At 69.9% G+C, this 112411-nt stretch carries 107 protein-coding genes, 1 tRNA gene and 3 pseudogenes (2 of these 111 running past the window's edge); 40 read left to right on the top strand and 71 right to left on the bottom strand.

Annotated elements, in window-relative coordinates; all coding sequences use genetic code 11:
• Nucleotides 1-180 (bottom strand): annotated as a pseudogene (locus ACH49X_RS28205) (winged helix-turn-helix domain-containing protein) (its annotated part extends 12 nt beyond the left edge of the window); the annotation flags it as partial.
• Nucleotides 181-245: 65 nt separating this feature from the next.
• Between ACH49X_RS28205 and ACH49X_RS28200 the strand changes: the two are divergent.
• The 4 genes from ACH49X_RS28200 (at nucleotide 246) to ACH49X_RS28185 (ending at nucleotide 3346) form a co-directional block, all read left to right on the top strand.
• Nucleotides 246-1052, top strand: coding sequence for an isocitrate lyase/phosphoenolpyruvate mutase family protein (locus ACH49X_RS28200; RefSeq protein ID WP_357209211.1), 807 nt, complete (start codon nucleotides 246-248; stop codon nucleotides 1050-1052).
• 108 nt (nucleotides 1053-1160) lie between these two features.
• Nucleotides 1161-1763, top strand: coding sequence for a dihydrofolate reductase family protein (locus ACH49X_RS28195; RefSeq protein WP_195082795.1), 603 nt, complete (start codon nucleotides 1161-1163; stop codon nucleotides 1761-1763).
• Nucleotides 1760-2098 (top strand): YciI family protein, encoded by a 339-nt coding sequence (locus tag ACH49X_RS28190; protein ID WP_195082794.1) that lies wholly within the window; start codon nucleotides 1760-1762, stop codon nucleotides 2096-2098. Before ACH49X_RS28195 ends, ACH49X_RS28190 begins: the two co-directional genes overlap by 4 nt.
• On the top strand, nucleotides 2099-3346 hold the full coding sequence (locus ACH49X_RS28185) for an RNA polymerase sigma factor (RefSeq protein ID WP_357209212.1): 1248 nt from the start codon (nucleotides 2099-2101) through the stop codon (nucleotides 3344-3346). It begins immediately after the preceding gene.
• Between the two features lie 47 nt (nucleotides 3347-3393).
• Here ACH49X_RS28185 and ACH49X_RS28180 read toward each other — a convergent pair whose 3' ends face one another.
• Nucleotides 3394-3885 (bottom strand): pyridoxamine 5'-phosphate oxidase family protein, encoded by a 492-nt coding sequence (locus ACH49X_RS28180; RefSeq protein ID WP_195082792.1) that lies wholly within the window; start codon nucleotides 3883-3885, stop codon nucleotides 3394-3396.
• A gap of 63 nt (nucleotides 3886-3948) precedes the next feature.
• Here ACH49X_RS28180 and ACH49X_RS28175 point away from each other — a divergent pair, with 63 nt between their 5' ends.
• Entirely contained in the window at nucleotides 3949-4920 is a 972-nt protein-coding gene (locus ACH49X_RS28175; protein WP_357209213.1) for a WYL domain-containing protein, read from the top strand.
• 25 nt (nucleotides 4921-4945) lie between these two features.
• On the opposite strand, the gene ACH49X_RS28170 is transcribed toward ACH49X_RS28175, so the two are convergent.
• Entirely contained in the window at nucleotides 4946-6133 is a 1188-nt protein-coding gene (locus tag ACH49X_RS28170) for an epoxide hydrolase family protein (protein WP_357209214.1), read from the bottom strand.
• Nucleotides 6134-6196: 63 nt separating this feature from the next.
• Here ACH49X_RS28170 and ACH49X_RS28165 point away from each other — a divergent pair, with 63 nt between their 5' ends.
• The gene (locus tag ACH49X_RS28165; RefSeq protein WP_357209222.1) at nucleotides 6197-7153 is read left to right on the top strand and encodes a YafY family protein; all 957 of its coding nucleotides are present in this window, start codon (nucleotides 6197-6199) and stop codon (nucleotides 7151-7153) included.
• A 4-nt stretch (nucleotides 7154-7157) separates the two neighbouring features.
• Here the strand turns inward: ACH49X_RS28165 and ACH49X_RS28160 are convergent, their stop codons facing one another.
• Nucleotides 7158-8258: an FAD-dependent monooxygenase gene (locus ACH49X_RS28160; RefSeq protein WP_357209215.1), complete on the bottom strand. Its 1101-nt coding sequence runs from the start codon at nucleotides 8256-8258 to the stop codon at nucleotides 7158-7160.
• A 112-nt stretch (nucleotides 8259-8370) separates the two neighbouring features.
• Between ACH49X_RS28160 and ACH49X_RS28155 the strand changes: the two genes are divergently transcribed.
• On the top strand, nucleotides 8371-8928 hold the full coding sequence (locus ACH49X_RS28155) for a TetR/AcrR family transcriptional regulator (protein WP_195082788.1): 558 nt from the start codon (nucleotides 8371-8373) through the stop codon (nucleotides 8926-8928).
• A gap of 69 nt (nucleotides 8929-8997) precedes the next feature.
• On the opposite strand, the gene ACH49X_RS28150 is transcribed toward ACH49X_RS28155, so the two are convergent.
• From ACH49X_RS28150 to ACH49X_RS28120, 7 genes are all read right to left on the bottom strand, one after another.
• Nucleotides 8998-10302, bottom strand: coding sequence for an amino acid deaminase (locus ACH49X_RS28150; RefSeq protein ID WP_397071290.1), 1305 nt, complete (start codon nucleotides 10300-10302; stop codon nucleotides 8998-9000).
• A 35-nt stretch (nucleotides 10303-10337) separates the two neighbouring features.
• Nucleotides 10338-13097: a phosphoenolpyruvate carboxylase gene (ppc, locus tag ACH49X_RS28145; protein WP_357209224.1), complete on the bottom strand. Its 2760-nt coding sequence runs from the start codon at nucleotides 13095-13097 to the stop codon at nucleotides 10338-10340.
• A gap of 78 nt (nucleotides 13098-13175) precedes the next feature.
• Nucleotides 13176-13595: a VOC family protein gene (locus ACH49X_RS28140; RefSeq protein ID WP_357111317.1), complete on the bottom strand. Its 420-nt coding sequence runs from the start codon at nucleotides 13593-13595 to the stop codon at nucleotides 13176-13178.
• A 186-nt stretch (nucleotides 13596-13781) separates the two neighbouring features.
• Nucleotides 13782-14330, bottom strand: coding sequence for a GTP-binding protein (locus tag ACH49X_RS28135; protein WP_397071321.1), 549 nt, complete (start codon nucleotides 14328-14330; stop codon nucleotides 13782-13784).
• Nucleotides 14331-14367: 37 nt separating this feature from the next.
• Complete coding sequence (locus tag ACH49X_RS28130; RefSeq protein ID WP_195082786.1) at nucleotides 14368-14712, bottom strand: DUF742 domain-containing protein; 345 nt, start codon at nucleotides 14710-14712, stop codon at nucleotides 14368-14370.
• Nucleotides 14709-15092, bottom strand: coding sequence for a roadblock/LC7 domain-containing protein (locus tag ACH49X_RS28125; protein ID WP_357111350.1), 384 nt, complete (start codon nucleotides 15090-15092; stop codon nucleotides 14709-14711). Before ACH49X_RS28125 ends, ACH49X_RS28130 begins: the two co-directional genes overlap by 4 nt.
• A 41-nt stretch (nucleotides 15093-15133) precedes the next feature.
• Nucleotides 15134-17899, bottom strand: a complete 2766-nt coding sequence (locus tag ACH49X_RS28120; RefSeq protein WP_357209216.1) for a nitrate- and nitrite sensing domain-containing protein — start codon at nucleotides 17897-17899, stop codon at nucleotides 15134-15136.
• A 320-nt stretch (nucleotides 17900-18219) separates the two neighbouring features.
• Here ACH49X_RS28120 and ACH49X_RS28115 point away from each other — a divergent pair, with 320 nt between their 5' ends.
• Complete coding sequence (locus tag ACH49X_RS28115; RefSeq protein ID WP_195082785.1) at nucleotides 18220-18720, top strand: DUF3558 domain-containing protein; 501 nt, start codon at nucleotides 18220-18222, stop codon at nucleotides 18718-18720.
• Nucleotides 18721-18723: 3 nt separating this feature from the next.
• Here the strand turns inward: ACH49X_RS28115 and ACH49X_RS28110 are convergent, their stop codons facing one another.
• The 6 genes from ACH49X_RS28110 to ACH49X_RS28085 form a co-directional block, all read right to left on the bottom strand.
• Nucleotides 18724-19746, bottom strand: a complete 1023-nt coding sequence (locus ACH49X_RS28110) for a hypothetical protein (protein WP_195082784.1) — start codon at nucleotides 19744-19746, stop codon at nucleotides 18724-18726.
• 36 nt (nucleotides 19747-19782) lie between these two features.
• The gene (locus ACH49X_RS28105; RefSeq protein WP_357111324.1) at nucleotides 19783-20301 is read right to left on the bottom strand and encodes a hypothetical protein; all 519 of its coding nucleotides are present in this window, start codon (nucleotides 20299-20301) and stop codon (nucleotides 19783-19785) included.
• Nucleotides 20302-20338: 37 nt separating this feature from the next.
• Nucleotides 20339-21106: an alpha/beta hydrolase gene (locus tag ACH49X_RS28100; protein ID WP_195082782.1), complete on the bottom strand. Its 768-nt coding sequence runs from the start codon at nucleotides 21104-21106 to the stop codon at nucleotides 20339-20341.
• A 1-nt stretch (nucleotide 21107) separates the two neighbouring features.
• Nucleotides 21108-23615, bottom strand: a complete 2508-nt coding sequence (gene pheT, locus ACH49X_RS28095) for a phenylalanine--tRNA ligase subunit beta (protein WP_357111327.1) — start codon at nucleotides 23613-23615, stop codon at nucleotides 21108-21110.
• A 33-nt stretch (nucleotides 23616-23648) separates the two neighbouring features.
• Nucleotides 23649-24710 carry a phenylalanine--tRNA ligase subunit alpha gene (gene pheS, locus ACH49X_RS28090; RefSeq protein ID WP_067808284.1) on the bottom strand — a complete coding sequence of 354 codons (1062 nt, stop codon included), beginning with the start codon at nucleotides 24708-24710 and terminating at the stop codon, nucleotides 23649-23651.
• A gap of 332 nt (nucleotides 24711-25042) precedes the next feature.
• Nucleotides 25043-26464 (bottom strand): MFS transporter, encoded by a 1422-nt coding sequence (locus ACH49X_RS28085; protein WP_357209217.1) that lies wholly within the window; start codon nucleotides 26462-26464, stop codon nucleotides 25043-25045.
• Between the two features lie 101 nt (nucleotides 26465-26565).
• Between ACH49X_RS28085 and ACH49X_RS28080 the strand changes: the two genes are divergently transcribed.
• Nucleotides 26566-27138: a TetR/AcrR family transcriptional regulator gene (locus ACH49X_RS28080; RefSeq protein ID WP_357209219.1), complete on the top strand. Its 573-nt coding sequence runs from the start codon at nucleotides 26566-26568 to the stop codon at nucleotides 27136-27138.
• Between the two features lie 287 nt (nucleotides 27139-27425).
• Here the strand turns inward: ACH49X_RS28080 and ACH49X_RS28075 are convergent, their stop codons facing one another.
• The 4 genes from ACH49X_RS28075 to infC form a co-directional block, all read right to left on the bottom strand.
• Nucleotides 27426-28217: an RNA methyltransferase gene (locus ACH49X_RS28075; RefSeq protein WP_195082779.1), complete on the bottom strand. Its 792-nt coding sequence runs from the start codon at nucleotides 28215-28217 to the stop codon at nucleotides 27426-27428.
• Between the two features lie 40 nt (nucleotides 28218-28257).
• Nucleotides 28258-28638, bottom strand: coding sequence for a 50S ribosomal protein L20 (gene rplT, locus ACH49X_RS28070; RefSeq protein ID WP_039797323.1), 381 nt, complete (start codon nucleotides 28636-28638; stop codon nucleotides 28258-28260).
• A gap of 110 nt (nucleotides 28639-28748) precedes the next feature.
• Entirely contained in the window at nucleotides 28749-28943 is a 195-nt protein-coding gene (rpmI, locus tag ACH49X_RS28065) for a 50S ribosomal protein L35 (protein ID WP_063022449.1), read from the bottom strand.
• Nucleotides 28944-29002: 59 nt separating this feature from the next.
• A complete protein-coding gene (infC, locus tag ACH49X_RS28060) occupies nucleotides 29003-29668 on the bottom strand; it encodes a translation initiation factor IF-3 (RefSeq protein WP_397071319.1) in 666 nt (221 codons plus the stop codon).
• Between the two features lie 337 nt (nucleotides 29669-30005).
• Here infC and ACH49X_RS28055 point away from each other — a divergent pair, with 337 nt between their 5' ends.
• The 3 genes from ACH49X_RS28055 to ACH49X_RS28045 all read left to right on the top strand — a co-directional run bounded on the left by ACH49X_RS28055 (nucleotide 30006) and on the right by ACH49X_RS28045 (nucleotide 31791).
• A complete protein-coding gene (locus tag ACH49X_RS28055) occupies nucleotides 30006-30533 on the top strand; it encodes a DinB family protein (RefSeq protein WP_357109570.1) in 528 nt (175 codons plus the stop codon).
• 4 nt (nucleotides 30534-30537) lie between these two features.
• Nucleotides 30538-30879, top strand: a complete 342-nt coding sequence (locus ACH49X_RS28050) for a DUF1844 domain-containing protein (RefSeq protein WP_039797319.1) — start codon at nucleotides 30538-30540, stop codon at nucleotides 30877-30879.
• A gap of 201 nt (nucleotides 30880-31080) precedes the next feature.
• Nucleotides 31081-31791 carry an alpha/beta hydrolase gene (locus ACH49X_RS28045; RefSeq protein WP_357208522.1) on the top strand — a complete coding sequence of 237 codons (711 nt, stop codon included), beginning with the start codon at nucleotides 31081-31083 and terminating at the stop codon, nucleotides 31789-31791.
• Nucleotides 31792-31840: 49 nt separating this feature from the next.
• On the opposite strand, the gene uvrA is transcribed toward ACH49X_RS28045, so the two are convergent.
• The gene (uvrA, locus tag ACH49X_RS28040; RefSeq protein ID WP_195082776.1) at nucleotides 31841-34792 is read right to left on the bottom strand and encodes an excinuclease ABC subunit UvrA; all 2952 of its coding nucleotides are present in this window, start codon (nucleotides 34790-34792) and stop codon (nucleotides 31841-31843) included.
• Nucleotides 34793-35155: 363 nt separating this feature from the next.
• Here uvrA and ACH49X_RS28035 point away from each other — a divergent pair, with 363 nt between their 5' ends.
• Entirely contained in the window at nucleotides 35156-36712 is a 1557-nt protein-coding gene (locus tag ACH49X_RS28035; protein WP_357208525.1) for a GAF domain-containing protein, read from the top strand.
• A 3-nt stretch (nucleotides 36713-36715) separates the two neighbouring features.
• On the opposite strand, the gene ACH49X_RS28030 is transcribed toward ACH49X_RS28035, so the two are convergent.
• Both ACH49X_RS28030 and ACH49X_RS28025 read right to left on the bottom strand, forming a co-directional pair.
• Nucleotides 36716-37498: a sigma 54 modulation/S30EA ribosomal C-terminal domain-containing protein gene (locus ACH49X_RS28030; protein ID WP_323124485.1), complete on the bottom strand. Its 783-nt coding sequence runs from the start codon at nucleotides 37496-37498 to the stop codon at nucleotides 36716-36718.
• A gap of 152 nt (nucleotides 37499-37650) precedes the next feature.
• Nucleotides 37651-38793 carry a beta-ketoacyl synthase N-terminal-like domain-containing protein gene (locus ACH49X_RS28025; RefSeq protein WP_357208642.1) on the bottom strand — a complete coding sequence of 381 codons (1143 nt, stop codon included), beginning with the start codon at nucleotides 38791-38793 and terminating at the stop codon, nucleotides 37651-37653.
• 281 nt (nucleotides 38794-39074) lie between these two features.
• Here ACH49X_RS28025 and ACH49X_RS28020 point away from each other — a divergent pair, with 281 nt between their 5' ends.
• The 3 genes and pseudogenes from ACH49X_RS28020 (at nucleotide 39075) to ACH49X_RS28010 (ending at nucleotide 43185) form a co-directional block, all read left to right on the top strand.
• A complete protein-coding gene (locus ACH49X_RS28020; protein WP_357208529.1) occupies nucleotides 39075-40424 on the top strand; it encodes a diguanylate cyclase domain-containing protein in 1350 nt (449 codons plus the stop codon).
• Nucleotides 40425-40431: 7 nt separating this feature from the next.
• Nucleotides 40432-40716: pseudogene (locus ACH49X_RS28015) on the top strand (antibiotic biosynthesis monooxygenase family protein); the annotation flags it as partial.
• A 171-nt stretch (nucleotides 40717-40887) separates the two neighbouring features.
• Nucleotides 40888-43185 (top strand): ATP-binding domain-containing protein, encoded by a 2298-nt coding sequence (locus tag ACH49X_RS28010; RefSeq protein ID WP_357208532.1) that lies wholly within the window; start codon nucleotides 40888-40890, stop codon nucleotides 43183-43185.
• Between the two features lie 83 nt (nucleotides 43186-43268).
• Here ACH49X_RS28010 and ACH49X_RS28005 read toward each other — a convergent pair whose 3' ends face one another.
• The 3 genes from ACH49X_RS28005 to ACH49X_RS27995 all read right to left on the bottom strand — a co-directional run bounded on the left by ACH49X_RS28005 (nucleotide 43269) and on the right by ACH49X_RS27995 (nucleotide 45551).
• On the bottom strand, nucleotides 43269-43721 hold the full coding sequence (locus ACH49X_RS28005) for a universal stress protein (protein WP_067808321.1): 453 nt from the start codon (nucleotides 43719-43721) through the stop codon (nucleotides 43269-43271).
• Nucleotides 43722-44209: 488 nt separating this feature from the next.
• Entirely contained in the window at nucleotides 44210-44623 is a 414-nt protein-coding gene (locus ACH49X_RS28000) for a DoxX family protein (RefSeq protein WP_357109562.1), read from the bottom strand.
• A gap of 28 nt (nucleotides 44624-44651) precedes the next feature.
• A complete protein-coding gene (locus ACH49X_RS27995) occupies nucleotides 44652-45551 on the bottom strand; it encodes a helix-turn-helix domain-containing protein (protein WP_357208535.1) in 900 nt (299 codons plus the stop codon).
• Between the two features lie 52 nt (nucleotides 45552-45603).
• Here ACH49X_RS27995 and ACH49X_RS27990 point away from each other — a divergent pair, with 52 nt between their 5' ends.
• A complete protein-coding gene (locus ACH49X_RS27990) occupies nucleotides 45604-46074 on the top strand; it encodes a VOC family protein (protein WP_195082769.1) in 471 nt (156 codons plus the stop codon).
• Nucleotides 46075-46139: 65 nt separating this feature from the next.
• Here ACH49X_RS27990 and uvrB read toward each other — a convergent pair whose 3' ends face one another.
• Complete coding sequence (gene uvrB / locus ACH49X_RS27985) at nucleotides 46140-48329, bottom strand: excinuclease ABC subunit UvrB (RefSeq protein ID WP_357208538.1); 2190 nt, start codon at nucleotides 48327-48329, stop codon at nucleotides 46140-46142.
• 499 nt (nucleotides 48330-48828) lie between these two features.
• Here uvrB and ACH49X_RS27980 point away from each other — a divergent pair, with 499 nt between their 5' ends.
• Nucleotides 48829-49482 carry a hypothetical protein gene (locus ACH49X_RS27980; protein WP_323124487.1) on the top strand — a complete coding sequence of 218 codons (654 nt, stop codon included), beginning with the start codon at nucleotides 48829-48831 and terminating at the stop codon, nucleotides 49480-49482.
• 57 nt (nucleotides 49483-49539) lie between these two features.
• Nucleotides 49540-50064 carry a DUF402 domain-containing protein gene (locus ACH49X_RS27975; RefSeq protein ID WP_067808328.1) on the top strand — a complete coding sequence of 175 codons (525 nt, stop codon included), beginning with the start codon at nucleotides 49540-49542 and terminating at the stop codon, nucleotides 50062-50064.
• A 46-nt stretch (nucleotides 50065-50110) separates the two neighbouring features.
• Here ACH49X_RS27975 and coaE read toward each other — a convergent pair whose 3' ends face one another.
• On the bottom strand, nucleotides 50111-51322 hold the full coding sequence (gene coaE, locus ACH49X_RS27970) for a dephospho-CoA kinase (protein ID WP_357208541.1): 1212 nt from the start codon (nucleotides 51320-51322) through the stop codon (nucleotides 50111-50113).
• A 1540-nt stretch (nucleotides 51323-52862) separates the two neighbouring features.
• Here coaE and ACH49X_RS27965 point away from each other — a divergent pair.
• From ACH49X_RS27965 to ACH49X_RS27955, 3 genes are all read left to right on the top strand, one after another.
• Nucleotides 52863-53474, top strand: coding sequence for a TetR/AcrR family transcriptional regulator (locus ACH49X_RS27965; RefSeq protein ID WP_195082767.1), 612 nt, complete (start codon nucleotides 52863-52865; stop codon nucleotides 53472-53474).
• A gap of 181 nt (nucleotides 53475-53655) precedes the next feature.
• The gene (locus tag ACH49X_RS27960) at nucleotides 53656-53841 is read left to right on the top strand and encodes a hypothetical protein (protein ID WP_323124488.1); all 186 of its coding nucleotides are present in this window, start codon (nucleotides 53656-53658) and stop codon (nucleotides 53839-53841) included.
• A 151-nt stretch (nucleotides 53842-53992) separates the two neighbouring features.
• Complete coding sequence (locus tag ACH49X_RS27955) at nucleotides 53993-54532, top strand: hypothetical protein (RefSeq protein WP_397071273.1); 540 nt, start codon at nucleotides 53993-53995, stop codon at nucleotides 54530-54532.
• Nucleotides 54533-54603: 71 nt separating this feature from the next.
• On the opposite strand, the gene rpsA is transcribed toward ACH49X_RS27955, so the two are convergent.
• Nucleotides 54604-56070 (bottom strand): 30S ribosomal protein S1, encoded by a 1467-nt coding sequence (gene rpsA, locus ACH49X_RS27950; RefSeq protein ID WP_195082765.1) that lies wholly within the window; start codon nucleotides 56068-56070, stop codon nucleotides 54604-54606.
• Between the two features lie 240 nt (nucleotides 56071-56310).
• On the opposite strand from rpsA, the gene ACH49X_RS27945 reads away from it, so the two are divergent.
• A complete protein-coding gene (locus ACH49X_RS27945; protein ID WP_195082764.1) occupies nucleotides 56311-57162 on the top strand; it encodes a class I SAM-dependent methyltransferase in 852 nt (283 codons plus the stop codon).
• On the opposite strand, the gene ACH49X_RS27940 is transcribed toward ACH49X_RS27945, so the two are convergent.
• The 4 genes from ACH49X_RS27940 to ACH49X_RS27925 form a co-directional block, all read right to left on the bottom strand.
• Nucleotides 57140-57448 carry a hypothetical protein gene (locus tag ACH49X_RS27940; protein WP_357208545.1) on the bottom strand — a complete coding sequence of 103 codons (309 nt, stop codon included), beginning with the start codon at nucleotides 57446-57448 and terminating at the stop codon, nucleotides 57140-57142. The two genes, ACH49X_RS27945 and ACH49X_RS27940, sit on opposite strands and share 23 nt — an antisense overlap.
• Before the next feature lie 101 nt (nucleotides 57449-57549).
• On the bottom strand, nucleotides 57550-57708 hold the full coding sequence (locus tag ACH49X_RS27935) for a toxin-antitoxin system HicB family antitoxin (protein WP_168434213.1): 159 nt from the start codon (nucleotides 57706-57708) through the stop codon (nucleotides 57550-57552).
• Between the two features lie 15 nt (nucleotides 57709-57723).
• Complete coding sequence (locus tag ACH49X_RS27930; protein ID WP_195082762.1) at nucleotides 57724-58608, bottom strand: SPFH domain-containing protein; 885 nt, start codon at nucleotides 58606-58608, stop codon at nucleotides 57724-57726.
• 78 nt (nucleotides 58609-58686) lie between these two features.
• Complete coding sequence (locus tag ACH49X_RS27925) at nucleotides 58687-60048, bottom strand: FAD-binding oxidoreductase (protein WP_195082761.1); 1362 nt, start codon at nucleotides 60046-60048, stop codon at nucleotides 58687-58689.
• 71 nt (nucleotides 60049-60119) lie between these two features.
• On the opposite strand from ACH49X_RS27925, the gene ACH49X_RS27920 reads away from it, so the two are divergent.
• A complete protein-coding gene (locus ACH49X_RS27920; protein ID WP_195082760.1) occupies nucleotides 60120-61019 on the top strand; it encodes a LysR family transcriptional regulator in 900 nt (299 codons plus the stop codon).
• A gap of 83 nt (nucleotides 61020-61102) precedes the next feature.
• Here the strand turns inward: ACH49X_RS27920 and ACH49X_RS27915 are convergent, their stop codons facing one another.
• From ACH49X_RS27915 to ACH49X_RS27905, 3 genes are read right to left on the bottom strand one after another with little or no spacing between them, the layout of a single operon-like run.
• Nucleotides 61103-61855: an amino acid ABC transporter ATP-binding protein gene (locus ACH49X_RS27915; protein WP_195082841.1), complete on the bottom strand. Its 753-nt coding sequence runs from the start codon at nucleotides 61853-61855 to the stop codon at nucleotides 61103-61105.
• A gap of 32 nt (nucleotides 61856-61887) precedes the next feature.
• A complete protein-coding gene (locus ACH49X_RS27910) occupies nucleotides 61888-62847 on the bottom strand; it encodes an amino acid ABC transporter permease (RefSeq protein WP_195082759.1) in 960 nt (319 codons plus the stop codon).
• A gap of 3 nt (nucleotides 62848-62850) precedes the next feature.
• Entirely contained in the window at nucleotides 62851-63774 is a 924-nt protein-coding gene (locus tag ACH49X_RS27905; RefSeq protein ID WP_195082758.1) for an ABC transporter substrate-binding protein, read from the bottom strand.
• A gap of 658 nt (nucleotides 63775-64432) precedes the next feature.
• Between ACH49X_RS27905 and ACH49X_RS27900 the strand changes: the two genes are divergently transcribed.
• The 4 genes from ACH49X_RS27900 to ACH49X_RS27885 all read left to right on the top strand — a co-directional run bounded on the left by ACH49X_RS27900 (nucleotide 64433) and on the right by ACH49X_RS27885 (nucleotide 67523).
• Nucleotides 64433-64894 (top strand): PLDc N-terminal domain-containing protein, encoded by a 462-nt coding sequence (locus tag ACH49X_RS27900; protein WP_195082757.1) that lies wholly within the window; start codon nucleotides 64433-64435, stop codon nucleotides 64892-64894.
• 451 nt (nucleotides 64895-65345) lie between these two features.
• Nucleotides 65346-65825 carry a hypothetical protein gene (locus ACH49X_RS27895; RefSeq protein WP_195082756.1) on the top strand — a complete coding sequence of 160 codons (480 nt, stop codon included), beginning with the start codon at nucleotides 65346-65348 and terminating at the stop codon, nucleotides 65823-65825.
• A 71-nt stretch (nucleotides 65826-65896) separates the two neighbouring features.
• Nucleotides 65897-66061 (top strand): hypothetical protein, encoded by a 165-nt coding sequence (locus tag ACH49X_RS27890; protein ID WP_357208549.1) that lies wholly within the window; start codon nucleotides 65897-65899, stop codon nucleotides 66059-66061.
• 136 nt (nucleotides 66062-66197) lie between these two features.
• On the top strand, nucleotides 66198-67523 hold the full coding sequence (locus tag ACH49X_RS27885; RefSeq protein WP_357208551.1) for a diacylglycerol kinase family protein: 1326 nt from the start codon (nucleotides 66198-66200) through the stop codon (nucleotides 67521-67523).
• A 74-nt stretch (nucleotides 67524-67597) separates the two neighbouring features.
• Here the strand turns inward: ACH49X_RS27885 and ACH49X_RS27880 are convergent, their stop codons facing one another.
• A complete protein-coding gene (locus ACH49X_RS27880; protein WP_195082753.1) occupies nucleotides 67598-68692 on the bottom strand; it encodes an isocitrate/isopropylmalate dehydrogenase family protein in 1095 nt (364 codons plus the stop codon).
• 79 nt (nucleotides 68693-68771) lie between these two features.
• Between ACH49X_RS27880 and ACH49X_RS27875 the strand changes: the two genes are divergently transcribed.
• Nucleotides 68772-69302 (top strand): 2'-5' RNA ligase family protein, encoded by a 531-nt coding sequence (locus ACH49X_RS27875; protein WP_195082752.1) that lies wholly within the window; start codon nucleotides 68772-68774, stop codon nucleotides 69300-69302.
• A gap of 47 nt (nucleotides 69303-69349) precedes the next feature.
• Nucleotides 69350-69721: a thioredoxin gene (gene trxA / locus ACH49X_RS27870; protein ID WP_067808360.1), complete on the top strand. Its 372-nt coding sequence runs from the start codon at nucleotides 69350-69352 to the stop codon at nucleotides 69719-69721.
• Nucleotides 69722-69874: 153 nt separating this feature from the next.
• Here the strand turns inward: trxA and ACH49X_RS27865 are convergent, their stop codons facing one another.
• Nucleotides 69875-70312 carry an alpha-isopropylmalate synthase regulatory domain-containing protein gene (locus ACH49X_RS27865; RefSeq protein ID WP_195082751.1) on the bottom strand — a complete coding sequence of 146 codons (438 nt, stop codon included), beginning with the start codon at nucleotides 70310-70312 and terminating at the stop codon, nucleotides 69875-69877.
• Between the two features lie 427 nt (nucleotides 70313-70739).
• On the opposite strand from ACH49X_RS27865, the gene ACH49X_RS27860 reads away from it, so the two are divergent.
• Complete coding sequence (locus tag ACH49X_RS27860; protein ID WP_195082750.1) at nucleotides 70740-71054, top strand: DUF6191 domain-containing protein; 315 nt, start codon at nucleotides 70740-70742, stop codon at nucleotides 71052-71054.
• Nucleotides 71055-71114: 60 nt separating this feature from the next.
• On the opposite strand, the gene ACH49X_RS27855 is transcribed toward ACH49X_RS27860, so the two are convergent.
• From ACH49X_RS27855 to ACH49X_RS27815, 9 genes and pseudogenes are all read right to left on the bottom strand, one after another.
• Nucleotides 71115-71609: a carbonic anhydrase gene (locus ACH49X_RS27855; protein ID WP_195082749.1), complete on the bottom strand. Its 495-nt coding sequence runs from the start codon at nucleotides 71607-71609 to the stop codon at nucleotides 71115-71117.
• A 200-nt stretch (nucleotides 71610-71809) separates the two neighbouring features.
• The gene (gene polA / locus ACH49X_RS27850; protein WP_357296710.1) at nucleotides 71810-74584 is read right to left on the bottom strand and encodes a DNA polymerase I; all 2775 of its coding nucleotides are present in this window, start codon (nucleotides 74582-74584) and stop codon (nucleotides 71810-71812) included.
• 85 nt (nucleotides 74585-74669) lie between these two features.
• Nucleotides 74670-76346, bottom strand: coding sequence for a DUF885 domain-containing protein (locus ACH49X_RS27845; protein WP_357296712.1), 1677 nt, complete (start codon nucleotides 76344-76346; stop codon nucleotides 74670-74672).
• A gap of 65 nt (nucleotides 76347-76411) precedes the next feature.
• Nucleotides 76412-77107, bottom strand: coding sequence for an ABC transporter ATP-binding protein (locus ACH49X_RS27840; protein ID WP_323124502.1), 696 nt, complete (start codon nucleotides 77105-77107; stop codon nucleotides 76412-76414).
• 210 nt (nucleotides 77108-77317) lie between these two features.
• Nucleotides 77318-78178, bottom strand: a pseudogene (locus tag ACH49X_RS27835) (ABC transporter ATP-binding protein); the annotation flags it as partial.
• A 41-nt stretch (nucleotides 78179-78219) separates the two neighbouring features.
• Entirely contained in the window at nucleotides 78220-79638 is a 1419-nt protein-coding gene (locus tag ACH49X_RS27830; protein ID WP_195082745.1) for a branched-chain amino acid ABC transporter permease, read from the bottom strand.
• Nucleotides 79635-80672 (bottom strand): branched-chain amino acid ABC transporter permease, encoded by a 1038-nt coding sequence (locus ACH49X_RS27825; protein WP_357208561.1) that lies wholly within the window; start codon nucleotides 80670-80672, stop codon nucleotides 79635-79637. Before ACH49X_RS27825 ends, ACH49X_RS27830 begins: the two co-directional genes overlap by 4 nt.
• 93 nt (nucleotides 80673-80765) lie before the next feature.
• Entirely contained in the window at nucleotides 80766-82007 is a 1242-nt protein-coding gene (locus ACH49X_RS27820) for a branched-chain amino acid ABC transporter substrate-binding protein (protein ID WP_397071261.1), read from the bottom strand.
• Nucleotides 82008-82191: 184 nt separating this feature from the next.
• Nucleotides 82192-82809: an ANTAR domain-containing response regulator gene (locus ACH49X_RS27815; protein ID WP_039797267.1), complete on the bottom strand. Its 618-nt coding sequence runs from the start codon at nucleotides 82807-82809 to the stop codon at nucleotides 82192-82194.
• Between the two features lie 226 nt (nucleotides 82810-83035).
• Here ACH49X_RS27815 and ACH49X_RS27810 point away from each other — a divergent pair.
• The 3 genes from ACH49X_RS27810 (at nucleotide 83036) to ACH49X_RS27800 (ending at nucleotide 85238) form a co-directional block, all read left to right on the top strand.
• Nucleotides 83036-83119: transfer RNA gene (locus ACH49X_RS27810), tRNA-Leu, on the top strand.
• 917 nt (nucleotides 83120-84036) lie between these two features.
• A complete protein-coding gene (locus ACH49X_RS27805) occupies nucleotides 84037-84657 on the top strand; it encodes a low molecular weight phosphatase family protein (RefSeq protein WP_195082728.1) in 621 nt (206 codons plus the stop codon).
• A gap of 194 nt (nucleotides 84658-84851) precedes the next feature.
• Complete coding sequence (locus tag ACH49X_RS27800; protein ID WP_323124493.1) at nucleotides 84852-85238, top strand: hypothetical protein; 387 nt, start codon at nucleotides 84852-84854, stop codon at nucleotides 85236-85238.
• A gap of 18 nt (nucleotides 85239-85256) precedes the next feature.
• On the opposite strand, the gene ACH49X_RS27795 is transcribed toward ACH49X_RS27800, so the two are convergent.
• The 11 genes from ACH49X_RS27795 to ACH49X_RS27745 form a co-directional block, all read right to left on the bottom strand.
• A complete protein-coding gene (locus ACH49X_RS27795; RefSeq protein ID WP_245676355.1) occupies nucleotides 85257-86069 on the bottom strand; it encodes an acyl-CoA thioesterase II in 813 nt (270 codons plus the stop codon).
• A 95-nt stretch (nucleotides 86070-86164) separates the two neighbouring features.
• Nucleotides 86165-87583, bottom strand: coding sequence for a pyruvate kinase (pyk, locus tag ACH49X_RS27790; protein ID WP_195082725.1), 1419 nt, complete (start codon nucleotides 87581-87583; stop codon nucleotides 86165-86167).
• Nucleotides 87584-87686: 103 nt separating this feature from the next.
• Nucleotides 87687-88355 (bottom strand): amino acid ABC transporter permease, encoded by a 669-nt coding sequence (locus ACH49X_RS27785; RefSeq protein WP_067809523.1) that lies wholly within the window; start codon nucleotides 88353-88355, stop codon nucleotides 87687-87689.
• Between the two features lie 12 nt (nucleotides 88356-88367).
• Nucleotides 88368-89093 (bottom strand): amino acid ABC transporter substrate-binding protein, encoded by a 726-nt coding sequence (locus ACH49X_RS27780; RefSeq protein WP_323124504.1) that lies wholly within the window; start codon nucleotides 89091-89093, stop codon nucleotides 88368-88370.
• A 203-nt stretch (nucleotides 89094-89296) separates the two neighbouring features.
• Complete coding sequence (locus ACH49X_RS27775; RefSeq protein WP_323124494.1) at nucleotides 89297-89797, bottom strand: NINE protein; 501 nt, start codon at nucleotides 89795-89797, stop codon at nucleotides 89297-89299.
• 194 nt (nucleotides 89798-89991) lie between these two features.
• Complete coding sequence (gene lgt / locus ACH49X_RS27770) at nucleotides 89992-91131, bottom strand: prolipoprotein diacylglyceryl transferase (RefSeq protein ID WP_323124495.1); 1140 nt, start codon at nucleotides 91129-91131, stop codon at nucleotides 89992-89994.
• A 260-nt stretch (nucleotides 91132-91391) separates the two neighbouring features.
• On the bottom strand, nucleotides 91392-92192 hold the full coding sequence (trpA, locus tag ACH49X_RS27765; RefSeq protein ID WP_195082721.1) for a tryptophan synthase subunit alpha: 801 nt from the start codon (nucleotides 92190-92192) through the stop codon (nucleotides 91392-91394).
• Nucleotides 92189-93451 carry a tryptophan synthase subunit beta gene (gene trpB / locus ACH49X_RS27760; protein WP_195082720.1) on the bottom strand — a complete coding sequence of 421 codons (1263 nt, stop codon included), beginning with the start codon at nucleotides 93449-93451 and terminating at the stop codon, nucleotides 92189-92191. Before trpB ends, trpA begins: the two co-directional genes overlap by 4 nt.
• Nucleotides 93448-94266: an indole-3-glycerol phosphate synthase TrpC gene (gene trpC / locus ACH49X_RS27755; RefSeq protein WP_039797261.1), complete on the bottom strand. Its 819-nt coding sequence runs from the start codon at nucleotides 94264-94266 to the stop codon at nucleotides 93448-93450. Before trpC ends, trpB begins: the two co-directional genes overlap by 4 nt.
• A gap of 183 nt (nucleotides 94267-94449) precedes the next feature.
• Entirely contained in the window at nucleotides 94450-95262 is an 813-nt protein-coding gene (locus ACH49X_RS27750) for a TIGR02234 family membrane protein (protein ID WP_357208565.1), read from the bottom strand.
• Entirely contained in the window at nucleotides 95259-96818 is a 1560-nt protein-coding gene (locus tag ACH49X_RS27745; RefSeq protein ID WP_357208569.1) for an anthranilate synthase component I, read from the bottom strand. Before ACH49X_RS27745 ends, ACH49X_RS27750 begins: the two co-directional genes overlap by 4 nt.
• Before the next feature lie 189 nt (nucleotides 96819-97007).
• Between ACH49X_RS27745 and ACH49X_RS27740 the strand changes: the two genes are divergently transcribed.
• From ACH49X_RS27740 to ACH49X_RS27725, 4 genes are all read left to right on the top strand, one after another.
• Nucleotides 97008-97319, top strand: coding sequence for a hypothetical protein (locus ACH49X_RS27740; RefSeq protein WP_195082717.1), 312 nt, complete (start codon nucleotides 97008-97010; stop codon nucleotides 97317-97319).
• Between the two features lie 133 nt (nucleotides 97320-97452).
• Nucleotides 97453-97908, top strand: coding sequence for a peroxiredoxin (locus ACH49X_RS27735; protein WP_195082716.1), 456 nt, complete (start codon nucleotides 97453-97455; stop codon nucleotides 97906-97908).
• A 60-nt stretch (nucleotides 97909-97968) separates the two neighbouring features.
• Entirely contained in the window at nucleotides 97969-98523 is a 555-nt protein-coding gene (locus ACH49X_RS27730) for a permease (protein ID WP_357109504.1), read from the top strand.
• 172 nt (nucleotides 98524-98695) lie between these two features.
• Nucleotides 98696-99154 (top strand): MarR family winged helix-turn-helix transcriptional regulator, encoded by a 459-nt coding sequence (locus ACH49X_RS27725; RefSeq protein ID WP_195082837.1) that lies wholly within the window; start codon nucleotides 98696-98698, stop codon nucleotides 99152-99154.
• 6 nt (nucleotides 99155-99160) lie between these two features.
• On the opposite strand, the gene hisI is transcribed toward ACH49X_RS27725, so the two are convergent.
• From hisI to priA, 5 genes are read right to left on the bottom strand one after another with little or no spacing between them, the layout of a single operon-like run.
• Nucleotides 99161-99508 (bottom strand): phosphoribosyl-AMP cyclohydrolase, encoded by a 348-nt coding sequence (gene hisI / locus ACH49X_RS27720; protein WP_195082714.1) that lies wholly within the window; start codon nucleotides 99506-99508, stop codon nucleotides 99161-99163.
• Between the two features lie 52 nt (nucleotides 99509-99560).
• Nucleotides 99561-100505 (bottom strand): TIGR03564 family F420-dependent LLM class oxidoreductase, encoded by a 945-nt coding sequence (locus ACH49X_RS27715; RefSeq protein WP_195082713.1) that lies wholly within the window; start codon nucleotides 100503-100505, stop codon nucleotides 99561-99563.
• Nucleotides 100506-100564: 59 nt separating this feature from the next.
• Nucleotides 100565-101338: an imidazole glycerol phosphate synthase subunit HisF gene (hisF, locus tag ACH49X_RS27710; RefSeq protein WP_067809507.1), complete on the bottom strand. Its 774-nt coding sequence runs from the start codon at nucleotides 101336-101338 to the stop codon at nucleotides 100565-100567.
• 4 nt (nucleotides 101339-101342) lie between these two features.
• Complete coding sequence (locus ACH49X_RS27705) at nucleotides 101343-102158, bottom strand: inositol monophosphatase (RefSeq protein WP_357208572.1); 816 nt, start codon at nucleotides 102156-102158, stop codon at nucleotides 101343-101345.
• Nucleotides 102155-102886: a bifunctional 1-(5-phosphoribosyl)-5-((5-phosphoribosylamino)methylideneamino)imidazole-4-carboxamide isomerase/phosphoribosylanthranilate isomerase PriA gene (gene priA, locus ACH49X_RS27700; RefSeq protein ID WP_039797252.1), complete on the bottom strand. Its 732-nt coding sequence runs from the start codon at nucleotides 102884-102886 to the stop codon at nucleotides 102155-102157. Before priA ends, ACH49X_RS27705 begins: the two co-directional genes overlap by 4 nt.
• Before the next feature lie 267 nt (nucleotides 102887-103153).
• Between priA and ACH49X_RS27695 the strand changes: the two genes are divergently transcribed.
• Both ACH49X_RS27695 and ACH49X_RS27690 read left to right on the top strand, forming a co-directional pair.
• The gene (locus tag ACH49X_RS27695; protein ID WP_357208575.1) at nucleotides 103154-103672 is read left to right on the top strand and encodes a nuclear transport factor 2 family protein; all 519 of its coding nucleotides are present in this window, start codon (nucleotides 103154-103156) and stop codon (nucleotides 103670-103672) included.
• A 381-nt stretch (nucleotides 103673-104053) separates the two neighbouring features.
• Entirely contained in the window at nucleotides 104054-104515 is a 462-nt protein-coding gene (locus tag ACH49X_RS27690) for a hypothetical protein (RefSeq protein WP_195082710.1), read from the top strand.
• A 43-nt stretch (nucleotides 104516-104558) separates the two neighbouring features.
• On the opposite strand, the gene hisH is transcribed toward ACH49X_RS27690, so the two are convergent.
• The 7 genes from hisH to ACH49X_RS27655 form a co-directional block, all read right to left on the bottom strand.
• Nucleotides 104559-105194 (bottom strand): imidazole glycerol phosphate synthase subunit HisH, encoded by a 636-nt coding sequence (gene hisH, locus ACH49X_RS27685; RefSeq protein ID WP_357208578.1) that lies wholly within the window; start codon nucleotides 105192-105194, stop codon nucleotides 104559-104561.
• Nucleotides 105191-105805, bottom strand: coding sequence for an imidazoleglycerol-phosphate dehydratase HisB (gene hisB, locus ACH49X_RS27680; protein WP_195082708.1), 615 nt, complete (start codon nucleotides 105803-105805; stop codon nucleotides 105191-105193). The genes hisH and hisB overlap by 4 nt, the downstream gene beginning before the upstream one ends.
• A gap of 45 nt (nucleotides 105806-105850) precedes the next feature.
• Nucleotides 105851-106984, bottom strand: coding sequence for a histidinol-phosphate transaminase (locus tag ACH49X_RS27675; RefSeq protein WP_195046268.1), 1134 nt, complete (start codon nucleotides 106982-106984; stop codon nucleotides 105851-105853).
• Nucleotides 106981-108318: a histidinol dehydrogenase gene (hisD, locus tag ACH49X_RS27670; protein WP_357109494.1), complete on the bottom strand. Its 1338-nt coding sequence runs from the start codon at nucleotides 108316-108318 to the stop codon at nucleotides 106981-106983. The genes ACH49X_RS27675 and hisD overlap by 4 nt, the downstream gene beginning before the upstream one ends.
• 229 nt (nucleotides 108319-108547) lie before the next feature.
• Nucleotides 108548-110179, bottom strand: coding sequence for a serine/threonine-protein kinase (locus ACH49X_RS27665; protein ID WP_195082706.1), 1632 nt, complete (start codon nucleotides 110177-110179; stop codon nucleotides 108548-108550).
• Between the two features lie 99 nt (nucleotides 110180-110278).
• Complete coding sequence (locus ACH49X_RS27660; protein WP_357109488.1) at nucleotides 110279-112042, bottom strand: penicillin-binding transpeptidase domain-containing protein; 1764 nt, start codon at nucleotides 112040-112042, stop codon at nucleotides 110279-110281.
• A 294-nt stretch (nucleotides 112043-112336) separates the two neighbouring features.
• A protein-coding gene (locus ACH49X_RS27655) for an arylamine N-acetyltransferase (RefSeq protein ID WP_195082704.1) crosses the window boundary here: on the bottom strand, nucleotides 112337-112411 show its 3' end. The gene runs 786 nt beyond the window's last position; 75 of the gene's 861 nt are visible here — the last part of the coding sequence; the start codon falls outside the window, past its right edge; the stop codon is at nucleotides 112337-112339.

Below are 112411 nucleotides of genomic sequence, written 5' to 3'. Positions count from 1 at the left end.
CCCGCCGTCGCGCAGTCGGTCCAGGTGCTCGGTCGCGGTGGACGGCGCGACACCGGTGTGGCGCGCGAGCTCGCCCGCGGTCCAGGCGCGTCCGTCCACCAGCGCCAGGCAGATCCCGGCGCGGGTGCGGTCGGCGAGCAAAGCGGCCAGAGCCGCCAGTTCGGCTCCTCGGTCGGACATGACCTCATCATGGTCCGCCGACGTTTCGGCGGGCGCCGAAACGTCCCGTGGCTATGGTCGCGGCCATGACTTCGTCTTCGTCGCCGGCCAAATGCCGGATCTTCCGCGACCTGCATCACCGCGACCTTCCCCTCGTGCTGCCGAACGCCTGGGATTTCGCCTCGGCGGCACTGCTCGCCAACGAGGGTTTCCCGGCGATCGGGACCACCAGCCTGGGCGTGGCCGCCGCTGCCGGGCTCGCCGACGGCGCGGGAGCCACGAAGGCGGAGACGTTCGCCGCGGCCCGTCGCCTGGCGCGGCTGCCCATCCCGGTCACCGTCGACATCGAGGGCGGGTTCGACGAGCGGTCCGAGGCGGTCGCCGATCTCGCCGCGCAACTCGCCGCCTGCGGGATCGCGGGCGTCAATCTCGAGGACAGCCGTGCCGGTTCCGCGCTGGCCGACCCGCAGCGCCAAGCCGCGCTGATCGGCGCGATCAAGGACCGCACCCCGGAGCTGTTCGTCAACGCCCGCGTCGACACTTACTGGCTTGGTCTCGAGCACGGCTCCACGCACGAGCGCGTGCGACGGTACTCCGCGGCCGGGGCCGACGGCGTCTTCGTGCCCGGCCTGACGGACCCGGCGCGCATCGAGCGGGTCGTGGCGGCCACCGAGTTGCCGGTCAACGTCCTCTACTCGGCCGGCGGCCCCGGCGTCGCGGCACTGGCCGACCTGGGTGTGCGCCGGATCAGCACCGGGTCGCTGCTCTACCGTGCGGCGCTGTCGGCCGCCGTGGACGTCGCCCGGGCCGTGCGGAACGACGCGCCCGTCGCGCCGGGCATCATCGGCTATTCCGACGTCCAACGTCTTCTGCCCGCGCCTATCCGCTCCTGACCACCCCGGAAATCACCGGAGGAATTTCCCGTGCCGCTGTCGATTCACCGCCGGCCCGTTCGTGTAGGTGGTGAGACCGGCGCCGCGCCGGTCGCGGAAGGAGCGGAGATGAGCAGGATCATCGCGGTGGAGCACTTGACCTTGGACGGCGTCATGCAGGCGCCGGGCCGGGCGGACGAGGACACCAGGGACGGATTCCCCCACGGCGGCTGGGCGCACCGGCACGCCGACCCGGAGCAGGCGCAGGTCATGGGCAGGCACATGGCGGCCAATCGGGGCGCGCTGCTGCTCGGCAGGCGCACCTATGAGGATTTCGCGGGATACTGGCCGCGGCAGACCGGCGATCCGATGGCCGAAGCGCTGGACAAGACCGAGAAGATCGTCGCATCCCGTACCGGCAGCGGGCCGCTGGCCTGGCAGAACTCGACCTGGCTCGGCGGCGACGCGGCGACGGCGGTGCCGGAATTGCGGCGACGACAGCCGGACCGGAACCTGGTGGTGCTCGGCAGCGGCGAGCTGGTGCGCTCGCTGCTGCGCCACGATCTGATCGACGAGTACCTCTTGCTGATCCACCCACTGGTGCTCGGCACCGGCCGCCGCCTGTTCGACGGGGTGGAGCCGGTCGGCCTGCGGTCGGTCGAGACCGTGGTGACCGGTACCGGTGTGGTCATCACCACCTACCGGCGCGATGGAGAAAGGACGACGCGGTGAAGCACTACCTGCTCAGCATCTACCAGCCCGACGAAGGCGTACCGGACGACCTCGACGAGATCATGCGGGATCTCGCGGCGCTGAACGACGAGATGCGCGCGGCCGGAGCCTGGGTGTTCGCCGCGGGCCTGCACGCGCCGAGCACCGCCACCGTGCTGCGCGCCGAAGGCGACGACCTGCTGATCACCGACGGCCCGTACGTCGAGGGCAAGGAGCACATCGGCGGGTTCACCGTCATCCGCGCCGCCGACCTGGACGAGGCGCTGGAGTGGGGCCGCAGGCTCGCCGCGGTGGTCACCCTGCCGATCGAGGTCCGTCCGATCCAAGACGCGTAGATGAGCGAGCCGGTGACCGGACGCGCGATCGAAGCGGTGTTCGTCGAGCACTACGGCCGTGCGGTCGCGAGCCTGGTCCGCGTCTTCGGCGACATCGGCGTCGCCGAGGACGCGGTGCAGGACGCGTTCACCGCCGCCGTCCAGCGCTGGCCCGCCGACGGTCTGCCGCCGAGCCCGCCCGGCTGGATCATCACCACCGCGCGCAACCGGGCGATCGACCGCCTGCGCCGCGAGGCCTCTCGCGCGGACCGGCACGCGCAAGCGGCGCTCCTGCACGCCCAGGACGAACCGGAGCAGCCCGTGAGCGCCGTGCGCGACGACCGTCTCCGGTTGATCTTCACCTGCTGCCACCCGGCGCTCGCACAGCAGGCGCAGGTGGCACTGACCCTCCGATTGCTCGGCGGGCTCGCCACCGCCGAAATCGCCCGCGTCTTCTTGGTCCCGGAAAAGACCATGGCGCAGCGCTTGACGCGCGCCAAAGGCAAGATCCGCGACGCCCGCATTCCCTACCGGGTGCCCGCCGACGCCGAGCTGCCCGCCCGGCTGCGCGCGGTGCTGGCCGTGGTGTACCTGATCTTCACCGAGGGGCACACGGCCTCGTCCGGCGCGCGGCTGATCCGGGCCGACTTGTGTGCCGAGGCGATCCGGCTCGGTCGCTTACTGGCGGAACTGATGCCGGACGAACCCGAGGTGACCGGCTTGCTCGCGCTCATGTTGCTGAGCGAGTCGCGCCGGGCCGCCCGCACGGGTGCCGACGGCTCTTTCGTCCCGCTCGCGGAACAGGATCGCGGCCGGTGGGACCGCGGCCTCATCGCCGAAGGGCACGCGCTCGTCCGGCAGTGCCTGCGCCGCGACCGGCCGGGGCCGTATCAGGTGCAGGCGGCGATCAACGCGGTGCACGCCGACGCGCCCTCCGCCGCGGCTACCGACTGGACCCAGATCCTGCGGCTCTACGACCAGCTCGCCGCCCTGACGCCGAGTCCGGTCGTCGCACTCAACCGCGCGGTGGCGGTCGCCGAAGTGCACGGCCCGGCGACGGCGTTGGCGCTGGTGGACGCCCTGCCGCTGGCTGGCTACCACTTGTTCCACGCCATTCGCGCCGACCTGCTGGCCCGGTTGGGGCGCACCGAGGAAGCCGTCGCAGCCTACGACGCCGCCATCGCGCGCACCGAGAACGCCGCCGAACGGGATTTCCTGACCCGGCGCCGCGCCGGACTCGGCGAACGGAAGCCGTGCCGCGGCGAGTGACGACACGGCAGCGAGGAGATCGTCGCCGTGCCGCCGGAGGGGCCGGGTCAGTGCTTGCGGACCACGCGCTCGCCCTCGCCCGGCTTCCAGATGGTGATGTCGAGGTGGTCGCCCGCGACCTCCACCGTGGACGCTCCGGTCAGATCGGCGACGTAGAAGTGGTCGAACTCCCGGCCCCTGATGTCGAAGCCGGTCTCGTCGAACAGGTGCTGGGCGAAGCGGACGTGCACGTCACGGTCGGGAAGGTCGACGACGGCGCCGAAGAGTTTGGCGTCGCCGTCGGACACGTTCGTGTCCACCGTGGCGGTGTGCAGGCAGAAACGCGGATCGCGGGCCAGATCGCGGAACTTGGTCGTGCCCGGCATCCCCGCGATCACCAGCGACCCCTCGAAGACGCGCGGCTCGATCGGACTGATCCGCGGCGATCCGTCGGAACGGATGGTGCCGAGCATGCAGAGATTGCCCGCCGCGCGGTGCCTGCGCACGAAGATCTCGGCGATGTGCGGCGCTTCGTCGGTGAATCGGCTCCAAGTGGTCATGGCGAGGACGGTACGGCCCGAACCTGACATCTTCTGTCCACGTTTCCGGCTAGTGTCGCCTGCGTGCGGGCGAGTCGATTGGTGCAACTGCTGTTGCTGTTGCAGACCAGGGGCGGGCTCACGGCGCCCGAACTGGCCAGGGAACTGGAGGTGTCGGTGCGCACCGTCTATCGCGATGTCGAGGCCCTCTCGGCGGCTGGTGTCCCGGTCTACACCGAGCCGGGCCGGGCCGGCGGTGTGCGCTTGGTGGACGGCTTCCGCACCCGCCTGACCGGCCTCACCACCGACGAGGCCGACGCGGTGCTGCTGACCGGTCTGCCCGGCGCCGCCGCCGATCTCGGGCTGGGCACCGTGCTGGCCACCGCGCAGTTGAAGGTGCTCGCCGCGCTGCCGCCGGAACTGCGCGGGCGGGCGACGCGCATCGCCGAGCGGGTGCTCGTCGACGTGCCGGGCTGGTTCCACCAGCCGGACGAGACGCCGATGCTCGCGACCATCGCCGACGCGCTCTGGCACGACCGCAGGCTACTGGTGCGCTACCGCCGCACCGACAAGGTGGTCGAGCGCGTACTCGACCCACTCGGTCTGGTGCTCAAGGCGGGCACCTGGTACCTGGTCGCGCGCAGCGGGAGCACACCGCGCTCCTACCGGGTCGGCCGGATCGTCGCCGCCGAACCGACCGGCGAAACCTTCACCCGCCCAGTGGGATTCGATCTAAGAGCGCATTGGTCCGAAGCCGCCGACGACTTCGCGCGCTCGATGCTGCGGGTGCGGGCGCGCTGCCGGATCGCCGCCACCCACCTGCGATTGCTGCGGCTGACGAACGATCCGGCGGCGGTCGCGGAGGCACTGGCCTCGGCCGGACCGCCCGATGCCGAGGGGTGGGTCGAGGTGGTCGTTCCGTCGGAGTCCTACGACGTGCTCGCCCACGGCCTGCTGCCGCTCGGCGAGCACGTCGAGGTGCTGGAACCACCCGAGCTGCGCGCGCGGCTCGCGGCGACCGCCGCCGCCATGCACGCGCGCTACTCCCGGAAGTAGATCACCGTAGGAGGCGGGGCGCCCGTCAGCGCAGTGTGCGGAAGAACTCGCGCACGTCCGCGATCAGCAGGTCCGGCGCCTCCATCGCCGCGAAATGCCCACCGCGGTCGAACTCGGTCCACCGGACGATGTTGTGCGCGTCTTCGGCGAGTTTGCGGACGGACATGTCGCCGGGGAAGATCGCCGCCGCGGTCGGCACATCGGACTTCCGCATCGGCGCGCCCCATACCGCGGATTCGCTGTAGAGCCGCAGCGAGGAGGCGAAGGTTCCGGTGAACCAGTACAGGCTGACGTTGGTCAGCAGCGCGTCCCGGCCCACCGCGTCGTCGGGCAACTCGATCGCCGGGTTGGTGTACTGCCGGAACAGGTCGGCGATCCAAGCCAGCAGCCCGGCGGGTGAGTCCTGGATGCCGATCGCCAGCGTCTGCGGGCGGTTCGCCTGCACGGTCGCGTAGTCGTAGCGGGCATAGCTGTCCGGACCGGTCATCGTGTCCAGCTTCGCCTGATCCGCCGCGGACCATTCCGCCTGAGCCAGGTCTTCGTCCGTGGCGCCGGAGTTTTCGGCGTCGCCGTCCCAGGATGGAATCGTGATCGGGCCGTTCACGTGCAGGCCCACCAAGTGCTCGCGGTCGATATGGCCGAGGTGAGCGGCGACGAAATACCCCGCGTCGCCGCCCTGGACGCCGTATCGGTCGTAGCCCAGACGCGCCATGAGTGCCGCGACCACCTCCGCGAACCGCTCGGTCGAGCCCGCGCCAGGCTCGGGCGAGACCCCGGAGAACGCGAAACCCGGCAGCGAGGGAACAACCAGGTGGAACGCGTCGGCCGGATCGCCGCCGTGCGCGCGGGGATCGCTCAGCGGTCCGAGCACCTTCGAGAACTCGGTGAACGACGCGGGCCAGCCGTGACCGAGCACCAGCGGCAGCGCATCCGGTTCCGGCGAGCGGACGTGCAGGAAATGCACCTGTTGTCCAGCGATGCCGGTGACGAACTGCGGCAGCTCGTTCAGCTCCGCTTCCACGGCGTGCCAGTCGAATTCGCTACGCCAGTATTCGGCCAGCGGTCGCAAGTAGGACACGCGCATGCCCTTGCTCCATCCGGCGCCGGGCAGGTCGCTCGGCCACATGGTATCGGCGAGGCGCCTGTGCAGATCATCGATCCGCTCCTGCGGGATGTCGATGCGGAAAGGACGAATGTCGTGTTCGGTTGTCATAGCGGCCACCGTAGGAAGCGCTTAGGACGGGATCGTTCCTAACTTCCGGGCATGCTGGCGGACATGCTGGAAACGTCGGCCCGCCTGCTTCAACTGCTGACTCTGCTGCAAACCCGTCCGGACCGGACGGGTGCCGAACTCGCCGAACGGCTCGGCGTCACCGGGCGCACGGTGCGCAGGGACATCGATCGGCTGCGTGAACTCGGTTATCCGATCCATGCCGTCCGCGGCGCCGCGGGGTACCGACTCGGCGCGGGAGCAGCGCTGCCGCCGCTGTTGCTCGACGACGACGAAGCGGTGGCGGTGGCGGTCGGGCTTCGCGGCGGCACCGTGACCGGGTTGGAGGAGGCGTCGCTGCGCGCGCTCACCAAATTGGAGCAGGTGCTGCCGCCGCGCCTGCGGCACCGTATCCGCACCCTGCGCGGCGCGACCCTGCGGGTCGACGGGCCCGCCTCGGAGGTCCAGCCGGACACGCTCATGGCCATCGCCGAAACGTGCCAGCGCCACGAACGGCTCCGGTTCGACTATCGCGCCCACAGCGGCGCCCTCGGCCCGCGCACCGTCGAGCCGCACACCCTCGTGCACTTCAGCAGGCATTGGTACCTGGTCGCCTGGGATGTCGACCGCGCCGACTGGCGCACGTTCCGGGTGGACCGGATGACCCCGCGGATTCCGACCGGGCCGCGCTTCACGCCCCGGGAGCCGCCGGAAGGCGATGTCCTGGCATATCTTTCGATGCGGCTGTCGGCCCACTCGTGGCCGTATCAGGCGACGGTGCTGCTGCACCGATCGGCCGACGACGCCGCCGGACGCGTCTGGCCCGGTGCGGGCGTCGTGGAAGCCGTCGACGAGCACAGCTGCCGCCTGCACGTCGGCAGCGAGACGCCCGAACAACTGGTCTGGATGATCACCTCGGTCGATCTCGACTTCACCGTGCTCGCCGGCCCACCGGAACTCATCGACGCGCTCCGCGCCCAGGCCGCCCGCTGCGAGCGCGCGGTACGCGACTTCGCACCGTAGCGAGCTAGCAGCGCCAATCCAGGACCGGCGCGAACGACCTGAGTTGCACCGAGTCGGGGGTCGCCCGCAGCACCGCGTCCCGTACCGCGACCAAGGGCGGGAACGACAGCTGCGCCACCGTGCCGATCCGGCGCGAGCGGGACGCGATCATCCGGGTGCGCGGCCTGCGTTCGCGGTCGTATGCGCTCAGGTCACCGCCACCGCTGGTCGCCACCTCGGCCAGCACGACGGCGTCCTCCAGCGCCTGGCAGGCGCCCTGCCCGAGGTTGGGCATCATCGCGTGCGCCGCGTCGCCGACCAGCGCGATCCGGCCGGTCACGAAGGTTTTCAGCGCGGGCAGATCGTAGAGGTCGTGCCGCAGCACCTCGGTGTCCTCGGCCGCGGCGAGCAGGGCGGGGATCGGCTCGTGCCATCCCCCGAACCGCGCGCGCAGTTCGGCAGTCCCGCCCGCCGCACCCGCGGGCACGTTCGCGGTGGCGTAGCAGTAGACCCGTCCGTCCGCGAGCGGCGCGTAGCCGAAACGCTCACCGCGGCCCCAACTTTCACCCATATCGGTGACCGGATCATGGGGCGTGACGACCACACGCCAGGCGGTGTAACCGCCATAGCGGGGCCGTATCTCACCGCACACGGCGCGACGCACCGCGCTCCGAATGCCGTCGGCGCCGACGACCACGTCCCCGCTGGATGTCCCGGCCGAGTGCACCACCGTGCCGCCGGCCTGCGCTTCGGTCACGGTCACACCGGTGCGCACTGCCTCCGCCGGGATGGCGGACCGCAGGATGTCCACCAGGTCGGCGCGGTGCAGCATGATCGGGCTGCCGTAGGTGGCGCGGAGCTTCTCGGCGTCGATCCCGGCCAGCCGGCGTCCCGCGCGGTCGCGAATGGCCGCAGCGCCCTCCTCGACGGCCCGAGCGCGCACCCGGTCGCCGAGGCCGAGCGCGTCGAGAGCGCGAAGAGCGTTGGGCCACAGGGACAATCCCGCGCCGACCGCGGCGATCTCGGCGGCCCGCTCCAGCACTTCGACGCGCCAGCCCTGCCGCAGGAAAGCCACCGCGGTCGCCAGACCACCGATGCCACCGCCCACGATGACCGCCTCGGACATCGCTTCCCCTTTCTCCGGACCGCTCGGCGAGCAGCTCACCCGAACGCTACTACCGATGTAGTGTCGTGGCGCCGTACTGTAACCCATATCACTACTGCTGTAGTATCACTGGATGTCCAGCAAGCGCGAACTCGTCTTGGACGCCGCGATCGACCTGCTCGGCTCCCGCGGCATCCGCGCCGTGACCCACCGCGCGGTCGACGAGGTCGCGGGCATGCCCGCCGGATCGGCGTCCAATTACTTCCGCACCCGTGCGGCGCTGCTGGCCGGCATCGCCGAGCGCCTCGAGGCACGCGACTACGCGGATTGGGAGGCGCTCACCCGGCAACCGGGCCCCGGCACCGTCGAAGAACTCATCGACGGCACGGCCGCTTACGTCGTCCACGCGGTGCGGACCGACCGCACGCGGACACTGGCGCGCTACGCGCTGTTCCTGGAAGCACAGACCTCGCCCGCATTGCACGAGACGGTGCGACGCGGCCACCGCAGGCTGGGCGAATGGGCCGCGAGCCTGCTGGCGAGCGTCGGCGGGGATCGGGCGACGACACAGATCTTGGTAGGCCAGCTCGAGGGCATCATTTTGCACCAATTGGTCGATCCGACACCGGATTTCGATCCGCGCCCCGTGCTGGACCGGTTGGTGCGCGCACTCATCGCTTCGAACGACTAGCGCCGTGGTCGCGCGATTCGCGTGCGATCAGCGTCACCCGATCCGTGGCGATGGGCGCGGCGCCGCTCGTCAGAAGAACGTGTGCAGCAGATCCACCACTCGCGGCGTGGGAGCGTCGGCGTCATCGATCACCGGGATGAGCCGCCATTTGTCGAAGGCGGTGCACGGATGGGACAGACCGAGCCGCACGACCGCGCCGATGGGCAACTCGGTGGCCGAGCCGCCCGGCAGGCGGAGGAAGGCGTGCTGGTCGTTGAGCGCCGAGACCGTCGCGTCCGCGTCGAGCACACCGCCTCCAGATCCGGCGATGCGTTGCGGAATCGGCATCCCTTCGTCGAAAGGGAGATCGCGTTTGCCCGCGTCCAGCAGAGCGAGGCCGGGTTCCGGGCGCGAGAGGGTACGGGCCCAGCCGTGCATCGCCGAACGCAGCGGCCGCGCAGACCCTGGACCCGCCAGCGGTGACATGCTCGCGTAGAAGCCGTCGTCGTGGATGACATACGCGCCCGAGCGCAGCACGACCGTCGTCGCCACGCCCCGGCCGCCATGCTCGTCGGACAGCGGGGCGAGGTATTCGAGCGCGAGTTCCGGGTAGGCGCTGCCGCCCGCGGTGACGACGGCCGGACCGCGATATCGCCCGGCCGCGGCGAGTTCCCGGTGCAGCCGGGCGAGTTCGCCGAGGTAGTCGCGCACCGCGCGGATGCCGGTCGCGGTGCGGTCGTGCGCGAGGGCACCCTCGTAGCCGCCCACACCGGCGAGCGTCAGCCGCGACGCCCCCTCGATCGCGCGCGCCACCGCATGCGCCTGTTCCACCGTGCGCGCGCCGGTTCTGCCGTGCGGGCCACCGAGTTCCACGAGCACCCGGATCCGCGGCGCCTCCGGTGCGCCGCGCAGATGCGCGTCCATCAGCGCGACCGTTTCGACGCTGTCGGCCCAGCAGTAGAACTCGAAAGACGAATCGCGCGCCGATTCCGCCGCGACCCACCGCAATCCGACCGGATCGACCAGCGCGTTGGCCAGCAGCACCCGCGCGACACCGAAGGACCGCGCCACCTGCGTCTGCCAGACGGTGGCCAGAGTGATGCCCCATGACCCTGCGGCCAGCTGATCCGCCCACACCTGCGGCGCCATCGTGGTCTTGCCGTGCGGCGCCAGCCGCACGCCTGCCGCGCGCACCCACTCGGCCATCACCGCGATGTTCTCGGCCAGGGCAGCGCGGTCGACGGTGAGCACCGGCGTCTCCAACTGGTCGAGCACCGGCGCGGCGGCGCGGATCTCCCGCACGGTCCGGCCCCAGAACGCGGGTGGCATGCCCTTGTGCTCGGGACCGATCCTGCGGTCCGCCAGCGCCGCCACGGCTGCTTCGTCGATCGACACGACGTTCTTCCTACCCGACCGCGCCCCTCGGGGGGCTAACCCGAGTTGCGCAGGGCGGTGGCCAGGCCGTTCATGGTGAGCAGGATGCCGCGTTTGACCAGTTCGGAATCGTCCCCGGCGCGCAGCCTGCGCAGCAGTTCCACCTGCATCTGGTTCAGCGGCTCCAGGTAGGGGAAGCGGTTGTGGATGGACTCGGCCAGCGACGGGTTGTCGGCCAGCAGGTGGTCGTTGCCGGTGATCGCGGCGTGCATGCGGACGGTTCTGGCGTGTTCGTCGCGGATCATGCCGAAGATGTGCTCCCGCAGGGCCACATCCTCCACGAGTTCGGCGTAGCGGGCGGCGATGTCCAGATCGCTCTTGGCCATCACCTGCGCCAGGTTGGACAGCACGGTGCGGAAGAACGGCCAGCGGCGGTACAGATCGGCCAGAGTCGCCAGCCGCTCCGGGTCGCCGCCGATCCACTCCTCCAGTGCGGAGCCGGTGCCGTACCAGCCCGGCAGCATCACCCGCGACTGGCTCCACGACATCACCCAGGGGATGGCGCGCAGGTCCGCGACCGAATTCGTCGGCTTGCGAGAGGCGGGTCTGCTGCCGATGTTCAGATCACCCACTTCGGCGACCGGCGTCGACTGCCGGAAGTAGTCGACGAATCCGGGGGTCTCGTGCACCAGCCGCGCGTACGCGGCGCGGGCGCGGGCGGCCAAGTCGTCCATGATGCCGTAGGACGGCTCGGCGTCGGCGCCCAGGCCCTCCACGTCCAGCAGCGTCGACTCCAAGGTGCCCGCGATCAGCGACTCCAGATTGCGGTGCGCCGCACCGGGTTCGGCGTACTTCGCGGCGATCACCTCGCCCTGCTCGGTGAGCCGCAGCGAGCCGCGCACCGCCCCGGCGGGCTGGGCGAGGATCGCGTCGTAGCTGCGGCCGCCGCCGCGACCGACGGTGCCGCCGCGGCCGTGGAACAGCCGCAACCGGATGCCGGTCTTGCGGGCGACCTCGACCAGATCCAGCTCGGCCCGGTACAGCGCCCAGTTCGCCGCCAGATACCCGCCGTCCTTGTTGGAGTCGGAGTAGCCGAGCATCACTTCTTGGCGCATTCCCCGCGCGGCCACCAGATCGCGATAGACCGGCACCTCCAGCGCCGCCGACAGTGTGGCCGCGCCAGCGCCGAGGTCCTCGATGGTCTCGAACAGCGGGACGATGCCCACCGGGCAGCTCGGCGGCCCGTCCGGCTCCCCCGGGTCTAGCAGTCCGCCTTCCTTCAGCAACAGGGCGGCCTCGAGCAGATCGCTGACCGACGTGCACATGCTGATGATGTAGTTCGGCACGGCCTCCGGGCCGAGGGTGTCCACCACCTCGCGGGCGGCGCTGACGATGCCGAGTTCCTTGTCGGCCAGTTCGCTCAACCGGGCGTGCGGGCCGAGCAGCGGGCGGCGGGTGCGCAGTTCGGCGGCGAGCAGTTCCACCCGATCCGGCTCCGGCAGGCTCGCGTAGTCGGCATGCACCCCCGCCCAGGCCAGCAGTTCGGCGACGACCTGTTCGTGCACCTCGGAGTTCTGGCGCAGATCCAGGCTCTGCAAATGGAAGCCGAACGTCTCCACGGCGTGCCGCAGCGCGGCGAGCCGGTCGTCGGCGAGCAGGCCGTCGCCGCTGCGCCGCAGCGAGGCATCGATCGCGTCGAGGTCGTCCAGCACGGCCTGCGGAGCCGGGTAGGGCCGCGCCCCTTCGTCCAGTCCGTTCGGCGGCGCCTCCCCGAGCGCGGCCAGCGCGGTGGCGGTCAGCCTGGCCCGGATGTGGTGCAGCGCGCGGCGATACGGCTCGTCGGCGTGCGTGGCCGGATCGGGGTAACCGCTCTCGGCGAGCGCGGCGACCTCGGGCGTCACGGCCACCAGCCGGGCCGACAACGACAGTGTCTTCTCCAGTTCCACCAGGTCGCGCAGGTAGCGCTCGAACGCGACGCCCGCGGCGCGGTAGGCGGCCTGCCGCACCACCTCGGCCGTGACGAACGGGTTGCCGTCGCGGTCGCCGCCGATCCAGGAGCCGGGACGCAGCATCGGGCGCGGCAGCAGCTCGACTCCCGGCCAGCGGGAGCGCAGCGCGGCGCGCACCTCGGCGTTGATCGCCGGGATCACGTCGAGCAGGGTCAGGTCGTAGTAGCGCAGACCCACCGAGATCTCGTCCTGGATACGCAGGCGGGCCAAGCGGATGAGCGCGGTACGCCACAGGCTCAGCACCTGGCGGCGGATGCGCCGCTCCAGATCGGCCCGCTCGCGCTCGTTCTCGGCGTAGCGCTGGCGCAGGCGCATCAACTCGGTGATCCGGGCCTGCGCGTCGAAGACGGTGCGGCGGCGCGTCTCGGTCGGGTGCGCGGTGATCACCGGCGACACCAGCGCGTCCGACAGCAGGTCCGCGACGCGGGTTCCGTCCAGCGCCGCGGCGTCCAGCTTGCGGTAGGTGGCCGCCAGCGACGAGTCCTGCGGCGGTTCGCCCGCCGTCTCGTGCGCGACGCGGCGGCGGTCGCGCTGGATGTCCTCGGCCAGATTGGCCAGCAGCACGAAGTAGCTGAAGGCGCGGATGAGCGGAAGGGCCACCGCGATGTCCACGCCGTCCAGCATCTGCGCGACGGCGCTGCGCCCGACCTCCTCGCGACGCACCCGGAACGCCTCGATGCGCACCCGTTCGATGAGGTCGAAGACCTCCGGCCCCTCGTGGTCGCGAATGGTGTCACCGAGCACGCCACCGAGAAACCGGATGTCGTCGCGCAGCGGCCGGATGGCGTCCTGCTGGGTCTCGCTCATCGTTTCACCCATGATCAGACAGTATTGCCCTCCGGCCCGCCGGGGAATGCGACGCGGCCCACACCGGCCGCGCCCGGCTCAGCCGGGCAGTTCGGAGAAGCGCAGGTGGTTGCCCCACGGGTCGCGGAATCCGCAGTCACGGACGCCGTACGGCTGCGTGATCGGCTCCTGCGTCACCTCGACGCCTGCGTCGCGCAGCCGGGCGAACGTGGCGTCGACGGCATCGGTGGTGAAGATCAACGTGCCCTGCGCGCCGCTGGCCAGCCGCGCCCGCGCGGCGGCACCGGCCGCCTCGTCCGGCACCATCTCGGGGGTCTCCAGGATGAACTCGATGCCGGGCTGCTTCGCCGGGCCGACGGTCAGCCAGCGGCCCCCGGCGAACGGCAGGTCCGCACGCACTTCGAGGCCGATGACGTCACGGTAGAACTCCAGGGCCTTGTCCTGGTCGGCGACCAGCACGCCGATGTGGGTGAGGGCGAGGTCCGCGCCGTTGCTCATGATGATGCTCCTTTTCTTCGTCAGGGCCGGGCGACAGTACAGACGAGGCGCGCGCGGCGAATTCATCGGCGCTCGGCGCACTGCCGCCATCCGTCGCGCGGGTCGGCGACGAACGCCGCATCCGGCGAGGTGACGCGCGCGCGCCTTCCGGCGGGTGCGCGCCAGGGCACGGCACCGGCCGACGACTCAGCCCGCGTCCAGGGCCGTGAGGTGATCCGCTCGGTGCGACAGCACCTGTTCGAGCAGCGAGACCAGTACCTCCTTGACCGAATCACGTTGCCTGGCATCGCATTCCAGCACCGGGATCCAGTCGTCGAGTTCGAGCGCCTCGCGCACCTCGGCGAGGTCGAAGCGGGTGCCGCCGTCGAAGCGGTTGACCGCGACGACGAAAGGCGTGCCGCGCCCTTCGAAGTAGTCCAGCACCGGGTAGCAGTCGTCGACGCGGCCGGTGTCCACCACGATCACCGCGCCGAGCGCACCGTCGACCAAGTCGTCCCACAGGAAGACGAAACGGTCCTGGCCCGGCGTGCCGAACAGGTACAGCAGCAGCGAGCTGTCCAGGGTGATGCGCCCGAAATCCAGGGCGACGGTGGTCTGCGTCTTGTCGACCCGATGTCCCGCGTCGTCCACGCCGACGGCCATCTCGGTCATCGCCGCCTCGGTCACCAGCGGCTCGATTTCGGAGATGGCTCCGATGAACGTCGTCTTCCCTACCCCGAAACCGCCGCTGACCACGATTTTCACCGAGGACGGCATGGTCGGGGTTCGCATGTCAGAGTGCCCGGACAAGGTCCCTGATCCTCTCGATGGCGGCGGCGGTGAGCTGGTCGGCGGAGCGCACGGAGACGTACCCGGTGGCGGCGAGATCGCTGACCACGACCTTGGCGACGCCGATCGGGACGCCGAGCGCGACGCCGATCTCGGCGATGGAATGCGGCCGCTGGCACAGCCGCACGAGAGTGCGCTGCTCGAAGCGCAGCGGCGCGGACAGCGCGGCCGGATCGGCCCACACCATCGTCTCGATGCGCAGTCCGTCCAGCAGCGGTGTGGTGCGCCCGGCGGTGACCACGAAGGGGCGCACGAAACGGTCTGCTCCGAAAGCGGGCTCGTGTCTCATCGCCGCAGCGACCCGCGCAGTTCGGCGATGAGCGCGGGGTCGAGCAGCGCGCCCGCGCGCTCGGCGAGCACCGCCATCTCGTAGCCGACCAGGCCGACGTCGCAACCGCTGTCGGCGATCACGCCCAGACAGCTGCCGTCCCCCATGGCGGAGACCAGCAGGAACCCGCGTTTCATCTCGATCATGATCAGCTTCAGGCCGTCGAAGGAGTAACTGCGCGAGGCGCTGCGGGCCAGCCCGGCCAGCCCGGACACCATCGCGGCGAGCCGGTCGGCGGAGGCGCGGTCCAAGCCGTCGGACATGGCGATGAGCAGGCCGTCGGAGGACACCGCGACCGCCTCGCGCACACCGTCGGTCGCGCGAACGAAGTTGGCCAGCATCCAATTGAACGTGTGCGGGTCGGCGCTCGATATGGGGGTGGTCACCGGATCTCCTCTGTCATGGTCGCGGGCTGGAATTCGGACGCCGCGGCGGCGGCGTGGATGCGGTCGTTCCGCGCGGGAGCGGCGTGTCGTGCGGGCGCGCCGCGCTGATGTCCCGCCCGGAAGGCGGACAGCATGCCGCGGATCTCCTCGGGCGAGCGCTCGACCACGGGCGCCTGCTCCGGCCGGGGCTCCGCGTCGGGCCGCACGCGAGCCGACGCTGCCCGGGCCTTCTTGTTTCGTTTCACCAAGCCGTTCTTGGTGTGCCGCGCCGCGGGTTGGTCCGGCGCTGGATCGGATCGTCCTCCCGCGCGGCGGGATTCGACGAGTCCTGCGCTCGCCGCCGGCCCGGATCGCGACACGACGAGCTGGGTGTAGGGCGCCGATCCGGCGATCGGCCCATCAGCCCCGGCGATCGGCCCGTCAGCCGCGGTGGTCCGCCCGTCAGCCCCGGTGGTCCGCCCATCAGCCCCGGTGGTCCGCCCATCAGCCCCGGTGGTCCGCCCGTCAGCCGCGGTGGTCCGCCCATCAGCCCCGGCGATCGGCCCGTCAGCCGCGGTGGTCCGCCCATCAGCCCCGGCGGTCCACCCATCAGCCCCGGCGGTCCACCCATCAGCCCCGGCGATCGACCCATCAGCCGCGGTGGCCGCAGTGGCCGACGCGGTGGCCGCGGTGGCCGTACCGGGCCGCGGCGCACTTGAACCCATCGCAGCGGAATCGCGCTCCGTGGCGGTTCGGGAGGCGGATTCGGTGGCCCGCCCGCAGGGGGCTTGTCCGATGGACTCGTCGCGGAGTTGCGGCTCGGTGTCGAGCATGCCGGGCGGCAGGGTCAGGCGCGCGACGATGCCGCTGACCGGGGAGACGCTGAGTTCCACGCCGATGCCGAGCCGCTCGGCGAGCCTGCCGACCACGTAGTGGCCGAGATGACGGGTGGGCGCGACGACGAAGTCCTGCTCGCCGCGCAACCGCGCGTTGGCCTGGGCCAAGTGCTCGGCGGGCATGCCGACGCCGTGGTCGACCACCGCGAGCAGGTACCCGTTCGGCCCGGCGCGGCCGTAGATCTCCACCTCGACATCCGGTGGCGAGAACGCGAGCCCGTTCTCGATCAACTCCGCGAGCATGTGGGCCAGCTCGCTGGCCGCCGCGCCGGTGATGAGCACCTCGTCCATCCGCCGCAGCGCCACCCTGCGGTAGTCGTCGACCTCGGACAGCCCCGCGCGGATCACGTCGCTCAGCGGGATCGGTTCGGCCCAGCGGCGCGGGCCCGCCTCGCCGACCAGCACGAGCAGGCTCTCGGCGTTGCGGCGCATCCTGGTGGCCAGATGGTCGAGCTCGAACAGGTTCGACAGCGCCTTGGGATCGAGCTCCTCGCGCTCGAATTCGCTGATCAGGCCGAGCTGGCGGCGGACGAGATTCTGATTGCGGCGAGCCAGGCTGACCATCGACTCGGTGGTGTTGCGGCGCACCAGCGCCTGCTCCGACGCGAGGTCGAAGGCGGTGGACTGCACCCGATCCAGCGCGCGGGCCACGGCCGCGATCTCGACGCTCGCACCGTGCGGCGTTCGCACCGGGGCGGGTGGGTCCGGCGGCCGGGTGTCGTCGCCGGTGCGCCAGGCCGAGATCACCTCGGGCAGCCGCCGACCGGACACGTCGTCGGCATCCGCGGCCAGCGTGGCCAGCGGCCGGACGATCGCGCGCACCGCGGCGACGACGAGAGCCACCTCCACCGCGATCGCCGCCAGCGCGGCCAGCACGAACGCGCCGAGGGTCACGGCGGCGGCGCGGAGCAACACTTCCGCGCGCTGCCGCACGTCGGCGCCGACCGACTGCTGCACCGTGCGCTGCTCGTCGATGACCGCGGTCATCCGTGCCCACCAGGCGATCGGATCGACCGGGCGCGCCAGCGGCCCGGCGCTGGAGGCGATCGCGATGTTCTCCGCCTCAGCGGCCGCGACCGCGTCGGCGCCGTCCAGCACGGCGTCCAGGCGCGCCTGCTGTGCCCCGGTCGCGTCGCGGGCGAACGCGGACAGACCGGCCAGCTTGGCCGCGCGGATGTCGAGGAACTGCACGTACTCGCCAGGACCGAAGGCGTCGGCGGCGAAGACGCCGTTCAGGAAGCCGCGCTCGCGCGCCGTCTGCTCCTTCGCCTCACCCAGCGCGTACAGCGCTTGCAGCCCGTGCCGGACCACCGGGTCTGCGGCCTGGTCGAGACCGAGGAACAGGTGGTTCAGCGCGTCGATGGCGTCGGTGTAGTACTGGAACGCCGCCTGCCGGGACGTGCGGCGCTCGTCGATCCTGGACCTCGTCGCGTCCAGATCGGTGAGCGGCCGTGTGGCGGCTCGCACCCGCTCCGCGCCGGGCGGTCCGTCCGCCACCGCCTGCCGCAGGGCCTGCATGGCGCGGTCGACCGCGCCGCGCTGATCGTCCACCGGCTGCCGCAGGCGTTGGTCGCCGCCGAGCAGACCATTGGTCAGGCCGCGCTCGCGCTGTGTCTCGTGCACCAGATCCTGCACCGTCAGCGCCAGCGCCACCCCCGCCACCGTGTTCTCGCTCTTCCGGTAGGCGTCCAGCTCGCTCGCCACCATCCCGCCCAGCAACGCGAGTACCAGAACGAGCGACACCATGAGGATGCGGGCCAGCTGCCCGCGGATGGTTCGCGGACGCACTATCGCGCTGCCGGACACTTGGCGTTCACCGTCGAGGGTGCGGAGCGCGACAGCCGGTGTGCCGCCGGAATTCTCCGGTCGTCCAGGTGACCGCTCCACCCTTGCTCCTCCGATCAGCCGCCACGCCTGCGCCGCAGCGAGCACGCGGAAATCAAGGGGAAACTGTCACAGGCCCCACCCTTCGTCAACGCGAGAATCGGGCAAAACGGACACTGTGCGGACTTCTAAACACACTGGCAACGAGGGGTTACGAGCATGACAAAACCGGCATCCGCAGCACGCGAGCGGAAGCCCAGTTCCGTTGCCTCATACCCGCCTTCGCCCGCCGCGAAACCTCCCGGGCCGGCTCTGATACAGTCCGGCGCGACACACCCGAAGGGCAAGAGGGCTGGATGGCGCACCGAATTACGTTGGTTCCCTTGACGATCGCACTCGCGTTGGGATTGGCCGCCTGCGGCGACGAGTCCGGCGGTTCGCCCGCGGCGACCACGACGCAAGCCGCGAGCACAGCCACGCAGCTCTTCGATCCCTGCACCGGCATCCCCGACGCCGCGCTGACGAGCGCCGGACTCGACCCGGCCAGCAAACAGGTCGGCGTCGGCGGTGTGAAGCAGCCCGGCTGGGAGATCTGCGGATGGAAGGGTGCCGACTTCACCCTCGGCGTGTTCTCCAACGGCATGTCCGTGGCCGAGTTCGAGCGGAAGCCGGGCAATGTCGACTTCCAGGACGTCACCATCGCCGGACGGCCGGGACGCCAGTTCCGCGTCGACGACGCCGCCAAAGACCAGATGTGCGACGTGCTGTTCCCCGCCCGGCAGGGCCTGCTGCAACTGACCTTGGTCAACAAGACCGCGGACCAGAACCCCTGCGATCGCCTCGCCACCATCGGCCAGGCGATCGTCCCGGCCCTGCCGAAGTAGCGGTCAGCTACCAGCCAGGATGCCCAGCACCTCGTCGGAGGTGTAGAAGGGTGCGAGGCGCTCGCGGATCAGCCCGGCGAGAACGCCGTCGCGCTTCGCGCCCTCGATGACCGCCGGTCCGTACCGCAGGATCTCCTTGACGATGTCGTCGCCGGTCAGGCCGAGTTCGGGCAGCATGGCCGCCACGGTGTAATCGCCGTACTTGGTGAAGAACACCTCCACGCACTCGTCGAGCAGCAGACCGAAGTACTCCTTCTCCCTGGTGGTGACGGCGATCTCGTAGCACAGCAGCACCAGCTCGTTGAGGTCCTTCTGGCTGAGGTAGTCGCGCAGGCCGCTGACCGGTTCGTCGGCGTGCAGATCCCAGAACTCCATCGCGGCGGCGTGCACCGGAGCGTCGCGCAGCATCTCGCGGATGGCGTTGTTGGTGCGCTTGAGCGCGAACAGCGCGCCCTTGCCCGCAAGGTCGCCGACGAACGTGCCGTCGGCGGCCTTCTTCGCTCGATTGGCCGCGGACTGGCCCAGCGACATCAGCGAGGACACACCGGGGATCTTCTCCGCGCGCTCCCGGTTGGCCTGCATGAAATCGTTGATCAGCTTGTCCACGAACTTCGAGGCGACGGTGGCCACCAGCGGGCTCTCGGTGAGCCGGTCCAGGATGCGCTCCTGGGCCTGGTGCATGCCGAAGATCTTCTCCAGCAGCGCCTCCACCGGCTCGCGCTCGACCACCTCGCCGAGCGTGTAGTCGTTGTTGGCGGCGATGTGGTCGTAGATCGAGTCGGCGAACACCCCGACCATGTCGGCGAAAACCGGACTGCCGCCGATCAACTCGACTACGGTGCGGACGGTCTGCTTGGCCTGCCCGAGCTCCACGACGTCGCGGAGGACGAGCGTGTCGGCGACACCGAGCACCGCCTCGGTGTCGCGCGCGACCACCTCCGCGAAACGCTCGCCGGTCACCTCGGCGAGCAAGAACGCCACCTGGGCGTCCAGTAACCGTTCGGCGATCTCACGCGGCTCGCTCATCGAATTCCACCCATCGTCCGGCGCGCCCGGCGCGGATCACGACTGGTGCGGGTCGGGGTCGTTGCCGTGCAACGACTTCCGGATCCGGTCCAGGCGCTCACGCGCGGCCTGCTCACGTGCCTGCCATTGTTCGTCAACGCTGCGGCCCGCCGGAGTCTGCCGGTCGAGTTCGCCCATCCCCTGCGCGGCCCCGTAGCGATGCTCGACCTTATCGCGAACTGACTCGAAAGTAGGAACACCGGAGGCCGAATATCCGCCGCCGCCGGCGGACTCCGGCATACCCGGCGGCGGTACCGGTACCGCCGGTACCGTGGAACTGCCGCCCACCTGGCCCGACGCATCCGGCGTCGGCGGTGCGAGCACGGGCTCGCCGGGTGGGGTGGTAGGAGTCACATCGCCGCCCCCTGCCGCATCGCCGGTTTCCAGCAGGCCGACCAGCGCCGCGTGGACCGCCGCGAACCCGGAACGCCCCGCGGTGGCGGCCAGCAGCACACCGGCCAGCTCCGCGTCGGACAGTCCGGCCAGCCGGCTCGCGATATCGCTGTTGTCGCTCATACCGCCAGGCTACGCACGCTCGACCGCCAACGGCCGTTCACGACCGCACGCGCGCGCCCGCCCACTCGCGCACCAGGTCGTACCAGGCCGAGCCGCCGACGACGATCAGATCGTTGTGCCCGGCACCAGGGAAGACGACCAGCCGTTTCGGCTCGCGCGCCGCGGCGTAGAGCCGCCGCGCGTGCCGCAGCGGCAGCAATTCGTCCTGATCGCCGTGCATGATCAGCACCGGGGAGCGCAGCGCGCGAATGCGGCGTTCGTTCGGATAGGCGTTCGGCACCAGCGGCGCGGGCAGGAACGGATACACCGAGCGCGCCGCGTCCCGCAGGCCGCTGAACGTGGACATCAGCATCACTCCGGCAGGCGGATGGTGCTGCGCCAGTTCGAGCACGACACCGCCGCCGAGGGACTTGCCCAGGTACAGCACGCGATTCGGATCGACACCGGGTTGCGCCAGCAACGCGCTGCGCGCCGCCCGCGCGTCCAGGTAGGTACCGTGCTCGGTCGGTTTCCCGGTGCTGCGCCCGTATCCGCGGTAGTCGAAGGCCAGCACGTCGAAACCGGCCTCGGTGAGCAGCGCGAAGATCGGCACCCGGTCGCCGAGATTGCCCGCGTTGCCGTGCGCGAACAGGATGTGCCCGACCGGATCGCGGGCAGGCATCCACCACGCGTGCACCGTCTCACCGTCCGAGGTGGGCAGCGACAGGTCGGTGTACTCCATGCCGAGTACCGCCGGAGTCTGCAGCACTGTCCGCTCCGGCAGATAGGTCAGCGCGTTGAGGATCGGACGGGCCGGGTGTCGCACGTCAGCCCCGCAGCACCGCGCCTACCGCGTCAGCCGCCGCCGCGACCGCCGCGTCGCGCGCGGCACTGGCCTCGTCCTCGGTGAGCGTCCGGTCGGTGGCCCGGAAACGCAGGGCGTAGGTGAGCGACTTGCGCCCCTCACCCGCCTGAGCGCCCTCGTACACGTCGAACAGCGCGATGTCCTCCAGCAGTTCGCCACCGCCGGTGCGCAGCGCGGACTCGACGGAGGCCGCCGGGATCGCCTTCTCGACGCTCACCGAGACGTCTTGGAGCACCGCGGGGAACGGCGACACGATCGGGACCGGCCGGGATTCTCGCAGCGGCAGCGCGTCCAAGTCGAGTTCGACGGCACAGGTGCGCGGCGGCAGACCGGAGCGTTCCAGCACGGCGGGATGCAGCTCACCCGCGTGGCCGACGACCGTTCCGTCCACCACCAGCTCGGCGCAGCGACCGGGATGCCAGGGCAGATGAGCCGCCGGACGGCGCTCGATGGTCACGCCGGCCGCGTCACCGACGGCGTCGGCGAGGGCGAACGTGTCGGCGGCTTCGGCCGGACGACCCGGCCCCCACGGCCCGCGCGGCTCGCGGCGGCCGGTCAGGACGGCGGCCACGTGCACCGGCTGCTCGGGCAGCGATTCCAGCAGCTCGGCGATCTCCTCGTCGGTGGGACGCCGGTCCACCGGCAGCGGATCGACCGGCCTGGTGTTCGCCCCCGGCAGCACGACTTGCGCGATGCCGTAGATCGCCAGGTCACGCGCGCCGCGCGAGATGTTGCGGACGGCCACCTCCAGCAGGCCGGGCAGCAGGGTGGTGGCCAGCTCGGCACGTTCCACGTCGAGCGGGTTCAGCACCTTCGTGGTGGCGCGGCGCGGGTCGTCGGCGTCCAGACCCCAGGTGTCGAACACTCCGGCGGGCAGGAACACCGGCGGCGGGACCTCCACGGCCCCGGCGAACGCCAGCGCGCGGCTGACGGCGCGGCGACGGCGCTGGGTCGGCGTGAGCCCGCGCCCGGCCGGTGCGGTGGGCAGCACGGACGGGATCTGCTCGAGACCCTCCAGCCGCAGCACCTCCTCCACCAGGTCGGCGGGCTGGGCCAGGTCGGGACGCCAGCTCGGCGGGGTCACCACCAGCTGACCGTGCCCGGCTTCGCTGACGCCCACCTCGACCGTGCAGCCGATCTGGGCCAGGCGGCGCGCCGATGTCCCGGTCGGGTAGGTGACGCCCGCGACGCGGTCGGCCAGATCGATGTCCATCCGGATGGGCTCGGGAGCCGGGACCGGGACGCGGATGTCGGTCAACACGGGTTCGATCGTGCCGCCGGCGATCTCGGCGAGCAGCGTGGCCGCCCGATCGAGCGCGGCCACGTTGATCTCCGGATCGACGACCCGCTCGTACCGCTTACCCGCCTCCGACACCAGCTTGTGCCTGCGCGCGGTGCGGTAGATCAGCAACGGGTTCCAGGTGGCCGCCTCGAGCAGGATGTCGGTGCTCTCCGCGCCGACCTCGGTGCTCGCGCCGCCCATCACCCCGGCCAGCGAGATGACGCCGGAATCGTCGGCGATCACCACGTCCTCGGCGTCGAGCGTGCGCTCCACGTCGTCCAGGGTGCGCAGCGTCTCGCCTCGGTGCGCGGAGCGGACCACCAGACCACCGGAGACCTTGCTCGCGTCGAAGGCGTGCAGCGGCTGCCCCAGCTCCAGCATCACGTAGTTGGTGACGTCCACCGCGGGCGAGATCGGGCGCACGCCCGACAGCAACAGCCTGCGCTGCAACCACCAGGGACTCACCGCGTTCGGGTCTACGCCGGTGACCCGCCGTGCCGCGAAACGGGTGCACCGGGAGTCCGGCTCGACCCGGATCGACCAGGCTTGCTGCTCGTGGTCGGGCAGGGTGCGCACCGCCGGATCGGCGTACTCGAGATCGAAGCCGCAGGCCAGCTCGCGCGCCAGGCCGCGAACCGAGAAGCAGTAGCCGCGATCGGGCGTGATGTTCAGCTCGACGACCGTGTCGTCCAGACCGAGCAGCGCGTTGGCGTCCGCGCCCGGCTCCGCGGTGCCCGGTTCCAGCACCAGGATGCCGGAATGGTCCTTGCCGATGCCCAGTTCGGCGACCGAGCAGATCATCCCGTTGGAGACGTGGCCGTAGGTCTTGCGCGAGGTGATCCGGAATCCGCCGGGCAGCACGCCGCCGGGCAACACCACCACCACCAGGTCACCGACCCGGAAATTCCGCGCGCCGCAGATGATCTCCTGCAACTCGGGCTTGCCGATGTCCACCTTGCAGAAGCGGATCGGCTTCTTGAACTCGGTCAGTTCGGTGATCTCGGCGACGCGGCCGACCACCAGCGGCGCGCCGCCCTCCTCCGTGCCCGTGATCCGCTCCAGCTTGTCGAGCTCTTCGACTTCCAGCCCGACCCGGACGAATCCCGCGTCGAGCTCCTCCGGCGTCACCGACCACTCCGGGTTGGTGCGCTGGATGATGTCGGTCAGCCAGGACTGCGCTACTCGCACTTGACGTTTCGCTCTCTCGATCGAAGGGTGGGGTCAGGACCGGATGCCGAAGGGCAGCGTGAAACGCACGTCGCCCTCGACGATGTCGCGCATGTCCGGGATGCCGTTGCGGAACTGCAGCGTGCGCTCCAGGCCCATGCCGAACGCGAACCCGCTGTACACCTCGGGATCGATCCCGCTGGCGATCAGCACCTTCGGGTTCACCATGCCGCAGCCGCCCCATTCGACCCAGCCCGCACCGCCCTTCTTGTCCGGGAACCACACGTCGACCTCGGCGGAGGGCTCGGTGAACGGAAAGTAGTTGGGACGCATGCGCGTACGGGTCTGCGGCCCGAACAGCGCGCGGGCGAACGCGTCCAGCGTGCCGCGCAGATGCGCCATGGTCAGGCCCTTGTCCACCGCCAGACCCTCGACCTGGGAGAACACCGGGGTGTGCGTGGCGTCCAGTTCGTCGGTGCGGAAGGTGCGTCCGGGGCAGACCACATAGATCGGCAGCTCGCGTTCCAGCATCGAGCGCACCTGCACCGGCGAGGTGTGCGTGCGCAGCACCTGGCGCGAGCCCTCCGGCGCGATGTGGAAGGTGTCCTGCATGGTGCGGGCCGGATGGTCGGGCAGGAAGTTGAGCGCGTCGAAGTTGAAGTGCTCGGTCTCCACCTCGGGACCTTCGGCGACCTCCCAGCCCATGGCGACGAACACGTCGGCGATCTGCTCGGAGATGACGGTGATCGGATGCCGCGCGCCGACGGCCGCCCTGCGCGCGGGCAGCGTCACGTCGATGGTCTCGGCGACCAGCACGGCGGCGTCGCGCTCGGCCAGCAACGCGGCGCGGCGGGACTCGAACGCCTCCGACACCCTGGACCTGGCGACGTTGACCCGTTTGCCCGCGTCGGCCTTCTCCGATTTGGGCAGGCTGCCCAGCGCGCGTTGCGCCAGCGCCAGCGGCGCCTTGCCGCCGAGGTGCTCGGTTTTCGCGACCGCGAGCGCATCCAGGTCGGCGGCAGCGGCGAACGCCTTCTCGGCGGCCGCCGCTGCCGCGGCCAGTGCCTCCTCGGTCAGCGCTGCGTTCTGCTCGCCTGCGTCGATGTCGTCGGCCACGATGCTCCGTCTCTCCCCTGGGGATCAATTCGCGGGCGCCGCTGCTCGCCTGCCCGCATTGCTGCTGGTCGCAATCGTATTCGATGGGCATTGACGGATTCACGCGGATTACCCACCGCGCCGCGCGAGCCGTGTGGTAGCTCGGCTGTCACACACCCGGACGTGCCAGGCCCCGGCGGGGAACGATGTCCCGCACCGTCACCCGTCCCGAACGGCACAGACCGCCACCACCTCGCAGGCGGCGGGTCGAGAGCGAGCAGTTCCGGCGGCTGCCCCGGAACGCCCGGCCAGGGCGGTAGCCTGCGGCCGGGCGTCGCGCGACAGTTCGGCGGTCAGCGCGCGGCGGTGACGTGGGCTGGCAGCAACCGCGACACCAGTGCGCCGACCGCGACGATCGCGGCGCCGACCCACACCGCGGGCACCAGTCCGTCGACATAGCTCTGCGGGTCCAGGTAGGAGCCCCGCGCCGCGAACACCGACGCCAGCACCGCGACGCCCATGGCGACACCGATTTCCCGCAGGGTGTTGTTGGTTCCCGAGGCGATCGCGCGGTCCTGCTCCGCGGCCGCGGCCATCACCACGGTGGCGCTCGGCGCGAAGGTCAGGCCCATGCCGATGCCGCCGAGCACGAACGGACCCACGAACGACAGATAACTCGCGTCGACGGAGGTGACCGCGGCCATCCAGGCCAGCGCGACGGCGAGCGCCATCTGCCCGGTGGTGAGCAAGGCACGGGCGCCGACCTTGTCGACGATCAGACCCGCCAGCGGAGCGACGACCATCGGCGCCATCGTCCACGGCATGGTCCGGATACCGGATTGCAGCGGACCGTAGCCCTGCACGATCTGGAAGTACTGGGCGAGCAGGAAGATCGAGCCGAAGACGCCCATCGAGAAGGTGAAGCCGGTCACGTTGCTCACCCGGAACGCGCGGGAGCGGAACAAACGCAGCGGCAGCATCGGCTCCGGCGCGCGCAGCTCCCAGACGATCAGGCAGCCGAGCAGCACCGCGCCGCCGACCAGCGCGGACAGCACGCCAGGAGACGTCCAGCCGTCCTCGGCGCCGTGGATCACGCCCCACACCACGGCGAGCACGCCGCCCGCCGACAGCAGCAGCCCCAGCAGGTCGACCCGCCTGCTGCCGCCCCACGACTCCGTCAGCACCCTCAGCGCGAACGGCAGCACGACCAGGCCGATCGGCACGTTGACCCAGAAGATCCACTGCCAGCTCAGTCCCTCGACGACGGCGCCGCCGATGAGCGGGCCCAGCGCGACGCCGAGGCCGGCGATCCCGCCCCAGATGCCGATGGCGGCGCTGCGCATCTTCTCCGGCACCGCGGCCGACAACAGCGTCAGCGACAGCGGCATGACGCCGGCGGCCCCGAAGCCCTGTACCGCCCGCGCCGCGATGAGCATGCCCGGTCCGGCCGCCAGCGCGCAGACCGCGGAAGCCAGCGTGAACACCGCGATGCCGAGCAGGAAGATCCGCCGCCTGCCGAGCCGGTCACCGAGGGCGGAGGCGGTGAGCAGCAAAGAGGCGAACGACAGCGTGTAGGCGTTGACGAACCATTGCAGGTCGGCCAGCGAAGCGCCCAGCTCGGTGCGGATCACCGGCAGCGCGTTGGTCACGACCAGGTTGTCCAGCGTGACCATGAACATCGGGATACCGACCGCCGCGAGCACGGCGGCGAGCCTGCCCGCGCCGAGGGATTCCGGCACGGCGGCAGGCGCGGTGGAGGGGAGTGTCTCGGTCATTTCCAGCCTTAGTTGTAATCGACTGATAACTAATGTCTCGAACAGTATGCATCGACTGATAACATGTCAAGGCAAGCGTGGACCAGCGAAAACGGAGCACCATGGCGACAACGAACAGGATGACAGCCGCCGAGCGGGGCGAGCAGGTGCTGGGCGCGGCGGTCTCCGCGTTCGCCGAAGCCGGTTACGCCGCCACCCGCACCGACGAGATCGCCCGCCGATCGGGCGTGTCACAGCCCTACGTGATCCGGTTGTTCGGCACCAAGCAGAACCTGTTCCGCGCCGCGTTGCATCGCGTGTGCGACCGGATCGAGGAGATCTTCCGTGCCGCGCGCGCCGAGGCGGCTCCCGACGCGCCGCCGGAGGAAGCCCTCGCCGCCCTCGCCAGCGGCTATTCGGTGTTCCTCGCCGAACGCGAACTGCTCCAACTGCTGCTGCACGGCTTCGCGGCCAGCGCGGACCCGGAGATCGGCGACCAGGTCAGGTCTCGTTTCGGCGATATCTACCGCCTCATCCGCGACCTGACCGGAGCGCCGGAAACCGAGACGCGCCGCTTCCTCGCCACCGGAATGCTGCTCACCGTGATGAGCGCGATGCGAGTGGCGGGCCCGGACGCGGTGCCCGCGACATGGGCAACGGAAATCCTCGCGGACCTCGCCACCGAAGGCGACTGACGACCTCCGGCTACTCCGCGGCGCGACACGGCCCGATAGCGAGACCGTGATACCTGGCCGCCCGCGCCCGGCCTCGACGAACCGCACAACAGAAGCCGAGCCCCAAAACCGACGCGCCCAGCCCACCACAACCACCGGTTTCGAGCGAAGCGAGACCGAGCCTGTTCCGTTCGCGGCCCGGCTCGCGTTCGAGCGGCCGCCGCGTACGCGACGAAGGAGCAAGCGGCGGCCGCTCGAACGCGAGCCACAAAGGGGCCGCGAACACGCCGCGCCGAAGGCGCGGCAAATCAATACCGCACCCGCGAGTTGGCGTAGAGGCAGATCGCGGCGGCCGTCGCGAGATTCAGGCTTTCGGCGCGGCCGCGGATGGGGATGCGGATGCGGTGGTCGGCGCGGCGCGCGACGGCCGGGTCCAGGCCGTGCGCCTCGTTGCCGAACAGCCAGGCCACCGGTCGGGTGAACAGTTCGTCGGCGTCGTCGAGGTCGACTTCGCCGTTCGCCGCGGTCGCCAGGATCGTGATGCCCGCCGCGGCGATCGAATCCAGCGTCTCGGCGACATCGCGGTGCCGGGCGATCGGCACGTGGAAGATGCTGCCCGCGCTGGCTCGCACGCACTTGCCGTTGTGCGGGTCGACCGTGTCGCCCGCCAGCACCACACCGTCGGCCCCGACGGCGTCGGCGACCCGGATGACCGTGCCCGCGTTCCCCGGCTCGGCCATCTCCACCGGAACGGCGAGCATTCGGGGTCCGGCGTCGAGAATCCGGGTCAGTGGCACGTCGAGCAGATCGCAGACCGCCACCAAGCCCGGCGCCGTGACCGTCTCGGCGAGATGCTGCGCCGCCCGATCACTGACCAGCGTGGTGCGCACCCCCGCCGCGGCGGCCCCCGCGATCAGCGCGTGATCGCGTTCGGCGGCCGCCTGCGAATAGAACAGCTCGTGGACGCGCGCGGTCTCCAAGGCCGCGGCGACGGCGTTGGCCCCTTCGGCGAGGAATCGTCCCGCCTTCCGGCGCTGCGCTCCGCGCTGGAGCTTGACAGCGGAAACGACCCGCGGATTGCGCTCACTGAGCGCTTCCACGGGTCGTTCCGGAAGTCTTTCGGTCGTCAACGAACGCGACTCAGGCGGCCGGCGCGTTGACATCCTGCGGCAGGGCGGCCTTGGCGACCGCGACGAGACCGGCGAACGCCTCGGCGTCCGATACCGCGAGCTCGGCGAGGATCTTGCGGTCCACCTCCACACCGGCGGCCTTCAGGCCCTGGATGAAGCGGTTGTAGGTGATGTCGTTGATCCGCGCGGCGGCGTTGATGCGCGCGATCCACAGCTTGCGGAAGTCACCCTTGCGCGCCCGGCGGTCCCGGTAGGCGTAGGTGAGCGAGTGCAGCTGCTGCTCCTTGGCCTTGCGGTACAGCCGCGAGCGCTGGCCGCGGTAGCCCTTGGAGGCCTCGAGGATGGAACGGCGCTTCTTCTGAGCGTTGACGGCCCTTTTGACGCGTGCCACTGGTCAGTCCTGTTCGATCTGGGGGCGCGGGGCGGCGCCCGGAAATGGGTCGGGGGTGGCGACGGAGATGCTCCGGTCGCGGGTGCGTGCCGGTCTGCGCGAAGGCGCGATCAGAGACCGAGCAGCTTCTTCACGCGACGGACGTCGGCGGCGGCGACGACCTCCACGCCGTCCAGACGACGAGTGCGGCGGGAGGGCTTGTGCTCGAACAGGTGGCGACGGTTCGCCTGCTGGCGCAGCAGCTTGCCTTTACCGGACACCTTGAATCGCTTCGAGGCGCCGCTGTGCGTCTTCATCTTCGGCATGGATTCCTCATATCTGTCGTCCCGGCGGTCGGGGCGGACCGCCGGTGTTCTGATCGGTGTTACTGCGGGCCGGCCGTCTCGGCCTGCTCCGCGACGGGCTGACCGGCCGGGGCGGCGCTGGGGGCCGGGCGCGGGGCCGACTCCTGCTGCGCCTTCACCCGGGTCTTCGCGCCCTTGTGGGGGGCGAGGACCATGGTCATGTTGCGACCGTCCTGCTTGGCCGAGGTTTCCACGAAACCGAGGTCGGCGACGTCGGACGCCAGCCGCTGCAGCAGCCGGAAACCGAGTTCGGGGCGGGACTGCTCGCGTCCCCGGAACATGATCGTCACCTTGACCTTGGACCCGGCCTCGAGGAAGCGCACGACGTTGCGCTTCTTGGTCTCGTAGTCGTGGTCGTCGATCTTCGGGCGGAGCTTCTGCTCCTTGATCACCGTCTGCTGCTGGTTCTTCCGAGACTCGCGCGCCTTCTGCGCCGTCTCGTACTTGAACTTGCCGTAGTCCATGATCTTGCAGACCGGCGGACGGGCATCCGGTGCCACCTCGACCAGATCGAGGTCGGCTTCGAGGGCGACGCGTAGTGCATCTTCAACACGCACGATCCCAACCTGCTCACCTCCAGGTCCGATGAGCCGGACCTCGGGAACACGGATGCGATCGTTGATGCGGGTCTCAGTGCTGATGGGGCCTCCTAGGTCAAGCGGTGTCGTCAGACGACCGCGCGCAATAACTGCAACCCCTGTTCAACACGAAGGCCCCGGTGCGGTATTCCGCGACGGGGCCCGATGTCGACCGGTCTCCGACCACGAGCGAACTCGCGTCGACTCTCGCGCGAAAGGTTCTCGATGAGAACCCCGGCACGAGAAACCCGCCCTCACGGGCGGGCGACCGGACCGTTGGGCCGTACGATGACTCGTCGGCAACGGTGGGAGTCGGGCTCCACTTATCAGCCCCGGGGCAAGCCCGGGGCGGTCGTCAGCGGAGAGTCTAACATTCCGTTCGGCTATCGCCGAATCGGGTCGAAAATCCCTTGCCCGGTCATCTTCGGCGTGCCACGCTCCCCCGGTGCTCACACCACGCCGCGACCTGCTGCGATGGCAGTTCGACCTGACCTGGTCACTCGCCGGGATCCACCTCGACACGCTCACACCGGAGGATTTCCTCTGGGAACCCGCCCAGCCCACCTGGACGGTACGCCCAGACGCCGACGGCGTATGGCGGCCGGACTGGGCCGACGTTGAGCCCCACCCGATCCCTGTACCGACGATCGGGTGGCTGACCTGGCACATCGGCTGGTGGTGGGGCACGGCCATCGACCACGTCGAGGGTGTCACCCCGCCCGCACGAGAGGACGTGCACTGGCCCGGTGACGGCTCCGCGGCCGTCGCCTGCCTGCGGGAGCTGCACATCGAATGGGAGCGGGTCCTCGACGGGCTCGACGAGGCCGATCTGGATCGGCCCTCCGCCTATCCGTGGCCCGCCGACGCTGGGTTGACCATCGCCCATCTGGCGGGCTGGGTGAACACGGAGCTGACGAAGAACATCGCGGAGATCGGCCACCTCCGGATGCTCCGGGCGGCGTCGCTAGCCTGAAGGCATGACTGACGAGCTCGACGCCTCCGTACGCGAACTGGCCGACATCCCCGCGGTCGAGGTGATCAGCCGCGCCGCCGTGATGCTGATGAGTTCGGCGGCGGAGAAACTCGGGCTCGCCGACGAGGACCCCGACACCAGCCCGCGCCGCGATCTGGACGAGGCGCGCCGGGTGATCACCGCACTGGCCGGACTCGTGACCGCCTCGGTGGAGTACCTGGGTCCGCACGCCGGACCGATCCGCGAGGGCTTGCAGTCGCTGCAACGCGCCTTCCGTGAGTCCTCCGCGCATCCCGACGAGCCGGGCAAGGGACCGGGCGAGAAGTACACCGGTCCGGTCTACTGATTCGCCGCCGCACGCGGTCGGCCGTGGCACGCGGAACAGCGCGCCGCGCCGGACTGCTGAGCGGCTCGCTCGGGCAGCTCGCGGCGACCCACGCGACCAGCGCTTCAGAAAATTCCGAAGCGCGTCCGGAATTGTGAGCGAAACACCTTCGGAGACAGCGAAGTTTAGGAAATTTCCCAACGGGTAGGGCACAGTGAGCCCATGGCTACTCGGATTCTTCTCGCTCCCGGATTCTGGCTCGGTGCGTGGGCGTGGGACGAGGTCGCACCCGATCTGCGGCGGCGCGGCAACGAGGTGGTGGCGCTCACGCTGCCCGGTCTCGACGAAACCGATCCGGACCGGTTGTCGGCCACTCTGGAGACGCAGGCGCAAGCCGTCATCGACGCCGTGCCGCCGGGCGAGACGGTGGTGCTCGTCGCGCACTCCGGCGGCGCGGCGCCCGCCTATCTGGCCATCGACCGCGCGCCCGAGCTGTTCCGCCGGGCGATCTACGTCGACAGCGCGCCGCTGCCCAACGGCTTCGTCATCAACTCGGCCCTCGACGTGGCCGCGCGCGAGTGGACCCTGCCGCAATGGCCGGAACTGGAGGCAGCGGGCAACAGCTTGGCGGGCCTGGACGAGGCGGCCTTGGCACGATTCCGGAAGCGGGCCGTGCCGGAGCCCGCGTCCGTCGCGGCTGCCCCGCTGCGGCTGAGCGATTCGGACGCGCGCCTCTCGGTCCCGGCCACCGTCATCTGCAGCAGCATGACCGCCGATCTGGTCAAGAAGCTGCGCGACAACGGTGAAGCCCCTATCTTCGCCGAACTGGCCCGCATCGACGCGGAGTACGTCGACCTGCCGACCGGGCACTGGCCGATGTGGTCCAAGCCGAAGGAACTGGCCGAACTGATCCACACCATCGCCAACCGCTGAGCACGAAGCGGCGCGGTCCTTGGGACCACGCCGCTTCGGACGAAAAGGATCAGCCGACCGCCGCGGCCTTCTTCGCCGGCCGCTTTGCGGCCTTGGCCGCGGCTTTCTTCGCCGGAGCCTTCTTCGCGGGACTCTGCGGCGCGGGCGGCTGGTCGAGCACTTCCTTGAGGAACTGGCCGGTGTAGCTGTGCGCGACGGCCGCGACCTCCTCCGGCGTGCCCTCCGCCACCACGGTACCGCCGCCGGAGCCGCCCTCGGGCCCCATGTCGATCACCCAGTCGGAGGTCTTGATGACGTCCAGGTTGTGCTCGATGACGATCACGGTGTTGCCCTTGTCCACCAAGCCGTTGATGACGTTGAGCAGCTTGCGGATGTCCTCGAAATGCAGACCGGTGGTCGGTTCGTCGAGGATGTAGACCGTGCGGCCGGTGGACCGCTTCTGCAGCTCGGCGGCGAGCTTCACCCGCTGGGCCTCGCCACCGGACAGGGTGGGAGCGCTCTGACCGAGGCGCACGTAACCGAGCCCGACGTCGACCAGTGTCTTGAGGTAGCGGTGGATCGAGGTGACCGGTTCGAAGAACTCGGCCGCCTCCTCGATGGACATGTCCAGCACCTCGGCGATGGTCTTGCCCTTGTAGTGCACCTCGAGGGTTTCGCGGTTGTAGCGGGCGCCGTGGCACACCTCGCAGGGCACGTAGACGTCCGGCAGGAAGTTCATCTCGATCTTCAGCGTGCCGTCGCCGGAGCAGGCCTCACAGCGACCGCCCTTGACGTTGAACGAGAACCGGCCCGGCTGGTACCCGCGCACCTTCGCCTCGGTGGTGGCCGCGAACAGCGTGCGGATCTTGTCGAACACGCCGGTGTAGGTGGCCGGGTTCGACCGCGGCGTGCGGCCGATCGGCGATTGGTCCACCTGCACCAATTTGTCCAGATGGTCGAGCCCGTTGACCCGGGTGTGCCTGCCCGGCACCTGCCGCGCGCCGTTGAGCCGGTTCGCCAGCACCGTCGCCAGGATGTCGTTGACCAGGGTCGACTTGCCGGACCCGGAGACGCCGGTCACCGAGGTGAGCACCCCGAGCGGGAAGGCGACGTCGATGCCCTTGAGGTTGTGCTCGCTGGCTCCAACGACGGTGAGCTGCCGTTTCTTGGTGACCGGGCGGCGCACCAGCGGCACCTCGATGCGCTCGCGGCCCGACAGATACGCCCCGGTGAGCGAGTTCGGATCGGTGAGCAATTCTTCGTAGGGCCCGCTGTGCACCACCGTGCCGCCGTGCTCGCCGGCGAACGGGCCGATGTCGACCACCCAGTCCGAGGCGCGGATGGTGTCCTCGTCGTGCTCGACCACGATGAGCGTGTTGCCCAGGTTGCGCAGCCGGGTGAGGGTTTCGATGAGCCTGCGATTGTCCCGCTGGTGCAGGCCGATGGACGGCTCGTCGAGCACGTAGAGCACGCCGACCAGGCCGGATCCGATCTGGGTTGCGAGCCGGATGCGCTGCGCCTCACCGCCGGAGAGGGTGGCGGCCGCGCGCGACAGCGTGAGGTACTCCAGGCCGACGTCGAGCAGGAAGCCCAGCCGCGCCTGCACCTCCTTCAGCACCTGCCCGGCGATCGCCGCCTCGCGCTCGCCCAGGGTGAGCGAGTTCAGGAACGCCGAGCACTCGCCGATGGACAGGTCGCTGACGTCGGCGATGGACTTCTTGTCGCCATTCGCGGCGATGGTGACGGCGAGGATCTCCGGGCGCAGCCGGGCGCCGTTGCACACCGGGCACGGAATGTCGCGCATGTACCCGTCGTAGTGCTCTTTCATCTGCTCGGACTCGGTGTTCTCCATGCGCCGCTGCAGGAACGGCATCACGCCCTCGAAGTCCGCGTAGTACGAGCGCTTACGGCCGTAGCGGTTGGTGTAGGAGACGTGCACCTGGTCGGCGCTGCCCTCCAGCACGGCCTTGCGCGCCTTGAGCGGCAGATCCTGCCACGGGGTGTCCATGGAGAAGCCGATGGCATCGGCGAGGCCGGACAGCAGCCTGGTGAAGTACTCGGCGGTCTGGCCGCGCGACCACGGCGCGATGGCGCCGTCGTTCAGGCTCAGCGCCGGGTCGGGCACCACCAGCTCCGGGTCGACCTCCTTGCGGATGCCGAGGCCGGTGCAGTCGGGGCAGGCGCCGTAGGGCGAGTTGAACGAGAACGAGCGCGGTTCCAGATCCTCGATGTCGAGCGGGTGGCCGTTCGGGCAGGCCAGGCGCTCGGAGAAGCGGCGCTCCCGGTCGTGCGCGTGCTCGTCGCGATCGACGAAGTCGAGCACAACGATGCCGTCGGCCAGCCGCAGCGCGGTCTCGATCGAATCGGTCAGGCGCTGCTTGGAACTCGGCTTGACCGCCAGCCGGTCGACGACGACCTCGACGTCGTGCTTCTCCTGCTTCTTCAGCTTCGGCGGATCGGTGAGCGGATACACCACGCCGTCCACCCGCACGCGGGAGTAGCCCTGGGTGTTGAGCTGGTCGAAAAGGTCGACGAACTCGCCCTTGCGGGTGCGCACCACCGGCGCGAGCACCTGGAAGCGGATGCCCTCCTCCATGGCCAGCACCTGATCGACGATCTGCTGCGGCGTCTGCTTGGCGATGAGTTCGCCGCAGACCGGGCAGTGCGGCGTGCCCGCTCGCGCGTAGAGCAGCCGCAGATAGTCGTAGACCTCGGTGATGGTGCCGACGGTCGAGCGCGGATTGCGGTTGGTCGATTTCTGGTCGATGGACACCGCGGGCGACAAGCCCTCGATGAAGTCGACGTCGGGCTTGTCCATCTGACCGAGGAACTGCCGCGCGTACGCCGACAGCGACTCGACGTAGCGCCGCTGCCCCTCCGCGAAGATCGTGTCGAAGGCCAGGCTGGACTTGCCGGAGCCGGACAGGCCGGTGAACACGATGAGGCTGTCGCGGGGCAGGTCGAGATCGACCCCCTTCAGGTTGTGCTCCCGAGCTCCGCGCACAGTGAGGCGTTCCGCCACAGGCCGTCCCTTCTCCTTCGTGTTCGACGTCCAGACATACCCCCGGCCGCCATGCTAGGCATGGGCACCGACAAGTTTCGCGGACCGCCCGTCACCTGGACGAATGACGGGAACCCCGGCGGCAGGACGTTACGGATGAGCCGGGAAACAGGCCAGGACGCCTCCGTAGCATCGCCCTCCCGGCACCACTGGTCAACAGCACGACGTCAACCGGCATTCCCCTGATCTCCGCCGTCACAGCACAGCACACCGGAACGCCACCGCCGGCCGGGCGACCGCTCGGCGCAAGTGGGCCACGCGCGCACCGGCCCGCGTCTACACTGAGCCCGCTGTGCGCCACCCACCGGCCTCCCCCACTCTCCTATGACGCCCCTCGCCTCGCACCTCCCGGCAACGGTGCTCGACACCCTGCGCGCCCTGCTGCGGACCGCCACCCACCTGGTCGCCGCCCGCTACGGCGCGCTCGGCGTCCGCGGACACGACGACCGGCTGGTCGAATTCCTCTTCCAGGGCGTCGACGACGCGATGCCCGCCCACATCGGGCGCTCCCCCGAAGGACACGGCGTCCTCGGGTTGCTGCTCGCGCACCCGCACCCGATCCGGCTGGACGATCTGTCGGAACATCCGGCCGCCGTCGGCTTTCCCGCCGGCCATCCGCCGATGGGCAGTTTCCTCGGCGTCCCGGTGCGGGTCGGCGAGGAGATCTTCGGCAATCTCTACCTCACCGAGAAGACGGGAGGACAGCCGTTCACCGAGGACGACGAGGCCATCGTGCTCGCCATGGCCGCCGCGGCAGGCATCGCCATCGAGAACGCCAGGCTGTACGAAGCCGCGCGGACCAGGCAGGCGTGGATCGAGGCGACGCGCGACATCGCGACGGAGTTCCTCGCGGGCACGGCGCCGGACCTGGTGCTCGCGCAGGTGGTGGCCCGCGCCCGCGCGCTGACCGGTTCGCAGCAGGCGCTGCTGGCCGTGGTGCCGTCGGCGACCCCGCCCGATGAGGCCACCGAACTCGTCGTGGCGCATTGGTTCGGTCCTGGACCGGGGCCGCGGCGGGTGCGTATCGCCGGTACCGCCACCGGCACGGCGTTCACCCGGCACGCTCCGGTGCCGGTGCCCGACGCCGGAGCGGTCGATCTCGGCGCCGCGGTCGGCGCGGCGGGGCCCGCGCTCGTGCTTCCGCTGCGGACCGCGGATCTGGCCCTCGGCGTGCTGATCCTGGTGCGGCCGCCCGCGTCTGCCCCGTACCCCGGCGAACTGGTGGAACTGACCGCCGCGTTCACCGATCAGGCGGCGCTGGCCATGCAACTGGCCGAGACCCAGCGCAGGATGCGCGAACTCGACGTGCTCGCCGACCGCGACCGCATCGCGCGCGACCTGCACGACCATGTCGTGCAGCGGCTGTTCGCGGTGGGGCTCGGGTTGCGGGCCACCGCGGCGCGCACCACAGATCCCGAAGTGCAGCAACGGCTTTCGGCGGAGATGGACGGTCTGCATGAGGTCGTGCACGAGATCCGCACGTCGATCTTCGACCTGCACGGCGGCGACCCGCTGCGCAGACGGCTCGAGGACGCGATCCGCCAGCAGACCGCCGACGGCGCGTTCCGGACCAGCGTGCGGTTCTCCGGACCGCTGTCGGTGGTCGGCGCGGCGCTGGCCGACCACGCCGAAGCCGTGGTGCGCGAATCGGTCAGCAACGCGGTGCGTCATTCCGGCGGGAACCGGCTCGCCGTCGAGATCACCGTCGGCGACGAGCTGACCGTGCTCGTCGAGGACAACGGCGCGGGGCTGCCCGCGCAGGTGACACCGAGCGGCCTGGCCAACCTCGCGCAGCGCGCGAGCATGTCCGACGGCCGCTGCACGGTGGAGCGGGCCGCGAGCGGCGGCACCAGGGTGCACTGGTCGGCACCGCTGGCCTGACGGTCAGGCGGGCACCACGATCGCCAGGTCGCCGTCGTGGCGCCGGTACAGCAGCGCACCGCGCCCGCTGCCGGGATCGGTACAGAACAGGAACGGCAATCCCCTGCGGCACAGGATGTGCGCGGCATCACCCGGGGCCAGGCAGGCCGCGGAATCCGCGTCGATCACGATCGGCGGATTGCCGCGCGCCCGTTCCGGCGACCGGATCGGCGGACAGGTCGCCCGCTGGCGGATGAGCCGCACGCCCGTCTCCGCCCAGTGCACCACCGCGTCCTCACCGGTCTCGGCGTCGGTGAACAGGTGAGCGTCGTAATCCATGGCGTCCAGCACCGCGACCGCCTCGGCGGGCGTGCACGCGGACAGGACGCACCGCTTGCGGCGAACGATCGGACGCGGCTCGCCGGCGCGCGCGAGCGGAGGGCGGGCCGGATCGGGCCAGCTCCGAGTCTCGCCCGCGGCCAGGCGGGCCAATCGGCGGTCGAGCCGCTCGGCGGCGAAGGTCACCGCGAACCCGCGCGGCCCGGTGACCTGCACGCGGGTGACCGACTCCAGGTGGTGGACGTCGACCTGCACCACCATCGGCGCCTCCGGATCGGGCGGCGCGCCGAGCCGCACCCGGGCGGGGGCGTCCAGATGATGCCTGCGCAGGACCCGGGTGACGGCGCGCACCGCCCGCGTGACGTCCATGGCGGACACTTCCCCTCGCGTCGTGACCGCCACCTCCGGTCCCGCGGCCGTCGTCCACTCGTCCGACGCGAATCGCAGCCCCGATGAAACCATCTGCATTGCCCCGCCTTCCAGATCGATTCGTCCCCTCCCATGCCAGCACCGGGGCGCTGCCGCGAACAGGGCCGAAAGTCCCCATCGCGCGAAAAACACTGGAAACACGCCGGATTCGGACGCGGCCGGGACCGAACGCGAAGGCATCGCGGCCACGATCACGCGGCGGCGAGCACCACCGCGGAATTGTTGCCGCCCATGCCGAGGGACAGCTTCACGGTGATGCCGCCCTCGAACGGCGCGGGGCCGTCCAGCAACCGCGGATGCGCGGGCGCGACGATCGGGGCCGCGGGCACGATGCCACGCTCGTAGCCCAGCGCGGCGGCCGCGATCTCGACGGCGGCCGCCGCGCCCTGGCAGTGGCCCGCCAGCGGCTTCAGCGCGTAGATGTGCGGGCGGTCGTCGAACACGTGCTCGAGCAGATGGTGTTCGGCCACGTCGCACTGGCGGGTTCCGGTGCCGTGCGCGTTGAAATAGCGCACGTCCGCGGCGGTGACCTGCGCGGCGGCGAGCGCGCGGCGAGCGCAATCGATGATCTGCTCGTGCGTCGGGTCGACCGACACCACGTGATAGGCGTCGTTGGACATGGCGCCGCCGAGCACCGCGGCATAGGGCCGATCCGCCGAACGGGTCAGCACGAACGCCACCGAGGCCTCGCCCATGCTGAACCCGCGGCTGCCCTCCTGGAAGGGCCTGCAGGCGTCCAGCGGTTCGGCGTCGGCGACCGCGGCGCCGAGCCGCACGAAACTGTCCAGCATGTCCGGCGTCGCGGACAGGTCGGTCGCCACGAAGAGCACGTCGTCGGCCATGCCCGCGTCCAGCCAGAGTTTCGCCGTGACGAGCGCGACATTGGCGGAGCTGCAGGCGGCGGAGATGTTCATCGCCGGGCCGTGGAAGCCGAATTCCTGCATCAGCATCGAGACCGGCGTGGACGGCAACAACCGCAGGTAGTCCCTCGACCGGCGGCGACCCCCGTCGACGAGATAGAAGTCGCGCCAGTCCGCCACGTCGCCGAGCACGATGGCGTGCAGCAGGCCGACGGTGCGGCCGGGTCGCCAGCCCCGCTCGCGGGCGTCGGCGACCGCTTCTCGCGCCGCCTCGTGCACGGCCCGGCCGTACCGGCTCGCGCTCAACTCGGCGTCCCCGCCGTCGGGAACCAGCGCGATCCACGCGTCCTCGTCGCGGCCGGGCCCGTAGCCGGGTTGCAGCGCCGCCGCCGACTTGCCGCTGAGCAAGCCGTCCCACAGTCGTTCACGTCCCCATCCGTAGCCGGTGATCGCGCCGATCCCGGCGATGGTCATGTGATCTGGGGACCGCCGCGGATCGGCGCGGAACCGCGTGGCGGTGTTCGGGTCGGGCCCCGGCATGTATCGCTCTCCTTCACCGGCTCACCGGCCGGGCGGGACCGTCTGCCCCGCCTCGACGCAGAAACCGGTTTCTGCCATGATCGCCGGATCCGGCCCGAGAACGTGCCAGTACTGTGATCGAAGCAATAGCGTGGAGGATGTGATCTTGTCCACGTCGATACCAGAATAATCCCGTGTTCCAATGGCCATAATGGGGTCGATGATCGGGGGTTCGAGTGGGTGACGACAAGCTGGCCGCCGCGGTCGACGCCGCCGAACAGCTGGCCGCGCGCTACCGCTCTCTGGTCGAGCACACTCCGGACGGGATCTGCGTGCACGAGCGCGGCCGGGTGGTCTACGTCAACCCGGCCACCGTCCGGATGCTCGCCGCGGAGGACGCCGAGGAGATCATCGGCCGTCCGCTGACCGACTTCGTCCATCCCGCCTCCGTGCCCGCGATGCTCGACCGCATCAGCACCCTCACCACCGCAGGCGCGGCCTCGGTGCCGACCGAGATGACCTTGATGCGGGTGGACGGCGGCACCGTCCCGGTGGAGACGGTGTCGGTGCTGACCGCCTGGCACGACCACCTCGCCTATCAGGTGGTCATCCACGACCTCACCGCCCAGCGCCACGCCGAGGCCGCGCAGCGCAGGGCCGAGCACTACTTCACCACGGTGGTGTCCCAGCTGGAGGAGGGCGTCGTGGTGATCGATCCGGAGGGCCGGATCGAGTCGATGAACCCGGCGGCCAAGCGCATCTTCGGCACCGAGGGACCCGACGGCATGGTCATCGGGCGCACGATCCAGTCGCTGCCGCTGGTGCTGCTGGACGCGAACGCCCAGCCGCTGCCGCCGAGCCGCCATCCGGTGGCGCGCACGCTGGCCACGGGCGAGACCATCACCGGCTATGTCTTCGGCGTCGACCGGGTGGACGGCCAGCGGCGCTGGCTGTCGGGCAGCAGCCGCCTGCTGAATCCGGGCGACCCGCGCTCGTCGGCGGTGTCCTCGTTCGCCGACATCACCGAATTCCGCGCCAGCAGAAGGCAATTGGAATATCAGGCCACGCACGACTCGCTCACCGGCCTGGCCAATCGCTCGCTGATCCTGTCCCAGCTGGCCGCCGCGCTGGCCAGCACCGAGGAACTGCTGCCGGTGTCCACCGTGCTGTTCATCGACCTGGACGGGTTCAAGGCGATCAACGACACGCTCGGGCACGCCATCGGCGACACCGTGCTGCAGATCGTCGCCCAGCGCTTGCAGCGCGCGTTGCGCGGCGACGACATCGTCGGCAGGCTCGGCGGCGACGAGTTCCTGGTCCTGCTGTCCGGCCGCACCCGCCGCGTCGACATCGAGGCGCTGGTGAACCGACTGCGCTCCACCATGGCCGAGCCGATCATCGCGCGCGGGCACCGGATCGAGGTGAACGCCTCGATCGGCGTCACCGAACTCGAGGTGGGCGATCGGCGCAGCCCGGAAGCGGTGCTGCACGACGCGGACCTGGCGATGTACCGGGCGAAGCCGCCGGGGCGGCGGGAAGGCACCGTCACCAAGGGCCGCAGGCCCAACAGCACCCACGCGTCCTGAGCCCGCCGTGATCATCGAGCACGTACTGCTGCCGGTTCGCCCCGAACTCGCCGCCGATTTCGAAGCCGCCTTCGCCGCGGCGCGGCCGCTCATCGCGGGCATGCCCGGCTTCCGATCGCTGTCGCTGGCGCGCGGTGTCGAGTCGCCTGGCCGCTATCTGCTGCGCGTGGAATGGGAGAAGCTCGACGATCACGTCGTCGGATTCCGCGGCTCGCCGGAATATCAGCGCTGGAAGGACCTGCTGCACCACTTCTACGACCCGTTCCCGGTGGTCGAGCACTTCGCACCGGTGCAGCTCACCCCGCCCGCCGACCGAGTCCCCACCCCGGAGCCGGGGGCCTCACCTGCGGTTACGGCGAGCCCGTCGCAACCCCAGTAGACTCGACAACTCTGCTTTCCATGCGTGCACCCGCCCGGTCCCGGCGGCGTGCTCGCGCCTGTTCGCGGTGACAAGGAGTTCAGTTTGCCCGACCTCACTCAGGACCGTGCCGCAGGCGGCGGCGCCCCCGAGCGGACCCGCGAAACCGAGCAGGAGCAGGCCTACCTGTCGGTACTGTACGAGCGGCTCGACGAGATGCGCGACTACGCGCGCAACCGGCTGCGCACCGTGCTGCTGGAAACCGGCGGCACCCCGCAGGCCCGCAGCGAACGCGAGTCGTTCACCCAGCTCTACTCCGAGGACCTGGCGAAGTACGACGCCGCGGAGCACGGACTGTGTTTCGGACGCATCGACCTCGACGGGGAGCAGGACGAGTACCGCTACATCGGCAGGCTCGGCATCCTCGACGAGAAGGACGACTACGAGAGCCTGCTGCTGGACTGGCGGGCCCCGCTGGCGCGGCCGTTCTACCTGGCCACCACCGCCGCGCCGGACGGGGTGACCCGGCGCAGGCACATCCGCTCGCGCAACCGCAAGGTCACCGCGATCAACGACGAGTATCTCGATCTCGACGCCGCGCGCCGGGCGGGCGTCACCGACGCCGACGGCGGTGTCGGCAGCGAGAGCGCGCTGCTGTCCGCGCTCAACGCCGCGCGCACCGGCCACATGAACGACATCGTCGAGACCATCCAGCACGAGCAGGACGCGATCATCCGCTCCGAGCACAAGAGCGTGCTCGTGGTGCAGGGCGGGCCAGGCACCGGCAAGACCGCCGTGGCGCTGCACCGCGCGGCGTATCTGCTCTACACCTACCGGCAGCAGCTGGCCAAGAGCGGCGTGCTGATCATCGGCCCGAACGCCACCTTCCTCGACTACATCGGGCAGGTGCTGCCGTCACTCGGCGAGACCGGCGTGCTGCTGTCCACCATCGGCGATCTCTATCCCGGTGTGCGGGCCGCCCGCGAGGACTCGCTGCGCGCGGGTGAGATCAAGGGGGCGCTGACCATCCTCGAGGTGCTCAAGCAGGCAGTGCGCGACCGTCAGGAGGTGCCCGCCGAACCGATCCGGTTGAGCTTCGACGGGTATCCGGTGACGTTGGATCGCAAGATCGCCACCAAGGCCCGCGGCCGCGCGCGCTCCTCGCGCCGCCCGCACAATCTGGCCCGCCCGATCTTCGCCGCCTCGGTGATCGATGCGCTGACCGATCAGCTCGCCGCGACCATGGGCGCCGACCTCTCCGGCGGGCCGAGTCTGCTCAGTTCGGCCGATTTGACCGAGATCCGCGACGAGATGCGCGCCGACCCGCAGATCCAGGCCGCGATCGCGAAACTGTGGCCGATCCTGTCCCCGCAGGAGGTCTTGGCCGACCTGCTCGCCGACCCGAAACGGCTGGACCGGGCCGCGAGTTCGCTCGACCCGGCCGACCGCGCCGAACTGCTCCGGCCGGACGACGGCCGGTTCAGTCCGGCGGACGCGCCACTGCTGGACGAGCTGGCCGAACTGCTCGGCGTTGACGACACCGAGGAACGCGAACGCGCCCGGCGCCGCTGGCGCGCCCAGATCGCCGAGGCGCAGGACGCCCTCGACATCCTCACCGGCTCCGCGCCCCAGGATCTGGAGGACGACCTCGATCCCGAGATCCTGATGGCCTACGACCTGATCGACGCCAGCCAGCTGGCCGAACGCCAGGACTTCCGCGCCCGCCAGACCACCGCGGAGCGCGCCGCGGGCGATCGCACCTGGACCTACGGCCACGTGATCGTGGATGAGGCGCAGGAACTGTCGGAGATGGCCTGGCGGATGGTGATGCGGCGCATCCCGAACCGGTGGGTCACCGTGGTCGGCGACGTGGCGCAGACCGGCGACCCGGCGGGCACGTCGTCGTGGCAGCGGATGCTGGAGCCCTATGTCGCCGCCCGCTGGAAGCTGACCGAGCTCACCGTCAACTACCGCACCCCCGCGGAGATCATGGACATCGCCGCCGACGTCCTCGCCGCCATCGATCCGGCGGCGACCGCGCCGCGCTCGGTCCGCGAGACCGGCGTCGCGCCGCGCGCGCACCGGGTCGAGCCCGGCGCCGTGCACGCGGAGGTCGCCCGGCTGGTCGCCGCCGAGACCGGACCGGGCACCACAGCGGTGATCGCGCCGCAGGCGCTGGTGGCCCAGCTGGCCGACCTCGCCGGGGAATCGGTGCGGGTGCTGACCGTGCACGAGGTGAAGGGCTTGGAGTTCGACGCGGTGTACCTGGTGGAACCGCAGGGCATCCTCGACGAATCGCCACGCGGACTCAACGATCTGTACGTCGCGCTGACCCGCGCCACCCAGCGGCTCGGCGTCGTGCACAGCGCGGATCTGCCGGGCGTGCTCTCCCGGCTGCGCTGAGAAGCGGAGGCATCGAACGACGAAAGGCTCCGTGCGACAGCGCGATTCGCGATGCGGCACGGAGCCTTTCGGCCGAGGCGGGGTCAGCGCACGGTGTGCACGATCAGCACGTCGGAGCGCGACTTGCGCGCCACATCGGAGGGCACCGAGCCGAGCAGGCGTCCGGCCAGGGTGTTCAGGCCCCGGTTACCGACGACCAGCAGGTCGGCGTCGACCTCCTTGACCAGCGACAGCAGCGATTCCACCGGCTCGCCCACGATGGCGCGCTCGACGATGTCGGCCGCGCCTGCCGCGATCGCCTTGTCCCTGGCGATGCGCAGGATCTCGTTGGTCGGCGCGGAACCGCGCACCTGGTAGGCCTCCTCCTTGAGTACGTCGGCCGCGGCGGCGACGTCGCGGTCGTCGGTCGGGTAGTACGCGCAGGCCACGACCAGGGTCGCGCCGGACACACCGGCAAGGGCCCCTGCCTTCTCGACGGCGACATACGACGAGTCCGAGCCATCGGTACCGACGACAATGGTCCGGTAGGCGGTCATGCTCTCCTCCAACTATGCGGTAGGTCGGGTGCCGCGGGCGGGTCGGTCCGGGTTCGGCCGGGCGTCGGCGCGGCGACTGCGCTCGACCATAGCGGCAATCGGTGTGGAAATTTCAGAAATCGCAAGACATCACACTCGGGGCCTGCGACCATTCCCGCGGCGGATTCGCCGAGGAATGCCGGAAAGGGCCGGACCAACCAGGGCATACGCAATTCCGGAGAACTAAACCTGTGATGTGCCACAACGGCATTCAACCGCTTTGCCGCCCTGGGATATTCATCACAGCGCCAGGTCCGTCACACGCGGATCGCCCTGCCCGGGGCGGGAATCGCACGGCGGGAACGCCACGATCGGGCCCGGCCCACCGTCCGGCCGAGGCCACTGCCGATCGTTTGCCCAGAATATGCCGAGAATCCCTCCGACGATGTCGCCGGCTTCTTCTTCCCGCGGTGAAAAGGGCCGCGCAATATCAGCTCGCGAGGTGCGGACTAGAGGTCGAAAAGCGGCCCGGTGATGGTCAATCCGAGTTCGTCGACGTGCGCGAAGAACGCGAACAGCATCAGCGCGGCGCCCGCAAGGGCGACGTCCTTGTTGAAATGGATCATCTCGCCCTGCCTGGTCTGCGGGTCGGACTCCTGCCAGAACCGGTGCATCACGAGCGCGGTCGGCAACAGCGCGACGACCAGCAGCAGCGAACCGAGGTCGGCCCAGATGCCCAGCAGCACGCTCAGGCCGCCCAAAAGAAACAGCACACCCGATCCGAACACGGCGGCCTTCGCCATCGGGACGCCTTTGCTCTGCGCATACCCCGCCATCGCCGCGGTCTGGGTGAAATGCCCCAGCGCGGAAGTCAGGAACAGCAGCGCGAACAACACCCGTCCGATCAACACCACGACGTCCATGTCCAGCTCCTTGTCGGCTGTCCGGCAACTACGCCCGCGTCGGGATGACCTTGGCGGTGACCTCGTTCCGGAGACGTAGCGAATTCTTGGCGTATTCCAGGGGTGCCATACCCACTTCCGCGGTGAACTCACGGGAGAAGTGGGCTTGGTCGAAATAGCCCAGTTCCGCGGCCAGCGCGGCGAGATCCTCGGTGCGGCCTTTCGCGAGCAGATCGGCGCCGTCCTGCAACCGATAACGCCGCAGCACCCATTTCGGCCCGGCTCCGACGTAGCGGCGGAACATGCGCTGCAGCGTGCGGGCGGGCACGTCGAACCGCTCGGCGATCTGGTCGACTCTGGTGAGTTCCTGGTCGGCGGCCATCGCGTCGATGACGCGCAGCACCAGCCGATAGGTCGGGTCCTCGACCGCGGGACGATCCGCGAGGTACTCCTCGACGACGCGGCGCCGCTCCTCGACGGTCGGCGCGTCCAGCACCCGTTCGGTCAAGCTTTCCGCGCCGGGCAGCACCTCGGCGACGGGTACGGCGCGATCGCGGAACGAGCCGACATCGAGGCCGGTGAACGCGCCGAACCCGCCCGCGCGGAAGCGGATGCCGAACGTCTCGCCGAGGCCGCTGAGTTCGCGGATGAATTTCGTGGTGGTCACGCCGTTGACGAAGCCGCCGGTGCGCGTCTCGGATCGCTCGAAGGTGACGTTCACACTCGGATAGGACAGGACCTCCGCCCGGTACGGCCGCCTGCCGCGCAGATCCCAGCCCACCGCCCAGTACCACTCGACGTAGCGGTCGACCGCGGGGCCCGGCGGTAACCGGACCAGCCAGCGATGCCGCGCCTGCTCGTCCGGGTGCAGGATGCCCTTCGTGTCCGCGGGCGCGGGCGGATTGCGGGCCTGCGGCGGCTCGGCGGATGGTTCGGCGCTACTGGGCACGGTGTCGCTTTCTTACAAGACCCAGCGGCATGAACCGGCGAAAGTGGTGGCCATGACGAACACAGTGAATCCCATCGCCGACGGCTACCACTCGATCACCTGTTTCCTCGCGGTCGGCGACGGCAACAAAGCCATCGATTTCTACACCGCCGTTTTCGAGGCCGAGGTGATCACTCGCAACGACCTGCCCGACGGCCAGCCCGCGCACGCCGAACTGAAGATCGGCGACTCCACCCTGCAGTTGGGGATGCCCATCCCGGACAACGGCGTGCTGGCGCCGAACGGCGAGTGGGTGCACACCTCCATCGTGCACTACTGCCCCGACGTCGACGCGGTGGTGCGGCGCGCGGTCGAGCACGGCGCCCGCAAGGTCGAACAGCCGCAGACTTTCGTGACCGGCGACCGGTTCGGCGTGGTCATCGATCCCTTCGGTCACCGCTGGGCGGTGCTCACCAAGGTGGAGGACGTCTCGCGCGAAGAGGCCGAGCGCCGGGTGAACGAATGGCTGGCCACCCAAGCCTGACGGCCCGGCTGCCTCCGCGGCCGTTCGAGCAACGGCCCGCGGAGGCGGTGGCGCCGCGCGCCGGGTCAACTCAACCCGGCGGCGTCCATGCCGCGCAGTTCCTTCTTCAGATCCGCGATCTCGTCGCGCAACCGACCGGCGAGCTCGAACTGCAATTCCCGCGCCGCGTTCATCATCTGCGCGGTGAGTTCTTTGACCAGATCGGCGAGTTCGGCGCGCGGCATCGACTTGACGTCGCGGCCCTCGTACACACCCGCGCTCACCGCCCGTCCCGGCTCGCCTTGCGCGCGCCTGCCGCGGCTGGCGTTGCGACCGGAGCCGCCGACCTCCACCTCGGTCTCGTCGGCCTCGCGGTACACCTGATCGAGGATGTCGGCGATCTTCTTGCGCAGCGGCTTGGGATCGATGCCCATTTCCTCGTTGTAGGCGATCTGCTTCGCGCGGCGGCGCTCGGTCTCGTCGATGGCGAACTGCATCGAGTCGGTGATCTTGTCCGCGTACATGTGCACTTCGCCGGAGACGTTGCGCGCCGCGCGGCCGATCGTCTGGATCAGCGCGGTGGTGCTGCGGAGGAAGCCTTCCTTGTCCGCGTCCAGGATCGCCACCAGCGAGACTTCGGGCAGGTCGAGACCCTCACGCAGCAGGTTGATGCCCACCAGAACGTCGTATTCGCCGAGCCGCAGCTGCCGCAGCAGCTCGACGCGGCGCAAGGTGTCGATCTCTGAGTGCAGGTAGCGCACCCGGACGCCGAGCCCGAGCAGGTAGTCGGTGAGGTCCTCGGCCATCTTCTTCGTCAGCGTGGTGACCAGCACCCGCTCGTCGCGCTCGGTGCGCTGCCTGATCTCGTGGATCAGATCGTCGATCTGCCCCTTCGTCGGCTTCACCACGACCTTCGGGTCGACCAAGCCGGTCGGCCGGATGACCTGCTCGACCACCTCGCCGCCGGTCTGCCCGAGTTCGTACGGACCCGGGGTGGCCGACAGGTACACCGTCTGCCCGATCCGGTCGGCGAATTCCTCCCAGGTCAGCGGCCGGTTGTCCACCGCGGACGGCAACCGGAAGCCGTATTCCACCAGGTTGCGCTTGCGCGACATGTCGCCCTCGTACATGCCGCCGATCTGCGGCACGGTGTTGTGCGACTCGTCGATGACGAGCAGGAAGTCCTCCGGGAAGTAGTCCAGCAGCGTCGCGGGCGCCGAACCGGGCGGGCGGCCGTCGATGTGGCGCGAGTAGTTCTCGATGCCGGAGCAGAACCCGACCTGACGGATCATCTCCAGGTCGTACTGGGTGCGCATGCGCAGCCGTTGCGCCTCGAGCAACTTGCCCTGGCGCTCCAGCTCGGCGAGCCGCTCCTCCAGCTCGGCCTCGATGTCGCGCACCGCGCGCTCCATCCGCTCCGGACCCGCCACGTAGTGAGTCGCGGGGAAGATGCGCAGCATGTCCACTTGGCGGACCACGTCGCCGGTGAGCGGGTGCAGGTAGTACAGCGCCTCGATCTCGTCGCCGAAGAACTCGATGCGGACGGCGAGTTCCTCGTAGGACGGGATGATCTCCACGGTGTCGCCGCGCACCCGGAACGAACCGCGGGTGAACGCCATGTCGTTGCGGGTGTATTGCACGTCGACCAGCAGCCGCAGCAGCGCGTCCCGATCTATCTCGGTGCCGACCTGCAGCTGCACCGACCGATCGAGGTACGACTGCGGCGTGCCGAGGCCGTAGATGCACGACACCGACGCGACCACCACCACGTCGCGCCGGGACAGCAGGCTCGAGGTCGCCGAATGGCGCAACCGCTCGACGTCGTCGTTGATCGAGCTGTCCTTCTCGATGTAGGTGTCGGTCTGCGCGATGTACGCCTCGGGTTGGTAGTAGTCGTAGTAGGAGACGAAGTACTCGACGGCGTTGTTCGGCAGCATCTCGCGCAGTTCGTTGGCCAGCTGGGCGGCGAGCGTCTTGTTCGGCGCCATCACCAGCGTCGGCCGCTGCAACCGCTCGATCAGCCAGGCCGTGGTGGCCGACTTGCCCGTACCGGTGGCGCCGAGCAGCACCACGTCGCGCTCCCCCGCTTTGATCCTGCGCTCCAGCTCGGCGATCGCGGCGGGCTGGTCGCCCGCGGGCTTGTGCTCGCTGACCACCTCGAACCGACCGCCGACGCGCTCGATCTCGCCGACCGGGCGGAACTCCGAGTGCGCGAGCGGCTGCTCGGCGGCCCGGTCCTCGAAGCCCTCCGCCGGAATCTCGGTTGCGAATGCCATGCTCACCAGCGTAGGCCCACCCACCGACAGGTTCGGCGGGGACGACGGGCCCGTACGAGCAGGCCGATGCCACCCACATCAGCTATGTGAAACCGATCACAGCACGGACGGTCCGCTACCGATCGGTCATCGAGCGCCAGCAGTTCACGCCGACGCGAAACCGCCCGGAGATGACGAGCAACCAGTACGTCTTCGAGAAGGCATGGGATAGGCGACGCCGCTCGGTGGGTACACCGAATGCGAGCCTTCGCAATCGCTTTCGACCCAAACGGCCCGAGCCGGCTCCGATCGCTCTCGGCGGCAGGGAGTTCGGCGGCCCGCCCACGCGCAACCGGGTCCTCACAGTCGCGTCACGCCCGCTCGGCGCGAACGGTTACATGTCCGAAATGTCCGTTGCGGCAACAGGTTTCGTGTCGGCGAACAGCTTATCGCGAACCGCGCGAGCGCCCGGACCCAGGTGTACCCTGATCTGGTTGTTCGGACGTGAAGGACAAGAGCCATGAGCGGTCTGATTCCATTACTCGTCGCCGTGCCTGCCGTGACCGGCCTCGCCGGGTACGTCGCCAGGGACATCCGCGCGGCGGTTCCCTCCGTCGCGGGCGCCGCCACGGCCGCCCCACCCGGGCCGATCGCCGCGCTCGGTAGACCGGCGCCGCACCGGCCGAGAGTGGAGTTCTTCAATCTGGCCGAACTCAGCAACACCGACGCCAAGGGCTTCGTCCGCCCGGTCGAACGCTTCCACGTCGAGCCGTGGGGCCTCTACATGGCACGCCGGGTCGGCGGACCGGATTCGCACTACCTCGAATCCTGGTTGCTGCCCGGACTCTCGTTGCGCGCGACGCTGGCGAGGACCAACCCGGCACACCACAGGGAACCGGTCTACCGGCTCGACGTCGGCGAGTTCACCCGGGTCGGCCAGAAGCGCTGGAAGGCGGTGGACCAGTATCTGTCCATCGCCGTGCGCCGCGGCGGCACCGCCGAACTCCTCGGCGTCGACGAGCTGCTCGCGGCACATGCCGCGGGACTGGTCGACACGGCGCAGGCGCACCGCGCGTTCGAACGGGCCACGGCCGTGCTGGACGGGCTGGCCGCCCACGATCACCGCGTGGAGAGCTGGCTCGCCGCCAACGGCATCATCCTCACCTGGATGTAGCCCGCGGATTACTGCCTCCGGCTCGACGCGTCGGCGACGGCGGTAGATTCTTGATGCATGACGCAGGCACCCATCGTCGACGTGCACCGGCCCAAAGTCGAGTACTTCAACCTCGCGGATCTGACGAACACCGATCCGAAGGGTTTCGTGCGCCCGGTCGAGAAGTACCACGTCGAGCCGTGGGGTCTGTACATGGCGCGCACCTCGGATCACCCGCAGTTCCACTACATCGAGTCCTGGTTGCTGCCGAAGCTGCACCTGCGCGCGACCATCTTCCACTACCTGCCCGCGCATCGGCGCGACCAGGACTACTACCTCGACATCGGTGATTTCACACCGGTCGCACCGAAGAAGTGGAAGTCCGTCGATCACTACCTCGACATCGTGGTGCGCTCCGCACGCGAGACCCAGCTGCTCGACGTCGACGAGCTGATCGCCGCGCATGCCGCGGGCCTGATCGGTCTCGCCGACGCCGAGGCGGCCGTGCAGCACGCGACGGCCGCCATCGACGGCATCGCCGCCAACGGCCACACCTTCGAGGGCTGGCTCGAGACGATGGACATCACCTTGACGTGGCTGTAGTCCGCATCGGCGCGCACCGGGCCGGGTCGGCGCGGAGGACGGCCGGCTAGCCGGCCGAGGATTCCCGCCAGGCGAGCGCCCGTGGATACGCGGCATCGAACCAGGGTTCCTTGACGCCGAGATAGGCCACGGTCGCCTCCGCGCCCGTCAGCCCCGCCGCCTTGGCCTCACCCTCGCGCTTGACGGCGAGGTACTCCGCGCGGGCTCCGGCGTCGGCGCGCAGCCAGTCGCGCAGCAGCAGCGCGTACTGCTGGCCGGGGGAGCCATCGACGCGCACGTGCACGTTGGCCAACCGCCCGGGGTCGGCGCTCTGGTGGAAGCGCTTGCTCCACAGCGCGGTGTTCACGCCGGCCGGGTCCTGCGGCGTCGGCTTGGGGTTGTCCTGGGTGGCCTCCGGCCGCGCCGGGAACCCGGCGGCGGCGATGGCATCGCGCAAGCCGTCGGCGGCGGCGAGGTCGGCGACCGTGATCTGCAGATCGATCACATCCTTGGCGGGCAGCCCCGGCACAGAGGTGGAACCGACGTGGTCGATCCGCGCGGCGGCGGCGCCGCAGGCCACCCACAGCCGGGCGATCAGCCGCTGCGCCTGCGCGGACCACTCGGGATCCGCGGGCACCAGCCGGATGTCACCGCGGCGGGCGGGGGTGCCCGCACGCAGGTTGCGCTCGAACGGCACCAGACGCTCTGTCCACAGCCTACGCACCTCCGCTTCCACCGCACCCGGCGCTCCACTGTTGTCCAGCAACACATCGGCGACGGCTCGGCGCTGGGCGTCGGTCGCCTGCGCCGAGATACGCGCCCGCGCATCCGCTTCCGCGACGCCGCGAAATTCCACCAAACGGCGAATGCGCGTTTCGGCGTCCACGTCGACGATCAGCACGAGATTCATCAACGGCGCCAGGCCGTTTTCCACCAGAAGCGGAATATCCTGCACCACAATCGCGTCCGCGGGCGCCGCGGCGATCAATTCCGCGGTGCGTTTTCCGACGAGCGGGTGGGTGATCGAATTGAGCTTCGCGCGCGCCGCGTCGTCGCCGAAGGCCTTGGCCGCGAGGGCGGGCCGGTCGAGGCTGCCGTCCGCGGCGAGGATGTCGGCGCCGAACGCCTCCACCAGCGCGGCCAGCCCTTCGGTGCCCGGCTCGACCACCTCCCTGGCGATGAGGTCGGAATCGATGACCACCGCGCCCAGGTCGGCCAGGGCCCGAGCCACCGTCGACTTCCCCGCTCCCATGCCTCCGGTGAGGCCGATTCGTAACATTCGCCCAGTCTCGCATCCGCGCCGCCCGCGGGCCCGCGCCGCCCCGAGCGCGTCGCAGGCCGACCCGACCGGCCGCCGCGGCCGGCGCCGGGCAATCCGGCCGATTACCCGATGCGCTCGCGTATTCCACCGCCCGGGAAGCCATTTGCCCGTTCCGTGACAGCGCCGAGACCGATTCGCAACAATTTCGGATGTTTACGGTTCGTCGGCGGCAACTTTCCGACACGCCGAGGCAATTACTCGGGCAAAATACTCTGCCGAGCAGTTTCGTTCCGCTAATCTTCGCCGTGGCGATCCAGGCCGACACCAGCGAAGCAAAGGAACACCATTGGGCACCAGAATCAACCAGACGGGTCGCCACCGCCTGGGCATGGCGGGGCGAGTGCACTGCATTCAGATCCCTGCTGTCGCGGCGGCGCTCGCGGAGCACCGTCGCTCTTGGTTCACCGCGTTCATCAGTCCCGCGCGGCACAGTTTCGCTGCCATGCGGAACCGTCCGGCCGCACCCGCGGTCCGGTGGGTACCTGCTACCGCAAGCTGAACCCGAGCTCGACGTGGCCCAGCCTCTAGCCAAGGCTGGGCCACTGTTTTGCGTACCCACCGGGGGACGCGGTGCTCGGCACGGCAATCCGCCGAGCCGAATGTAAGTACAGTTGCAAGATCGTTCGCAGCGCGCCAGTGGGATCGGTTTCGCCGGAACTCGGCGTCGGCCGTACGCGAAACAGCGCCACTTCCGAGAACGCGAACTCGAAGCGGTCCGCATCACCCGGCGACTCCGGGAATATTCACCAGAGCACTCCGTCTGATCGCCGGCGACTCCCGCCTCGTCCACGGCAGACAATCCGCGCCGGGTTTCCATTTCCTGACCGCCAACGAAACAAGAGAAACACAGCAGCGATACCGCTTGCGATACCGCCGCATTCCCGCACGACTCCCGCCAAAAGAGCCATGCAGCTTCCAGAACCGATTCCCACCATTGCGGCCGAAGGAACATCGCGATTCATCGTCGGCCGACGCCTTTGGATTCTCGGCCATGGCGCACTTCCGGCTAACCGTCCGATCGAGCCTGCCTCGCAGGCCTCGGTCGCCGCTCAGGCCGATGCCACTCGTCGCAGCAGCCCGTACAGTTGCCTGCGCTCCGGCTCGTCCAGCACGGCCAGCGCGGGAACGCTGCCGAAGACCTCTCGATCCAGGGCTTCCCGAAGCTCTTCCCACGAGCGGTCAGGGTCAGCAGACGCGCGCGGCCATCGGTGAGGTGAACTTCCCCGCGCACCAAGCCCAACGCCTCCAAGCGGTCGACCATACCGGCGGTATTCGCGGTCTCGTCGCCGACCACCGGCCTCACGCAGAACGGCCTGATGGCCACCGGACTGGTGACGACGACCCAACAGCTCGGCGGCGCGTTCGGGCTCGGCGTGCTCGGCACCGTCGCCATCAGCCGGAGCACCGCGCTGCTCGAGTCAGGGAGTTCCGCCGAATCCGCACTGCGCCAGGGATTCCGGCGAGCTGAGCGGCACGGAGCGGCTTCGGCGAGCCACTTATGGATGCCCCGACCAGCCGAGCCCAGCAACGCCGTAATACCGAGAACCGGATCCTGGCGGCAGCGGGCCGGTTGTTCGCGGAGATCGGCTACGACCGAACCACCATCCGGGCCGTCGCGACGGAGGCGGACACCGACCCCAGCTTGGTGATGCGGTACTTCGGCTCGAAAGAGAACCTGTTCGCGCGCGTGGCGGTCTTCGCCGACGACCACCCGATCACCGGGACGCCTGAGCAGGTGACCGAACTCCTGCTCGACGCGCTCGCCATCAAGCTGGCGGACCGGCCGGTCAACACGCTGGCGGCGATCCGCTCGATGCTCACCCACCCCGATGCCGCCGACGAGGTACGCGCCGCCATGACGGCGCGGCAACGGGAAGCGGCCGGGCAACTCCCCGACGACGAGGCGGACCTGCGCGCCGGACTGCTCGGCGCCCTCACCATCGGCGTGGTGATCGGCCGCCATCTGCTCGAACTCGAAGGTCTGCGCGACGCGCCGCCGCAGCGCATCACCGCCTTGCTCCGCAACGCCTTCCACGACATCGCACACGGCCCCGCCGAGCCGGGCTCTGCCGCGAGCACACCACCGGCACGCGAGAGCGGCGATGACTGAGCTCCGACGCCGCTTCGGGGACGCGCCGAACCCCGGGCTAGAAACCGAGCGGACGAACCAAGTCGCGCATCGCGGCGCGGAACCGCACCCTCACCGGAGTCCTCGACGTTCCCGCGGACTACCCGCGGGTGGTACGTGCCCTACGCGACGCGTTGAACACCGACCGGCCGTCCAACCGCGATTGGACCTACCTGAGCCCTTCTCGGGGCGGATCAACCCCGGCGAGCGCACCGGCCGCTTCCGGATCGGCGGCGATCAGCTCCCGGCCGGCGGCGGGGACATCTCCGCCGAGGACGCGGCGGTCGCCCTCATCGATGAGGCCGAATTGCCCCGTTTCGTGCAGCACCGCTTCACCGTGGGCTACTAGACAACCGGTCGCGCCGAACAAGGTCGGTGCGCGGCCGAAGGAGCAGGCACGGCGCGATTTCTGTCGTACCCCTCCGGCACAATAGAGGATGTCGGACGTCGATCCGGTTGCGACGCAATGTAAACCCGCAACCCGAGAGATAGGGGTCACCATGCCCGACGCCCTCGCTTCGACATCCGACCGTCTCGCCGTGGATCACGAAGAACTCGTGGCCTTTGCGGCCGAGGTCGAGCGGCACCGTTCTCTGCTGCGTCCCGCCGCGGAGGACTACCGCGCCCGCGTGGCCCAGCGGATCGAGCATTTGGATCCGTCGGACCAAGAGCCGTTCCTGCGGCAGGCGGAGCAATCCGTCATGTCGCTGCTGATCGACCCGATCCGGGACAGCACACTGGATCTGGACGCCTATCGGGCGATCCGGGACGGCGCCCCCGTGCGGTTCGACGCCGAACGTCGCGCCTACGTCCTGCCTCGACCGGAGAGGGAACCGCTGGTGATCCGCCCCGGTATGGCGGAACATCGGCTGGGCGTCGTCGCCCGGCTGGCCTCGCTCGGGTTGCGGCTCGAGCAGATCCAGGTCGTCGCGCTCACCACGGCTCAGATGGTGGCGCCACACGAAGCGACCCGGCCGCCCGCTCCCGCGCCACGCGTACAACGCGGCACGACGAAAGCGTCGCGGCACGGGAACGCCTGAAGGGGGCTCACCGAAAACGACTGTGCCCCAACCGGGAATCGGTTGGGGCACAGTCGTTCAGCTGGTGCCGATCAGGCGTTGCCGGACAGCTTCTCGCGCAGAGCCGCCAGCTGGGCGTCGCTGGCCAGCGAACCGCCGGCGGGCTCGGCCTGGCCGGCGGAGGACTGCGAACCGCTCTCCGATGAGTAGTTCGACGCGCCGCCGCCGTTCGCGGCCTCGGCCGCGGCGTCGGCCGCCATCTTCTCCATCTGCGCGGTGTGCATCTTGTGGCGACGCTCCGCCTCGGCGTAGCGGCCTTCCCACTCCTCGCGCTGCTTGTCGAAGCCCTCGAGCCACTCGTTGGTGTCGGGGTCGAAGCCCTCGGGGAAGATGTAGTTGCCCTGCTCGTCGTAGCTGTCGGCCATGCCGTACTTCGACGGGTCGAACTCGGCGTGGTAGTCCTCGTTGGCCTGCTTGAGGCTCAGCGAGATCCGGCGACGCTCCAGGTCGATGTCGATGACCTTGACCATCGCGTCGTCGCCGACGGTCACGACCTGGTCCGGGACCTCCACGTGGCGCTCGGCCAGCTCGGAGATGTGCACCAGGCCCTCGATGCCCTCCTCGACGCGGACGAACGCGCCGAACGGAACGAGCTTGGTGACCTTGCCCGGCACGATCTGGCCGATCGCGTGGGTGCGGGCGAACTGACGCCACGGGTCTTCCTGGGTCGCCTTCAGCGACAGCGAGACGCGCTCGCGGTCCAGATCGACGTCGAGCACCTCGACGGTGACCTCGTTGCCGACCTCGACGACCTCGGACGGGTGGTCGATGTGCTTCCAGGACAGCTCGGAGACGTGCACCAGACCGTCGACGCCGCCGAGGTCGACGAAGGCGCCGAAGTTGACGATCGAGGAGACCACACCCTTGCGGACCTGGCCCTTCTGCAGCTGGTGCAGGAACTCGCTGCGCACCTCGGACTGGGTCTGCTCCAGCCAGGCGCGGCGGGAGAGCACGACGTTGTTGCGGTTCTTGTCCAGCTCGATGATCTTGGCCTCGATCTCCTTGCCGACGTACGGCTGGAGATCGCGGACGCGCCGCATCTCGACCAGCGACGCGGGCAGGAAGCCGCGCAGGCCGATGTCGAGGATCAGGCCGCCCTTGACGACCTCGATGACGGTGCCCTTGACGGCCTCGTCCTTCTCCTTGAGCTCCTCGATGGTGCCCCACGCACGCTCGTACTGCGCCCGCTTCTTCGACAGGATCAGGCGGCCTTCCTTGTCCTCCTTGGTGAGAACAAGGGCCTCGACCTCATCGCCCACGGAAACGACCTCGTTGGGGTCGACGTCGTGCTTGATGGAGAGTTCACGAGAGGGGATGACGCCTTCGGTCTTGTAACCGATGTCGAGCAGGACCTCGTCGCGATCGACCTTGACGATGGTTCCTTCGACGATGTCGCCGTCGTTGAAGTACTTGATCGTGGCGTCGATGGCGGCGAGGAAATCCTCGGCGGAGCCGATGTCGTTGACGGCTACCTGCGGCGAGGTGACGGTGGTGGGCATATGTCGGTTTGCTCCGGACGGATTGTGGTCGGTTGCGGACATTGGAACTTTCGGTACGCTGCGATCTCACCGCGAGGTGTGAAGACGGACACTAGGAACGTACCGCACGCGACGCGCGTGAAACTCAGCACGGGTTGAACTCCGGTACGGCTGTACGGAAGACACTCGCGCGTTCAGCGTACGCGACCTCGGTCCGGGCGGGCAAACCGGTCGGGTCGCCACGCCGATAGTCTGATCGGCGTGTCGGAAGATCGCCATGCGCAAGCAAACGCACAGCTCGGAACGGCGGGCACGGTGCGGACCCGGATCGGCTCGGCGGCCAGCAGACTGGCCAGCAGGCGGTGGTGGGACGCCGACGCCGCGCAATACCACGAGACGCACGCGGAGTTCCTCGGCGTCGACTCCCCCGGCGGCGAGTTCGTGTGGTGCCCGGAGGGCCTGCACGAGGGCGACATGCGATTCCTCGGCGACGTCACCGGCAAGGCGGTGCTGGAGATCGGCTGCGGCTCGGCTCCGTGCTCGCGCTGGCTGGCCGGGCAGGGCGCGCGGCCTGTCGGGCTCGACCTGTCGCGCGGGATGCTCGAGCGCGGCCTCGCGGTCATGGCGCGCGGTGGCCCGCGGGTTCCGCTGGTGCAAGCGGACGCCGAGGCTCTCCCGTTCGCGGACGCGTCGTTCGATCTGGCCTGCTCGGCGTTCGGCGCGGTGCCGTTCGTCGCGGACTCGGCGCTGGTGATGCGCGAGGTGGCGCGGGTGCTGCGGCCCGGCGGCCGCTGGGTGTTCTCGGTGAACCACCCGATGCGCTGGATCTTCCCGGACGATCCCGGTCCCGCAGGCCTGACCGCCACCATCCCGTACTTCGACCGCACCCCATATGTCGAGGTCGACGGCGACGACGTGCCCACCTACGTCGAGCATCACCGGACCATCGGCGACCGGGTCAGGGAGATCGTCGCGGCGGGACTGGCGCTGGAGGACATCGTCGAACCGGAGTGGCCGGAATGGCTCGACCGCGAATGGGGACAGTGGAGCCCGCTGCGCGGCGAACTGTTTCCCGGTACGGCCATCTTCGTCACGAGGAAGCCCGGACCGTGAGGCGGCGGTCGTCGACCAGCTCCAGGAGGGAGACCTCGTGGCTGACCAGCAGCATCTGCGTCCGCGGCAGGTCGATGAGCTTGTGCAGATCGTCCCGGAAGGCTTCGGCCTCCGCCATGGTGTCGAAGTCCAGCTCGACGAGCACCCGATTGGGGTTGTGCGTGAACCGTGCCACCCGGCAGTTGCGGGCCCCCGCATCCGCGAAGAACTGCTCGAGACCGTCGAAGGCGGGCTTCCACGTGTCGTAGTCGCGCACGGTGTCGTCGATATGCACGATCGTGGTCATCATTTCCCCTTTCGGTTCCGATGGCCGGACATTTGCTGACACCTTGCAAGTCTTCGCGCCATCGGGCCGGGGCACCATCTCTGATCGGTATCGAGGTCGTGTCACTGCGACTTCGGTTTACGCCCGGCCTGCTCGAGCGCCAGCCGCAGCGCGTACTCGATCTGGGCGTTGATACTGCGCAGGTCGTCGGCCGCCCACTTCGCGATGGCGTCGTGGACGGCCGGATCCAGGCGTAGCAGCAGTTTCTTGCGCTCGGCCACGGGCAAGCCCCCGCCTCAGGAGTAAAGCGAACCGGCGTTGACGACGGGCTGGGTGGGGCGGTCGCCACACAGCACGACGAGCAGGTTCGACACCATCGCCGCCTTGCGCTCCTCGTCCAGTTCCACCATGCCCTCCTGGGCCAGCCGCTCCAGCGCCAGACCGACCATGCCGACCGCGCCCTCCACGATTCTGGTCCGCGCGGCGACCACCTGCGCGGCCTGCTGGCGCACCAGCATCGCCTGGGCGATCTCCGGCGCGTAGGCGAGATGGGTGATCCGCGCCTCCAGCACCTCGATGCCGGCCATCTCGGTGCGCTCGCGCAGTTCGACGGTCAGCTCCTCGGCCACCTCGGCGCCGTCGCGCAGGCTGGTGCGGTCGGCCTCGTGCGCGTCGTACGGGTGCGTCGTGGCCAGGTGCCGGACGGCGGCCTCGGACTGGGTCTCCACGTACTCCTCGTAGTCGTCGACGGCGAAGGCGGCCTTGAAGCTGTCCACCACCCGGTAGACGACCACCGCGGCGATCTCCACCGGGTTGCCGTCGGCGTCGTTGACCTTGAGCTTCTGGGTCTCGAAGTTCCGCACGCGCAGCGAGATGCTCTTGCGGTCGGTCAGCGGGAGCACCGAGTAGAAGCCCGGCTCGCTCACCGAGCCGACGTAGCGGCCGAAGAACTGCACCACTTTGGCCTCGTTCGGGTTCACCACGGTCAAGCCGGTGGCGAGCAACAGCAGGACGACGACCACCACCGTGGCCGCCACCGCCCCGGCGACGGCGATGCCGTTGCCGTTCCTGGCGCCGACGGCGAAACCCAGCGCCGCGCCGCCGCCGAACAGGACCGTGAGCACGAACCAGCCCAACAGCACCAGAAAGCCGTCGAGGTGGAACGCGGAGCGAAACTGCATGACATCCTCCCAATATCAGAGTGATATCACGACGATAGCATGCTGCCGCCGCGCCGAACAGGCGCGGCGGCGGCGCGATCACCCGGCGTCCGGCCGGATGTTGCGGTTGAAACGGAACAGATTGCGCGGATCGTGCTGGGCCTTGAGCGCGGCCAGCCGGGCGTAGGTCTGCGGCGCGTACCCAGCCCGGGTCTGCTCTTCGTCCGCCTCGGCGCCCGCGCCGTAGAGGAAGTTCAAGCTGTGCCCGAGTGTCCACGGCGTCAGCGCGGCACGGATCGCCGCGCGGGCGGCGGCGTCCTCGGGGCCGGTGATGATCCGCACGACGTACGCGGCCTCGCGATGGTCGACGGCGATGCGGGCGTCGCTCGGGCGGGCCAGCGCGCCGCCGAGATGCCGGACATCGACGACCGCTCCCGCGCCGGAATCCGGGCCGGCAACGGCGAGCAGGGCCGCGGCCGTCTCGCCGGTGAACTCGCCGAGCAGCGCGTTGGTGGCGGCGTAGGCATGTGGATGGTCGGGATCGCTGTGAATGGTGTGCGACTCGGTGTACGGCATCTCGCGCAGGTCGTCCTTCAGCCGCTCCCCGACCGCCCGCAGCGGCGCGACCAGCCGTTGCCCTTCCTCCGCAGGTCCGTGGTAGGCGATCCGGATCGAGGCGGCGTACCGTCCGCGCAGCGGCGCGGGCACCTGCGGGATGTCGGGGAAGGCGAGCATCGTGACCGTCGAGGTGAGTTCCTCCGGCACGGTCGCGGTCCACTGCCGCCATGCGTCCAGAGCCCGCTCCACCAGCGGCGTATCGAACATCAGTTGTCCGCCGTAGACCGTGGTGACCGGGACGAGGCCGACCTCCATGCCCGTGACGACGCCGAAATTGCCCCCGCTGCCGAGCACGGCGCCGAACAGCTCGTCCTCCGGCGTCAGCGTGCGCACCCGGCCGTCCGCGGTGACCAGCTCGATCGATCGCACGTGCTCGGCCGCGTACCCGAACCTGCGCGCGAGCAGCCCCACGCCGCCGCCGAGCAGGTAGCCCACCACGCCCACCGACGGCGACGACCCGTTCAACGGAGCCAGCCCGTGTTCGGCCGCCGCTTCGACCAGCGCGCCCGCTCGCACTCCCGCGCCGACGTGCGCGGACCGGCGGACCGGGTCGATCCGGATGCCGGTCATGCGCCGGGTGCTGATCAGCACGCCGCCGTCCGCGGCGACGGACAGTCCGTGGCCGGTGGCCTGCACGGCGATCGGCAGCTCGTGGCGGGCGGCGTATTCCACGGCCGCGCGCACGTCCTCGGCGTGCGCGGCGCCGACGATCAGGGCGGGCCGATGGGTGTAGGCGGTCTGGAACCCGGCGACCTCCGCGTCGTAGCCCTCGTCGCCCGGACGGAACACCGGGCCGGTGAAGATATCGCTGTTGTCTTCGATCTGTGCGGTGTTGTTTCCCATGACTTCGACCCTGCCCGGCCAGGAGAAAGAAGTAAAACAGATAGTTCTTCTGATCCCTATAATGATCAATTATGGAGCTGCGCCACCTACGCTATTTCGTCACCGTCGCCCAGGAAGCGAGCTTCACCCGCGCGGCGGCTCGGCTGCACTTGGCCCAACCGGGGCTCAGCGCCCAGATCCGCCAACTGGAGCGCGAACTCGGTCATCCGCTGCTGGACCGGGGTGGACGCACGGTCACGCTGACCGAGGTCGGCGCCGCCGTCCTACCGCACGCGCAGGCGGCGCTCGCCGCCGCCGAGCGGGTCGGTCACACGGTGGACGAGTTCACCGGCTTGCTGCGCGGGCAGGTCAGGGTGGGCTTGATCTCTGGGGCCGCGGTCGAGGAATTCGACGTCGCGGCCGTGCTCGCGGACTTTCATCACGACCACCCGCAGGTCGCCATCAGCCTCACCGAGGACACCTCCGAGCGGATGCTCGACGCCCTCGGCCGAGGCGAACTGGACATGGCCCTGATCGGGATGACCGGCGCGGAACTCGACCCGGCCATCGGCATCGAAGTGGTGCTGGAGACCGCGCTGGTGGCCGCGGTCGCGGCGGCGGACCCCGGCTACGGCGCGGAGCTGCCGCTCACCGCGCTGCGGGATCGCCCGCTGATCTGCCTCACACCGGGCACCGGTATCCGCGGCGTGTTCGAGCGCGCCTGCGCGGCGGCGGGGTTCGAGCCCGCCGTCGCCTACGAGGCGGCGGCGCCTGCGCTGCTGCTGCGCCTGGCCGCCCGAGGTCTCGGCATCGCCGTCGTGCCCGAACTCACCGCCGCGGAGGCCGCGTCCTTCGGGGTGCGCACCGTCCGCATCATCGAGCCGGAACCGCGCGGGCGCCTCGCGCTGGCGTGGCGCACCGACCATCCCGCGAGCCCCGCGGCCAAAGTGCTGCTCGGGCAGCTGCGCATCGCCTTGCGCGCCGACACGTGAACCCGGCCGCGCGTCTCCGCTGGACCCGATGGCGGCACACCGCCCGACCGCCGAGGTTCCTACCGGCGTTCGGCGGGCGGGTGTCAGAGCAATCGCGAGAGGAATGCCTTGGTGCGCTCGTGCTGCGGATCGGCCAGCACGCGCCGGGGCGGCCCCGCCTCGACGACCACGCCGCCGTCCATGAAGACCAGCTGATCGGCGACCTCGCGGGCGAAGCCCATCTCGTGGGTCACCACCACCATCGTCATGCCCGACTCGGCCAGTTCCCGCATGACGGTCAGCACCTCGCCGACCAGCTCCGGGTCCAGCGCGGAGGTCGGCTCGTCGAACAGCATGAGCTTGGGATCCATCGCCAGGGCGCGGGCGATCGCCACGCGCTGCTGCTGACCGCCGGACAGCTGCGCCGGGTAGGCGTTCGCCTTGTCCGCCAACCCGACCCGGTCCAGCAGCTCCTTCGCCCTGGCCACCGCCTCCGCTTTGCGCACCTTCTTGACCTGGGTGGGCGCCTCGATGACGTTGTCCAGCGCGGTCCGGTGCGGGAACAGATTGAAATGCTGGAACACCATGCCGATCTCGCGGCGCTGCTTGGCCGCCTCGCGCGGGTGCATCTCGTAGAGCTTGCCGTTCTTCTCCCGGTAGCCGACGATCTCGCCGTCGACGTAGAGCCGGCCCGCGTTCACCTGTTCCAAGTGGTTGATACAGCGCAGGAAGGTGGACTTGCCCGAGCCGGACGGCCCGATCAGGCACAGCACTTCGCCGCGGCCCACCTCGAGGGAGACGCCCTTGAGCACCTGCAGGGCGCCGAAGTTCTTGCAGACCCGGTCCGCGACCACCATGGGAAGGGCCGGGGTCTTCGCGACGTCCACGCTCATTTCGCCTTCTCCCCCTGCTGCGCGTCGGCGAGTTCCTGTAGCTGCTTGGTGGTCAGCGTGCGGGAGACGCCGCGCGAGTAGTAGCGCTCCAAGTAGTACTGCCCGACCATGAGCACGCTCGTGATCGCCAGATACCAGGTGGCGGCGACCAGCAACAGTGGAATGGGCTGGAAGTTCACGCCGTAGATGTCGCGCGCCCGGCCGAACAGATCGGTGCTCAGCGGGATGCCGGTGACCAGCGAGGTGGTCTTCAGCATGCCGATGAGCTCGTTGCCGGTCGGCGGGATGATCACGCGCATGGCCTGCGGCAGCACCGTGCGGCGCATGGTCTGGCTCCAGGACATGCCTAGCGCGAACGACGCCTCCCGCTGCCCTTCCCCGACGGAGTTGATCCCGGCCCGCACGATCTCGGCCATGTAGGCCGCCTCGTTGAGTCCCAGGCCGAGCACGGCGAAGGCGAACGCGGCCTGCAACTGCTGCACGTCGAGGTGGAAGAACTGCGGCCCGAACGGAACGCCCAGCTGGATCCGGCTGTACAGCGACGGGACCAGTCCCCAGAACACCAGCTGCACGAACACCGGGGTGCCGCGGAAGATCCACAGATACACCCACGCCGAGCTGCGCAGCACCGGGTTCGGCGACAGCCGCATCACGGCGAGCGTCGTTCCGAGCACGACCGCGATCGCCATCGCGCATACGGTCAGCTCCAGCGTCACGACGGCGCCCGCGGTGATCCTGGTATCGAACAGGTACTTCCCGTAGGTGTCCCAGCGATAGGCCGGGTTCGTCGCGGCGCCGTAGACGAACAGCGCCACCAGGACGAGGATGACCGCCGCCGCTATCCAGCGCCCCGGCCTGCGCAGCGGAACCGCTTTGATCGGCTCCGGCTCCCGCGTCGAGTCCGCTCCGCCGGGCCCGGGATCGCCGGGCGCAGGCCGAGTGTCTTTGTCCGTCATCGATCAGCTCACGGCACCGTTGACGACGGACTTGGCGATCGCGCCTTCCTGCACGCCCCAGTTCTTCGTGATCTCGAGGTACTTGCCCGTGTCGATCAGGTGCTGGACCGCCTTCTGCAGCACGGCGGCCAGCGGCGCGCCCTTGGGCACGGCCCAGCCATAGGGTGCGGAGTCGAACACCGGGCCCGCGTTCTCGATCTTGCCGTCGCTCTGCTTGATCGCGTACGCCGTCACCGGTGAGTCGGCCGACATGGCGTCGACCTGGCCGAGCACGAGCGCGTTGGTCGCGGCGCTCTGCTCGTCGAACGACTTGATGTCGATGGCGGGTTTGCCCGCGGCGACGCACTTGGCGCTCTTGGCGGGCACCTCGTCGGTGTGCTCGACGGTGGTGGCCTGCACGGCGACCTTCTTGCCGCACGCGTTCTCCGGGTCGACCGGCTTGCCCTTCTGCTGGGCCCACTGGATGCCCGCGTTGAAGTAGGTGGTGAAGTCGACCTGCTGCTCGCGTTCCTTGGAGTCGGTGATCGACGACATGCCCACGTCGTAGGTGCCCGCCTGGATCGAAGGAATGATCTTCTCGAAGGCCGACTCGACGTACTCGGCCTTGACGCCGAGCACCGAGGCGACCGCGTCCATCAGGTCCACGTCGAAGCCGACGATCCGGCCACCGGCGTCCTTGTACTCGTTCGGCTGATAGGGGATGTTCACTCCGACGACCAGCTTGCCGGACTGTTCGATCTTGTCGGGGAGTTGCGCCGCGATCTCGTCGACCTTCTCCACCTGCACCTTCGCCACCGAGGGGCCGGTGTCCTCGGTGTTCGTGGTACATCCGGTCAGCACCAGCGCGCCCGCGGCGAGCGCGCCCGCGGCGGCTCGCAGGGCGCGCCTGCCGAGAAACGAACGATCAGACACAGCAGCCCTCCACATTTCGGATCCACGCAACCCGGGCGTCATCACCCGTTTGGCAATCTAAGCGACCGGGCCGCTCCGCGCTGGACAGTAATGCAACAGCAACAAGATCTGCTCGCGCGACCCCGTGCCGGTGCACCGGCGCGAGACCCTACCCGCCGGGTGCGTCGGCGCGGTGCCGCTGCTTCCCGCACGCGCTGTTCGGGGCGTCGGCCGCGGCTCACGGGCACAGTGGTCACATACCATGCAGGACACCGCTGCGACACCGGCTCCGTGCGCGAGGCCCCCGCGCAGCCGGCGAATTCGCCGGAAATCTTGACGACGTCTCCGCCAGCGTCGATGATTATTTGCCGGTCTTTTCGGGCCGGACGAGTTTCTCCGGCTCGACGGCTGCAGCGAACGACCTGTCCGGACACTCGAAAATTGATGTGCTCTCGAATATTCGAGCGGCACGGCGCCGGTGAAACGTTTTCTTTCTCGAGCGCTTCGCACCGACGCCCGCCCCGAGCACCGATGCGGGTCGGCCTACCGAGCGAATCGGCGTACGACAGGCAGAGCCCGGCACGCGCACAGAGGAAGGTTTGTTTTCCGGCCACCGGGCCGCCCGACGGCCCGATCCAGAACATGGTGAGCCGTGGATTCGCATACGCCGCGGGCTCACCCGAGGAGGTTCATCATGGATTCGTTCTGGGACTACGTGTGGTACACGATCCTTGTATTCGCTTTCGTCGCATACCTGATCGTGCTGTTCCAGATCCTGGTCGATCTGTTTCGCGACCACTCCGTTTCTGGCGTCGCCAAAGCCCTGTGGGTGATCGCCTTGGTGGTGTTCCCCTATCTCGCGGCCTTGGTCTACCTCATCGTCCGGGGCCGGGGTATGGCGCTGCGCGCCCAGCGGGCCCAAGCCGAGGCCAAAGAGGCCACCGACCAATACATCCGGGAGGTCGCGGGCAAGTCTCCCGCGGAGAGCATCGCCGACGCCAAAGCCCTCCTCGACTCGGGCGCGATCACCGTGGCCGAGTTCGAGCAGCTCAAGGCCCATGCACTGGCGGGAAAGCCCGGCCACGCCGCGCAACCGAGCGCCGCGCAGGCGCCGCAGCAGACCGGGGTACCCCCCGCCCGGCCGGTGGCGCGGTGAGCGGCGCTCCGAGTTGAGCGAGTTCCTTCGACGCGGTGATCCGGTCCATGCCCGCACCGCCGTCACTCGGTGGCGCGGGCCCGGCCGGTGGCGCGGCGGGCTGGGCCGCATACCGGGGGAGATTCGATAACGGGACAGTCAACCAACCCTATCGCGGCGATATCGATATCGGTCACCGGAAGCCTCTTTTCCGTTGCGAAACGACGAAATCCGTTCGAATCGGGCCGCCGCGCCGATCGATATCCGCCGGAATACGAAGCGGTATCACGGATCCGGGAACTGACAACTACGAATTCGCCTGCCATCCCGGTGCTAATCTCAGTCATATGCCGCCGACCGTCACCCGGTCGTGCAATATCCGGCCCGGCCCCCCGGGCACGAAGCCCGTTCCGGCACGACGTGTATGCGCACCGCTCATGCCGATAGGAATCAGTCGCGAAGGGAAGCGCAAATGTCGCAGCACACGCCGGTGAATCGAGAAGACCATCGCGTCCGGCAAGGCATCGCCGCAGGCACATCGATCGCGGCCGCGATCATACTGACCACCATCGGGTTCCTTCAGTTGTTCCAAGGGATATCGGCGGTGGCCGAGGACGAGCTTTTCGTCCAAGGCCAGCAGTACACCTTCAAGTTCGACTTCACCGCGTGGGGCTGGATTCACATCGCGCTCGGCGTGGTGATGATCGTCGTCGGCATCGCGTTGATGACCGGCGCGACCTGGGCGCGGGTGTCGGCGATCGTCATCGCGGCGCTGTCGATCATCGCCAACTTCCTGTGGCTGCCCTACTACCCGGGCTGGTCCATCCTGATCATCGCGCTCGACACCGTGGTGATCTGGGCCGTCGCGACATGGAACCCGGACACGACGTTCTCCGGGCCGAACGCGGCCACCGGCCCCGAAGCGCCGCCCTCCGGCTCGGCGACGGTCTGAGCAGCGCCCGGGCGCGTCCCGCCTGCCCCGACTCCGTTCCCGGAGTGCGGAACCCATGGATTCCCACGCGAGTGACCACCGCGGTGCCGACGCCGCCGCGGACCGCGCTGCGGGGGGTCGCCGTGCCAGGCCTGGTGATCGCGCTGGGCGCCTATCTCACCGGCGGCTGGGCTTCGGCCACCGCGGCGCACCGTGGATCCGGGCGCGGCATGAACGCGGTACGGCAGCTGCGGTGATCCCGCCCGCCGAACCCGGTGCGGACCCGGGCTTCCCGAGCGCGCGCCGCACGCTGATGATTCGTCCCGCTGGGGTCGGGCGGCGACCGGCCGAGCCCGAGGCGGACAACGGGACCTCGGTCGGGGGCGGTGCGTGATGCCGGGAGCCCAGGTCGGCGCGGCGCGGCCGCTGAGCGCTCGGCAGTGGTGGGCCAGGGCGGCATTCGCCGCCGCGATCGCCGCGGTCGTGCTGCCGCTCGCGGTGGCCGGGCTGCGCGGCTTGCTCGCTCTGTTGATCGCCGGGGCCGGCGGCGTCGCGCTCACCGTCGCCGGGGTCTACTGGTCGTTGATCAACCGGGGCGCGTTGCGGGCCGTTTCGGCGGCCCTGGCGATCTTGTCGCCGATCGTGGTGGTGCTTCTGTTCATGCGGGAACGTCAACTGTGGGTGATGCTGATCTGCGGCGCGCTGCTCGCAGTGGCCCAGGTGTGCGCGCGCCGGGCATTGCGCGACGACCGTGCGCAGTGGCCGGTGCCCGAGTTCCCCGCCGCCCCGGCACAACACCCGTTCCTCGTGATGAACCCCCGCTCCGGCGGGGGCAAAGTCCTGCTGTTCGATCTGCCGCGCAAGGCCCGCGAACTCGGCGCCGAAGTGGCCCTGCTGGCCGGCCCGGATCCGATCGATGTCGCCGCGCTGGCCCGGCGAGCGGTCCAGCGCGGCGCCGATCTGCTCGGCGTGGCCGGCGGCGACGGAACACAGGCTTCGGTCGCGGCGGTCGCGGCGGAATACCGGCTACCTTTCGTGGTGATCGGCGCTGGAACACGGAACCACTTCGCGCGGGATCTGGGACTGGATACGAAGAATCCGGCCACCGGCCTGGCGGCGCTGCGCGACGGTGTGGAGATCCGGGTCGACCTCGGCACGATCAACGGGCGCACGTTCGTCAACAATGCTTCCTTCGGCGTCTACGCGGAGGTGGTGCGCAGCCCGCAGTACCGCGACGACAAGACCGGGACCGTGTTGCGGATGCTGCCCGACTTGCTCGGGCACGGCTGCGGCTCCGGGCTGCGAGCGCGCGTCGGCAACGTGGCCGTGGACGGGCCGCAGGCGGTCCTGGTGAGCAACGGCCCGTATGCCACCGGCGATCTCGCCGGCCTCGGCCGCCGCGCCCGGTTGGACGCGGGCCTGCTCGGCGTCGTGACGGTCACGGTGGCGAGCACGCGACAAGCGGTGGGTCTGCTGCGCCGTGCGCACGATCGCGGTCTGGTGCGGCTCACCGCCACCGAGGTGGTCGTCGACGCGGACGCGGCCGAGATCCCGGTCGGCGTGGACGGTGAATCCCTGCGCCTCGAAACGCCCGTGCGCTGCGCGATCTCGCCCGGCGCCCTGCGCGTGCGGGTCCCGCGGACGCGGCCGGGGACGCGGGTCGCGCCTCCGACGCTGAACTGGGCGCGGTTGCGAGAACTGGCCGGGCGCTCCACCTGAACGACGAACCGGCTGCGAACTGGTCCAGCAGGACCGCGCGAGATCGGCGTCGACCTGGAGTGAACGTTCTCCGGCTACCTGCGATGCACCCTGGCGCACACCTGCTCGGTGAATTCGCTGGTGGATGCCAGTCCGCCGAGGTCGGCGGTGGCGATGCCGGCCTCGAAGGCCGCGGCGACGGCCCGTTCGATTCGCTCGCCCGCCCGCGCCAAGGTCACCTCGGCGTGCCGGGCCGCCAGCCAGCGCAGCAGCATCGCCGCCGACAGTTGCAGTGCCGCCGGGTTCGCCCGGTTGTGCCCGGCCAGCGCGGGCGCCGCGCCGTGCACCGCCTGGGCCATGGCCGTGGTGTCCGAACAGTTCAGCGACGCGGCCAGCCCGAGCGATCCGCTCAGCTCCCCCGCCAGATCGGACAGGATGTCCCCGAACAGGTTCTCGGTGACCAGGACGTCGTAGTCGGATGCGGCGCGGACCAGGTGCGCGGCCGCCGCGTCGACGTGTTCGTCGTCCACCTCGATTCCCGGGTATTCCTGGGCGACCTCACGGCAGACGTCGCGGAACAGACCCATGGTCAGCGGCAGCACGTTGGCCTTGTGCACGATCGTCACCCGTTTGCGTCGCCTGGCGGCCAGCCGGAACGCCTGATGCGCGATCCGTTCGCAGGCGGCCCGGGTCACCAGCCCGACCGACATCGCGATGTCCTGCGTCGGCCGGAACTCCCCCGACCCGGCGACCATGTTGCGGTCGGCGTAGAACCCTTCGCTGTTCTCCCGGACGATCACCAGGTCGATGTCGGGCGCCGCGGCGCGCACGCCGGCGAAAGCCCGCGCCGGACGGATGTTGGCGTAGAGGCCGAAATGCTTGCGGATGGCCCCACCCGGCGCGACGCGATGTTCGGGCGGGTAGGAGGCGTTGTCGTGCGGGCCGAGAATCCATGCGTCCACGGCGGCCAACCGCTCCAGCGTCCGCTCCGGCAGTGGCGTGCCGAACTCGGCGATGGCCTGATGCCCCATGACCAGCGGCACCCACTCGACCGGGGCGGCTCCGGCCGCGGACAGCGCCTCGTCGACGACCTGCCTGGCCGCTCGCACCACCTCGGGGCCGATGCCGTCGCCGTCGATCAGGCCCAGCCGCAGCGCCCGGTCCAGCCGGGGTCGATTCGCGTCGTTCACCGGAACATCCTCCCGCCGGCGCGCCCTGCCGCCGGAACCGGCCCGCGGACACGCCGGTTGCGGCTACCTTCGGGGGACCATGGTGCAGTCGGTCGAACTACTGCTCGACGAGGCCGCCGACGCGGAGATCCGCCGCCAGTGGCAGCTGCTGGCGGAAGCGGGCGTGCCGAGTCTCGCCGCGCGCGGCGACGCGTCGAATCGTCCGCACATCACCGCCGGGGTGGCCAGGCAGATCTGGCCGCGCATCGAGCAGGCGCTGGACGAGCTGGCCGTCGCGCCGATCCCCGTCCGGCTCGGCGGGCTGGTGGTCTTCGGCGCCCGCCGCCCCATTCTGGTCCGGCTGGTGGTCCCGTCCGAGGCGCTGCTCGCCCTGCACCGCCGGATCTTCCACACGATCTCCTCGTGCCCCGGCGTTCCGGCCAACCTGCATCCGGACGCGTGGACTCCGCACATCACCCTCGCCAGGCGGGTGCCCCCGCTCCAGCTCGGCGAGGCCGTCCACGCCGTCGCCCGGGACCGGGATTTCTCCGCGACGGTGGTGGGTATCCGTCGATGGGACGGGGATCAGCGGCGCGAGTGGCCGGTCGGCCGGGTCCGCCGTGGAAGATAACCGGAGCAGCCCGCGTTATAGCGAGCACACCGAAACGAGAGGACGTCATGGCCACCCAGACGCTGACCCAGCACAATTTCGATGAGGTAGTCACCGGGAACGACGTGGTACTCGTCGATTTCTGGGCCGATTGGTGCGGTCCGTGCAAGAGCTTCGCACCGACTTTCGAGGCCTCCTCCGACAAGCACCCCGACGTGGTGCACGGAAAGGTCGACACCGAATCCGAGCAGGGCCTCGCGGCGGCCGCCAACATCCGCTCCATCCCGACCATCATGGCTTTCCGGGAGGGCGTGCTGGTGTTCGCGCAGCCCGGCGCGCTGCCGCCCGCGGCGCTCGAGGATCTGGTGACCCAGGTCAAGGCACTGGACATGGACGAGGTGCGCAAGCAACTCGCCGAGCAGCAGCAGGCTGGACAGTGATCCGCGCGGCGCGGTGAACCACCGCGCCGCAAGGGAATTCATTCGGGCCCGGATACGGACACGCGGAAGCGGCAGTCCGTGTCCGGGCCCGCTGCGCGTCCGGGGCCGGGCGCACCCTCAGGGCGGCATGCCCCGAGGGTGCGATGCCCTGAGTCAGGACGCGCCGAGCAGGTTGACGCCCGCGATCATGGCGCGGACGGTCGACTCGGCGCCGTCGTCCGCGATCGCCGCGCCCCAGCCGCGCCTGCCGTTGCATTCGCACTGCACGAAGGTGGCGGTGCCGTCGGCGGTGCGCCGCTGGTGGAACTGCAGGATCTCGACGGGGTAGCCCTCGTCGTAGAGGGCAGAGGTCATCGCCGCGACAGGGTTGCCGGTGGCGACGACGCTCCGCAGATGCCCGGCGAACTCCAGCGTGGCGGTGAACTCCGCGGTCCGCGTGCCGGCGGGCGACCACTCGCCGAGCCGGATCGGTCCGCCGTGCGCGCAGTAGCGGCTGTGGAATTCCGCCGAGGTCAGCCCGGCGGCTTCGGCGCGTAGGCCCTTGGGGGCGGCGGCGTGGAACATGTCTGTATCAAGAGTCAGGATGGTCATTGAAAGTAGGTCTTCCCGAAGAATGTCGTGGCTCAGTTGACAGAGGGGACCAGCACTAACAAGTGGTTTTTGCCCGCAGCGAGGGGGCCGGCCCGAATCAGACCCCGCTACGGCGGGCTACTACGAGGACTCGGGGAAGCGACGCCACCATCGCGGTGAGCGGAAGTAGCTCGGCGCGAACCTCGGGCACGGAGGCGGTAGCCTGCGCGGCCACGGAGGGCCCGATGAGCGACGCCGAAAGCAGAGCGCTGTCGCGGTCTGCGACGTGGAGCGCTGCGCTGCGGCGGTCGGCGGGATTCGGCACGGGATCGAGGATAGGGACATCGCGACGCAATAGCAACCACATACGATGCCCGATTTGTCTACTGGCGAGTACCATCGTCGCAGTTCAGGACGGCGCAGCCCGGCGGAGGCTAGCGTCGGTGACATGGGTCTCCTCGTGGCGCCGACCATCCCGGGTCTGGCCGTCCTGCTCATCCTGCTGGCCTTCGCCGAAGTCGCCTGGAACAAGCTCACCGGCGGCCGCGCGCTGCCCTGGACCCGCGAGCGGTCGGGGATCCCGGTCGCCGCGGCGGGGTTCGAAGAGGTCACGGCGGTTTTCCAGGGCGGCGAACACCACGAGTTCGAACAGCGGATGACGACGCTGATGCACCGGGAGGACTCCTCCGCGGGCGCGCCGCCGCGCGACGAGGTGGACCTCGGCGCGGCGTCGGCGCGGCGGATCGCGCGGCGACCGTCGTGAAACGCCGTGAGATCCGGGCGATCGCACCCGGATCTCACTGCGGCAGTGTGGTTTTCGCCCCTACGCGGGCAGCACCTCGTTCAGCTTGCCGGTGGCGACGTCGAAGACGAAGCCGCGGATCGAGTCCTTGTGCGGCACGAACGGGCTGGCGACGATGCGCGCGATCGATTGGCGCACATCGGTTTCCAGATCCGAGAAGGCCTCCGCCGCCCACTCGGGCTTGATGCCGGTCTCCTCCTGGATGCTCGCCTTGAAGTCGTCGTCGGTGAAGGTGAGCATGCCGCAGTCGGTGTGGTGGATCAGGATGATCTCCCTGGTGCCGAGCAGCCGCTGGCTGATGGCCAGCGAGCGGATCTCGTCGGCGGTGACGACACCGCCCGCGTTGCGGATGACGTGCGCCTCGCCCTCGGCGAGGCCGAGCGCGCCGTAGACATTGAGCCGCGCGTCCATGCACGCGACCACGGCCACGCCCTTCGCGGGCGGCAGCGGCAGCGGGCCCTGGAAGGTGCTCGCGTATGCCGCGTTGTTCTGCAGGTACTCATCGGTGACAGTCATGGGCCATCCCCTGCGCTCGGTATGCGTGAATCCCTATATATGACCAGCCCAACGGTAGGTGGCCGCGCGGCATGAGACATGGGTCCCGTTCACCGTGATTCGTTTACTTGCGCGCGGTGGCCCGATGATAGCTCGGCGGATGCCGGATGCCGGGCCCGCGCGGCGGAGCCCGGCATGTCGGCGCGGCGCGCTCGCGCCGGTCAGTGCGCGGCGGAGTCCCAGCTGCGGCCGACGCCGACCGAGACTTCCAGCGGCACCGACAGCGCGATCGCCGCGGACATCTGCTCGCGCGCGAGCGCCTCCAGCGTCTCCCGCTCGCCGTCGGCGACCTCGAACAGCAGTTCGTCGTGGATCTGCAACAGCATCCTGGAGCGCAGGCCCGCCTCCCGCATCGCCCGGTGCACGTTGATCATCGCCACCTTGATGATGTCGGCCGCGGTGCCCTGGATGGGCGCGTTGAGCGCCATCCGTTCGGCGGCCTCCCGCCGCTGCCGGTTGCTGGAGTCCAGATCGGGCAGGTAGCGGCGGCGGCCGAACAGCGTCTCGGTGTAGCCGACCTTGCGCGCCTGCTCCACCACCTCGTAGAGGTAGTCGCGGATGCGGCCGAAGCGGGCGAAGTAGACCTCCATCTGCTCCTTCGCCTCGGTGGTGCTGATCTTCAGCTGCGCGGACAGGCCGTAGGAACTCAACCCGTAGGCCAGGCCGTAGGACATCGCCTTGATCCGGCGGCGCAATTCCGGGGAGACCTCGGAGATCGGGATGTCGAACGCCTTCGACGCCACGAAGCTGTGCAGGTCCTCTCCCGAGTTGAACGCCTCGATCAGTCCCTCGTCCCCGGACAGGTGGGCCATGATCCGCATCTCGATCTGGCTGTAGTCGGCGGTCATCAGCGACTCGTAGCCGGAGCCGACGACGAAGGTGTCACGGATCTGCCTGCCGGTGTCGGTGCGGATCGGAATGTTCTGCAGGTTCGGTTCGGTCGAGGACAACCGGCCGGTGGCCGCGATCGTCTGGTTGAACGTGGTGTGGATGCGACCGTCCTCGGCGACGCATTTGAGCAGGCCGTCGACGGTGACCTTCAGGCGGGTGGCGTCGCGGTGCGCGAGCAGATGTTCCAGGAACGCGTGCTGGGTCTTCTCGTAGAGCGATTCCAGGGCGTCCGCGTCGGTGGTGTAGCCGGTCTTGGTGCGTTTGGTCTTCGGCATGTCCAGCTCGTCGAACAGCACAACCTGCAACTGCTTGGGCGAGCCGAGGTTGATCTGCTTGCCGATCACCTCGTAGGCCGCCTCGGCCGCCTCGGCGACCCGGTCGGCGAACTGCCGCTGCAACGTCGCGAGCTGGTCGGTGTCCACCGCGATGCCCGCCGCCTCCAAGGTGGACAGCACACCCAGCAGCGGCAGTTCCATGTCCGCCAGCAGCGGGGTGGACTCGATCTGGGCCAGTTCCCCGTCGAGCGCGTCGGCCAGGTCGGCGACGGCACGCGCGCGCAGCATCTGCGCCCGCGCCAGCTCCGCGTCGGCGGCGTCCTCGTCGTCCAGCAGCGACAGCTGCGCGGTGTCGCCGGTCTCGGCGCGCAGCTCCCGGTGCAGGTAGCGCAGCGACAGGTCGTCGAGGTTGAACGTGCGCTGGCCGGGACGCACCAGGTACGCCGCCAGCGCGGTATCGCTGGTGAGCCCGCCGAGCGTCCAGCCGCGCCCGCGCAGGGCGTGCAGGGCGGACTTGGCCTCGTGCAGCGCCTTCGGCACGGCCGGGTCGGCCAGCCAGGCGCCCAGCGCCGCCTCGTCCTCGGGGGTGAGCACGGTGACGTCGATGTAGCCGCTCTCGCCGTCACCCGCGGCGATGGCGAGCGCGCGCACGTCGCCACCGGCGGGCGAGCCGGTGCCGACGATCGAGACACCATGGCGCACACCGGCTTTCGCGTGATCGGCGAGCCAGTCGGCGACCGCGCCGATCTCCAGTGCGCCGCCGCTGATCTCGAAACCGGCTTCGGCCTCCGGCTCCGGCGGAGCCAGCGTCTCGAACAGCCGGTCGCGCAGCACCCGGAACTCGAGATCGTCGAACAGCTGATGGATCTTCTCGCGATCCCACGGTCCCTGCGCCAGCTGGTCGGGGGTGTAGGGCAGCGGCACCTCCCGCATCAGCTCGGTGAGCTGCCGGTTGAGCACCACGCTGCTCAGGTTGGCCCGCAGCGCGTCGCCGACCTTGCCCTTCACCTGGTCGACCTTCTCGACCAGGGTGTTCAGGTCGCCGTACTCGCGGATCCACTTCGCCGCGGTCTTCTCCCCCACGCCGGGGATGCCGGGCAGGTTGTCGCTCGGGTCGCCGCGCAGCGCCGCGTAGTCGGGGTACTGGCCGGGCGTGAGGCCGTACTTGGCCATCACCTCGTCGGGGGTGAACCGGGTGAGGTCCGAGACGCCCTTGCGCGGGTACAGCACGGTGACGTTCTCGTTCACCAGCTGGATGGAGTCCCGGTCGCCGGTGACGATGAGGACGCGGAAACCAGCGGCAGTCGCCTGCGTGGTGAGCGTGGCGATGATGTCGTCGGCCTCGAAGCCCTCGATCGCCATCACCGGGATGCCCAGCGCGCCCAGCACGTCCTTGGTGAGCTCGACCTGGCCGCGGAACTCGTCCGGCGTGGCATTGCGGTTGGCCTTGTACTCCGGATACGCCTCGGCGCGGAAGGTCTGGCGCGACACGTCGAACGCCGCGGCCACGTGCGTCGGCTTCTCATCGCGCAGCAGGTTGATAAGCATCGCGGTGAAGCCGTAGACCGCGTTGGTGGTCTGCCCGGTGACCGTCTTGAAATTCTCCGCCGGTAGCGCGAAGAACGCGCGATAGGCGATCGAATGCCCGTCCAGCAACAGCAGCGTCGGCCGGTCTCCCGAGCCGGGATCGCCGGAGCCGGACGCGGGGGCAGGACGCGGAGCGGTCGTGGGTGAACTCACGCCCCAGAGTCTAGGGACCGGCACCGACATGGCGATACGCCGACACCCGGCAGCCGCGGCCGCCGGGACCGGATCGCGGTTCGCGGGGCGCGACCGGCGATCGCGCCCCGCGCCGTCACAGCGTGCCCGCCAGTTCGCGCAGCACCGGCAGGCTCACCGAGCCGGAGCCGAGCACCACGTCGTGGAAGGCCTTGATGTCGAAGTCGGCGCCGAGCCGCTCGGTGGCCGCCACCCGCTGGCGCAGGATCTCCAGCTGCCCGATCTTGTAGCCGACCGCCTGCCCAGGCATGGCGATGTAGCGGTCCACCTCCACGGTGATCTCGGCCAGCCCGACCGGCGCGTTGGCCACCATGAAATCGATGGCCTGTTGCCTGCTCCAGCCTTTCGCGTGCAGGCCGGTGTCGACCACCAACCGGCAGGAACGCCAGGAATCGCCCGCCAGCATGCCCAGGCGGCCGAGATCGTCCTCGTACAAACCCATCTCTTCGGCCAGCCGCTCGGTGTAGAGCGCCCAGCCCTCGACGAACGCGGTGTTGGCGAAGGACTGGCGCTGGAAGCGCGGCAGGTGGTCGAGTTCGTTGGCGATGGTGAGCTGCAGATGGTGACCGGGAATCGCCTCGTGGTAGGCCACCGACGCGGTCTCGAAGCGTCCACGACCGGTGGGATGGTGCTGATTGACGAAGTACGTGCCCGGCCGCGAGCCGTCGGCGGCGGGCGGGAAGTAGTACGCCGCAGGCGAATCCGCGGCCAGGAACTCGGGCACCGGGACGATGTCGCAGGACTCCTTCGGCAGCCGGCCGAACCAGTTCCCCATTTCGGCGGTGGCCAGGGCGAGCGCGCGGCGGGCGTCGAACATGATCTGCTCGGCGTCGTCGTAGCGCAGGGCGGGATCGTCGCGCAGCCGGGCGAAGATCTCGCCGAGATCGCCGGTGCCGAACAGCCGCGCGCCCACCGTCGCGTACTCCTCGCGCAGCTTCGCCAGCTCGGTGCGGCCGAGTTCGTGGATCTCGTCGGCGCCGAGATCGGGCAGCGTGGTGTGGTGGCGCAGCAACCGCCGGTAGATGTCCTCGCCGTCGCCGCCGAGCCAGCACAGGCCCGGCTGGTCGTCGGGACGAGCGGCGGGCAGCAGTTCGTCGTACAGCGCGTCGCGGTAGACCTGGAATGCGGGCCGGATGACATCCCGCGTCACCTCGGCCAGTTCCGAACGCCACGCGGCCTCGCCGTCCCAGCCCTCCGGACCGGCGAAGGTGACGAACGGGTCGGCGGCCACGTCGGAATCCAGGTAGCCGTCCAGCTGGTTGAGCGAGCGCTCGATGGCGATCCGCGCGGGCGTGCGGCCCGCGGCCAGCCCCGCCCGGAACCGCTCGACGGCCTGGCCGAGCATGTCCCCGAACTGGCGGTAGCGGCGCACCAGCGCCAGCGCGTGCTCCGGCCGCGGCGCGTTCGTCTGCGGCGCCACCATCAGCACGCCGGCGTGCACGCCGTTCATCTGATCGGAGGCCAGCTCCATCGGCCGCCATTCCAGGTGCTCGACCGCGCCGCTCAATTCGGTGCGCAGCAGGCTACGGGTGATGCGGTCGGCCTGGCCGAGCCGTTCGGCGTCGAGCGCGTCGACCGCCCGCAGCAGCTCGCGCCAGGTCGACAGCAGCCGCTGTTCGGCCTCGACGGACAGATCCTCGATCCGATCGTCGAAGCGGCGGTCGCCGAGCAGGGTCGCCTCGCTCGGCGCCGCCTCGAGCACGCTGTCCCAGTACCGCTCGGCCAAGCTCATCAGCTCGTCGTGACCATCCATGGTCACGATCATGCCTCGAGCCGGGCCGCGCGGCACCGGACTCGGCTGCGCGCCGGGTGGGGAGGTCAACCCACGCCGAGATACGCCGATTTCACCGCGGGATCGGTGAGCAATTCCGCGCCGCGCCCGGTTTTGGTGACCTCGCCGGTTTCCATGATGTAGGCGCGGTCGCTGCGGGCCAGCGCCTGCTGCGCGTTCTGCTCCACCAGCAGCACCGTGGTGCCCTGCTGGTTGATCTCGCCGATGATCCGGAAGATCTGCTGGATCACCATGGGCGCCAACCCCATCGACGGCTCGTCGAGCAACAGCAGCCGCGGCCGCGCCATCAGCGCGCGGGCGATGGCAAGCATCTGCTGCTCACCGCCGGAGAGCGTGCCGCCGACCTGCTTGCGCCGCTCGAGCAACCGGGGAAACAGCTCGAACACCCACTCCAAGGTCCGCTCGTACTCCGCCTTCTGCTTGAAACCTCGTCCATAGCAACCCATGTCGAGGTTCTCCTGCACCGTCATGCCGGGGAAGACACCCCGGCCCTCCGGCGCTTGGATCAACCCGTGCAGCACCCGTTCGTGCGCCTTCATCCGGGTGATGTCGCGGCCCTCGAACAGGATCCGGCCCCGGGTCAGCGGCAGCAGGCCGGACATCGCACGCATCGTGGTCGTCTTCCCCGCGCCGTTGGCGCCGAGCAGGGTGACCAGCTCGCCCTCCGCGACCGTCAGCGAGATCCCGTGCAGCGCTTGGATTCTGCCGTAGTTGACGACCATGTCCTCGACTTCCAGCAGCGGCGCGCCCGCGGCGGGCTCGCGCGTCGCCTCCGTCCCCGGCGCTGTCACCACCGCAGCTTCGGCCGACACATCCGGCTCGGGGCCGGACGCCGCGTCATCCCCGGGCACGTCGTGTTCGCTTGCGTCGGTGCGGGTTTCGACCGCATCGAGATCCGGCACGCCGAGGTACGCGGCGATTACGGCGGGGTTGTCGCGGATGTCGGCGGGCAGTCCGTCGGCGATCTTGCGGCCGAACTCCAGCACCACGATCCGGTCGGTCACGCCCATGACCAGCCGCATGTCGTGCTCGATCAGCAGCACGGTGAACCCGTCGTCGCGGATCTTGCGGATCAGGTCCATGAGCGCGGACTTCTCGCTCGGATTGAACCCGGCCGCAGGCTCGTCCAGGCACAGCAGCTTCGGCTCGGTGGCCAGCGCCCGGGCGATCTCCAGGCGGCGCTGATCGCCGTAGGAGAGGTTGCGCGCCTTCTCCACCGCGCGCGGGGCGATCCCGACGAACTCCAGCAGCGCCATGCCGCGCTCGATCGCGTCGCGTTCCTCGCGCCGATGCCGCGGCGTACGGAACACCGCGCCCGGCACCGAGGTCTTGTGCCGCGCGTCGGTGCCGACCACGACGTTCTCCAGCGCGGTCATCTCACCGAACAGGCGCACGTTCTGGAACGTGCGGGCGATGCCGAGGCGGGTGATCGCGTTGCGCTTGGTCTTGGTCAGCGGTTTGCCGTCGAAGTACACCAGTCCGGCGGCGGGCTGGTAGACGCCGGTGATCGCGTTGAAGCAGGTGGTCTTGCCCGCGCCGTTGGGCCCGATGAGACCGAGGATCTCGCCGCGGCGGATCTCGAAGCTCACCTGATCCAGAGCGGTGAGACCGCCGAATTTCACCGTGAGGCCCTCGGTGCGCAGCAGCGGCTCACCCACCGCGGTCTCGATATCGCGGTGCGGGGCGACCACTTCCGCGACGGTCGCCGCGTCGGCGAGCTCCGGGATCACCTGGGTGACGTCGACCGTGCCCGCCGACTCGGCCTCCGGTTCGGCCGCGTAGCCCGCGGCCATGTCCTCGTTGTCGAACAGCGCGTCACCCGCGCTCGGCCCGGTCATCGGCCCGCTCCGATCGGTTCGGCGGCGGCCGGTCTGCGCACGGCCTGGTACACCTGCCTGCCATAGGTGAGCAGCTTCTGCCGCACCGGGAACAGACCCTGCGGACGCAGAATCATCATCACCACCAACGCGATACCGAAGTACAGATATTTGAGGTCGCCCAGCGACTGCGCGCCGCCCTTGCGGAACAGCAGCACGCTGCCGAGCAACAGCAGCGCCAGTACGCCGGTCACCACCATCGCGGTGACGACTCCGCGCCGCGGCCACACTCCCAGCCGACCGGACCACAACCGCCACGCGACGATCAACGCGACGAACACCGCGACATCGATCGCCAGCAGGACGTAGCCGGTCGACTCGTTGCTCACCAGGTTCACCGATTGCAACCGCGCGGGCAGATAGGCGATGACGAACGCGCCGAAGATCACCCCGAGCTTGTTGCCCTGCCCGCCGATGACCACCGCGCACAGGAACAGCATCGAGTTGATGATGTTGAAGCCGGTGGGATTGATGAACTGCACCTGCCCGGCGTAGATCGCGCCGGACATGCCGCCCACCGCGGCGCCGATCATGAACGCCCACAACTTGAACTTGAAGGTCGGTACGCCCATGATCTCGGCCGCGTCCTCGTCCTCGCGGATGGCGACCCAGGCGCGGCCGACGCGGCTGCGTTCCAGGTTCCCGACCACCAGCAGCACGATCACCACCAGCGCCATGCCGAACCAGTACCAATAGGTGCCGTAGCTGGCGCGGTCGAGCAGGTTGGCGCTGTCCGGGTCGCCAGGGTTTCCGCCGGAGAACACGCCCTCCGGCCTGCTCGCGGACTCGCCGACGTGCGGGTAGGCGACACCCGACAGGCCGAGGCTGCCGTTGGTGAGCTCGGTCAGGTTCTCCGCGAGCAGCCGGACTATCTCACCGAAGCCGAGCGTCACGATCGCCAGGTAGTCGCCGCGCAGCCGCAGCGTCGGCGAACCGAGGATCAGGCCGGACACCGCGGTCACCGCGACCGCGATCGGCAGGCACGCCAGCCAGGCCCACTTCGGATCGAGCCAGCCGCCGTCGGTCTGGTTCCACGGGCTGTTCGGGCTGGTGAGCAGGCCGACGGTGTAGGCGCCGACGGCGTAGAAACCGACGTAGCCGAGATCGAGCAGGCCCGCCTGCCCGACCACCACGTTGAGGCCGATGGCCAGCAGCGCGTACATCGCCACTTGCGCCATCACCAGGCCGAAGTTGTAGGAAGGAGTGTTCAGCAGCGGCGGCGGGAACAGCGGAAGCAGCGCGAGCAGCAGCAGGATCGGGACGCCGACGCCCCATTGCGCGGGCCTGCTCAGGCCGTCCCACCAGGTGCGGATCGCGTCGCCGACGCCGCGGCGCGCGGTGTCCGGCGTGGCCGCCGTCTTGGTCGTGTCGGTCATGCGCGCGCCCTTCCGAGACTCTCGCCGAGGATGCCGGTCGGGCGAACCATCAGCACCAGGACGAGCACCACGAACGCGACCACGTCGCGCCACTCGGTGCCGAACAGGATTTGGCCGTACTGCTCCACCACGCCGAGCACCAGTCCGCCCAGCAGCGCGCCGCGCAGATTGCCGATGCCGCCGAGCACCGCGGCGCTGAACGCCTTGATACCGAGAATGAATCCGCCGGAGTAGATGATCCCGTTCGGGATCTTCAGCGTGTACAGCATCGCCGCCGCGCCCGCGAGCACACCGCCGATGAGGAAGGTCAGCATGATGACCCGCTCCCGCGAGACGCCCATCAGCGTCGCGGTGTCGGGATCCTGCGCCACGGCGCGGATACCGCGCCCGAACTTGGTCCGGTTGATCAGCACTTCGGTGGCGATCGCCAGCGCCACGGCGGCGATCACGATGAGCAGCATGATGTTGGTGACCTCGGCGCCGCCGAAGCCGAACTGCACGGTGGGCTCGACGAGCCGGATGGCCTGCTGCGCGTTGGTGCCGCCGAGATCGGGACGGATCTTCGGCAGCACGAAGTGCACCAGTTCCTGGAGGACGAACGACATGCCGATCGCGGTGATCAGGAAGGCCAGCGGTTTCGCGCCGCGCTTGCGCAGCGGGCGATAGGCCACCCGCTCCAATCCGACTGCCGCGCCGCCGGACACGAGCATGCCCACGACCATCGCCAGACCCAGATACACGACGGTGAGCACCACCCCCTGGCCGTACACATCGGGGCTCGCGGTGAATCCGAAGATCATCAATCCGATCAACTGGCCGAACAACCCGAGCATGAAGATTTCCGAATGGGCGAAATTGATCAGCCGCAATACGCCGTACACCAAGGTGTAGCCGACGGCGACCAAGGCATAGATGGCGCCGTAGGTCACGCCGTCGACGGTCAGCCGCCAAAAATTATCGACCAGCGCCTCGTAGTTGAAGTCGATCGAGCCGGCCACGAGTTGTATCCCGGCGGCCGATGCCGTTTGTTTCATTTATTTCCGCCCTCATCCATTCGCCCACCGAACAACGGCACGTACGGGGATTCCGGCGAACCCCCGTACGTGCCGTGCGCCCGGGATCCGGGACTACTTGACCTCGTACACCCAGATCAGCGCGTTCGACAGCTCACCGTTCGGGTTCCACTTGTACTGACGCGCGAGGCCGGCACCGTCGTACGTCCGCACATAATCGAGCAGGTCCGGACGGGTCACCTTCCCGCCGTCGATGCCCTTGGCCAGAATCGTGGTGAGGTCGTAGGCCTCCACCGAGTACACGCCCGGCGCCTGACCGTTGAGCGCCTCGTAATCCTTGGCGAACTTCTCCGGAGCGGGACCACACGGGCACGACAGCTTCGCACCCTTGGCCGCGCTGCCAGCCTGGGCGACGAACTGCGGGTCGTTGGTGCCGTCGGCGGAGACGAAGACCGCCTTCACGCCACCGGACTTCAACTGCTGCGCCAGCGGCGCCGCCTCGGAGTAGTAGCCGGAGTAGAAGATGGCGTCCGGATTCGCCGCCGCCACCTTGGTGACCGTCGCCGAGAAGTCCTTGTCGCCCTTCTTGATGCTGGCCGCGCACGCCGGGTCGGCCGCGGCGCCGAGGCCGTCGGTGATGGACTTCGCCAGGCCGGTGCCGTAGTCGGTGTTGTCCTGGATGACGCAGACCTTCTTGTATCCGGCACTGTTGACGAGGTACTTCGCCACCGACGGGCCCTGCACGTCGTCGTTGGCCAAGCCGCGGAAGAAGGTGGTCCAGCCGTTCTGGGTCAGCGTCGCGTTGGTGGCCGACGAGGTCACCGAGACCAGGCCCGCGTCGCTGAGGATCTTTCCGGTCGCCTTCGTCTCGCCGGAGAAGGCGGGACCGACCAGGCCGATGATCGAACGATCGTTGACGATCTGCGGGATCACCTGGGTGGCCTTCTGCGGGTCACCCTCGGTGTCGAACTGCTTCAGCTCGATCTTGCAGCCGGGGTTGGCTTTGTTGTGCTTGTCCAGGGCCAGCTTGACGCCGTTGACGATGTTGATGCCGAGCGCGGCGTCGGGGCCGGTCAGCGCACCCGCCATCGCGACGGCCGTGCCGGGCGCGCAGGTCGCCTTGCCGTCGCCGGCGGGATCGGCCGCCGTGGCCGCGTCGGCCTTCGGCACTTCCTTGCCCTGCTGGTCGACCTGCAGAAGCGGCTGGATGGACAGGCCGCCCGCCCCGTTGGTACCCGAGGAATCCGAACCGCTGCTGGTGGATTTGTCGCTACAACCGGTCAGCACCAGCGCGGCGGCGGCGCCGACGGCCACAACAGCTCGCGTCGAGCGCCTGCGCCATGTCGAACTAAGCACTTTGCACCTCATCTATGTTCTGTGCTCCCCCGGGGTCGCCGAGGAGGCCGACTCACATCAGCCCGGTCAGAACATAGCGTCGGTACGTTAGTTCCGCATCACATTCGGATCATGCGCGCGACATCGTTCCGAATTCTTGTTCACGACTACGTTTCGTTCGCGTAAATTCTTTCGCGACGCGCGGTCACTTCGGCGTCAGGTTCTCCAGCACCACCTCGGCGACCGCCTTCATCGTCGTGCGCCGGTCCATCGCGGTGCGCTGAATCCACTTGAACGCCTGCGGCTCCGAAAGGCCCTGCGTCTGCATCAGCACGCCCTTGGCGCGCTCGACCAGCTTGCGGGTCTCCAGCCGCTCGGCGAGATTGGCGACCTCGCTCTCCAGCGCGGTGATCTCGTGGAAGCGGCTGGCGGCCAATTCGATGGCAGGCACCAGATCGGATTTCGTGAACGGCTTCACCAGATAGGCCATCGCACCCGCGTCACGCGCCCGCTCCACCAGGTCACGCTGGCTGAACGCGGTCAGGATGACCACGGGGGCAACGCGTTTCGACGCGATCTCCGCCGCGGCGTCGATCCCGTCGCGGCGCGGCATCTTCACGTCCATGATCACCAGATCGGGCCGGTGCTCCACGGCGAGGTCGACCGCCTGCTGGCCGTCACCCGCCTCGCCGACCACCTGATAGCCCTCTTCGGTCAGCATCTCGACCAGATCCATGCGAATGAGCGCCTCGTCCTCGGCGACGACGACCCGCTTCGCCCCGGCGTCCTTCTTGGTGCCGGCGCCCCCAGCTGCTGTGCTCATAGGTAGACCCCTCTGGTTCCGATGCCCTGTACCCGACCCAACCAAAGGAAAGCCGCGCTCGCACGGGGACGAGCACGGGCCATCCCTCGGGCTGTCGAGTGATGTAAAGAGTACCTTTCACTTCGGCATAGAACGCATATACCCTGCGCAAACCGCCCCCTCGCGCCGCACGGACCAACCCATTTCCGTCTGCGCCACCCGACCGGCTATAGTTGCCATCCGGTGCGCCGGGTTGGCGGAACTGGCAGACGCGACGGTCTCAAAAACCGTTGTCCGAAAGGACGTGTGGGTTCGAGTCCCACACTCGGCACTCGCTTTTGGGTGTCCCCTGCTCGCGGAGAGCGCTCGCGGGGGGCGCTCGTCGTTTTTTCTGGGGGTGCAACCCCCAGGCCCCGCTCGGCGGGGCTTCGCCCCCCGAACCCCCCGGAGTGCGTGGTTGCGTCGCGTGGGATGGGGCGTTTTGGGGTGGGTTGCGATTGAGGCTTCGGCGGTGCGTAGTGGTTGGGGCTTCGGCGGTGCGTCGCGATCGGGGACTTCGGCGTGCGTCGCGATCGGGGCTTCGGCGTGCGTCGCGATCGGGGCTTCGGCGGTGCGTCGCGATCGGGGCTTCGAGTGCGTTGCGACAGTGAGTCCAGGTGTCGACGCCTCCGTTCTGCGTTTGCCGGAATCGTGCGAGCTGGCCCGCGAGCGGCATCGACGCCAGTGGTCAGAGGCGCCCGGGTCATCGCCGGCGACTGTTCCGGATCGCCATGTTCGGTCGGTGAGATCCCCCGAGCCAGTCCGACCCACGACGCGGCGAACCGTGCACCGGAGCGCTCGCGTGATCCATGTGCCGCCGGGGGATGGATCCCGCGACGGGACTTGCGCGGTTCGCGCCCGTGGTCGCCTCCAGCGGTCACGAGGCGAGGTCGCGTCCGGGGTAGGCAGGCCGTGATCGAACCCGTGGTGAGCGAAAGCGTTTACTACGGTGGCGAATCCGAGAACCTGCGTGCCCTTCCAATCACGAAGCAATCACAGTGTGTCGTTTGAATGCGGGACCGCCGGGGTACAAACCTGGAGACAATTGAACCGCACCGCTCTTCGGAGTGACGTACGTCGCAGGCCAGAGGGTCGAAGCGGCGCGCTTCGTGTACGGCGCGCTACGAACAGATGAATATGTTGTTCCCACATGTGGGACGAACGACTCAGACCCTTCTGGTAGCCTCCGCGCCGTTTATCGTTAGCGGTATGCACGTCCTGTTCGTCTGCAACGGCAACGTTTGCCGTTCGGTGATCGCCGAGCGGCTCACGCGCGCCCTCGCGGTCGAACACGATCTTCCCTATCTCACCGCCGAAAGTGCGGGAACCCGTGCGCTGGTGGGATTTCCCGTCGAGCCGCTGGCCGCGCAGACCATCACCGGGCTGGGCGCCGACGCGAGCAATTTCCGGGCACGCCGCCTGAAGCCGGAGATGATCGACAAGGCCGACCTGGTTCTCACGATGACCGAGCAGATCCGCGAGCAGGTGGCGGACTTGGCCTTCGGCGCCGGAGCGCGCACCTTCACGCTGCTGGAGGCCCACCGCATCGCGCACGTCACCGGCGCGCGCACGGTCGCCGAATTGCACCGTGCTCGCAACGACCTGTCCCTGGTGGGCCGGGAGAACATCGCCGATCCAGTCGGGCTGTCCGCCCAGGCGTTCTGCGAGGTGGGCGACCGCATCGCCGAGGCGCTGGTGCCGCTGCTGCTGGCGCTCGCCCCGCACGAACAGCCGCGCTGGCCGCACGACGAGCGCCGCGGACTGGTCATCCGCCCCGGCGGCGCACCGGCGCCGCTGGCGACATTCCTCGCCGCCCAGCGCACCCGGTGACCGCGGGCGGAAATCGCACCCGTCAGCGCGCTGGGCGCCATCGCGTATCGAACCTGTTATCAACCGGCTGTGTTCATTTCCGCGCCGGACGCATTAAACTCCCGCCGGACAACACTCTCCGCCGTTGCTGGTTCGACACAGGACAGGAATCAGACATGCCGAAACGCATTTCGGATGTTTCGCTCCATGTTTATGTGACACCGGAAACTCTCGAACGCGTCGTCGACGCCGTGCGCGAGGTGGTGGACGACCATCTCACCGACCGGGACGTGTTCGCCTGGCGCTTCACCCTGCCCGTCGACGCCGACGATCCGGCCCACACGGCTCTGGAGAGCCGCTGCCGCGCCGATCGTCCCGGCGAGAGCTCGGACCACCGCAGCACCTACGAGATCGCGCTCAGTTTGGTCGGCGCACCCGACCAGTTGACCGACGACCACATGGCCGCGCTGGAACGCCAGCTGCTGCACGGCATCTCGGGGCTGGCGCGAACCGAGCCGGGAGCCGATATCCCGGTCTCGATTCACGCTTCGCACTGCACCGACGTCGATCTCGACATCGATCGCGATCTCGAACTGCTGTGATTCGAACCGCTGCGGGGCTCAGCGCCGCGCGGGGAAGTGGCGGATGAGTCCCTCTTGCACCGTGGTGGCCAGCAGATCACCGCTGCGGGAGTAGAAGCGGCCGGTCGCCAGGCCACGGGAGCCCGCGGCCACCGGCGACTCGGTGCAGTACAGCGCCCACTCGTCGAAACGGAACGGGCGGTGGAACCAGATCGAGTGGTTGACCGTGGCCGCGACGATGCGATCCAGCCCCCACGACAGCCCGTGGGTGGTGATGATCGAGTCCAGCACCGTGGTGTCGGACGAGTAGCCCAGCGTCGCCACATGGATCAGCGGATCGTCGGGCAGCCTGCCGTCCGCGCGCATCCACACCCGGTTGTGGTTGAGCCGCTCCCCCGTGCCCTTCAAGATCCATGCCGGATCGTTGGTGTAGCGCATATCGATCGGATGCGGCGCCTTGACGAACATCTCCAGCTTGTCCTCCAAGCCTTCGAAGCTCTCCTCCACCCGCGGCAGCGTCTCCGGGTCCGGCACCTCCGGCTGCGCGTGCGCGTGCTCCAGACCGGTGCCCCAGTCCTGGAAGGCGGCGAGCATGACGAACAGCTCCTGGCCGTCCTGGCTGGCGGTGACCGTGCGGTTGGCGAAGGCGCGACCGTCGCGATGCCGGTCCACCCGGTACTCGATCGGCTTCTTCACATCGCCGCCGCGCACGAAATGCGCGTTCACCGCGTGCACCGGACGGTCGCCGACCGTCCGGCCCGCCGCGATGATGGCCTGCGAGACGAGCTGACCGCCGAAGGTGCGGCTCCACACCTTCTCCGGGTGCTGGCCGACGAAGACGTCCTCGTCCATCTGCTCGAGATCGAGCAGGCCGAGCAGCACGTCCAGGTCGGAACGCTGCGCATCGGACTCCGCGACGGCGACGGGGCTGCTCAGGGAAGCACTCACTAATGGTCCTCCTCACCGATTCGGTGAACGTGGATCAGGTTGGTGGAACCGACGGTACCGGGCGGCGACCCGGCCACGATGACCACCAGGTCACCTTTCTGGTATCGGCCCATCGACAGAAGTGCTACATCCACCTGGTGGATCATCGCGTCGGTGCTGCTCACGGTCGGCACGATGAAGGTCTCGGTGCCCCAGGTCAGCGCCAGCTGGCTGCGGACCTCAGGCAGCGGCGTGAACGCCAGCAGCGGCAGCGGGGTGTGCAGGCGGGCAAGGCGGCGCACCGTGTCGCCCGACTGGGTGAACGCGACCAGCGCTTTGGCGTTGAGCCGCTCGCCGATGTCGCGGGCGGCGTAGGAGATCACACCGCGCTTGGTGCGCGGCACGTGGGTCAGCGGCGGCACCCGGGTCGACTCGGTCTCCACCGCGTGCACGATGCGCGCCATCGTGCGCACCGTCTCGATCGGGTACTTGCCCACCGAGGTCTCACCCGACAGCATCACCGCGTCGGCGCCGTCGAGCACCGCGTTGGCCACGTCGGAAGCCTCGGCGCGGGTGGGGCGGGAGTTGTCGATCATCGACTCCAGCATCTGCGTGGCGACGATGACCGGCTTGGCGTTCTCGCGGGCCATCTGGATGGCGCGCTTCTGCACGATCGGCACCTGCTCGAGCGGCAGCTCCACACCGAGGTCGCCGCGCGCGACCATCACCGCGTCGAAGGCCAGGACGACGGCCTCGAGGTTGTCGATCGCCTCCGGCTTCTCCAGCTTGCCGATCACCGGCACCCGGCGGCCGACCCGGTCCATCACGTCGTGCACCAGCTCGACGTCGGACGGGGACCGCACGAACGACAGCGCGATGAAGTCCACGCCGAGCTTCAGCGCGAATTCCAGGTCCTCGATGTCCTTCTCCGACAGCGCGGGGACCGACACGTCCATGCCGGGCAGCGACACGCCCTTGTTGTTGGAGACCGGTCCGCCCTCGGTGACCCGGCAGACCACGTCGTTGCCGTCCACACGGGTGACGATGAGGCCGACCTTGCCGTCGTCGACCAGCAGGCGATCGCCGGGCTTGGCGTCCTGGGCCAGTTCCTTGTAGGTGGTGGACACGCGGTCGTGGGTGCCGTCGATGTCGTCGACGGTGATGCGGACCTCTTCGCCCGTCGCCCAGACGGTCCTGCCCTCCAGGAAACGGCCGAGGCGGATCTTGGGACCCTGCAGGTCGGCGAGAATGCCGACGGCCCGGCCGAGGTGGTCGGAGGCCTGACGCACCTTCTTGTAGTTCTCGGCATGGTCGGCGTGCTCGCCATGGCTGAAGTTCAGCCGAGCCACGTCCATGCCGCTCTCGACGAGTTCGCGGATACGGTCCTCGGTGGCAGTGGCCGGTCCGAGCGTGCACACAATCTTCGTCCGTCGCATCACGGGTAGAGCCTAGTCCCGCTCGGCGGACAGGTCCCGCCGTGGCCACGGTGAATCCTTGGTGAAAAAAATGAACGACAGCTCCATCGCAGGTACAAATGAGTATTCAGCGGGCGACATGACGGGCCAACCTCGTTTCCAGCCGGGTCTGCCCGAACCCGAGGATCAGGCAGATCACCCAGTAATACAGCGCCGCGACCCCGTAGAGCGCGAAGAAGTCGAAGGTGGGGGCGGCGGCGAGCTGGGCGACGCGCAGCAGCTCGGTCACCAGGATGGTCGAGGCCAGCGAGGTGTCCTTCACCAAGGAGATCAGCGTGTTCGACAGCGGCGGCACGGCGATGCGCGCGGCCTGCGGCAGGATGATCAGCCGCAGCATCATCGGGTACGACATGCCGAGCGCCTGCGCCGCCTCCCACTGGCCCGTGGCGACGCTCAGGATCGCGGCGCGCACCACTTCGGCCGCGTATCCGCCGACGTTGAGGCTGAACGCGATCACCGCGGCGGGAAAGGGGTCGATCACGATGCCGAACTGCGGCAGCGCGTAGAACACGATGAACAGCTGCACCAGCAGCGGCGTGCCGCGAATGATCGAGATGTAGAAACGGGCCGCCGCCGACAACGGCCACGCAGGCGACATCCTGGCCAGCGCGACGAACAGCGCGAGCGCCAGGCCGATGGCGAAGCTGATGGCGGTGAGCGGAAGGGTTTTGGTGACCGTGGCCTGCAGCATCGGCCACAGGTTGTGCCAGATGAGATCCCGGGTGGCGGCGTCCATGAACGATGCCGGCTACCGGCTGACGTCGGTACCGAAGTACTTGTCCGAGATCTTCGCCAGGGTGCCGTCGGCGCGCAGCTGGTCGAGCGCCTTGTCCACGTCGGTGATCAGCGCGTCGCCCTTGCGCGCCGCGAACGCCTGCTTGCTCACCGATCCGGTCCTGGCGGCGATCTTCACACTCGTGTCGCCGGTCTTCTCGGTGTATTCGGCGACGGCGAGATTGTCGTTGACGGTGGCGTCCACGCGGCCGTTCTTCAGCAGCTGGACGGCCTGCACGAAGCCCTCGACGGCCTCGACCTTCGCGCCCGCGTCGGTGGCGACCTTGCTCCAGTTGCTGGTGGCCGACTGCGCGCAGGTCTTCCCGGCGAGATCGGCCAGGCCGGTGACGGCGTTGTTGTCGGCGCGAGTGACGATCACGCCCACCGACGTGGTGTAGGGCGTCGACAGCGCGTACTTGGCCGTGCGCTCGTCGTTCACGGTCACCTGGTTGGCCACCAGGTCGAAGCGCTTGGACTCCAGGCCCGCGAAGATGGCGTCCCACGGCGTCTGCACGAACTCGACCTTCTTGCCGAGTTTGTCGCCGACCGCCTGGATCACCTCGACGTCGTATCCGGTGAGCTTGCCGTCGGAGCCCTGGAAGCTGAACGGGGCGTAGGTGCCCTCGGTGCCGACCTTCAGCACGTTGGGGTCGCTGCCACCGCACGCGGTCGATCCGGTGGCGGCGACGATGGCGAGCATGGCGGCGGCGAACAGCTTGCGACGCACGGAATCCCTCTCTTCGGTGCGTGGAGCTCCACACACGGCACGCGAGTCCGGTCATGCTACGCCAGGATTTTCGCCGGCGACAGTGTCGCGATCACCGTGCGCGCAATGGTTGCTGTCGAGGCCCACGACGACTCGGAGGCGGGCACGCCGCGCCCGCCTCCGACGATCCGCCGCGGTCAGTCGCGCAGCGGGCGGCCGTCGCTGTCGGGCACCTTGCCGGTGAGCATCAGGACGCCGTCGACGATGCCCCAGATCCACCCGACGGTGAAGCAGGTGATGGCGCTGACCACCAACTGGGCGACGCCGAGGCCGGTGTAGCCGAGGTAGAAGCGGCCGACGCCGAAGCTGCCTAGGAAAATCTGCAGCAGGCCGGCGACGAGCTTCTGCTTGTCCGACAGCGGAACACCGAACGGGTCGCGGCCCCAGGGCGCCTCCGGGTCGTTCGGGTTGTAGCCCTGCGGACCGGCCGGGTACGGCGCGGGAAAGTAACCGCCCGGCTGCTGGCCGTAGGCTCCCGCCGGCTGACCGTACTGGGGCTGCTGGACGTAGGGGTCCGACGGCGGACTGTAGGACGGCTGGCTCTGCGCTTCCAGCGGCTTGGTCAGGTCCGGCCCGGTGCCGGGCGGGCCGTACTGCGGGCCCCCGGCGCCCTGGTTCTGCTGGTAAGGGTCGGTCACCGATGTCCTCCTCATTAGTGCGGGCACCCTCTTGTCGGCCCCCGGCCTCACTGGATCGCCGAACCGTGGCTCGCGACGATCACGAGTCATTGTCACCGGGAACGACCTGGTTGTCCTCCCCGGAGCGGCCGGCGCTTCCAGTGGTTATCGCGGCGGGTCGCCCGAACGTTGCCTAGCGGATGCCACGTGCCGGGTCAACCCTTGTCGGAGGCGGCTTTGTCCGAATCCGTGCTCTGCGAACCGCTCTCGGAACCCTCGCTTCGCCGGGCCGGCTCGGTCGCGTCCGGCTCGGCAACGGACGTGCCGGTCCCGGAGGCGTCGGCAACGGACCCGGCGTTCTCGGCTTCGCCCGTGCCCGAGGGCTTCTCGGTTCGCGCCGCTCCTGCCGCGCGCAACGCCCGCAGCTGCCACGGCCACGGTCGCGGGCTCCCACCCGGCTGCAACTGCTGCGGCGTCTCCCGCCCCTTGGTGGCGAACACGAAGTAGGCGATCGCGGCCAGGAACACCAGGGCGGAGGTGAACGAGTTGATTCGGATGCCCGCGATCTTCGTCGCCTCGTCGGCGCGCATCAGTTCCACGAAGAACCGTCCGAAGCAGTACCCGGCGACGTACAGCGCGAACAGGCGGCCGTGGCCGATCCGGAAACGCTTGTCCACGTAGACCAGCAGCACGACGACGAGCAGGTTCCACAGCAGCTCGTACAAGAAGGTGGGGTGCACGATCTTTTCGACCACGCCGGTGGAGGCGCCGTTCATCATGTCGAGCTGTCCGCCGTCGCCCACCCGCCGGTAGATCTCCAGGCCCCACGGCAGGTCGGTCTCGCGCCCGTAGAGTTCTTGGTTGAAGTAGTTGCCGATCCTGCCGATGGCCTGCGCCAGCAGGATCGGCGGTGCGACCGCGTCACCCAGGGCGGGCAGCGGGATCTTGTAGACCCGGCAGCCGATCCAGGCGCCGATGCCGCCGAGCAGCACCGCGCCCCAGATGCCGAGGCCGCCCTGGTAGATCTTCAGCGCGTCGATCGGGTGCCCGTCGGCGCCGAAGTATTTCTGCCAGTCGGTGGCCACGTGGTAGAGCCTGCCGCCGACCAGACCGAACGGCACGGCGAACATCGCGACGTCCAGGATCGCGCCGGGCTGGCCGCCGCGTGCGCGCCAGCGCCGTTCGCCCCACCAGATCGCGACGATGATGCCGAGGATGATGCACAGGGCGTACGCCCGCAGCGGGAACGGACCGAGTTGCCAGACGCCGCGCGCGGGGCTGGGGAGGTAGGCCAGCACGGCGCCGCTGACGCCGCCGTCGGCCAGGACACTGTCTGCGAGGACTCGTAACGTCACGGGGCCACCGTAGCGGAGATGCTCGACCGCCCCGCCACCAGCGCACCGCGCTCGTCGTGTGAGGGCTCGCCCGGGCCGCGCGGAACACGCCCGGGGTGCCGACCGACGGCCGCCCTTGCACCGCTCTTTTCGGCGTTCCGCCTATCGTGCGGCGTGGGAACCCGTCGGCTGATCCCGGTCCAATGGCGACCCGGCCGCGACCTCGGAGCAACGTGCGGCGGAATCGCTGGTCCAAGCGGTGCGCGGTACCGCCGGGTCGGCTAGGACGCCACGGTCGCCGAACGCACGCCCTCGGCCAGTTCCGCGGTGAGCGCACGCACCGCGTCCAGTCCCTGGCCCGCCGCGGTGACCAGCGCCGAGCCGACGATGACCCCGTCGGCGTAGGACGCGATCTCGGCGGCCTGCTCACCCGAGCGGACACCGAGGCCGACGCCGATCGGGATGTCGGAGTGGGCCCGGATCCTCGCGCACAAGGCGGGCGCGGCCGAAGACACCACGTCCCGCGCGCCGGTCACGCCCATGGTGGAGGCGGCGTAGACGAAACCTCGGCTGGCCTCGAGCGTTTTCACCAGGCGTTCCTCGGTGGACGACGGCGCGACCAGGAAGATACGGTCCAGGTTGTGCGTGGAGGAGGCGACGAACCAGTCGTCGGCCTCGTCCGGGATCAGGTTGGGGGTGATGATGCCCGCGCCGCCCGCGGCGGCCAGATCCCGCGCGAAGCGATCCACGCCGTACTTGAGCACCGGATTCCAGTAGCTCATCACGACTGCCTGGCCTCCGGCGCCGGTGATCGCCTCGACCACCGAGAACACGTCGCGCACCCGCACACCGCCGCGCAGCGCTTGCTCGGCGGCGGCCTGGATGGTCGGTCCGTCCATCACGGGATCGGAGTAGGCGACGCCGACCTCGATGATGTCGCACCCCGCTGCGACCATCGCGCGCACGGTCTCGATGGAACCGGCCAGGTCGGGATAGCCCGCGGGCAGGTAGCCGATCAGTGCCGCGCGGCCATCGGCGCGGCAGGCGGCGAAGGTGTTCGCCAAGCGGGACTGCTGACTCACCGGCCCTGCTCCTTCGGCTCGTCGAACAGCCCGAACCACCGCGCTGCCGTATCCATGTCCTTGTCGCCCCGGCCCGAGAGGTTCACCAGGATGATCGCGCCCTCGCCGAGTTCCTTGCCCAGTCGCAGGGCGCCCGCCACGGCGTGCGCCGACTCGATCGCCGGGATGATGCCTTCTTTGCGGCTGAGCAGCAGCAGGGCGTCCATCGCCTCGGTGTCGGTGATCGGCCGGTACTCGGCGCGGCCGATGTCCTTGAGGTAGGCGTGCTCGGGGCCGACGCCGGGGTAGTCCAAGCCCGCCGAGATCGAATGCGACTCGATGGTCTGGCCGTCCTCGTCCTGCAGCAGGTACGAGTACGCGCCCTGGAACGCTCCCGGCGTCCCGCCGGTGAAGGTGGCCGCGTGCCTGCCGGTGTCGACGCCGTCACCGGCCGCCTCGTATCCGATCAACCGGACGTCGGTGTCGTCGAGGAACGCGTGGAAGATGCCGATGGCGTTGGATCCGCCGCCGACACAGGCGACGACCGCGTCGGGCAACCGCCCGGTGGCGGCCTGCACCTGGGCGCGTGCCTCCATGCCGATGATGCGCTGGAAATCGCGCACCAGCATCGGGAACGGATGCGGGCCCGCGGCGGTGCCGAAGCAGTAGTAGGTGTCGTCGGCGTTGGTCACCCAGTCGCGCAGCGCCTCGTTGATGGCGTCCTTGAGCGTCTGCGAACCGGAGGTCACCGAGATCACCTCGGCGCCGAGCAGGCGCATCCGCGCCACGTTGAGCGCCTGGCGCGCGGTGTCGACCGCGCCCATGTAGACGACGCAGTCCAGGCCCAGCAGCGCGCAGGCGGTCGCCGTGGCGACGCCGTGCTGGCCAGCGCCGGTCTCCGCGATGACCCTGGTCTTGCCCATCCGCTTGGCCAGCAGCGCTTGGCCGAGCACATTGTTGATCTTGTGCGAGCCCGTGTGGTTCAGGTCCTCGCGCTTGAGCAGGATGCGGGCCCCGCCCGCGTGCTCGGACAGCCGCTTGCACTCGAACACCGGCGACGGGCGGCCGGTGTAGTCGCGTTGCAGCCGGTCGAGTTCGTTGAGGAAGGAGTCGTCGAGCCTCGATTTCTCGTACTCGGCGGTGACCTCCTCGATGACCGCCATCAACGCCTCCGGCACGTGCCTGCCGCCGTAGACGCCGAAGTGCCCGCCCACGTCGGGCTCGTGTCCACTGCGCTGGGCGACTCCGTCGCTGGCCTGGGGTACCGCCACGCCGGTCACCGGCCCCGCCGCGCCGGCTTCGGGCAGGACGGGTGGGTGCCCGCGGTCACCAGTTCGGAGACCGCCGCGCGGGGGTCGCCACTGGTCACCAGACCCTCGCCGACGAGGACGGCGTCCGCGCCCGCGCCCGCGTAGGCCAGCAGGTCGGCCGTGCCGCGGATGCCGGACTCGGCGATCCGGATCACCTCGGTGGGCAATCCGGGCGCGATCCGGGCGAAGACGTCGCGGTCGACCTCGAGCGTCTTCAGGTTGCGCGCGTTCACGCCGATCACCGACGCGCCCGCCTCCAGCGCGCGGTCGGCCTCCTCCTCGGTGTGCACCTCGACCAGCGCGGTCATGCCAAGCGACTCGGTGCGGTCGATCAGGGACGACAGCACGTCCTGCTCCAGCGCCGCGACGATCAGCAGGATGACGTCCGCGCCGTGCGCGCGCGCCTCGTGGATCTGATACGGGCCGACGACGAAATCCTTGCGCAGGATCGGGATGCTCACCGTGGCGCGGACCGCGTCCAGGTCGTCCAGCGACCCGTTGAAGCGGCGGCCCTCGGTGAGCACGCTGATGATCCGCGCGCCACCGTCCTCGTAGGCCTTGGCCAGACTCGCCGGGTCCGGGATGTCCGCCAGCTCGCCCTTGGACGGACTTGCTCGCTTGACCTCGGCGATGACGCCGATGCCGTCCTCGAGCAGCGCCGCGCGGGCGTCCAGCGGCGCGGGCGCCGCTGCGGCGGCCGCCTTGACCGCCTGGAAGTCCAGCAGGGCTTCCCGAGCGGCCACATCCGCGCGGACCCCGTCGAGAATCGAGTCGAGTACCGTCATCTGGCTCGAATCCTTTCTGGGGAGACGGACTTGCTACCTGAGAATCCCCCCAGGCGCTGTCTCACCGATGCTGTCAAAGAATAAATGGACCTACCGGGCGCGTATCCGCCGGGGCCGTGGTTGGACCATGCGGAAGGGCTCGGCGCAAGGTGGCACCCGCCACACTCGCCGCGCGCGGATAGCTCAGCGATCACGGCGGCCTGCCTCACCGTGGCCGGAATCCTCCGGAGGCGTCTGCCCGGCCGGGGGTTCGTCGGTCGGGTCGGTGCCGGCGTCCAGCGCGTCCCACAGCACGCGCTCGGACAGCTGTGGCGCCGACCGGTCGTCCGTGGACTGCGCGCGCCGCTGCGTGACCTGCGCGGTGGCCGCGGCGCGCCGGAAGACCGGGTTGTCGTACTTGCCCGACAGCCGCGCCGTCTCGGCGGGCATGCGGGCCAGCAGCGCGCCCGCGCCGAACGCGGCGATCGCGCCGAGCAGCGCGAGCACGGCGGGGAACGCCGCCGTGGTCACCGTCTCGACCTGCGCGCGCGCCGGGAGTTCGGCGAGCTTCGCGGCCCGCTCGGCGATCTGGCCGGACTCGGTCAGCAGCGCGAACGCGGGCACCGCCGCCACCGCGGCGACCAACGCGATCAGCACGCCGACCACACGGCGCAACCAGCCCTTGGTGGCCAGCACGGCCGCGATCGAGGCGAGCAGGACCAGTGCGAGCGGCGTCAGCGCGCCGAACCACACACCGCCGTTCAGATGATCGGTGCGGGGCTGGGTGAGACCGTCCGACGAGGTGACCGTCACCCACGTCATCCGCGACGACCCCCACAGCGCGGCCGCGGCGACGGCGAGCAGCGCCACGGGGAGAACGGGATGGTTGCGGCGCGCAGCGCCTTCCGTTCCGGCCGACGGGGAAGCGTCCGCCGCCGGAGCGGCTTCCGGCCGCGCCGGCGCGCCGGTGTCCGGTTCCCGCGCCCGGCCCGGTTCGTCGTCAGGGGCAGCCGTCATAGCGGTCCGCCGTCCGCCGTACCCGGTTCGGCGCCGTAGGCCCGCACCGTCCCGGCCGCCGCGATCGCCTTGAGCACCGCCATCGCCTTGTTGCGCGATTCCACGTCCTCGTACTCCGGATCCGAGTCCGCGACGATGCCCGCGCCCGCCTGCACGTAGGCGGTGCCGTCCTTCAGCAACGCGGTGCGGATGGCGATGGCGGTATCCGCGTCACCGGCGAAGTCCAGGTACCCGACGACGCCGCCGTAGATGCCGCGCCGGGTGGGTTCGAGTTCCTCGATCAGCTCCATCGCGCGCACCTTGGGGGCGCCGGACAACGTGCCCGCGGGGAAGCACGCCCGCACCGCGTCCAGCGCGATCCGGCCGGGCGCCAACCGGCCTGACACGGTCGACACCAGGTGCATGACGTGGCTGTAGCGCTCGATGTGCCGGTACTCGGTGACCCGCACGGTGCCCGGCTCGCACACCCGGCCCAGGTCGTTGCGGCCCAGGTCGACGAGCATGAGGTGCTCGGCGTTCTCCTTCTCGTCGGCGAGCAGGCCCTTCTCCAGCAGCAGGTCCTCCTCCTCGGTGGCGCCGCGCCAGCGGGTGCCCGCGATCGGATGGGTCGTCGCCACGCCGTCTTTCACGGTGACCAGCGATTCGGGGCTGGAGCCGACGATGGAGAACGCGGTCTCGCCCGTGCCGTCCGGGACGTGCAGCAGGTACATGTACGGGCTCGGATTCGACGCGCGCAGCATCCGGTACAGATCGATCGGCGCGCCGTCGTAGTCCATCTCGAAACGCTGGGACAGCACCACCTGGAACGCCTCGCCCGCCTCGATCTCCTTGACCAGGCGGCGCACGCCCGCGCCGAACTCCTCGGTGGTGCGCCTGCGCCGGTATCGCGGCTCGGGCCGGTCGAACACCGACACGGTGGAGTCGGCGGGCGCGCCGAGCGCGGCGGTCATCCGGTCCAGCCGGGCCACCGCGTCGTCGTATGCCTCGTTGACGCGCTCGGCGGTGCCGTTCCAGTTCACCGCGTTGGCGATCAGCGTGATCGCGCCTTCGTGATGGTCGAACGCGGCCAGGTCGGTGGCGAGCAGCAACACCATCTCCGGCAGTCGCAGGTCGTCCAGCGCCAGGCTGGGCAGCCGCTCCATCCGGCGCACCGCGTCGTAGCCGAGGTATCCGACCATGCCTCCGGTCAGCGGCGGCAGGCCGGGCAGGCGCTCGGTGCGCAGCAGCTCCAGCGTCTCGCGCAGCGCGACCAGCGGATCGCCGCCGGAGGGCGCGTCGGCCGGGACACTGCCCAGCCAGGCCGCCTCGCCGTCGACGACGGTCAGCGCCGACGGGCTGCCCGCGCCGATGAACGACCAGCGCGACCAGGACCGGCCGTTCTCGGCGGACTCGAACAGGAAGGTGCCCGCCCGGTCGCCCGCGAGCTTGCGGTAGGCCGACAGCGGAGTCTCGGAGTCCGCCAAGACCTTTCGGGTCACCGGGACCACCCGGTGCTCCGCGGCCAGCTGATGGAACTGTTCGCGGGTCGTGGTCGTGGGAGTGGACGCGCCTGGCATGCACTCATCATCCCAGGCCGGACCGGCCGGCCGGTGAGCGGTGCCGCCCACGCGACGACCCGGCGCGGCAAACCGGACAAATCAGGTCGACCGTCCGGTTCCCACGCGGTCGCCGGAGGTGTGGCGCGGCTCACTACACTCGCGGCGTTCCACGTCGCATGCGGTATCCATCTCGAGAGGAGACAACTGATGTACCCCTCGCAATCGGTAGCGCCCGAGGGTCCTCGGCACGTCCCGAACCACCCCGTCGCTCGCCTGCAAGCCGCGCGCACCGCTGGCCCGGGTCAGCCGACCCACCGGCAAGGCGCCCCAGGCAACGCGCTCGCGTCCTTCGTCACCTACGTCAAAGCACTGGAGTCTCTCGACAAGAACCGCTTCCCCGACGAATACGCCGTCCACAGCGATCGCATCAAGGAGCTGCGGCCGTTCCTGCGCGCACACGGCATCCTCGATGTGATGGCGATCAAGAACCCTGAGGTGGCGGCGCTCATCGGCGCGTAGCCGTCCCCTCGGCTCGTGCCCGAATCACCGGCGCCGCGATCGGATCGCAAGCGGCGCATGCCGGGCACGAGCATCAGGTCCGCCCCCGCGCGAGATACCCGTTCGCACCGACCGCGCGGTAGTGTTCCCGGGTATGCAGCAAGGACAGCTCGCCCCTGACTTCGAGCTTCCCGATCAATCCGGCGCTCCCCGCTCGCTCGACGCTCTGCTCGCGGACGGCCCGCTGGTCCTCTTCTTCTATCCCGCGGCCAATACGCCCGTCTGCACGGCTGAGGCCTGTCACTTCCGTGACCTGGCCGCCGAATTCGCCGCGCTCGGCGCCACCTGTGTCGGCATCAGCACCGACAACGTGGACACCCAAGCCGGATTCGCCGCGAAGCAGCGCCTCGGCTACCCGTTGCTCTCCGACGCCGACGGCGCCGTCGCCGCGAAGTTCGGCGTCAAGCGCGGACTGCTGGGCAAACTCGCGCCGGTGAAGCGGCAAACCTTTGTCATCGACACAGACCGCACCATTCGCAAGGTCATCACCGGTGAGCTGCGCGCCGCCGTGCATGCCGACGAAGCACTGAACTACCTGCGCAGCCGCTAGTCGCGCGCCGCGCCGCGTTCGCAGCCACGGTCGGGCAATGCCGCGGCCTAGGCTGGATCCATGACTTCCACCGAGGGTCAGCCGGTCGAGCGCAAATCCACGGCATCCGCCTGGCGCACCCGGATCATCGGCGGTGCGGCGCTAGTGGCCGTCCTCGTCGTCCTGTACTTCATCCTGTCGGCGTTCATCCCGCGCTGGTGGGCGCAGCGGGTCGGATCGATGGTGCACGGAAGTTTCGCCAAGGGCATCGGTTGGGGCCTGTGCTACGGCGGATTGTTCACCATCCTCACGCTTTTCCTGCTGCTTTTCGCCGTGCTGGTGTGGCGGCGCAAAGGGGGTAGGTTCGCGGCGGGCGCGGCCGTGGTCGTCGCGATCCTGTTCGCGCTGCCCAGCCTGATGACGCTGACCATCGTGCTGGGCAACAGCAGCGCCGCGCACGCGGGTGAGCGGATCCTGGATGTCGACGCGCCCGCGTTCCGTGGCGCGATGCTCACCGGCGCGGTCATCGCGACGCTGCTGTTCCTGCTCGCCGTCGCGCTGTTGCTGCTGCGCAGGTGGCGGCGCACGCACCCGGGCACGCCGGAAACCGAGGACACGACGTCGCGGCCCGTGTGAGTGAACTCACCTCACGCAGCATCTTTATGACGGTCGAGCGAAGTCGTGGCAAACTCGATGTCGCGGGTGACTGTGCACGCGAATCCACGTCACTCGGCTTGAAAGAAGGCACACAGTGACGAAGTGGCTCGACCCGGTCGAACAACGCGCGTGGCGTGCGATCGTGGCGCTGATGACGCGGCTGCCAGGAGCTCTCGACACCCAGCTGCAGCGCGAGTCCGGCGTGACGCATTTCGAGTACTGGGTGTTGACACTGTTGTCGGAGGAACCGGGCCACCGACTGCAGATGAGTGAGCTTGCCCACAAGGCAAATGCATCGTTATCGCGGTTGTCGCATGTGGTGTCCAAGCTGGAGCGCATGGGCTGGGCGCAGCGTTCGGTGACGGCGGGGCGGCGCGGCGTGCACGCCGTTCTCACCGACGACGGGTACCGCAAGGTCGTCGAAGCCGCCCCCGGATATCTGGAAGCCGTGCGGCACTTGGTCTTCGACGGCTTGGACGAGGCGCAGAAGGCGCAGGTCGCCGAACTCGGCGAACTGCTGGCCGCGCGGCTGGCCGACGCGCTCGACCGGCTCGGCGAACTCACGCCCGCGAACCGCGACGATTCCCAGCGCCGGAACGGGGACTCCTGAGCGGGTTCAGGAGCGCGCGGCCAGCAGGACGTCCGAGTCGAAGCAGGTGTGCGTGCCGGTGTGGCAGGCCGCGCCTTCCTGGTCGACGATCAGCAGGATCGTGTCGCCGTCACAGTCGAGCCGCACTTCGTGCACGTACTGGGTGTGGCCGGAGGTCTCCCCCTTGACCCAGTACTGCCGCCGCGACCGCGAATAGTACGTGGCCTTACGAGTTTCCAGGGTGCGCGCCAGCGCCTCGTCGTCCATCCACGCGACCATCAGCACGTCGCCGGTGGCGCGTTCCTGCGCGACGGCCGACACCAACCCGGCGTCGTTGCGCTTGAGACGGGCGGCGATGGCGGGGTCGAGACTCATGGCACCGTTATAACAGGAGCGTCCGCGAGCAGGCGCGACCGGAGTGCCGCGATCAGCCCACGCGGGAGCGCTGGAGTTCGCCGAGCACCTCCCAGGTGCGTCGCTGGTCCTCCGGCGTGGTCAGATCGGTCTGCGCGAACACCACCTCCGTCGCGCCCGCCGCGAAGTACTCCGCGACGCGGGCCGCGATCAATTCCTCGTCGCCGATCGCCACCAGGTCGGCCGCCCGCGACGCGCCGGACAACTCGATCACCCGCGCGTAGGACGGGATGTCGTCGTAGAACGCCGTCTGGGCCGCGGCGGCCGCACGGGCGGCGTCGACGTCGGCGGTGACCACGCCGGGGACCAGGACGGTGATTCGCGGCGCGGGGCGACCGGCCCGCTCGGCCGCCGCGGTGATGGGTGCGACAATGTGCTCCCCCAGCGCCTTCGGGCCGACCAGGTAGGGCAGGGTGCCGTCGGCCAGCTCACCGGTGACGCGCAGGGCCTGCGGGCCCATGGCGGCCACCAGGATCGGCGCGGGCGGACGCGCCCCGGCCACCGCGGCGGGCAGCGGCGCCGCGGCGGTGAGCGTCTCGCCGTGGAAATCCACCGTGCCGGTGTGCAGGACGGTGCGCAACGCGGTGAGGAACTCGCGCAGTCGGGTGATCGGCCGGTCGAAGGATCCACCGAACACCGGTTCGGCGAGGAATCTCGCGCCGAGGCCGAGCCCGAGGGTGAACCGGCCTCCGGTGGCCGCCTGCGCTGTCTGCGCCTGACTGGCGATCAGCAGCGGATGACGGGCGGTGATCGGCACCGCGGAGGTGCCGACCGTCAGTCCGGGCACGGCACGGCCGACGATCCCCGCCAGCGCGATGGCGTCGTAGCTGAGCCGCTGGCCCAGCCACACCGACGAGACTCCCGCGGCGGCCGCCGCCGCACCCAGCGCCACCGCCGTGTCCACGGCGTTGCCGGTGGCATCGATGGCCGACGGCGAGAGCACGATTCCGATGGTCATGCCCGATGCAACCGCACCGGGACCACCCGCCTTCCTGCGCGGCGGATTTCCGCCAATCGCTACCGGATGACGATCTTCTCCGCCCGCATCGAGTCCTTGACCTGGCCGATGGTGAGATCACCGAAGTGGAACACACTGGCCGCGAGCACCGCGTCGGCGCCCGCGTGCACCGCGGGGGCGAAGTGCTCGACCGCGCCGGCACCGCCGCTGGCGATCACCGGCACGGTGACCGCCGCCCGCACGGCGCGGATCATCGGCAGGTCGAAACCGGCTTTGGTGCCGTCGGCGTCCATCGAGTTGAGCAGGATCTCCCCGACACCGAGTTCGGCGCCGCGCACGGCCCATTCGACGGCGTCGATGCCGGTGCCGCGTTTGCCGCCGTGCGTGGTCACCTCCCACCCGGACGGGGTCGGCGGCTGCCCGTCCGGCACGGTGCGCGCGTCCACCGACAGCACGATGCACTGGGAGCCGAAGCGCTCGGACATCTCGCGCAGCACTTCCGGCCGCGCGATCGCGGCGGTGTTCACCGAGACCTTGTCCGCGCCCGCGCGCAGCAGGCGGTCCACGTCCTCGACCGTGCGCACCCCGCCGCCGACGGTGAGCGGGATGAAGATCTGCTCGGCGGTGCGGGTCACCACGTCGATCATGGTGCCGCGGTCGCCGGTGGAGGCGGTCACGTCGAGGAAGGTCAGCTCGTCGGCGCCCTGCGCGTCGTAGAGCGCGGCCAGTTCGACGGGATCGCCCGCGTCGCGCAGGTTTTCGAAGTTGACGCCCTTGACCACGCGTCCCGCGTCGACGTCCAGACACGGAATCACCCGTACGGCCAACGTCATTGCCTCACCCTTTCTCCGCGGCCGCCGGGTCGGCGACCGTGCAGATCATGTCGAGCAGTTCTTCGTGCACGCCGGGCGCGGCCGCCAGCACGGAGCCGGAGGCGATGGTCCACGGCCTGCCCACCAGGTCGGTGACCACTCCGCCCGCCGCGCGCACCAGGGCGACGCCCGCCGCGTTGTCCCAGGGATGGTGCCCGAACACGATCGCGCCGCCGAGCACGCCAGAGGCGGTGAACGCCAGATCGATGCCGGTCGAGCCGTGCATGCGCACCCGGGAGGACAGCCTGCTCAGCGGGCCGAGCAGGTCGAAGCGGAACTGGCCGGGGATGCGGCCGTGCGAGTCGACGTTGAACGCGCCGAAGCCGATCATCGCCTCGGCCAGTCTGCCGCGCGGCAGCGGCGGCAGCGCTCGGCCGTTCAGCAGCACGGGGCCTCCGATCATGGCGGCGTAGCGGCGGCCGAGCAGCGGTAACCAGGTCAGCCCGAGCACCGGCTCCCCGTCGCGGACCAGCGCAAGCAACATGCCGGAGAGCGGATGCCCGGACGAGTAGTTGAAGGTCCCGTCGATCGGGTCGAGCACCCATGCGGTGCCCGAGGTGAGCTGCGGCCCGCCGAATTCCTCACCGTGCACCTCGATGCCGGTGCGCCTGCGCAGTTCGGCGGAGACGGTGCGCTCCAGTTCCAGGTCCAGCTCGGTGGCGAAGTCGTTGCGGCCTTTGCTGACCGCGCTCGGCGCGCCGATGCCCTCGATGAACCGAGGGCGCACCGAGTCGAGGACCTCGCTCGCCTCCGCGAGCAGTCTCGACAGATCCTGGGTCATCTCACCGCGGCCAGCGCCTCGGGCAGGGTGAACCGGCCCGCGTAGAGCGCCTTGCCGACGATCGAGCCCTCGACGCCTTCCGGCACCAGTTCGGCGATCGCGACCAGGTCCGCGATGGTGGAGACGCCGCCGGAGGCGATGACCGGGGCGTCGGTGGCCGCGCAGACCTCGCGCAGCAGGTCGAGGTTCGGGCCGGTGAGCGTGCCGTCCTTGGTCACGTCGGTCACCACGTAGCGCGAGCAGCCGTCGCGCTCCAGGCGCTCGAGCACCTCCCACAGGTCGCCGCCGTCGCTGACCCAGCCGCGGCCGCGCAGCCGGTGCTCGCCGTCGACGATGCGCACGTCGAGGCCGATGGCGATGCGCTCGCCGTGCCGGGCGATGGCCTTGGCGCACCAGACCGGGTCCTCCAGCGCGGCGGTGCCGAGGTTCACCCGGGCGCAGCCCGTGGCGAGGGCCGCCTCCAGGCTTTCGTCGTCGCGGATGCCGCCGGACAGTTCCACCTTGACGTCGAGTTCACCGACGACGCCCGCGAGCAGTTCCCGGTTCGAGCCGCGTCCGAAGGCCGCGTCCAAGTCGACCAGGTGCACCCATTCCGCGCCCGCTTCCTGCCAGGCCAGCGCCGCCTCCCGAGGCGAGCCGTAGCTGGTTTCGCTTCCGGCTTCTCCTTGTACGAGGCGCACGGCCTCTCCGTTGGCGACATCGACGGCGGGTAGCAGCACAAGACTCACGAGAGCAGCCTAGTGGTTACCCGGCGGCGTCCGGGCGCAGGGCCTGGGCGGATGGGACCTCGATCACGGATCCGGACCGGTCGGCGCGCGCCGGTCGGCGCCCGCGATCGGTCCCCGTCTCGCAACGTACGGATCAGATCGGGGCGCAGGCACGGAGCACGTGCTGCGCGAGAACCACTCCCCCCAGACTTGTTGGGGCCACCCACGACCTGATACGTTGGCAGAGCCAACGTTGGATCAGCCAACATTTTTCGAAAGGTGCCTCCCATGCGCGGACTCCGGCTCGCCCTGCCCCTGCTGACCCTCCCGCTGGCCGCACTCACCGCGGCCTGCGCCTCCGCCACCGCGACGCCGACGGCGCAACTGCGGGAACTGATGGACCGTCAGGAGATCACCGCCTTGGTCGACCGACTCGGCCGTGCCCTGGACGAGGGACGCTTCGACGACCTGCGGGCGATCTACACCCCCGGCGCGACCGCGAAGACGCCCGGCGGCACGGCCGAGGGACGCGACGCGCTGATCGCCCAGGCGAGCTGCAACCACGGCGAACACCTGCGCATCCAGCACGTCGTCGGCAACGTGCTGATCGACCTGCACGGCGACACGGCGGAGGTCAGGGCCAACCTGATCGCCACGTTCGCGCTCGCCACCTCCGACGGCACGCCTCCGCCGCCGGTCTACACCCTGGGCGAGGTCTACCGCTTCGACGCGGTCCGTACCGGCGAAGGCTGGCGCCTGTCCCGGGTGCAGACCACTCCCGTCTGGTCCACCGGCAAGCGCCCGTGATCACCGCGCGGCGAGCACGCGTGCGCGGTAGCAGGCCAGGGCGGCGAGCACCGCGCACCCCGTCGTCAGCGGAACAGTGACGCTTCTCATGTCGACCTCCTCGCGTCGACGGTAGATTCCGGGCCGCAGCCGGCGGATCCGGAACGAGCCCCCAATAGACGAGTCAGGGTCTACCCGGAAGCCGCCGGCCTCGAATGCCGGCCGGGGTTCGAGAACATCCCATGCGCGGCGATCCGCCCGCCCGCCCGGACCACGAAAACGTCACGACGGCGCGGAGGGGCGATTCGCCACGAGTTCGCCGCGAGCCGTGCCGCGCGGGCGGTATCGTCTCCGCTCGGTGATCATCCCGTTCGCCGCTTTCATTTCGCACCGAGGAAGTGCATGTCACGATCCAAACTCGCTGCCGCCCTGTCCCTTTCGGCAGCCGCCTGCTCCGCGGCCTTCGTCGCCGCACCCGCCGCCACCGCCGCGCCGCCCGAGGAGGCGCGCCTGGCCGGATGCGAATTCGGCTCCGCCGCGGCGACTTACGACTACGCGCGGTTCGGCGACCACGCCCGGCGGATGCTCGACCTCAGCACCGGGGAATTCCGGTCCGAGTTCGAGAGCTTCCGCGCCAACATCCAGTCGAGCGCGGAGGCCGCGCACATCCGCGCCGAGGCCAACTCGGCCGATTGCCGCATCGTCTCCGGTGACGACAACCGCGCCGAGGTGGACGTCGACGTGGTGCGGACGGTGACCAGCGACGAGACCGACGGTCTCCCGCAGACCGGCCGCATGTCGATGACCGTGACGGTGGAGCACGTCGACGGGCGCTGGCTGGTCAGCAAGGTCAGGAAGCACTGACCGGACGGGCGGTCCCGTGCGCTCGGCGCGCGCGGGACCGGCCCTACAGGGCGTTCACCCAGTTGCGCAGCAGCTGGGCGCCCGCGTCGCCGGACTTCTCCGGGTGGAACTGGGTCGCCGACAGAGCGCCGTTCTCCACCGCCGCCAGGAACGGCACACCGTGCTCGGCCCAGGTCAGCTTGGGCGCGGCGAAGTGCTCGGCGGGCGGCAGATCCCAGCTCTGCGCGGCATAGGAGTGCACGAAGTAGAACCGGGTCTCGGCGTCCAAGCCCGCGAACAGCACGCTGTCGGACGGGGCGGAGACGGTGTTCCACCCCATGTGCGGCAGCACCGGCGCGGACAGCCGTTCGACCGTGCCGGGCCATTCGGCGCACCCGTCGGCCTCCTCGCCGAACTCGACGCCGCGCTCGAACAGGATCTGCATGCCCACGCAGATGCCGAGCACCGGCCGCCCGCCGGCCAGCCGCTGACCGATCAGGCGCTCGCCGCGCACCTCGCGCAGTCCCGCCATGCACGCCGCGAACGCTCCGACGCCGGGCACGACCAGACCGTCGGCGGCCAGCACCGTCTCCGGGTCGGCGGTCACCTCGACCCGCGCGCCCGCCCTGGCCAGGGCGCGTTCGGCGGAGTGCAGATTCCCCGACCCGTAGTCGAGCAGGGCGACGGATTTGGCGGTCACAGCGTTCCCTTCGTCGACGGGATCCCGCTCACCCGGGGATCGAGCTCCACGGCGGTGCGCAGCGCGCGCGCCACCGCCTTGAATTCGGCCTCGGTGACATGGTGCTGGTCGCGGCCGTAGAGCACCCGCACGTGCAGCGCGATGCGCGCGTTCAGCGCGATCGACTCGAAGACGTGGCGGTTGAGCACAGTCGAGTACGGCGCGCCCGGCCCGGAACCGGGGATCACGGTGTGCACCAGATGATCCGGCTCTCCGGTGTGCACGCAGTAGGGGCGGCCGGACACGTCGACCGCGGCGTGCGCCAGCGTCTCGTCCATCGGGATGTAGGCGTCACCGAACCTGCGGATGCCCGCCTTGTCGCCCAGCGCCTTGCCCAGCGCCTGGCCGAATACGATCGCGGTGTCCTCGACGGTGTGGTGGGCCTCGATCTCGATGTCGCCCTCCGCGCGCACGGTCAGGTCGAAGCTCGCGTGCGCGCCGAGCGCGGTCAGCATGTGGTCGTAGAAGGGGACGCCGGTGGCGATCTCGGTCTTGCCGGTGCCGTCCAGATCCAGCTCGACGACGATGCTGGATTCCTTGGTGACCCGCTCCACCCGGGCGGTCCTACTCATGCTCACGTCCAATCGGGTCGGCGCCGAAGGCTGTTCGGCGCTGGTTCATCGCGGTGCCAGGTCGGTGCCCGCCAGCAGCTCGCTGACCCGCAGCAGTTCGTCGTTCTCGGCGGCGAGGCCGATGGTGGTGCGCAGGTAGCCGGGCAGGCCGACGTCGCGGATCAGCACGCCGTGATCGAGATAGCGCTGCCAGGTGGCCGCCGCGTCGGTGAAGCGGCCGAACAGCAGGAAGTTGGCGTCGCTGGGGATCACGTCGTACCCGAGTTCCCGCAGCGCGGCCGCCACCCGGTCGCGCTGCGCGGCCAGTTCGGCCACGCTGCCGAGGGTCTCGTCGGCATGCCGCAGGGCCGCGCGCGCCGCGGCCTGGGTGACCACCGACAGGTGGTAGGGCAACCGCACCAGCAGCATCGCGTCGATCACCGCGGGCGCGGCGACCAGATAACCGAGCCGCCCACCTGCGAACGCGAAGGCCTTGCTCATCGTCCTGGTCACCACCAGCTTCGCGGGGAACCGGTCGATCAGCCCGATGGCGCTGGGCTGCGCGGAGAACTCGCCGTAGGCCTCGTCGACCACCACGATGCCGGGGGCGGCCGCGAGGATGCGGGCCAGCTCGTCCTGCGGGATGCTGTGCCCGGTGGGATTGTTCGGGCTGGTCACGAACACCACGTCCGGCCTGCGCTCGGCGATGGCGGCCAGCGCGTGCTCGATGTCGAGGGAGAAGTCGGCGTTGCGCTCGGCCTCGATCCACTCGGTGTCGATGCCCTCGGAGATGATCGGGTGCATCGAGTACGAGGGCACGAAACCCAAAGCGCTGCGGCCCGGCCCGCCGAAGGCCTGCAACAGCTGCTGCAGGATCTCATTGGAGCCGTTGGCCGCCCACACATTGCCGGTCTGCACCGCGACGCCGGTCTGCGCGGTCAGATACCGCGCCAGGTCGGTGCGCAGCGCGACGGCGTCGCGGTCCGGGTAGCGGTGCAGGTCGGCGGCGGCCGCCCGGATCGACTCGGCGACGTCGTCGATCAGGGCCCGGCTCGGCGGATGCGGGTTCTCGTTCGTGTTCAGCTGCACCGGAACCGTCAACTGCGGTGCGCCGTAAGGCTTCTTGCCACGCAGATTGTCCCGCAGCGGCAGCTCGTCCAAGGTCAGGTCCGCGCCGGGCGCGCTCACCGCGCGGGTCACGACAGTGCCTCGAAACGCGCCTGCACGGCCTGGCCGTGGGCGGGCAGGTCTTCGGCGTCGGCCAGCGCTACCACGTGGCCCGCGACGTCCTTCAACGCCGCTTCGGTGTACTCCACGACGTGGATGCCGCGCAGGAAGGTCTGCACGCTCAGGCCGGAGGAGTGCCGCGCGCAGCCCGCGGTGGGCAGCACGTGATTGGAGCCCGCGCAGTAGTCACCCAGGCTGACCGGGGCGTACGCGCCGACGAACACCGCGCCCGCGCTGCGCACCCTGGCCGCGACCGCGGGCGCGTCGGCGGTCTGGATCTCCAGGTGCTCGGCGGCGTAGGCGTTCACCACGCGCAGGCCCTGCTCGATGTCGTCGACCAGGACGGTGCCCGACTGCTTGCCGCGCAACGCCTCGCTCACCCTGTGGGCGTGCTTGACCACCCCCAGCTGCGCGGTCAGCGCCGCGTCCACCGCGTCGGCCAGCTGCTCACTGTCGGTGACCAGCACACTCGCGGCCAGCACGTCGTGCTCGGCCTGGCTGATCAGGTCGGCGGCGACGTGCGCCGGATCGGCGGTCGCGTCGGCGAGGACGGCGATCTCGGTGGGCCCGGCTTCGGCGTCGATGCCGACCAGGCCGCGGCACAGCCGCTTGGCCGCGGTGACGTAGATGTTGCCGGGCCCGGTGATCAGATCGACCGGTTCCAGCTGCGCGCCGTCGGTGTCGACGCCGCCGTAGGACAGCAGCGCGACGCCCTGGGCGCCGCCGACCGCCCACACCTCCTCGACGCCGAGCAGCTGCGCGGCGGCCAGGATGGTGGGGTGCGGCAGCCCGCCGAACCGCGCCTGCGGCGGCGAGGCGACCACCAGCGAGCCGACGCCCGCGGTCTGCGCCGGCACCACGTTCATCACGACGCTGGACGGGTAGACGGCGTTGCCGCCCGGCACGTACAGGCCGACCCGCTCGACGGGCACCCAGCGTTCGGTGACGGTGCCGCCCGGCACCACCTCGGTGGTCTTGTCGGCGCGCCGCTGGTCGGCGTGCACCTTGCGCGCCCTGGCGATGGATTCCTCCAGCGCGGCGCGGACGGCGGGGTCCAGCCGCTGCAGGGCGGATTCCAGCTCGGCCGCCGGCACCCGCACCGTCGCCGGGATGACGCCGTCGAAGCGCTCGCTGAACTCCAGCGCCGCCGACACACCGTGATCACGGATCGCCTCGACCACCGGACGCACCTGATGCAGCACCGAGTCCACGTCGACTCCCCCGCGCGGCAGCGCGGCGCGCAGCTCGGCGACGGAGGGAGTGCGACCGCGCAGATCGACGCGGGCGAGCTCGATGCGGGTTGTCATGTGGTGTCGGTCCTTGTCTCCAGCTGATCGCGCAACAGGAAAGTTGCCGTTACCAGCCTAATGGGGCGACGCCAGCCGTTATCCGCGTGGTCCGGGCGGCGGGGGCGCAGGGGACCTGTGTGCGCAGGTCCGCGCGACGACGCCGTTACCGCGGCGGACCTGGGCGCGTCGCTTCATCGCTGGCCGGTGGTGTCCGAGCCGGTCGGCGAGGCCGGTTCCGGCGCTCGCGTCAGCGGGTGTCGCTGTCGATGAGCACGGACCCGTTGCCGGGGTTTATCAACCGGAGCGTCACCGACTTGTTCTGGCCGCCGTAGGTCACGCTGGCGACATTGACGTCCACCGAACCGTCCGCGTTGCTGCCCGAACCGCCACCGGCCGCGTCGACGGTGTTGAAGCCCGTGACCCGGTTCTGCGTCCAGTAGTCCTCGAAGGCCTGCTGGCTGCCGAACACCTGCTGGGCGGCGGGCGTCAGCTGCTTCCACGCGGCGGAGAAGCTCAAGTACGTCAGGTTGTTGTAGAAGTTCACCACCAGATCGATGGACTGCCGCGGGTCGGCCTTGCCGACGCTTTTCGTCTCGCCCACCGCGGCGGCGGCCGACGTCGTGTTCGCGCCCGGCCGCGTCGACGCGACCGCCGAGGACGTGCTGCCCTGGGCCGCGCTGGTGCCCGACCCCGACGAGCTCATCATGTTCACCGCGACGGCCACCACCACGGCGACCGCGCCGATCAGCGCGCCGATCAGGATCGCGCGGCGTTTGCCGCCCGATCCCTGCCGCTGCACCGGGCGCGGCTGCGCCATGGTGCGTGGATGCGACGCGGTGTCCGGCTGCGCCGGAGGCGGGGGCGTGGGTCGGGGTCGCGGCTGACGCTCGGTCGGCGTGTAGGGCGCCGAGGCCATCGCCGACGGCCGCAGCTCGCGGGTCGCCGATTCGGACTGGCCCGCCCGCGGCCGGGCGAACGCCTCGCTGGCTGGCACGAACCCGGCCGCCACCGGGGCGGGACCGGCGTCGGCGAACGCGGCGAGATGATCACGCGCCGCCCGCATGCTCGGACGCTCGCGCGGTTCGGGGCTGAGCAGGTCGAGCAGGAAATCCGTGGCGGGACCGGCGTTGCGCGGTTCGCTCAGCTGCCCGTTCGCGGCGGCGTAGAGCACTGCGAGCGGATTGGAGCCCGCCCCGTAGGGCGGTTCGCCCTCGAGCGCGTGGAACAGCGTGGCGCCCAGCGCGAACACGTCGGAGGCGGGGCTGGGATCGGATCCGCGGGCGACCTCGGGCGCGAGGTAGGCGGCGGTGCCGCAGATCAGTCCGGTCTCGGTGAGCGTGACGTCGCCGGTGGCGCGGGAAATGCCGAAGTCGGTGATCTTCACCGTGCCGTGATCGTCGAGCAGGATGTTGCCCGGCTTCACGTCGCGGTGCACGATGCCCGCCTGGTGCGCGGCGATCAGCGCCGAAGCGACCTGCTCGCCGATCCGCGCCACCTGGGTCAGCGGCAAGGTGCCCTGCGCGGCGATCACCGCGGCGAGGCTCTTGGATTTCAGGTACTCCATCACCAGGCAGGGGTCGCCCTCGTGCTCGGTGATGTCGAACACGACGATCGCGTTCGGATGCTGGAAGCGGGCGGCGTTGCGCGCCTCCCGGATCGCACGCTGGCGCACCACGTCCCGTTCGGCCTCGGGCAGGCTCGGCTGGATGTGGATCTGCTTGACGGCCACGGAGCGCTGGAGGCGTTCGTCGACGGCACGCCAGACCACGCCCGTGCCGCCGCTACCAATCCGCTCGACCAGGCGGTAATGCTCCGCGATCAACTGACCGGTATCGATGGCGCCTACTCCGAACCTTCTCGAAATCGTGACATCCCGCATATTGATTACTCACGCGGTCCGGGGATGAGTGTAGCGGGCGCCGGAATGCTCGCACGCGTCAGCCGGGCCTTCTCGCCGCCCGCAATCGCCCGCCACAGACTATCCACGGGCCCGCAGCATCCGGCCCGCGGCCTCCACCGCGGGCGCCGAACTGCCCGCGTCGCTGATGAAGACGGAAAAGGCCAGGTCGCCGTCGATGCCGACGAACCAGCCGTGTGCGTGGGCGTCGTCGATGTACTCGGCGGTGCCGGTCTTGCCGAGCAGGCCGGGGATATCCCGCAATTGCGTCGCGGTGCCGTCGGTGATGGTCTCGCGCATCATGGCTTTCAGCTGGTCGCCGACCTGCGGCGGCAGCGGGTCCGGGGTGCGATCCTGGGTGCCGGGCTTGCCCGCGACCACGGCGGGCGCGGGCACCGAGCCGCGGGCGATGGAGGCGGCGACCAGAGCCATGCCGAACGGTGACGCTGTCACCTGCCCTTGACCGATCGCCGACTCGACACGTAACGCCGAGGTGTCGGCCGTGGGCACCTTCCCCGTGACCGTGGTCAAGCCCGGTGTGACGTAATCGATGCCGAGGCCCAATTGCGCCGCCGCTTCAGTCAGCGCGTCGGCGGGCAATCGCACGGCCATGGCGCCCATCGTGGTGTTGCAGGACCGGGCGAAGGCGGTGTGCAACGGGACCGAGCCGAGATCGAAATTGTTGTCGTTGGGGATGCGCCGGCCCTCGATGTTCGCGGTGCCGGGGCAGGGCAGCACGGTGTCGGGCGTGACGGCGCCCGCCTGCAATGCCGCGGAGACGGTGACCGTCTTGAACGTCGAACCCGGCGGATAGAGCCCGGTCAGCGCGATCGGGCCCTGCGCGTCGGCGGCGGCGTTCTGCGCGATCGCGACGACCTCGCCGGTCGAGGGCCGCAGGGCGACCATCGCGGCGGGCTGGGCCACCGGGGCGAGCGCCGCCTCGGCCGCGCGCTGTAAGCCGGGATCGAGAGTGGTCGTGATGTCGGCGGTGGGCGTGGCATCGGTTCCGGCGACGCGCTCGGTGCCCTGCGGCGTCTGGGCGCGCACGGCCCACCCGGCGTGCGCGTCGGCGGATTGCTGCCACAGCTCGGCCAGCCCGGACAGGGTGGGGGCGGCCAGGGCCTTGTCGGTCGTCAGCAGGCGGGTCTGCGGCGCCAGGGTGACACCGGGCAGCGCGGTCAGGCGGTCTCGGACCGGGGCGAGGTCGGCCTCGCGCAAGGTGATCGCGGTGATCGGCTTTCCTTGCGCCGCCGCGAGTTCGGCTTGCATCGATCCGGCGGTGAGACCGGGTGCGAGTGGGCCGAGCAGCTCCGCGATCGCGGGCAGGTCGGCGTTCGGGCCGACGTTCACCAGCGTGACGATCTGCTCGGTCATCAGCTCGCCGCCGGCGGCGTCGAGGACGCGCGCCGGTTGCGGATAGACCCTGCTGTAGCTCAAGGGCCCCGCGGCGAGTCCGGGAGCGACGGTGGCGGGGTCCCACTTCACCCGCCATCCGTTCCCCTCGTCGCGGGCGGCGCCGGTGGTGGTGTAGGTCCACTCCGACTTGCCGTCCGCGCCCAGCTTCCAGGTGGCGGCCAACGCGAAGCCGTTCTCCTCGACCGAGCGGACTTCGAAGCGCACGTCCTTGCCGAGCCCCTCGTACAGGGTGCCGATGGCCTCGGCGGCCTTGGCCGGATCGTCGGTGAGCGCGGCGGCCGCGGCGACGTCGTCGCGGTTCAGCGCGTCGGCGAACTGCGCGGCCACGGTGTCGGGCTGGTCGGGTCCGGACGAGCAGGCGGCGAGCACGAGCAGCGGTGCGGCGAACAGGACGAGGGCTTTCCGGTTGGTACGCACCCCGACGACCATAATGGGCGCGGGCGGACCGCGTCCGCCGGCAGCCTGCGTATGGCCGCGGTGCTGGGCACGCGTGACGAGCGGAGCCGGACAGAGCCCGACGAAACCCACGCACGGCCGCAGTGCAGGGATCCGCGTGACGAGCAGAGCCGGACAGCCCCCGACGAGAACCCGTGCACAGCCCGGGTGCAGGGATACGCGTGACGAGCAGAGCCGCACTGCGCCCGACGAAAACCCGTGCACGGCCGCAGTGCGGGCGCGATTACGTCTGGTCGGCCGGACGAAAACCCCGACCCGATCGCCAGGTCAGTCGCGTGCCCACGCGCCCCGCGCGAGCGTCGCGGCATCGTCCTCGCCGAGGTCGATGTCGAACACTTCGGC

Source organism: Nocardia sp. NPDC019323, from assembly GCF_044389845.1.
Taxonomy (GTDB): Bacteria; Actinomycetota; Actinomycetes; order Mycobacteriales; family Mycobacteriaceae; genus Nocardia; species Nocardia implantans.
The sequence above is the reverse complement of the archived record's forward strand: the minus strand, read 5'-3'. Positions and strand labels throughout refer to the sequence as shown.

What these genes read in the sequence shown, in the direction of transcription:
- ACH49X_RS28200 (WP_357209211.1), top strand. Translation starts at nt 246, where the DNA reads ATGACTTCGTCTTCGTCGCCGGCCAAATGCCGGATCTTCCGCGACCTG.
- ACH49X_RS28195 (WP_195082795.1), top strand. Translation starts at nt 1,161, where the DNA reads ATGAGCAGGATCATCGCGGTGGAGCACTTGACCTTGGACGGCGTCATG.
- ACH49X_RS28185 (WP_357209212.1), top strand. Translation starts at nt 2,099, where the DNA reads ATGAGCGAGCCGGTGACCGGACGCGCGATCGAAGCGGTGTTCGTCGAG.
- ACH49X_RS28180 (WP_195082792.1), bottom strand. Translation starts at nt 3,885, where the DNA reads ATGACCACTTGGAGCCGATTCACCGACGAAGCGCCGCACATCGCCGAG.
- ACH49X_RS28170 (WP_357209214.1), bottom strand. Translation starts at nt 6,133, where the DNA reads ATGACAACCGAACACGACATTCGTCCTTTCCGCATCGACATCCCGCAG.
- ACH49X_RS28165 (WP_357209222.1), top strand. Translation starts at nt 6,197, where the DNA reads ATGCTGGAAACGTCGGCCCGCCTGCTTCAACTGCTGACTCTGCTGCAA.
- ACH49X_RS28160 (WP_357209215.1), bottom strand. Translation starts at nt 8,258, where the DNA reads ATGTCCGAGGCGGTCATCGTGGGCGGTGGCATCGGTGGTCTGGCGACC.
- ACH49X_RS28155 (WP_195082788.1), top strand. Translation starts at nt 8,371, where the DNA reads ATGTCCAGCAAGCGCGAACTCGTCTTGGACGCCGCGATCGACCTGCTC.
- ppc (WP_357209224.1), bottom strand. Translation starts at nt 13,097, where the DNA reads ATGAGCGAGACCCAGCAGGACGCCATCCGGCCGCTGCGCGACGACATC.
- ACH49X_RS28140 (WP_357111317.1), bottom strand. Translation starts at nt 13,595, where the DNA reads ATGAGCAACGGCGCGGACCTCGCCCTCACCCACATCGGCGTGCTGGTC.
- ACH49X_RS28130 (WP_195082786.1), bottom strand. Translation starts at nt 14,712, where the DNA reads ATGAGACACGAGCCCGCTTTCGGAGCAGACCGTTTCGTGCGCCCCTTC.
- ACH49X_RS28125 (WP_357111350.1), bottom strand. Translation starts at nt 15,092, where the DNA reads ATGCTGGCCAACTTCGTTCGCGCGACCGACGGTGTGCGCGAGGCGGTC.
- ACH49X_RS28110 (WP_195082784.1), bottom strand. Translation starts at nt 19,746, where the DNA reads ATGAGCGAGCCGCGTGAGATCGCCGAACGGTTACTGGACGCCCAGGTG.
- ACH49X_RS28105 (WP_357111324.1), bottom strand. Translation starts at nt 20,301, where the DNA reads ATGAGCGACAACAGCGATATCGCGAGCCGGCTGGCCGGACTGTCCGAC.
- ACH49X_RS28085 (WP_357209217.1), bottom strand. Translation starts at nt 26,464, where the DNA reads ATGACCGAGACACTCCCCTCCACCGCGCCTGCCGCCGTGCCGGAATCC.
- ACH49X_RS28080 (WP_357209219.1), top strand. Translation starts at nt 26,566, where the DNA reads ATGGCGACAACGAACAGGATGACAGCCGCCGAGCGGGGCGAGCAGGTG.
- rpmI (WP_063022449.1), bottom strand. Translation starts at nt 28,943, where the DNA reads ATGCCGAAGATGAAGACGCACAGCGGCGCCTCGAAGCGATTCAAGGTG.
- ACH49X_RS28050 (WP_039797319.1), top strand. Translation starts at nt 30,538, where the DNA reads ATGACTGACGAGCTCGACGCCTCCGTACGCGAACTGGCCGACATCCCC.
- ACH49X_RS28045 (WP_357208522.1), top strand. Translation starts at nt 31,081, where the DNA reads ATGGCTACTCGGATTCTTCTCGCTCCCGGATTCTGGCTCGGTGCGTGG.
- ACH49X_RS28035 (WP_357208525.1), top strand. Translation starts at nt 35,156, where the DNA reads ATGACGCCCCTCGCCTCGCACCTCCCGGCAACGGTGCTCGACACCCTG.
- ACH49X_RS28030 (WP_323124485.1), bottom strand. Translation starts at nt 37,498, where the DNA reads ATGCAGATGGTTTCATCGGGGCTGCGATTCGCGTCGGACGAGTGGACG.
- ACH49X_RS28025 (WP_357208642.1), bottom strand. Translation starts at nt 38,793, where the DNA reads ATGACCATCGCCGGGATCGGCGCGATCACCGGCTACGGATGGGGACGT.
- ACH49X_RS28005 (WP_067808321.1), bottom strand. Translation starts at nt 43,721, where the DNA reads ATGACCGCCTACCGGACCATTGTCGTCGGTACCGATGGCTCGGACTCG.
- ACH49X_RS28000 (WP_357109562.1), bottom strand. Translation starts at nt 44,623, where the DNA reads ATGGACGTCGTGGTGTTGATCGGACGGGTGTTGTTCGCGCTGCTGTTC.
- ACH49X_RS27990 (WP_195082769.1), top strand. Translation starts at nt 45,604, where the DNA reads ATGACGAACACAGTGAATCCCATCGCCGACGGCTACCACTCGATCACC.
- uvrB (WP_357208538.1), bottom strand. Translation starts at nt 48,329, where the DNA reads ATGGCATTCGCAACCGAGATTCCGGCGGAGGGCTTCGAGGACCGGGCC.
- ACH49X_RS27980 (WP_323124487.1), top strand. Translation starts at nt 48,829, where the DNA reads ATGAGCGGTCTGATTCCATTACTCGTCGCCGTGCCTGCCGTGACCGGC.
- ACH49X_RS27975 (WP_067808328.1), top strand. Translation starts at nt 49,540, where the DNA reads ATGACGCAGGCACCCATCGTCGACGTGCACCGGCCCAAAGTCGAGTAC.
- coaE (WP_357208541.1), bottom strand. Translation starts at nt 51,322, where the DNA reads ATGTTACGAATCGGCCTCACCGGAGGCATGGGAGCGGGGAAGTCGACG.
- ACH49X_RS27965 (WP_195082767.1), top strand. Translation starts at nt 52,863, where the DNA reads ATGGATGCCCCGACCAGCCGAGCCCAGCAACGCCGTAATACCGAGAAC.
- ACH49X_RS27955 (WP_397071273.1), top strand. Translation starts at nt 53,993, where the DNA reads ATGCCCGACGCCCTCGCTTCGACATCCGACCGTCTCGCCGTGGATCAC.
- rpsA (WP_195082765.1), bottom strand. Translation starts at nt 56,070, where the DNA reads ATGCCCACCACCGTCACCTCGCCGCAGGTAGCCGTCAACGACATCGGC.
- ACH49X_RS27940 (WP_357208545.1), bottom strand. Translation starts at nt 57,448, where the DNA reads ATGACCACGATCGTGCATATCGACGACACCGTGCGCGACTACGACACG.
- ACH49X_RS27930 (WP_195082762.1), bottom strand. Translation starts at nt 58,608, where the DNA reads ATGCAGTTTCGCTCCGCGTTCCACCTCGACGGCTTTCTGGTGCTGTTG.
- ACH49X_RS27925 (WP_195082761.1), bottom strand. Translation starts at nt 60,048, where the DNA reads ATGGGAAACAACACCGCACAGATCGAAGACAACAGCGATATCTTCACC.
- ACH49X_RS27920 (WP_195082760.1), top strand. Translation starts at nt 60,120, where the DNA reads ATGGAGCTGCGCCACCTACGCTATTTCGTCACCGTCGCCCAGGAAGCG.
- ACH49X_RS27915 (WP_195082841.1), bottom strand. Translation starts at nt 61,855, where the DNA reads ATGGTGGTCGCGGACCGGGTCTGCAAGAACTTCGGCGCCCTGCAGGTG.
- ACH49X_RS27910 (WP_195082759.1), bottom strand. Translation starts at nt 62,847, where the DNA reads ATGACGGACAAAGACACTCGGCCTGCGCCCGGCGATCCCGGGCCCGGC.
- ACH49X_RS27905 (WP_195082758.1), bottom strand. Translation starts at nt 63,774, where the DNA reads ATGTGGAGGGCTGCTGTGTCTGATCGTTCGTTTCTCGGCAGGCGCGCC.
- ACH49X_RS27900 (WP_195082757.1), top strand. Translation starts at nt 64,433, where the DNA reads ATGGATTCGTTCTGGGACTACGTGTGGTACACGATCCTTGTATTCGCT.
- ACH49X_RS27895 (WP_195082756.1), top strand. Translation starts at nt 65,346, where the DNA reads ATGTCGCAGCACACGCCGGTGAATCGAGAAGACCATCGCGTCCGGCAA.
- ACH49X_RS27885 (WP_357208551.1), top strand. Translation starts at nt 66,198, where the DNA reads ATGCCGGGAGCCCAGGTCGGCGCGGCGCGGCCGCTGAGCGCTCGGCAG.
- ACH49X_RS27875 (WP_195082752.1), top strand. Translation starts at nt 68,772, where the DNA reads ATGGTGCAGTCGGTCGAACTACTGCTCGACGAGGCCGCCGACGCGGAG.
- trxA (WP_067808360.1), top strand. Translation starts at nt 69,350, where the DNA reads ATGGCCACCCAGACGCTGACCCAGCACAATTTCGATGAGGTAGTCACC.
- ACH49X_RS27865 (WP_195082751.1), bottom strand. Translation starts at nt 70,312, where the DNA reads ATGACCATCCTGACTCTTGATACAGACATGTTCCACGCCGCCGCCCCC.
- ACH49X_RS27860 (WP_195082750.1), top strand. Translation starts at nt 70,740, where the DNA reads ATGGGTCTCCTCGTGGCGCCGACCATCCCGGGTCTGGCCGTCCTGCTC.
- ACH49X_RS27855 (WP_195082749.1), bottom strand. Translation starts at nt 71,609, where the DNA reads ATGACTGTCACCGATGAGTACCTGCAGAACAACGCGGCATACGCGAGC.
- polA (WP_357296710.1), bottom strand. Translation starts at nt 74,584, where the DNA reads ATGTCGGTGCCGGTCCCTAGACTCTGGGGCGTGAGTTCACCCACGACC.
- ACH49X_RS27845 (WP_357296712.1), bottom strand. Translation starts at nt 76,346, where the DNA reads ATGGATGGTCACGACGAGCTGATGAGCTTGGCCGAGCGGTACTGGGAC.
- ACH49X_RS27840 (WP_323124502.1), bottom strand. Translation starts at nt 77,107, where the DNA reads ATGGTCGTCAACTACGGCAGAATCCAAGCGCTGCACGGGATCTCGCTG.
- ACH49X_RS27830 (WP_195082745.1), bottom strand. Translation starts at nt 79,638, where the DNA reads ATGACCGACACGACCAAGACGGCGGCCACGCCGGACACCGCGCGCCGC.
- ACH49X_RS27825 (WP_357208561.1), bottom strand. Translation starts at nt 80,672, where the DNA reads ATGAAACAAACGGCATCGGCCGCCGGGATACAACTCGTGGCCGGCTCG.
- ACH49X_RS27815 (WP_039797267.1), bottom strand. Translation starts at nt 82,809, where the DNA reads ATGAGCACAGCAGCTGGGGGCGCCGGCACCAAGAAGGACGCCGGGGCG.
- ACH49X_RS27805 (WP_195082728.1), top strand. Translation starts at nt 84,037, where the DNA reads ATGCACGTCCTGTTCGTCTGCAACGGCAACGTTTGCCGTTCGGTGATC.
- ACH49X_RS27795 (WP_245676355.1), bottom strand. Translation starts at nt 86,069, where the DNA reads ATGGACGAGGACGTCTTCGTCGGCCAGCACCCGGAGAAGGTGTGGAGC.
- ACH49X_RS27785 (WP_067809523.1), bottom strand. Translation starts at nt 88,355, where the DNA reads ATGGACGCCGCCACCCGGGATCTCATCTGGCACAACCTGTGGCCGATG.
- ACH49X_RS27780 (WP_323124504.1), bottom strand. Translation starts at nt 89,093, where the DNA reads ATGCTCGCCATCGTCGCCGCCACCGGATCGACCGCGTGCGGTGGCAGC.
- trpC (WP_039797261.1), bottom strand. Translation starts at nt 94,266, where the DNA reads ATGACGGTACTCGACTCGATTCTCGACGGGGTCCGCGCGGATGTGGCC.
- ACH49X_RS27750 (WP_357208565.1), bottom strand. Translation starts at nt 95,262, where the DNA reads ATGACGGCTGCCCCTGACGACGAACCGGGCCGGGCGCGGGAACCGGAC.
- ACH49X_RS27745 (WP_357208569.1), bottom strand. Translation starts at nt 96,818, where the DNA reads ATGCCAGGCGCGTCCACTCCCACGACCACGACCCGCGAACAGTTCCAT.
- ACH49X_RS27740 (WP_195082717.1), top strand. Translation starts at nt 97,008, where the DNA reads ATGTACCCCTCGCAATCGGTAGCGCCCGAGGGTCCTCGGCACGTCCCG.
- ACH49X_RS27735 (WP_195082716.1), top strand. Translation starts at nt 97,453, where the DNA reads ATGCAGCAAGGACAGCTCGCCCCTGACTTCGAGCTTCCCGATCAATCC.
- ACH49X_RS27730 (WP_357109504.1), top strand. Translation starts at nt 97,969, where the DNA reads ATGACTTCCACCGAGGGTCAGCCGGTCGAGCGCAAATCCACGGCATCC.
- ACH49X_RS27725 (WP_195082837.1), top strand. Translation starts at nt 98,696, where the DNA reads ATGACGCGGCTGCCAGGAGCTCTCGACACCCAGCTGCAGCGCGAGTCC.
- hisI (WP_195082714.1), bottom strand. Translation starts at nt 99,508, where the DNA reads ATGAGTCTCGACCCCGCCATCGCCGCCCGTCTCAAGCGCAACGACGCC.
- ACH49X_RS27715 (WP_195082713.1), bottom strand. Translation starts at nt 100,505, where the DNA reads ATGACCATCGGAATCGTGCTCTCGCCGTCGGCCATCGATGCCACCGGC.
- hisF (WP_067809507.1), bottom strand. Translation starts at nt 101,338, where the DNA reads ATGACGTTGGCCGTACGGGTGATTCCGTGTCTGGACGTCGACGCGGGA.
- ACH49X_RS27705 (WP_357208572.1), bottom strand. Translation starts at nt 102,158, where the DNA reads ATGACCCAGGATCTGTCGAGACTGCTCGCGGAGGCGAGCGAGGTCCTC.
- ACH49X_RS27695 (WP_357208575.1), top strand. Translation starts at nt 103,154, where the DNA reads ATGCGCGGACTCCGGCTCGCCCTGCCCCTGCTGACCCTCCCGCTGGCC.
- ACH49X_RS27690 (WP_195082710.1), top strand. Translation starts at nt 104,054, where the DNA reads ATGTCACGATCCAAACTCGCTGCCGCCCTGTCCCTTTCGGCAGCCGCC.
- hisB (WP_195082708.1), bottom strand. Translation starts at nt 105,805, where the DNA reads ATGAGTAGGACCGCCCGGGTGGAGCGGGTCACCAAGGAATCCAGCATC.
- hisD (WP_357109494.1), bottom strand. Translation starts at nt 108,318, where the DNA reads ATGACAACCCGCATCGAGCTCGCCCGCGTCGATCTGCGCGGTCGCACT.
- ACH49X_RS27665 (WP_195082706.1), bottom strand. Translation starts at nt 110,179, where the DNA reads ATGCGGGATGTCACGATTTCGAGAAGGTTCGGAGTAGGCGCCATCGAT.
- ACH49X_RS27660 (WP_357109488.1), bottom strand. Translation starts at nt 112,042, where the DNA reads ATGGTCGTCGGGGTGCGTACCAACCGGAAAGCCCTCGTCCTGTTCGCC.